Source organism: Ruegeria sp. YTSC003, from assembly GCF_059609785.1.
Genome location: NZ_JBXWMK010000010.1, coordinates 1 through 109,856, shown reverse-complemented (window position 1 = coordinate 109,856; position 109,856 = coordinate 1). Strand labels below are relative to the sequence as shown.

Annotated in this window: 116 protein-coding genes (1 of these 116 running past the window's edge); 46 read left to right on the top strand and 70 right to left on the bottom strand. The window is 58.3% G+C overall.

Translation table 11 applies throughout. From position 1 onward, the window contains the following. On the bottom strand, positions 1–429 hold the 5' portion of the coding sequence (locus AC2FFH_RS17750) for a methylated-DNA--[protein]-cysteine S-methyltransferase (RefSeq protein ID WP_496726374.1). Its footprint begins 423 nt before the window's first position; the window shows 429 of its 852 coding nt (coding positions 1–429); the start codon lies at positions 427–429; its stop codon lies beyond the left edge, outside the window. A gap of 118 nt (positions 430–547) precedes the next feature. Between AC2FFH_RS17750 and nth the strand changes: the two genes are divergently transcribed. Together nth and AC2FFH_RS17740 are read left to right on the top strand one after the other, a co-directional pair. Further along, the gene (gene nth / locus AC2FFH_RS17745) at positions 548–1,192 is read left to right on the top strand and encodes an endonuclease III (RefSeq protein ID WP_496765493.1); all 645 of its coding nucleotides are present in this window, start codon (positions 548–550) and stop codon (positions 1,190–1,192) included. After that, positions 1,189–2,178, top strand: a complete 990-nt coding sequence (locus AC2FFH_RS17740) for an adenosine kinase (RefSeq protein ID WP_496765496.1) — start codon at positions 1,189–1,191, stop codon at positions 2,176–2,178. The genes nth and AC2FFH_RS17740 overlap by 4 nt, the downstream gene beginning before the upstream one ends. 8 nt (positions 2,179–2,186) lie before the next feature. Here the strand turns inward: AC2FFH_RS17740 and AC2FFH_RS17735 are convergent, their stop codons facing one another. The 5 genes from AC2FFH_RS17735 to AC2FFH_RS17715 all read right to left on the bottom strand — a co-directional run bounded on the left by AC2FFH_RS17735 (position 2,187) and on the right by AC2FFH_RS17715 (position 6,275). Next, positions 2,187–3,026 (bottom strand): DUF547 domain-containing protein, encoded by an 840-nt coding sequence (locus AC2FFH_RS17735; protein WP_496844967.1) that lies wholly within the window; start codon positions 3,024–3,026, stop codon positions 2,187–2,189. Beyond that, positions 3,023–4,396: a radical SAM protein gene (locus AC2FFH_RS17730; protein ID WP_496765500.1), complete on the bottom strand. Its 1,374-nt coding sequence runs from the start codon at positions 4,394–4,396 to the stop codon at positions 3,023–3,025. The genes AC2FFH_RS17735 and AC2FFH_RS17730 overlap by 4 nt, the downstream gene beginning before the upstream one ends. 72 nt (positions 4,397–4,468) lie before the next feature. Continuing rightward, positions 4,469–5,179, bottom strand: coding sequence for a glutathione S-transferase family protein (locus AC2FFH_RS17725; protein ID WP_496765501.1), 711 nt, complete (start codon positions 5,177–5,179; stop codon positions 4,469–4,471). 64 nt (positions 5,180–5,243) lie between these two features. Continuing rightward, positions 5,244–5,783 carry an RNA polymerase sigma factor SigZ gene (gene sigZ / locus AC2FFH_RS17720; RefSeq protein WP_496844966.1) on the bottom strand — a complete coding sequence of 180 codons (540 nt, stop codon included), beginning with the start codon at positions 5,781–5,783 and terminating at the stop codon, positions 5,244–5,246. A 6-nt stretch (positions 5,784–5,789) separates the two neighbouring features. Further along, positions 5,790–6,275, bottom strand: a complete 486-nt coding sequence (locus AC2FFH_RS17715; protein ID WP_496765505.1) for an RNA pyrophosphohydrolase — start codon at positions 6,273–6,275, stop codon at positions 5,790–5,792. A 138-nt stretch (positions 6,276–6,413) separates the two neighbouring features. On the opposite strand from AC2FFH_RS17715, the gene AC2FFH_RS17710 reads away from it, so the two are divergent. The 3 genes from AC2FFH_RS17710 (at position 6,414) to AC2FFH_RS17700 (ending at position 9,162) form a co-directional block, all read left to right on the top strand. After that, positions 6,414–8,441 carry a 2,4-dienoyl-CoA reductase FMN-binding domain-containing protein gene (locus AC2FFH_RS17710; RefSeq protein ID WP_496765507.1) on the top strand — a complete coding sequence of 676 codons (2,028 nt, stop codon included), beginning with the start codon at positions 6,414–6,416 and terminating at the stop codon, positions 8,439–8,441. Between the two features lie 95 nt (positions 8,442–8,536). After that, positions 8,537–8,788 carry a hypothetical protein gene (locus AC2FFH_RS17705; protein WP_496844964.1) on the top strand — a complete coding sequence of 84 codons (252 nt, stop codon included), beginning with the start codon at positions 8,537–8,539 and terminating at the stop codon, positions 8,786–8,788. Continuing rightward, positions 8,785–9,162 (top strand): hypothetical protein, encoded by a 378-nt coding sequence (locus AC2FFH_RS17700; protein WP_496739545.1) that lies wholly within the window; start codon positions 8,785–8,787, stop codon positions 9,160–9,162. The genes AC2FFH_RS17705 and AC2FFH_RS17700 overlap by 4 nt, the downstream gene beginning before the upstream one ends. A gap of 26 nt (positions 9,163–9,188) precedes the next feature. Here the strand turns inward: AC2FFH_RS17700 and AC2FFH_RS17695 are convergent, their stop codons facing one another. After that, positions 9,189–9,629, bottom strand: coding sequence for a DUF4399 domain-containing protein (locus tag AC2FFH_RS17695; protein WP_496765511.1), 441 nt, complete (start codon positions 9,627–9,629; stop codon positions 9,189–9,191). Positions 9,630–9,857: 228 nt separating this feature from the next. Between AC2FFH_RS17695 and AC2FFH_RS17690 the strand changes: the two genes are divergently transcribed. Beyond that, entirely contained in the window at positions 9,858–10,763 is a 906-nt protein-coding gene (locus AC2FFH_RS17690) for a LysR family transcriptional regulator (protein ID WP_496726385.1), read from the top strand. 82 nt (positions 10,764–10,845) lie between these two features. Here the strand turns inward: AC2FFH_RS17690 and AC2FFH_RS17685 are convergent, their stop codons facing one another. The 5 genes from AC2FFH_RS17685 to AC2FFH_RS17665 form a co-directional block, all read right to left on the bottom strand. Next, complete coding sequence (locus AC2FFH_RS17685) at positions 10,846–11,748, bottom strand: OmpA family protein (RefSeq protein ID WP_496844963.1); 903 nt, start codon at positions 11,746–11,748, stop codon at positions 10,846–10,848. Next, entirely contained in the window at positions 11,745–12,317 is a 573-nt protein-coding gene (locus tag AC2FFH_RS17680) for a peroxidase-related enzyme (protein WP_496844962.1), read from the bottom strand. The genes AC2FFH_RS17685 and AC2FFH_RS17680 overlap by 4 nt, the downstream gene beginning before the upstream one ends. A 5-nt stretch (positions 12,318–12,322) precedes the next feature. Next, on the bottom strand, positions 12,323–13,042 hold the full coding sequence (locus AC2FFH_RS17675) for a GNAT family N-acetyltransferase (RefSeq protein ID WP_496844961.1): 720 nt from the start codon (positions 13,040–13,042) through the stop codon (positions 12,323–12,325). Next, positions 13,039–13,761 (bottom strand): competence/damage-inducible protein A, encoded by a 723-nt coding sequence (locus tag AC2FFH_RS17670; RefSeq protein ID WP_496765519.1) that lies wholly within the window; start codon positions 13,759–13,761, stop codon positions 13,039–13,041. Before AC2FFH_RS17670 ends, AC2FFH_RS17675 begins: the two co-directional genes overlap by 4 nt. Positions 13,762–13,831: 70 nt before the next feature. Then, positions 13,832–14,395 carry a TetR/AcrR family transcriptional regulator gene (locus tag AC2FFH_RS17665; protein ID WP_496844959.1) on the bottom strand — a complete coding sequence of 188 codons (564 nt, stop codon included), beginning with the start codon at positions 14,393–14,395 and terminating at the stop codon, positions 13,832–13,834. Between the two features lie 99 nt (positions 14,396–14,494). Here AC2FFH_RS17665 and AC2FFH_RS17660 point away from each other — a divergent pair, with 99 nt between their 5' ends. Together AC2FFH_RS17660 and sfsA are read left to right on the top strand one after the other, a co-directional pair. Further along, on the top strand, positions 14,495–15,250 hold the full coding sequence (locus AC2FFH_RS17660) for an SDR family NAD(P)-dependent oxidoreductase (RefSeq protein ID WP_496765535.1): 756 nt from the start codon (positions 14,495–14,497) through the stop codon (positions 15,248–15,250). A gap of 39 nt (positions 15,251–15,289) precedes the next feature. Then, positions 15,290–16,006 carry a DNA/RNA nuclease SfsA gene (gene sfsA / locus AC2FFH_RS17655; RefSeq protein WP_496765537.1) on the top strand — a complete coding sequence of 239 codons (717 nt, stop codon included), beginning with the start codon at positions 15,290–15,292 and terminating at the stop codon, positions 16,004–16,006. Between the two features lie 26 nt (positions 16,007–16,032). Here sfsA and AC2FFH_RS17650 read toward each other — a convergent pair whose 3' ends face one another. Beyond that, on the bottom strand, positions 16,033–16,848 hold the full coding sequence (locus AC2FFH_RS17650) for a class I SAM-dependent methyltransferase (RefSeq protein WP_496844958.1): 816 nt from the start codon (positions 16,846–16,848) through the stop codon (positions 16,033–16,035). A 200-nt stretch (positions 16,849–17,048) separates the two neighbouring features. On the opposite strand from AC2FFH_RS17650, the gene map reads away from it, so the two are divergent. After that, positions 17,049–17,861 carry a type I methionyl aminopeptidase gene (gene map / locus AC2FFH_RS17645; protein WP_058274999.1) on the top strand — a complete coding sequence of 271 codons (813 nt, stop codon included), beginning with the start codon at positions 17,049–17,051 and terminating at the stop codon, positions 17,859–17,861. Here map and AC2FFH_RS17640 read toward each other — a convergent pair. Genes AC2FFH_RS17640 through AC2FFH_RS17625 form a run of 4 tightly spaced genes read right to left on the bottom strand, consistent with a single transcriptional unit; the run spans position 17,849 to position 20,454 of the window. Further along, on the bottom strand, positions 17,849–18,028 hold the full coding sequence (locus AC2FFH_RS17640; protein ID WP_109313628.1) for a hypothetical protein: 180 nt from the start codon (positions 18,026–18,028) through the stop codon (positions 17,849–17,851). The two genes, map and AC2FFH_RS17640, sit on opposite strands and share 13 nt — an antisense overlap. A gap of 23 nt (positions 18,029–18,051) precedes the next feature. Then, positions 18,052–18,687: an HAD family hydrolase gene (locus AC2FFH_RS17635; protein WP_496765549.1), complete on the bottom strand. Its 636-nt coding sequence runs from the start codon at positions 18,685–18,687 to the stop codon at positions 18,052–18,054. Position 18,688: 1 nt separating this feature from the next. Further along, positions 18,689–19,246 (bottom strand): 16S rRNA (guanine(966)-N(2))-methyltransferase RsmD, encoded by a 558-nt coding sequence (gene rsmD, locus AC2FFH_RS17630; protein ID WP_496765551.1) that lies wholly within the window; start codon positions 19,244–19,246, stop codon positions 18,689–18,691. Then, positions 19,243–20,454 carry an NAD(P)/FAD-dependent oxidoreductase gene (locus tag AC2FFH_RS17625; protein ID WP_496765553.1) on the bottom strand — a complete coding sequence of 404 codons (1,212 nt, stop codon included), beginning with the start codon at positions 20,452–20,454 and terminating at the stop codon, positions 19,243–19,245. Before AC2FFH_RS17625 ends, rsmD begins: the two co-directional genes overlap by 4 nt. A 99-nt stretch (positions 20,455–20,553) precedes the next feature. Between AC2FFH_RS17625 and AC2FFH_RS17620 the strand changes: the two genes are divergently transcribed. From AC2FFH_RS17620 to AC2FFH_RS17605, 4 genes are all read left to right on the top strand, one after another. Further along, positions 20,554–21,039 (top strand): peroxiredoxin, encoded by a 486-nt coding sequence (locus tag AC2FFH_RS17620; protein ID WP_058279067.1) that lies wholly within the window; start codon positions 20,554–20,556, stop codon positions 21,037–21,039. Positions 21,040–21,143: 104 nt separating this feature from the next. Then, positions 21,144–21,389 carry a glycine zipper 2TM domain-containing protein gene (locus AC2FFH_RS17615; protein WP_496721120.1) on the top strand — a complete coding sequence of 82 codons (246 nt, stop codon included), beginning with the start codon at positions 21,144–21,146 and terminating at the stop codon, positions 21,387–21,389. A gap of 13 nt (positions 21,390–21,402) precedes the next feature. Next, positions 21,403–21,750 (top strand): EF-hand domain-containing protein, encoded by a 348-nt coding sequence (locus tag AC2FFH_RS17610; RefSeq protein ID WP_496765556.1) that lies wholly within the window; start codon positions 21,403–21,405, stop codon positions 21,748–21,750. A 33-nt stretch (positions 21,751–21,783) separates the two neighbouring features. Further along, entirely contained in the window at positions 21,784–22,092 is a 309-nt protein-coding gene (locus AC2FFH_RS17605) for a hypothetical protein (protein ID WP_496765558.1), read from the top strand. Here AC2FFH_RS17605 and AC2FFH_RS17600 read toward each other — a convergent pair. The 4 genes from AC2FFH_RS17600 to AC2FFH_RS17585 are packed head-to-tail and all read right to left on the bottom strand — an operon-like array spanning position 22,089 to position 24,831. Next, complete coding sequence (locus AC2FFH_RS17600; protein ID WP_170411625.1) at positions 22,089–22,382, bottom strand: 4a-hydroxytetrahydrobiopterin dehydratase; 294 nt, start codon at positions 22,380–22,382, stop codon at positions 22,089–22,091. The two genes, AC2FFH_RS17605 and AC2FFH_RS17600, sit on opposite strands and share 4 nt — an antisense overlap. Next, positions 22,379–23,566, bottom strand: a complete 1,188-nt coding sequence (locus tag AC2FFH_RS17595; RefSeq protein ID WP_496844956.1) for a GNAT family N-acetyltransferase — start codon at positions 23,564–23,566, stop codon at positions 22,379–22,381. The genes AC2FFH_RS17600 and AC2FFH_RS17595 overlap by 4 nt, the downstream gene beginning before the upstream one ends. A gap of 45 nt (positions 23,567–23,611) precedes the next feature. After that, entirely contained in the window at positions 23,612–24,379 is a 768-nt protein-coding gene (locus AC2FFH_RS17590; protein WP_496844955.1) for a glycerophosphodiester phosphodiesterase family protein, read from the bottom strand. Beyond that, positions 24,376–24,831 carry a RidA family protein gene (locus AC2FFH_RS17585; protein ID WP_058275010.1) on the bottom strand — a complete coding sequence of 152 codons (456 nt, stop codon included), beginning with the start codon at positions 24,829–24,831 and terminating at the stop codon, positions 24,376–24,378. Before AC2FFH_RS17585 ends, AC2FFH_RS17590 begins: the two co-directional genes overlap by 4 nt. A gap of 291 nt (positions 24,832–25,122) precedes the next feature. On the opposite strand from AC2FFH_RS17585, the gene AC2FFH_RS17580 reads away from it, so the two are divergent. After that, entirely contained in the window at positions 25,123–25,950 is an 828-nt protein-coding gene (locus AC2FFH_RS17580) for an MlaA family lipoprotein (protein ID WP_496844954.1), read from the top strand. Then, positions 25,940–26,539, top strand: coding sequence for an MlaC/ttg2D family ABC transporter substrate-binding protein (locus AC2FFH_RS17575; protein ID WP_496726405.1), 600 nt, complete (start codon positions 25,940–25,942; stop codon positions 26,537–26,539). Before AC2FFH_RS17580 ends, AC2FFH_RS17575 begins: the two co-directional genes overlap by 11 nt. A 71-nt stretch (positions 26,540–26,610) precedes the next feature. Here the strand turns inward: AC2FFH_RS17575 and AC2FFH_RS17570 are convergent, their stop codons facing one another. The 4 genes from AC2FFH_RS17570 to AC2FFH_RS17555 are packed head-to-tail and all read right to left on the bottom strand — an operon-like array spanning position 26,611 to position 30,778. After that, positions 26,611–27,708 carry an ABC transporter ATP-binding protein gene (locus AC2FFH_RS17570; RefSeq protein WP_282119608.1) on the bottom strand — a complete coding sequence of 366 codons (1,098 nt, stop codon included), beginning with the start codon at positions 27,706–27,708 and terminating at the stop codon, positions 26,611–26,613. 3 nt (positions 27,709–27,711) lie between these two features. After that, positions 27,712–28,611 (bottom strand): carbohydrate ABC transporter permease, encoded by a 900-nt coding sequence (locus tag AC2FFH_RS17565; RefSeq protein WP_058279072.1) that lies wholly within the window; start codon positions 28,609–28,611, stop codon positions 27,712–27,714. Further along, positions 28,604–29,476, bottom strand: a complete 873-nt coding sequence (locus AC2FFH_RS17560) for a carbohydrate ABC transporter permease (RefSeq protein ID WP_496765563.1) — start codon at positions 29,474–29,476, stop codon at positions 28,604–28,606. The genes AC2FFH_RS17565 and AC2FFH_RS17560 overlap by 8 nt, the downstream gene beginning before the upstream one ends. Positions 29,477–29,533: 57 nt before the next feature. Next, positions 29,534–30,778 (bottom strand): ABC transporter substrate-binding protein, encoded by a 1,245-nt coding sequence (locus tag AC2FFH_RS17555; protein ID WP_496777257.1) that lies wholly within the window; start codon positions 30,776–30,778, stop codon positions 29,534–29,536. A gap of 217 nt (positions 30,779–30,995) precedes the next feature. On the opposite strand from AC2FFH_RS17555, the gene AC2FFH_RS17550 reads away from it, so the two are divergent. Both AC2FFH_RS17550 and AC2FFH_RS17545 read left to right on the top strand, forming a co-directional pair. Continuing rightward, entirely contained in the window at positions 30,996–31,727 is a 732-nt protein-coding gene (locus AC2FFH_RS17550; RefSeq protein WP_496739520.1) for a response regulator transcription factor, read from the top strand. Beyond that, positions 31,724–33,166, top strand: a complete 1,443-nt coding sequence (locus AC2FFH_RS17545; RefSeq protein WP_496844951.1) for a sensor histidine kinase — start codon at positions 31,724–31,726, stop codon at positions 33,164–33,166. The genes AC2FFH_RS17550 and AC2FFH_RS17545 overlap by 4 nt, the downstream gene beginning before the upstream one ends. A gap of 3 nt (positions 33,167–33,169) precedes the next feature. Here the strand turns inward: AC2FFH_RS17545 and fliP are convergent, their stop codons facing one another. From fliP to fliF, 4 genes are read right to left on the bottom strand one after another with little or no spacing between them, the layout of a single operon-like run. Continuing rightward, positions 33,170–33,901, bottom strand: a complete 732-nt coding sequence (gene fliP / locus AC2FFH_RS17540) for a flagellar type III secretion system pore protein FliP (RefSeq protein ID WP_496844950.1) — start codon at positions 33,899–33,901, stop codon at positions 33,170–33,172. After that, positions 33,901–34,188: a FliM/FliN family flagellar motor switch protein gene (locus AC2FFH_RS17535; RefSeq protein WP_496844949.1), complete on the bottom strand. Its 288-nt coding sequence runs from the start codon at positions 34,186–34,188 to the stop codon at positions 33,901–33,903. The genes fliP and AC2FFH_RS17535 overlap by 1 nt, the downstream gene beginning before the upstream one ends. Then, entirely contained in the window at positions 34,181–34,777 is a 597-nt protein-coding gene (locus tag AC2FFH_RS17530; protein ID WP_496844948.1) for a FliH/SctL family protein, read from the bottom strand. The genes AC2FFH_RS17535 and AC2FFH_RS17530 overlap by 8 nt, the downstream gene beginning before the upstream one ends. Further along, positions 34,777–36,366, bottom strand: a complete 1,590-nt coding sequence (gene fliF, locus AC2FFH_RS17525) for a flagellar basal-body MS-ring/collar protein FliF (protein WP_496844946.1) — start codon at positions 36,364–36,366, stop codon at positions 34,777–34,779. The genes AC2FFH_RS17530 and fliF overlap by 1 nt, the downstream gene beginning before the upstream one ends. A 119-nt stretch (positions 36,367–36,485) precedes the next feature. Here fliF and AC2FFH_RS17520 point away from each other — a divergent pair, with 119 nt between their 5' ends. The 5 genes from AC2FFH_RS17520 to AC2FFH_RS17500 are packed head-to-tail and all read left to right on the top strand — an operon-like array spanning position 36,486 to position 41,077. Further along, complete coding sequence (locus AC2FFH_RS17520; RefSeq protein ID WP_496765584.1) at positions 36,486–36,983, top strand: flagellar basal body-associated FliL family protein; 498 nt, start codon at positions 36,486–36,488, stop codon at positions 36,981–36,983. Between the two features lie 9 nt (positions 36,984–36,992). Then, positions 36,993–37,454 carry a hypothetical protein gene (locus AC2FFH_RS17515; RefSeq protein WP_496844944.1) on the top strand — a complete coding sequence of 154 codons (462 nt, stop codon included), beginning with the start codon at positions 36,993–36,995 and terminating at the stop codon, positions 37,452–37,454. Beyond that, entirely contained in the window at positions 37,451–38,026 is a 576-nt protein-coding gene (locus AC2FFH_RS17510; RefSeq protein ID WP_496765591.1) for a MotE family protein, read from the top strand. Before AC2FFH_RS17515 ends, AC2FFH_RS17510 begins: the two co-directional genes overlap by 4 nt. A gap of 46 nt (positions 38,027–38,072) precedes the next feature. Further along, positions 38,073–38,942, top strand: a complete 870-nt coding sequence (gene motA / locus AC2FFH_RS17505) for a flagellar motor stator protein MotA (RefSeq protein ID WP_496765596.1) — start codon at positions 38,073–38,075, stop codon at positions 38,940–38,942. Further along, the gene (locus AC2FFH_RS17500; protein ID WP_496844943.1) at positions 38,939–41,077 is read left to right on the top strand and encodes a hypothetical protein; all 2,139 of its coding nucleotides are present in this window, start codon (positions 38,939–38,941) and stop codon (positions 41,075–41,077) included. The genes motA and AC2FFH_RS17500 overlap by 4 nt, the downstream gene beginning before the upstream one ends. A gap of 87 nt (positions 41,078–41,164) precedes the next feature. Here the strand turns inward: AC2FFH_RS17500 and AC2FFH_RS17495 are convergent, their stop codons facing one another. The 3 genes from AC2FFH_RS17495 to betB form a co-directional block, all read right to left on the bottom strand. Further along, complete coding sequence (locus AC2FFH_RS17495) at positions 41,165–42,508, bottom strand: MmgE/PrpD family protein (protein WP_496844942.1); 1,344 nt, start codon at positions 42,506–42,508, stop codon at positions 41,165–41,167. Next, positions 42,505–44,949 (bottom strand): GcvT family protein, encoded by a 2,445-nt coding sequence (locus AC2FFH_RS17490; RefSeq protein ID WP_496765602.1) that lies wholly within the window; start codon positions 44,947–44,949, stop codon positions 42,505–42,507. Before AC2FFH_RS17490 ends, AC2FFH_RS17495 begins: the two co-directional genes overlap by 4 nt. A gap of 129 nt (positions 44,950–45,078) precedes the next feature. After that, a complete protein-coding gene (betB, locus tag AC2FFH_RS17485; RefSeq protein WP_496765607.1) occupies positions 45,079–46,533 on the bottom strand; it encodes a betaine-aldehyde dehydrogenase in 1,455 nt (484 codons plus the stop codon). 164 nt (positions 46,534–46,697) lie between these two features. Between betB and AC2FFH_RS17480 the strand changes: the two genes are divergently transcribed. Next, positions 46,698–47,027: a hypothetical protein gene (locus AC2FFH_RS17480; protein WP_282170153.1), complete on the top strand. Its 330-nt coding sequence runs from the start codon at positions 46,698–46,700 to the stop codon at positions 47,025–47,027. Between the two features lie 7 nt (positions 47,028–47,034). Here AC2FFH_RS17480 and AC2FFH_RS17475 read toward each other — a convergent pair whose 3' ends face one another. After that, the gene (locus tag AC2FFH_RS17475; protein ID WP_058275022.1) at positions 47,035–47,535 is read right to left on the bottom strand and encodes a potassium channel family protein; all 501 of its coding nucleotides are present in this window, start codon (positions 47,533–47,535) and stop codon (positions 47,035–47,037) included. Between the two features lie 76 nt (positions 47,536–47,611). After that, positions 47,612–48,517 (bottom strand): oxygen-dependent tRNA uridine(34) hydroxylase TrhO, encoded by a 906-nt coding sequence (trhO, locus tag AC2FFH_RS17470; protein WP_496765609.1) that lies wholly within the window; start codon positions 48,515–48,517, stop codon positions 47,612–47,614. Between the two features lie 96 nt (positions 48,518–48,613). Between trhO and pncA the strand changes: the two genes are divergently transcribed. After that, entirely contained in the window at positions 48,614–49,207 is a 594-nt protein-coding gene (pncA, locus tag AC2FFH_RS17465; protein WP_496726424.1) for a bifunctional nicotinamidase/pyrazinamidase, read from the top strand. Here the strand turns inward: pncA and AC2FFH_RS17460 are convergent. Then, positions 49,204–49,728 carry a hypothetical protein gene (locus tag AC2FFH_RS17460; protein WP_496765612.1) on the bottom strand — a complete coding sequence of 175 codons (525 nt, stop codon included), beginning with the start codon at positions 49,726–49,728 and terminating at the stop codon, positions 49,204–49,206. The genes pncA and AC2FFH_RS17460 overlap by 4 nt on opposite strands. Before the next feature lie 165 nt (positions 49,729–49,893). On the opposite strand from AC2FFH_RS17460, the gene pncB reads away from it, so the two are divergent. Beyond that, the gene (pncB, locus tag AC2FFH_RS17455; RefSeq protein WP_496765616.1) at positions 49,894–51,186 is read left to right on the top strand and encodes a nicotinate phosphoribosyltransferase; all 1,293 of its coding nucleotides are present in this window, start codon (positions 49,894–49,896) and stop codon (positions 51,184–51,186) included. Positions 51,187–51,189: 3 nt separating this feature from the next. On the opposite strand, the gene AC2FFH_RS17450 is transcribed toward pncB, so the two are convergent. The 6 genes from AC2FFH_RS17450 to AC2FFH_RS17425 are packed head-to-tail and all read right to left on the bottom strand — an operon-like array spanning position 51,190 to position 58,688. Continuing rightward, positions 51,190–52,641: an aldehyde dehydrogenase family protein gene (locus tag AC2FFH_RS17450; RefSeq protein WP_496765620.1), complete on the bottom strand. Its 1,452-nt coding sequence runs from the start codon at positions 52,639–52,641 to the stop codon at positions 51,190–51,192. Positions 52,642–52,674: 33 nt separating this feature from the next. Continuing rightward, positions 52,675–54,273, bottom strand: coding sequence for an ABC transporter ATP-binding protein (locus AC2FFH_RS17445; protein ID WP_496765622.1), 1,599 nt, complete (start codon positions 54,271–54,273; stop codon positions 52,675–52,677). Then, positions 54,270–55,085, bottom strand: coding sequence for an ABC transporter permease (locus AC2FFH_RS17440; protein WP_496765625.1), 816 nt, complete (start codon positions 55,083–55,085; stop codon positions 54,270–54,272). Before AC2FFH_RS17440 ends, AC2FFH_RS17445 begins: the two co-directional genes overlap by 4 nt. Further along, complete coding sequence (locus AC2FFH_RS17435) at positions 55,082–56,029, bottom strand: ABC transporter permease (RefSeq protein WP_496765628.1); 948 nt, start codon at positions 56,027–56,029, stop codon at positions 55,082–55,084. The genes AC2FFH_RS17440 and AC2FFH_RS17435 overlap by 4 nt, the downstream gene beginning before the upstream one ends. A 40-nt stretch (positions 56,030–56,069) precedes the next feature. After that, positions 56,070–57,140 (bottom strand): ligand-gated ion channel, encoded by a 1,071-nt coding sequence (locus AC2FFH_RS17430; protein ID WP_282170148.1) that lies wholly within the window; start codon positions 57,138–57,140, stop codon positions 56,070–56,072. A gap of 60 nt (positions 57,141–57,200) precedes the next feature. After that, positions 57,201–58,688, bottom strand: a complete 1,488-nt coding sequence (locus AC2FFH_RS17425; protein WP_496844940.1) for an ABC transporter substrate-binding protein — start codon at positions 58,686–58,688, stop codon at positions 57,201–57,203. Between the two features lie 169 nt (positions 58,689–58,857). On the opposite strand from AC2FFH_RS17425, the gene panB reads away from it, so the two are divergent. The 3 genes from panB (at position 58,858) to glpK (ending at position 62,081) form a co-directional block, all read left to right on the top strand. Beyond that, entirely contained in the window at positions 58,858–59,697 is an 840-nt protein-coding gene (panB, locus tag AC2FFH_RS17420; protein WP_496765633.1) for a 3-methyl-2-oxobutanoate hydroxymethyltransferase, read from the top strand. Next, positions 59,694–60,536, top strand: coding sequence for a pantoate--beta-alanine ligase (gene panC / locus AC2FFH_RS17415; RefSeq protein ID WP_496844938.1), 843 nt, complete (start codon positions 59,694–59,696; stop codon positions 60,534–60,536). The genes panB and panC overlap by 4 nt, the downstream gene beginning before the upstream one ends. A 66-nt stretch (positions 60,537–60,602) precedes the next feature. Beyond that, positions 60,603–62,081 (top strand): glycerol kinase GlpK, encoded by a 1,479-nt coding sequence (gene glpK, locus AC2FFH_RS17410; protein WP_496844937.1) that lies wholly within the window; start codon positions 60,603–60,605, stop codon positions 62,079–62,081. A 13-nt stretch (positions 62,082–62,094) separates the two neighbouring features. Here glpK and smpB read toward each other — a convergent pair whose 3' ends face one another. From smpB to AC2FFH_RS17360, 10 genes are all read right to left on the bottom strand, one after another. Then, positions 62,095–62,571 (bottom strand): SsrA-binding protein SmpB, encoded by a 477-nt coding sequence (gene smpB, locus AC2FFH_RS17405; protein ID WP_058272887.1) that lies wholly within the window; start codon positions 62,569–62,571, stop codon positions 62,095–62,097. 47 nt (positions 62,572–62,618) lie between these two features. Continuing rightward, the gene (gene idi / locus AC2FFH_RS17400; protein WP_496739495.1) at positions 62,619–63,161 is read right to left on the bottom strand and encodes an isopentenyl-diphosphate delta-isomerase; all 543 of its coding nucleotides are present in this window, start codon (positions 63,159–63,161) and stop codon (positions 62,619–62,621) included. Between the two features lie 208 nt (positions 63,162–63,369). Next, positions 63,370–63,783 (bottom strand): c-type cytochrome, encoded by a 414-nt coding sequence (locus AC2FFH_RS17395; RefSeq protein WP_496844936.1) that lies wholly within the window; start codon positions 63,781–63,783, stop codon positions 63,370–63,372. Positions 63,784–63,896: 113 nt separating this feature from the next. Then, a complete protein-coding gene (locus AC2FFH_RS17390) occupies positions 63,897–64,910 on the bottom strand; it encodes a P1 family peptidase (RefSeq protein ID WP_496844935.1) in 1,014 nt (337 codons plus the stop codon). Positions 64,911–64,991: 81 nt separating this feature from the next. Continuing rightward, the gene (locus tag AC2FFH_RS17385) at positions 64,992–65,738 is read right to left on the bottom strand and encodes an SDR family oxidoreductase (protein WP_496726438.1); all 747 of its coding nucleotides are present in this window, start codon (positions 65,736–65,738) and stop codon (positions 64,992–64,994) included. A 60-nt stretch (positions 65,739–65,798) separates the two neighbouring features. Next, positions 65,799–66,218 carry an alternative ribosome rescue aminoacyl-tRNA hydrolase ArfB gene (gene arfB, locus AC2FFH_RS17380; protein ID WP_496726439.1) on the bottom strand — a complete coding sequence of 140 codons (420 nt, stop codon included), beginning with the start codon at positions 66,216–66,218 and terminating at the stop codon, positions 65,799–65,801. 263 nt (positions 66,219–66,481) lie between these two features. Beyond that, entirely contained in the window at positions 66,482–67,126 is a 645-nt protein-coding gene (locus tag AC2FFH_RS17375; protein WP_496765641.1) for a queuosine precursor transporter, read from the bottom strand. Between the two features lie 91 nt (positions 67,127–67,217). Further along, positions 67,218–68,102: an esterase-like activity of phytase family protein gene (locus AC2FFH_RS17370; protein WP_496844934.1), complete on the bottom strand. Its 885-nt coding sequence runs from the start codon at positions 68,100–68,102 to the stop codon at positions 67,218–67,220. Then, positions 68,075–68,938 carry a penicillin-insensitive murein endopeptidase gene (mepA, locus tag AC2FFH_RS17365; protein ID WP_496765645.1) on the bottom strand — a complete coding sequence of 288 codons (864 nt, stop codon included), beginning with the start codon at positions 68,936–68,938 and terminating at the stop codon, positions 68,075–68,077. Before mepA ends, AC2FFH_RS17370 begins: the two co-directional genes overlap by 28 nt. Then, on the bottom strand, positions 68,935–70,302 hold the full coding sequence (locus AC2FFH_RS17360) for an MFS transporter (protein WP_496765647.1): 1,368 nt from the start codon (positions 70,300–70,302) through the stop codon (positions 68,935–68,937). The genes mepA and AC2FFH_RS17360 overlap by 4 nt, the downstream gene beginning before the upstream one ends. 132 nt (positions 70,303–70,434) lie before the next feature. Here AC2FFH_RS17360 and AC2FFH_RS17355 point away from each other — a divergent pair, with 132 nt between their 5' ends. The 3 genes from AC2FFH_RS17355 to yaaA all read left to right on the top strand — a co-directional run bounded on the left by AC2FFH_RS17355 (position 70,435) and on the right by yaaA (position 73,657). Further along, positions 70,435–70,725, top strand: coding sequence for a YggT family protein (locus AC2FFH_RS17355; protein WP_108860000.1), 291 nt, complete (start codon positions 70,435–70,437; stop codon positions 70,723–70,725). An 86-nt stretch (positions 70,726–70,811) separates the two neighbouring features. Next, entirely contained in the window at positions 70,812–72,851 is a 2,040-nt protein-coding gene (recQ, locus tag AC2FFH_RS17350; protein WP_496765649.1) for a DNA helicase RecQ, read from the top strand. Between the two features lie 35 nt (positions 72,852–72,886). Then, complete coding sequence (gene yaaA, locus AC2FFH_RS17345; protein ID WP_496844933.1) at positions 72,887–73,657, top strand: peroxide stress protein YaaA; 771 nt, start codon at positions 72,887–72,889, stop codon at positions 73,655–73,657. Here yaaA and AC2FFH_RS17340 read toward each other — a convergent pair. After that, positions 73,648–74,109, bottom strand: coding sequence for a VOC family protein (locus tag AC2FFH_RS17340; RefSeq protein ID WP_496782320.1), 462 nt, complete (start codon positions 74,107–74,109; stop codon positions 73,648–73,650). The two genes, yaaA and AC2FFH_RS17340, sit on opposite strands and share 10 nt — an antisense overlap. Positions 74,110–74,118: 9 nt before the next feature. After that, positions 74,119–76,335 carry a response regulator gene (locus AC2FFH_RS17335; RefSeq protein ID WP_496844932.1) on the bottom strand — a complete coding sequence of 739 codons (2,217 nt, stop codon included), beginning with the start codon at positions 76,333–76,335 and terminating at the stop codon, positions 74,119–74,121. A gap of 115 nt (positions 76,336–76,450) precedes the next feature. Between AC2FFH_RS17335 and AC2FFH_RS17330 the strand changes: the two genes are divergently transcribed. Beyond that, the gene (locus AC2FFH_RS17330; RefSeq protein WP_496844931.1) at positions 76,451–77,296 is read left to right on the top strand and encodes a 2-keto-4-pentenoate hydratase; all 846 of its coding nucleotides are present in this window, start codon (positions 76,451–76,453) and stop codon (positions 77,294–77,296) included. 4 nt (positions 77,297–77,300) lie between these two features. On the opposite strand, the gene AC2FFH_RS17325 is transcribed toward AC2FFH_RS17330, so the two are convergent. The 4 genes from AC2FFH_RS17325 to AC2FFH_RS17310 are packed head-to-tail and all read right to left on the bottom strand — an operon-like array spanning position 77,301 to position 83,975. After that, on the bottom strand, positions 77,301–79,340 hold the full coding sequence (locus AC2FFH_RS17325) for a hypothetical protein (protein ID WP_496844929.1): 2,040 nt from the start codon (positions 79,338–79,340) through the stop codon (positions 77,301–77,303). Beyond that, positions 79,337–82,099 (bottom strand): DUF4159 domain-containing protein, encoded by a 2,763-nt coding sequence (locus AC2FFH_RS17320; RefSeq protein ID WP_496844927.1) that lies wholly within the window; start codon positions 82,097–82,099, stop codon positions 79,337–79,339. Before AC2FFH_RS17320 ends, AC2FFH_RS17325 begins: the two co-directional genes overlap by 4 nt. After that, a complete protein-coding gene (locus AC2FFH_RS17315; RefSeq protein ID WP_496765659.1) occupies positions 82,096–82,971 on the bottom strand; it encodes a DUF58 domain-containing protein in 876 nt (291 codons plus the stop codon). Before AC2FFH_RS17315 ends, AC2FFH_RS17320 begins: the two co-directional genes overlap by 4 nt. Continuing rightward, positions 82,968–83,975 carry an AAA family ATPase gene (locus AC2FFH_RS17310; RefSeq protein ID WP_496765660.1) on the bottom strand — a complete coding sequence of 336 codons (1,008 nt, stop codon included), beginning with the start codon at positions 83,973–83,975 and terminating at the stop codon, positions 82,968–82,970. The genes AC2FFH_RS17315 and AC2FFH_RS17310 overlap by 4 nt, the downstream gene beginning before the upstream one ends. A 64-nt stretch (positions 83,976–84,039) precedes the next feature. On the opposite strand from AC2FFH_RS17310, the gene AC2FFH_RS17305 reads away from it, so the two are divergent. After that, positions 84,040–84,618: a DUF1285 domain-containing protein gene (locus AC2FFH_RS17305; protein WP_496765661.1), complete on the top strand. Its 579-nt coding sequence runs from the start codon at positions 84,040–84,042 to the stop codon at positions 84,616–84,618. Here the strand turns inward: AC2FFH_RS17305 and AC2FFH_RS17300 are convergent. Then, positions 84,615–85,553, bottom strand: coding sequence for a DMT family transporter (locus AC2FFH_RS17300; RefSeq protein WP_496765662.1), 939 nt, complete (start codon positions 85,551–85,553; stop codon positions 84,615–84,617). The genes AC2FFH_RS17305 and AC2FFH_RS17300 overlap by 4 nt on opposite strands. Before the next feature lie 181 nt (positions 85,554–85,734). On the opposite strand from AC2FFH_RS17300, the gene AC2FFH_RS17295 reads away from it, so the two are divergent. Both AC2FFH_RS17295 and AC2FFH_RS17290 read left to right on the top strand, forming a co-directional pair. Next, complete coding sequence (locus AC2FFH_RS17295; RefSeq protein ID WP_496726452.1) at positions 85,735–86,484, top strand: hydroxypyruvate isomerase family protein; 750 nt, start codon at positions 85,735–85,737, stop codon at positions 86,482–86,484. Positions 86,485–86,563: 79 nt separating this feature from the next. After that, positions 86,564–86,794 (top strand): DUF2798 domain-containing protein, encoded by a 231-nt coding sequence (locus AC2FFH_RS17290; protein WP_082637211.1) that lies wholly within the window; start codon positions 86,564–86,566, stop codon positions 86,792–86,794. Between the two features lie 58 nt (positions 86,795–86,852). Here the strand turns inward: AC2FFH_RS17290 and polA are convergent, their stop codons facing one another. The 3 genes from polA to AC2FFH_RS17275 all read right to left on the bottom strand — a co-directional run bounded on the left by polA (position 86,853) and on the right by AC2FFH_RS17275 (position 90,628). Next, on the bottom strand, positions 86,853–89,651 hold the full coding sequence (polA, locus tag AC2FFH_RS17285; RefSeq protein ID WP_496844926.1) for a DNA polymerase I: 2,799 nt from the start codon (positions 89,649–89,651) through the stop codon (positions 86,853–86,855). Between the two features lie 124 nt (positions 89,652–89,775). Next, a complete protein-coding gene (locus AC2FFH_RS17280; RefSeq protein ID WP_496844925.1) occupies positions 89,776–90,438 on the bottom strand; it encodes a YrbL family protein in 663 nt (220 codons plus the stop codon). Between the two features lie 13 nt (positions 90,439–90,451). Then, positions 90,452–90,628, bottom strand: a complete 177-nt coding sequence (locus AC2FFH_RS17275) for a zinc-finger domain-containing protein (RefSeq protein ID WP_496844924.1) — start codon at positions 90,626–90,628, stop codon at positions 90,452–90,454. A gap of 87 nt (positions 90,629–90,715) precedes the next feature. On the opposite strand from AC2FFH_RS17275, the gene AC2FFH_RS17270 reads away from it, so the two are divergent. Further along, a complete protein-coding gene (locus AC2FFH_RS17270; RefSeq protein ID WP_496845025.1) occupies positions 90,716–91,708 on the top strand; it encodes an ABC transporter ATP-binding protein in 993 nt (330 codons plus the stop codon). Here the strand turns inward: AC2FFH_RS17270 and AC2FFH_RS17265 are convergent. Further along, positions 91,705–92,169 (bottom strand): DUF1203 domain-containing protein, encoded by a 465-nt coding sequence (locus tag AC2FFH_RS17265; protein WP_496765670.1) that lies wholly within the window; start codon positions 92,167–92,169, stop codon positions 91,705–91,707. The two genes, AC2FFH_RS17270 and AC2FFH_RS17265, sit on opposite strands and share 4 nt — an antisense overlap. A 109-nt stretch (positions 92,170–92,278) precedes the next feature. Here AC2FFH_RS17265 and AC2FFH_RS17260 point away from each other — a divergent pair, with 109 nt between their 5' ends. The 3 genes from AC2FFH_RS17260 (at position 92,279) to AC2FFH_RS17250 (ending at position 96,748) form a co-directional block, all read left to right on the top strand. After that, positions 92,279–95,197, top strand: coding sequence for an error-prone DNA polymerase (locus AC2FFH_RS17260; protein ID WP_496844922.1), 2,919 nt, complete (start codon positions 92,279–92,281; stop codon positions 95,195–95,197). A 50-nt stretch (positions 95,198–95,247) separates the two neighbouring features. Then, positions 95,248–95,661, top strand: coding sequence for a group III truncated hemoglobin (locus tag AC2FFH_RS17255; RefSeq protein ID WP_496844921.1), 414 nt, complete (start codon positions 95,248–95,250; stop codon positions 95,659–95,661). A 148-nt stretch (positions 95,662–95,809) separates the two neighbouring features. Further along, entirely contained in the window at positions 95,810–96,748 is a 939-nt protein-coding gene (locus AC2FFH_RS17250) for a DMT family transporter (protein ID WP_496765680.1), read from the top strand. A gap of 54 nt (positions 96,749–96,802) precedes the next feature. Here AC2FFH_RS17250 and AC2FFH_RS17245 read toward each other — a convergent pair whose 3' ends face one another. Further along, positions 96,803–97,915 (bottom strand): S-(hydroxymethyl)glutathione dehydrogenase/class III alcohol dehydrogenase, encoded by a 1,113-nt coding sequence (locus AC2FFH_RS17245; protein WP_496726459.1) that lies wholly within the window; start codon positions 97,913–97,915, stop codon positions 96,803–96,805. Positions 97,916–98,045: 130 nt separating this feature from the next. On the opposite strand from AC2FFH_RS17245, the gene AC2FFH_RS17240 reads away from it, so the two are divergent. Both AC2FFH_RS17240 and AC2FFH_RS17235 read left to right on the top strand, forming a co-directional pair. Then, positions 98,046–98,333, top strand: a complete 288-nt coding sequence (locus tag AC2FFH_RS17240) for an I78 family peptidase inhibitor (protein WP_496777189.1) — start codon at positions 98,046–98,048, stop codon at positions 98,331–98,333. Positions 98,334–98,394: 61 nt separating this feature from the next. Continuing rightward, positions 98,395–100,047, top strand: a complete 1,653-nt coding sequence (locus AC2FFH_RS17235) for a DUF6504 family protein (RefSeq protein ID WP_496844919.1) — start codon at positions 98,395–98,397, stop codon at positions 100,045–100,047. A 16-nt stretch (positions 100,048–100,063) separates the two neighbouring features. On the opposite strand, the gene AC2FFH_RS17230 is transcribed toward AC2FFH_RS17235, so the two are convergent. Next, positions 100,064–100,789, bottom strand: coding sequence for an SDR family NAD(P)-dependent oxidoreductase (locus AC2FFH_RS17230; RefSeq protein ID WP_496844917.1), 726 nt, complete (start codon positions 100,787–100,789; stop codon positions 100,064–100,066). Positions 100,790–101,017: 228 nt separating this feature from the next. On the opposite strand from AC2FFH_RS17230, the gene AC2FFH_RS17225 reads away from it, so the two are divergent. The 5 genes from AC2FFH_RS17225 to AC2FFH_RS17205 are packed head-to-tail and all read left to right on the top strand — an operon-like array spanning position 101,018 to position 105,224. After that, entirely contained in the window at positions 101,018–102,349 is a 1,332-nt protein-coding gene (locus tag AC2FFH_RS17225; protein WP_496844916.1) for an NAD(P)/FAD-dependent oxidoreductase, read from the top strand. After that, complete coding sequence (locus AC2FFH_RS17220) at positions 102,303–102,848, top strand: hypothetical protein (protein ID WP_496844915.1); 546 nt, start codon at positions 102,303–102,305, stop codon at positions 102,846–102,848. The genes AC2FFH_RS17225 and AC2FFH_RS17220 overlap by 47 nt, the downstream gene beginning before the upstream one ends. Beyond that, entirely contained in the window at positions 102,848–104,071 is a 1,224-nt protein-coding gene (locus AC2FFH_RS17215) for an MFS transporter (protein ID WP_496726464.1), read from the top strand. The genes AC2FFH_RS17220 and AC2FFH_RS17215 overlap by 1 nt, the downstream gene beginning before the upstream one ends. After that, entirely contained in the window at positions 104,068–104,685 is a 618-nt protein-coding gene (locus AC2FFH_RS17210; protein WP_496765695.1) for a DUF3833 domain-containing protein, read from the top strand. Before AC2FFH_RS17215 ends, AC2FFH_RS17210 begins: the two co-directional genes overlap by 4 nt. Then, the gene (locus AC2FFH_RS17205; RefSeq protein WP_496765697.1) at positions 104,682–105,224 is read left to right on the top strand and encodes a DUF3833 family protein; all 543 of its coding nucleotides are present in this window, start codon (positions 104,682–104,684) and stop codon (positions 105,222–105,224) included. The genes AC2FFH_RS17210 and AC2FFH_RS17205 overlap by 4 nt, the downstream gene beginning before the upstream one ends. Before the next feature lie 64 nt (positions 105,225–105,288). Here the strand turns inward: AC2FFH_RS17205 and AC2FFH_RS17200 are convergent, their stop codons facing one another. The 6 genes from AC2FFH_RS17200 to AC2FFH_RS17175 all read right to left on the bottom strand — a co-directional run bounded on the left by AC2FFH_RS17200 (position 105,289) and on the right by AC2FFH_RS17175 (position 109,598). Then, positions 105,289–106,317 (bottom strand): porin, encoded by a 1,029-nt coding sequence (locus AC2FFH_RS17200; RefSeq protein WP_496726467.1) that lies wholly within the window; start codon positions 106,315–106,317, stop codon positions 105,289–105,291. 379 nt (positions 106,318–106,696) lie between these two features. Then, positions 106,697–107,833: an energy transducer TonB family protein gene (locus tag AC2FFH_RS17195; protein ID WP_496844913.1), complete on the bottom strand. Its 1,137-nt coding sequence runs from the start codon at positions 107,831–107,833 to the stop codon at positions 106,697–106,699. Beyond that, positions 107,830–108,207, bottom strand: a complete 378-nt coding sequence (locus tag AC2FFH_RS17190; RefSeq protein ID WP_496844912.1) for an ExbD/TolR family protein — start codon at positions 108,205–108,207, stop codon at positions 107,830–107,832. Before AC2FFH_RS17190 ends, AC2FFH_RS17195 begins: the two co-directional genes overlap by 4 nt. Continuing rightward, complete coding sequence (locus AC2FFH_RS17185) at positions 108,204–108,569, bottom strand: ExbD/TolR family protein (protein ID WP_496844911.1); 366 nt, start codon at positions 108,567–108,569, stop codon at positions 108,204–108,206. Before AC2FFH_RS17185 ends, AC2FFH_RS17190 begins: the two co-directional genes overlap by 4 nt. Continuing rightward, the gene (locus AC2FFH_RS17180; RefSeq protein ID WP_496844910.1) at positions 108,562–109,227 is read right to left on the bottom strand and encodes a MotA/TolQ/ExbB proton channel family protein; all 666 of its coding nucleotides are present in this window, start codon (positions 109,225–109,227) and stop codon (positions 108,562–108,564) included. Before AC2FFH_RS17180 ends, AC2FFH_RS17185 begins: the two co-directional genes overlap by 8 nt. After that, positions 109,224–109,598 carry a hypothetical protein gene (locus AC2FFH_RS17175; protein ID WP_496844909.1) on the bottom strand — a complete coding sequence of 125 codons (375 nt, stop codon included), beginning with the start codon at positions 109,596–109,598 and terminating at the stop codon, positions 109,224–109,226. The genes AC2FFH_RS17180 and AC2FFH_RS17175 overlap by 4 nt, the downstream gene beginning before the upstream one ends. Positions 109,599–109,856: the final 258 nt, after the last annotated feature.

The window sequence follows — 109,856 nt, the reverse complement described above, 5'->3', positions numbered from 1 at the left end:
AGCCATGCCGCAAATGCCCTTGTCGGTTCCCATCACCAGTGCCGGGCCAAATGGGCATTCGAACCAGCCCCAATAGATGGTCAGCCCGATGCCCCTGCGCGCGTATTCGCCGGGACTCATGGATTCCCATTTCAGGAACAAATCGTGCAGACGGCCACTGCCGGACAGGCCGACGTTATGCGCGGTTTCCAACGTGGTGAACCGTTCCCGCAACAATGCCTTGGCATGGCCCAGCGTCAGATATTGCTGGTAGCGTTTCGGCGACACCCCGGTCCAACGCGAGAACAGGCGCTGGAAATGCGCCGGGCTCATATCCATCTGGCGAGCTAGCTCTTCCAGGCTCAGGCCCTCGCCGCCCTGATCAATCAGGTCGATCGCGCGGCGCATGACGTTGTAGTGGTATCCGCTTTCCGGTGTCTGGACGTTCATGGCTATTACCTCATATTCTTGATCAAACCATAGCGCGCAGGTTACGCCCTCGCGACCCGGAACTTGCGCATTGGCTTTGGACTTGTATCGACTCGCCCCGAACGGCATTAAGACGCGGATGGCAAAACAACTCGGATATCACCGGATCCGCGAGATCTTTACGCGCTTTCAGGAAGCCGACCCCGAACCCAAGGGCGAGCTTGAGCATGTCAACGTTTATACTCTGGTGGTGGCCGTGGCCCTGTCTGCACAAGCGACCGATGTCGGTGTGAACAAAGCCACCCGCGCGTTGTTCGAGATCGCCGACACACCGCAAAAGATGTTGGATCTGGGCGAAGAAGGTCTGATTGAACACATCAAGACCATTGGCCTGTTTCGGCAAAAGGCGAAGAACGTCATTAAACTCAGCCGTATTCTGGTCGACGATTATGGCGGCGAGGTTCCCAATTCCCGCGCAGCCCTGCAATCGCTGCCGGGTGTGGGCCGCAAGACCGCCAATGTTGTGTTGAACATGTGGTGGCGTTATCCGGCACAGGCGGTGGACACGCATATCTTCCGTGTTGGAAATCGCACCGGCATTTGCCCCGGTAAGAATGTGGACGCCGTCGAACGCGCCATCGAAGACAATATCCCAACCGACTTTCAGCTGCATGCGCATCACTGGCTAATCCTGCATGGCCGCTATCACTGCAAGGCGCGCAAACCCATGTGCGGCACCTGCATCATCCGCGATCTCTGCGAATTTGAGGACAAGAACTTATGAAAACCTACCAACTGACCGGCATCGGAAACGCTGTTGTGGACGTGATTTCCCAAGCCGACGACAGTTTCCTGGAGCTGATGGGCATCGAAAAAGGCATCATGCAACTGATCGAGCAGGAGCGTGGCGAAGTCCTCTATGCCTCGATGGAAGGCCGGGTTCAGACGCCGGGTGGTTCGGTTGCCAACACGATCGCTGGCGCAGGTGCGCTGGGGTTGGATTCAGCGTTTATCGGGCGGGTTCATGATGACGCTCTGGGCCGGTTCTATGCGGATGCGATGAACGAGGACGGCGTTGATTTCGTGAACCCTCCGGTTCCGGGCGGCGAACTGCCAACGTCGCGCTCGATGATCTTTGTCTCGCCCGACGGTGAGCGGTCGATGAACACCTATCTGGGGATTTCCTCAGAGCTGTCGTCGCAAGACGTGTCAGATGCCGTAGCCGGGAACAGCCAGATCATGTTCCTTGAGGGCTATTTGTTCGACAAGGAAAAGGGCAAGGCCGCGTTTCTTGAGGCCGCGCGCGCGTGCCACAAGGGTGGCGGCAAGGCGGGTATCGCCATTTCGGACCCCTTCTGCGTGGAACGCCATCGTGTTGATTTCTTGCTGCTGATCGAAAACGAACTTGATTTCGTCATTGGCAACGAGGCCGAGATCAAATCCCTGTTCGAAACTGACGATCTGGAAGAGGCGCTGGCCAAGACCGCCGCGATCTGCCCGCTTGTTGTATGCACCCGCTCCGGCGACGGCGTGACTGTTCTAAGCGACGGGCAACGCGTCGACGTACCGGTCGAGAAAGTCGTGCCCGTGGACGCAACCGGTGCGGGCGATCAGTTTGCCGCCGGCTTCCTGTTTGGCATGGCGACAGGCCGCGATCACGAAACCTGCGCCAAGATCGGCAATATCTGCGCCCGCGAGGTCATCAGCCATATCGGCCCGCGACCCGAGGCGAACATGCAGGAACTGCTGCGCGCCGAAGGGTTGCTGTAATCCGCTGATTAAGATCCAGCCGCCGCGTCGTTCAAAGCCCAGTCATACTGATACGCTTTGACACGCGGCGTCTGCTGAAGACGGGCGCGCAGCTCGGGTTCCGCTGCTGTCGCGATATAGGCCAGCACAGATTTTTCGTTTGGTCCGAAATCCACACGGAACCAGATAAAGATCTTTGACAGGATCAATCCGCCGCGTTGGTCAAACTGCACGCCACGTGGGTCGTTGATATAGGCGTGCTCGGCGGCGGCAAAATCGCGCTCTAACGTCTCGGCCTGCCAGGCGCGGTCCATCAGGTTGGGGCAACCTACAGCGGCACAGTTCAGCGCATAGTGGATGCGCGGTTCGCCGAATGTGGGCCGGATAATGCGGTGTTCGATGTCATTGAGGGTCAACTCCTGCCCGGCCACCTGCGCCAGAGGTTGATTCCACGGCCCAATCGAAAATCGTCCGTTCTTGATGTCGCGGATCGAAGAAACGAGATAGTTTTCAAGAACCACATCCACCGTCAACGCATTGTACAGGTTGATCCAATACGCCAGTTGCTGATCACGTGTCAGCCGCGCAGGGTCAATGGCTTGCAGATCGACCAGATATTCGTCCAGGCGCGCCCTGTCTGCCTGTGTCACCTGCCCATAAGTTACCCGGTTCACGCCCTGCCCGTCGGTCACGACATAGCGGTGCAGGAAAGCTGTCCAATCGCGGTGATCGACCTTTTCGCCCGGTGGGGACGCAAATCTGGTCAGGGTCTGCCCTGGCAATGCCTCCGCGGCGGGCAAGGCTAGACGCTCGACACTTGCGCATGCGGTCAAAACCGGAAGCAACAGCAGGATCAGAAGTTTTCTCATGATACGTCCTTTTGGTTCCGGCGCGTGGCCCGCAACTGCCCCTTGAGCCGCTTGAGCGGGGCCAGCCCGGGATCGCTCAGATCCGGCAGATCGGGTCCACCCGACAGGCGGGGAACGGCGGCATTCCACCAGCTTGGTCCAGACGGCCCGTCAACCCGTTCTGGCGCGGCCAGATGCATGTCACGCTGCGCGTTGTGAACACACATGGACAACGGCCCGTTCGCGGTTGCGACCATAAAGACGCAAGAGGCACAGCGGTCTTCTTCGAGCGCATCGGCGGCCATAAAATTGTGGATAAACACTGACTGCCGACGGACGGGACCCTGCAACAACCCTCGACCCAACCGCAGCACACAACCCAACAGATGTAGCCCGGCCCGCAGCGCCAACAGCGGGTTGCGCCTCACCATGCGCCAGATGCTGTCGCGGGTGTCGATATGGCCGTCTGCCGACTGATCGACGCGGCTTAGCGCGGCGATCACCTTCTGCGTCAGGCGTTTGGCGGACAGAACCGAAACCGCACGCCCGCCGGCAGTCACAACACTTGCGTAGCGATTGCATTTTGCATGGCCCACGGCGGCCGTGTCAAAATGCAGGGGCGTTTCATATCCGACCTCGACGGCACGCATTACACTGTCCTGCGTGATCGCGTCGGGACGTTCGCGCAAGACCCCGCGCCCGGTATCGGCTTGCATCTGGAAGGACACAAAAGCCACCTCGGGACGGTCTCGCATGAATCGTGCCAGCGCAGACATTTCAGCAATATTGCCGCCGAAGACCGTCGTGTTGAACAATACCCGCAAGCCCAGTCCGCGCGTGTGGCGGATATAGGCGCGGCGCACCACATTTAACTCAGTCTCGCTGTTAAACCCCTTGCGCTCCTGCGTCATGTCGACGTGAAAGGCCACGTCATCCAACCCCGCCGCCGCAAGCCGCGTCAGAAACGCCCGGCTGGCGCGAATGCCGTTGGTCATCAGGCACGACCGCATGCCCAGGCGGCGAATTTCGCGGCACAGTGCCTCAAGGTCTTCTACCTTGCGCAGTGTCGGATCACCCCCCGTCAGTTGAACCGAGACACCGGGGCCATAATGGCTGTGGATCGTGGCAAGACGCGCAAACAGAACCGACAGCGGTGGGTCATAGGTCATCTCGGCTCGGTCCGAGAGGTAACACAGTGTGCAATCCAGATTGCAACGTTGGGTGACCTCAAGCGCGACGCAGGCGATGGGGTAGAACCGGCCCGCCGTCTGCCCTGCGCCATATTCCCCGCACCCTTGCAGACCGCCGCGCAAAGGCGCGCGACGGTCGGTGCCGGTAAACTTGCGTCCGGCGGGTTTTACAGAAGAGAGAGTTGGGGCCGTGTCCTTCATACCCGTCAAGCTAGACAGGTCGATCAGATGCGGCCACGCCCCCTCACGCCAACGTGCGGCTTAGTGAGTGAATCACCCGCAGCACCCGCCGGATTGTTTCACCTGAGCGGTTGCAGGCGCTTCGTTCAGGTTCGCACCCCGCCCCAACCACGTCCGCTCTGCGAGATAGAAATCAGTGAACCGGGTGACAAAGTCATCAGACACGGTTTTCTCAGGAATGCCTGTTGCCAGAAGAGCCTGCTGCCACGCCTTCACCTTAGGATAGTCAGCCAGCATATCGTGCCCGCTGTGATCGGCCACGATTGCAGCCCGGTGAAGCAACGGTAACCAAGCCATATCGACATTGCCCAGCGCCTCGCCCGCAAAGAATGGGCCACCGCTAAGCTGCTTCTCGGCTTTCGCGAACGAGGCGTTCAACTTGGTCGTCCGATCCGCAAAGATCGCCTGATCCGCGCTTTGCATCGCACTGCACTGAACCAGATAATGCTTGCTGGCCTGATAGCTCCACGCGCGGTTCAGGGCGCGCTGTTCAGATGTCAGGTTGGGCTGCAGCGGGGCGGTCACTTCGTCGAGGTATTCGGCAATAGCGTCCGACTCGAACAGTGCGGTACCGCCTTCGGTCACCAGAACTGGCACCTGACCTGTCGGCGACAATTCCAGAAACCAGTCCGGCTTGTCGCTGAGGCTGATATGGTCGATCTGATAGGGCACCTGCTTGGCTTCCAACAGCGCAGTGACGCGCTGAACGAAGGGGCAGATTTTGAAACTGATGATACGGATCATTTGTCTTTCCTTTTGCTGGTTTCATCTGTCAGACGAAGCCCGCATCAAAAAGACGACGATCGGATCAACATTTTTTGCAGGTTTTCTGTTTTTCCTGAACGTCCGAGATATTACCCCGCACATCCATCGAGATATTGCAGCAATCCTCGAACGCTTTTCGCAGCTCTGCCCGGCCTTTTTGAACCCGGGATTTGAGCGTTGAATACGCCAGTCCTTGCGCCTGTGCGTAATCCTGTTGGGACACGCCATTGATGTCGATTGCTATCAGCATGTCCGCGGTTTCCTGCGGCAATCCGCGAATGAAAGGTTCGACGCACCCCTCAAGGTCCTGACGCGTTTCCGGATCATCCCGGTGATACCAAAGATCATCCGGGTGCGCCTCGGAACGGCCTGATTTTCGGTAATGGTCGATTATCGTGCGGTCGGCCGTTTGAAACAACCACGGTTGCAGTTTGGCAGGGTCTTTCAGGTTGGGCAGACCGGTAAAGACCTTGACCGAGATCTCTTGCAACAGGTCTTCCACATCTGCCGCGTTGGACACACGCGAATGCAGAAACGCCTTCAGGCGTGCGCGGTACTTGGGCCAGATGTCTTCAATGCGCATGCTGTTTTATGACAGGTGATCCGCAAAGGCGGCAACCACCTGCTGGTAAACCTCACGTTTGAACGGTACGATCTCGTCGATCAGCTTGCCTGGCTCCTGCCATTTCCATCGGGTGAATTCCGGATGCTTGGTCTGGATGTCGATCTGATCGTCGCGGCCGGTGAACCGCAGAAAGAACCATTTCTGTTCCTGCCCGCGATAACGGCCTTTCCAGATTTTCGGCACGATGTCGTGTGGCAGATCATAAGGCAGCCAGCCGTCCGTCTCAGCCACGATCTCGACCAAGTCCGAAGTTACGCCGGTTTCCTCCCACAGCTCACGCAGGGCTGCATCCCGTGGATCTTCGCCCTTGTCCACGCCGCCCTGAGGCATTTGCCATGCATCCTTGTGGCGGTCATTGCGCTGACCGACGAAAATCCTGCCCTCGGCATTCATCAGCATAAGCCCCACGCAAGGGCGATAGGGCAGTTTGGCGATCTCTTCGGGGGTCATGTGCAGCCTCGTGAATGTGCTTTGAGACGTCTGTATCAAGCCCCAAGGCGCCAGCAAAGGGTGTGACGTTAGGTTTCGCGTGACAACGTTGACGCGAAGGTCAATCTAGCGTCGACAAATCGGGAGGGAGAGTTCGTCATGACTGCGTACCCAAATATGCTGGCCCCGCTGGATCTGGGCTTTACGACTTTGAAGAACCGCGTCCTGATGGGGTCGATGCACACAGGGCTTGAGGAAACCGGCGACTGGAACCGTGTGGCCGAATTCTATGCCGACCGCGCCCGTGGCGGTGTCGCATTGATGGTGACAGGCGGGATTGGCCCGAACTTTGAAGGATCGGTGCTGCCCGGCGCGTCAATGATGACCAATGACAAAGAGGTCGCGAACCACTCTATCGTGACCCAACGCGTTCATGAGGCGGGCGGCAAGATCGCGATGCAGATCCTACATGCGGGTCGCTATGCCTATGGTCCGAAATGTGTGGCCCCCAGCCCGGTGAAATCCCCGATCTCGCCCTTCCCGCCGAATGAGCTGGACGAGGAAGGTATCGAGAAACAGATCAGCGACATCGTGAACGCTGCCGTTCTGGCCCGGAAAGCGGGTTATGACGGGGTCGAGATCATGGGGTCCGAGGGATATTTCCTCAACCAGTTCATTGTGACACACACCAACAAGCGCACCGACCGTTGGGGCGGGTCCTATGAGAACCGCATGCGCCTGCCGATCGAGGTCGTTCGCCGCACGCGCGAGGCCGTGGGCACCGATTTCATCATCATCTATCGCCTGTCGATGATTGACCTGATCCCCAATGGCTCGACCCATGAAGAGGTCGTTGAACTGGCCCAGCGTATCGAAGAGGCCGGTGCCACGATCATCAACACCGGCATCGGCTGGCACGAAGCACGCATTCCGACCATTGCCACCAGCGTTCCGCGCGCGGCCTTTGCCTGGGTGACAAAAAAGCTGATGGGCAAGGTTTCGATTCCGGTCATCACCTCGAACCGGATCAACACACCCGAGGTCGCCGAAGAGGTCCTGTCGACGGGTTGCGCCGACATGGTGTCTCTGGCCCGTCCGATGCTCGCCGATGCGGATTTCGTCAACAAGGCAATTGCAGGTAACGCAGCACAGATTGCGCCGTGCATCGCCTGCAACCAGGCCTGTCTGGACCACACCTTCAGCGGCAAGCTGACCTCGTGCCTTGTGAACCCACGCGCCTGCCATGAGACCGAATTGGAAATCACCACAGCTGAAGCGCCAAAGACGATTGCCATTGTCGGCGCCGGCCCCGCGGGATTATCCACCGCGATGACTGCAGCGCAGCGCGGACACGACGTAACCCTGTTCGATCGCGCCTCGGAGGTTGGCGGCCAATTGAACATGGCCAAGCAGGTTCCGGGCAAAGAAGAGTTCTGGGGACTAGTCGATTGGTACCACACCATGATGACCGATCTGGGTGTGAAGGTAGAGCTGAACCGCGAAGTCAGCGCTGACGACCTGACCGACTTTGACGAAGTGGTTATCGCTACTGGTGTCATTCCGCGCGATCCGAAAATCCCGGGCCAGGATCGGGACAATGTCATCACCTATATCGACGTGCTGCGCGAGAAGACCGCGGTCGGCAAGTCTGTCGCCGTAATCGGCGCAGGCGGCATCGGGTTTGATGTATCCGAGTTCCTGTTGGAAGACGGCCACAGCATCACCACAGACCTGCCCGCTTGGATGAAGGAGTGGGGCGTGACCGATCCGGCCGAGCATCGCTCGGGCCTGGCACCAGAAGGCCCTCAGCCTGCGGCACCTGCGCGTGATGTCACCTTGCTGCAGCGTAAGAAGCAAGCACATGGCAAGGGTCTGGGCAAGACAACCGGGTGGATTCACCGCGCTACGCTCAAGATGAAGGACGTCAACTTTGTGGGCGGCGTGAACTACGAGCGTATCGATGAGGACGGCCTGCATGTCAGCTTTGGCGAAGAACGTGCTGATCCGACCGTGATCGCGGCGGACACAATCGTTCTGTGTTCCGGTCAGGTGTCCGAGCGCAGCCTCGCAGATGCGCTGATCGAACGCGGCATCACTCCGCACGTGATCGGCGGAGCCGATGTGGCGGCAGAGCTGGACGCCAAACGGGCGATCAATCAAGGTACGCGACTGGCGGCAACGTTCTAAAGCAACACCTCAATTGAACTGAAGGAAGCCGTCTCGAAAGAGGCGGCTTTTTTGTGCCGCTTGACTCTCTTGTTATCAATATACATATGTACGCAATGAGTCAGAAAATAGAGCGCACCCAGACGGGAATTCGAATCGAAAAGCGCCTGCTGAAAGTCCTCAAGGGGCTGGCAGAGTCGCTGGACATGACCCTTGGCGATCTGATCGAGGGGATTGCCCTGCATAGCTTTGAGAACAAGCCAGCGTTTTCCGAGGAATCGCTGGAGAAGATCAAACAACTCAAAAGTGTCTACGACCTCGACTGGACAGCCAATGACAGCCACCGCTTCAAGGAGGACGGAGAATGAGCACCGACATCTCCAACGCCTTTGAAGCACATGCCATCGACAACACGACATTCGGACATGCCGAACATGTACAGGTCGCCTACGATCTGCTGCGCAAGTATGATTTCATCGATGCTGCAGCGATCTACGCCAAAGGAATCCGAACACTTGCAGCCAAGGCTGGCACCCCGGATAAGTTCAACCTGACGATCACCTACGCGTTCATGAGCCTGATCGCAGAGCGTCTTGCCAGTTCGAAAACCAGCGCTTTCGAGGCGTTCATTGCGGAAAACCCCGATTTGATGGCCAAGACAGCCCTCAGCCAATGGTATCCACAAGAACGGCTAAATTCGGCGCTGGCGCGCCGTATTTTCCTATTGCCTGACGTGGCATAGCCTCCTGTGCCGTGAAGGCACCTCGATTACTCGACCGAAATCCTGATCACCTGGGACACAATCGGGGTTGCGTGCGGAACATGCCCTGCATCCCCCAGAACCAGTTGCAGCGTGTGATCACCCGACGCGAGCTCCAGCGTCACTTCAGTCTGACCACCACCGAAATGCAAATGATTGTCGTCTGAAGGCAGACCATAGGCGAGCTCATCCGCACCGTCCTCACCCTCACCAATCGGCGGGCGGTCGATCAGCAAATGGTGGTGCCCGGTGTTTTCCGCCTCGGTTCCGGCGGGGGCCACGCCCATCCCGCTTAACCCAAAGACCACGGTCACCGGCGATGAAACCGTGTCGCCATCTGACAGGTTTACAAAATAGACCCGTGCGTCCGGGTTCGACGGCGTCTCGCCACCAGCCCATGCGAAGGTCGCGGACAGACATATGACTGCGACGGTATAAATGGCTTTCATGATCTCCTCCGTGGTCACAAATTTGCCATTGTCATCCTAGCATATCCGGCCGAAATCACCCAAAACCCTTGGCTTACAGGCATTGTGGCCATCTCGGAAACCATCGTTTCCGCGTTTCCCATATGCAAACGATCCGATTTGAAACCCTGATATTATCCCATGTCCGCCCTGTTTCCGCCCAGATTGGACGTCAGGTTGGCTCAAAGGACTAAGACTTGGGGAACGAGAATGGACCGACTGACCGAAATGGAAGCCTTTGCCAATGTGGTGGACCAAGGTGGCTTCACCGATGCGGCCAAGAAAATGGGCATCTCCAAATCGGCCGTATCAAAGCATGTTTCGAGCCTCGAGGCCCGTCTGGGCGCACGGCTGCTGAACCGCACGACCCGGCGCGTGTCGCCGACCGAAATTGGCCTGGCATATTATGACCGCGCACGGCGTGTTCTGAATGACGCGGGCGAAGCTGATGCGCTTGTGACTTCGATGCAATCCGCCCCCTCGGGTCTGCTTCGGATCAGCGTTGCAACAGATTTCGGCGTCAATCACCTGTCTCCGGTTCTGTCGGATTTTCTGGCGGCCTATCCTGATATCACTGTGAACATGGTGCTGAACAACCGCTACGTCGAGCTGATTTCTGAAGGGTTCGATGTAGCCGTCCGGATTGGTGAGCTGGAAGACAGCACCCTGCGCGCACGCAAACTGACTGAAACCGTCAAGCGGATGGTCGCAGCACCCAGCTATGTCGAGAAATTCGGCCGGCCGCAGAAAATTGACGAACTGAATGAACACAAGCTACTGCATTACTCCAGCCAGTCCTCTGGCAATGTATGGAAGCTGACCGCGCCTTCGGGTGAAAAAAGACAGGTTCGCACCGCAGGGTGGCTGAGCGTGAACGATGGGCAATCCCTGTTGAACGCCGCCATCTCTGGTCTGGGGATCGCATATTTGCCCAGCTATCTGTACGCAGATGCGCTGAAATCCGGTGCTGTACTGGACGCTATGCCGTCGCTTCCGGACGAGGTTCAGGGCGTCTACGCCGTTTACCCGCCCGGACGCTTTACTCAGCCCAAGGTTCGGGCATTCATAGATTTTCTCGTCGATGCCTTTCACGAAAAAGGCCCGATGGATTGGTGAATTAACCTCGGTAAACTGTACGGCCCGCGCCTGCTGCGTGGGCCTTTTTTTATCGGCCATGATGTGAACAGGACTGCAGGGTTCAGTTGACCAGCAAAACCGCCTCAACCCGGCGATTCAGATCCCGGCCTTCCGGCGTGGCATTGGAAGTGAGCGGGGCAAGATAGCCGATCCCGCGCGCCTCGACCCGGTCTGCCGCGACCCCATGCGCCTCGATCAATCGGGCGCGTACAGCCTGAGCCCTGCCGGTACTGACCGAGATGTTGGCATCCAGCGCACCGGTGTCATCCGTGTGGCCCACAAGTGCCAGCCGGGTACTTGGGTTTTTGGCCAGAAACTCCGCTACCAATTCAAGCGAGGAAAAAGGCCCCTCGCCCAACGTCATCTCTCCGGTGCGGAAATGCAGGTCTTCCAATATTGTATGCCCGTTTTGTTCCAGACTGGCTAACAAATCACCGGGCGACGTGACCGGTTCGTCGATCACAAGCGGTGGTGACGCCTCTGCACCCACCGGGGTGACCCGGATCATCTGCACATACCCGTCAGGCGGATTGCGGCTGACTAGCAGGCTGACCACATTTCCCCCTCGGATGGCAGACAAAAAACGATAGTCCTGAATAGCCACGTACATGTCTGGTGTGGGCACAACTTCGGTGCCAAAACGGAAGTCGAACCCACCACACGTTTTGGCCTGGCACTCAAGCAATATTTCGTACCCTTGCGCTGCGATCTGGTCACGCAACGGGGCCAGCAATTGCAGCGTCGTGCTGGAGCCGGATTGCAACCGCCAGGTAAACCGCTCGACTTTTCCTTCGACTTCTCGCGCCGGTACCGCCCCATCCGCAAAGGGCCCGATTGGCAGCTCGTAGCTGTCCAGTTCACTGGTCCGCTCGCTGACAAGACGCGCGCCGGAAGGCATTGTCAGGTTCTGCGCAAGACCCTGGCCGGCCATGATCATCAGGAATAGGGCAGCAGTTCGGATCATCGGGCCTGCGCGTGGTATTCGTCGTTCGGGGCCATCGCAGTTGCGCTGGCCACTCGGTTCGACATGTTGAAAAAGCCGGTCACATTGGCAATGTCCCAAATGTCCCGGTCGCTGAACCCAACATCGCGCAGACGTTGACGATCAGGTTCTTCGATCTCGGTACTGGCGGTCGTCATCTTGGCAGCAAAATCCAGCATGGCGCGTTGGCGGTCGCCCAGAGGGGCCACGCGGTAGTTCATGACCAGCATCTCGCCCAGTTGCGGATTGCCCGACAATTGTCGGACGGCCGCGCCGTGGGCCACCAAACAGTAAAAGCACTTGTTGATCGCGGACACGACCACCGCAATCATTTCGCGTTCCAGTTTTGACAATCCGCTGTCGCCCAGCATCAGATCGTTGTAGTTCGCCGTAAACGCATTCAGCTTGTCGATATCGAACGCGTATGCCTTCAGCACATTGGGCACAAAGCCCAGTTTTTCGACACATATATCAAAGTACTTCTGCGTCTCAGGCGGCAGCGGGTCCACCATCGGCAGGTCCAGCGCGGTGGGCAGGGTTTGATCGGTCACGTTGGTCACTCTCCTTGGACAAGCTGACGGTAGTGGTATTCGCCGGTGATCTCCATCCCGAGCGCATGGTAGAGACCATTTGCCCCGTTATTAGCTTTGGTGCAGATCACACTTAGCGTTTTTGCGCCGTTCTTCTGCGCCCAGATTGCAGCCGCGCGCATGGCCCACTTTCCCAAGCCCTGACGGCGATAGGCCGGTAAGATTTCCAGCGCATGAACCATGGCGACGTCGTCGTGAATGGCGACAAATCCGGTCCCCGCCGGGTGATCGGAATGACGTAGGAATATCCCCGTTTTCGGCCCCTCGGCGCGGTCCATGATGGCCAGCCGTTCTGGTCCGATCCCGCCCTGCGCCCAGATCTCGTTCATGATCGCCAGCGGACTCCAGATGGTAAAGGCGGTGACCCGAGGGATGGGCGTATCGGTCAGGTCCTCGACCTGGCATTGGTAGATGTTGACGGGATCAAGAATGTCATAGCCCTGATCCGCAAGCTGCAGATCCAACCCTTCGTCGCCCGGTCGCAGGCAGAATATGGGTCGCTGCCCCATCGCGCGCATCGCCCCTTCAGCGGCTTTGATATCCGCGTCGATCGCAGATGCCAGAGCGCTGGCCGCGGAAACGCGCGAGCCACCACCCAACCCCTGCCGCAGGCGAAAAGGGCCAATTGTTTCGAACCGAGCCGCCGGCCATGTGCCGTCGACAACGTCGGCCCAGTTCGGGCTCAAAGCTCCAGCTCTTTTGCCAACCGGGTCGTGGCCGCATCGACCTGCGACCCATTCGTGCCCCGAACCACCACGTTAGAGCCGAATACACCATTTACCTGAAACGGATAGCTGCCGATGGCGAGATCAGGGTAATCCTCAGCCAAAGCCGAGAGGATCGAGGCGATATCACCTTCACCCCGGTTGATCCGCAGCGTTTGCGACAACAAGGGATCGCCGCCGGTCAGCTTGGGCAGAACGCTGGCGACCATGGCCTGAAAGATTGTGGGAATACCCGCCATCACATGCACATTCCCAAGCGTGAAGCCTGGCGCGGTCGAAACAGGATTATCGATCAATGTCGCCCCATCGGGAATACGCGCCATACGCAGGCGCGCGGCGTTCAGTTCCAACCCCGAATTCTCATAGTGCCGCTCTAACAGCGCTCGGGCGTCAGCGCGCACGTCGATCGACGCACCAAAAGCCCGGGCGATACAATCTGCGGTGATGTCGTCATGGGTCGGGCCTATTCCGCCGCTGGTGAACACATGATCAACCTGCTCAGACAGCGCTCGAACGGCTTGTTCGATAGCAGTGGCGTCATCGCTGACCATCCGGACCTCTTTAAGGTCAATGCCCTGCTTTGTCAGTTCCTGCGCTAGATAATGCATGTTCGCATCCCGGGTGCGTCCCGACAGGATTTCATCCCCGATCACAAGCATTGCTGCGGTTGGGTTCGGCATGACCTGTCCTTTCCTGATATGGCACAGGCCGCAAGATATCGTTCCTGCTGAACCTCGCAAGGCCCGTTTGTCAGTCCCGCAGCGCTTGGGCAGGCAAATTCGCAGTGACGCTTTGGAACAGGTCCATATCGTTCATCGACCGCGCCAGAATCATCGCCCCTTCCAGGCGGGCAATCGTTTCCCCTGCTCGGGCTTCGGGATTCGCGGCCCCTGCGGCCCGGAAAACCGTTTCCAGCCATACGAGATTGCGCTCGAAAAACTCGCGAGTCCGTCTGGCGACCGGGTCTGGCAACCTTGCGATTTCAGCACCAAACATACCGCACAGGCACATCAGGTCCTGTTCGATCAATGCTTGTCGATATGCCGCCACATATTGTTCCAGAGATTCCAAAGGCGTGGCTTCGTCCAACCGCCCCAACGCCCCCAGGAACCGATCAGTGTAACGGGTAACCAGCGCCTCGCCCAAAGCTTCCTTGGTGGGGAAATGGTAGTGAATGCTGGCCGATTTGATGCCGATTTCAGACGCGATGTCGCGAAAACTGAAGGCATAATACCCGCCTTGTCGCGCCATACGCTCGGCCACATCCAAAATACGGCTGGCAGTTTCTGACAAGGGTTTTTCCGTTTTGGGCATCTGCACATCTATCTAAAAATAACCTACCACTAGATAGGGGGTTGTATTTCAGTTTCCAAGCTCAATATATCTACCTATCAGTAGATAGGAAATCTGATCATGACTCTGACAACAACACTTATCGTCGGCGGATCCAGCGGAATGGGTCTGGCCACAGCGCGCCAAATCATAGCAAGCGGCGGGCACGTGACCCTTGTCGGGTCATCCGCTGGCAAGCTGGACGCGGCGAAAGCGGAACTTGGCGGCGCCGCGGACATATACCGCGCGAACCTGCTCGATGCGGCAGACGTCGAAAGGCTGATCAACCAGATCAAATCGGACACGCGTCACATTCAAGGATTGGTGAATGCAGCCGGGACATTCGCGCCAAAACCGTTCATGGAACACACGGCCGAGGATTACGACAGCTATCTGGACCTGAACCGCGCGACCTTTTTCATCACACAGGCCGTGGTCGAAAACATGAAAGCCAACGGAGGTGGCAATATCGTCAACATAGGCTCTATGTGGGCAAAACAGGCAGTTCGCGCCACACCGTCCTCGGCCTATTCGATGGCCAAAGCCGGACTTCATTCCCTGACGCAGCATCTGGCAATGGAGCTGGCGGAACATAAGATCCGAGTGAATGCGGTTTCTCCGGCGGTGGTGGTGACCCCCATCTATGGCGCCTTCATCGCACCGGACCAGATCGAGGCGACTTTGACCGATGCTTTCGACGCTTTCCACCCGATCGGCCGCGTCGGTCGGCCCGAGGATGTGGCGCATACCGTCACCCATCTTCTGTCCGATGATGCAGGTTGGGTCACCGGGGCAGTCTGGGATGTGGATGGTGGCGTAATGGCAGGCCTCGTCTGACACTTCCCATACGGGCGGGCGCGCGTTAAGCCGGGTGGCATGAAGTTTGCCACCCCATTGATCCCCGCCCGCCTGATCCGCCGCTACAAACGCTTTCTGGCCGATTGCCAGTTGGAGGACGGGCGTGAAGTAACCGCCCATTGCGCCAATCCGGGGTCAATGATGGGGCTGGCGGAACCCGGCGAGAAGATCTGGTTGGAACCCAACGATGACCCGAAGAAAAAACTGAAATACGGCTGGCGTCTGGTCGATCATGAGAACGGGCATTTTACCGGTGTTGACACCTCGGTGCCCAACAAAGCCCTGCGCGCGTCCCTTGAAGCCGGTGAAATACCTGAGCTTGCCGCCTATGAAACCGTCCGTCCCGAGGTGAAGTACGGCGAAAACAGCCGTATTGATTTTCTGCTGACGCAACCTGGCCTGCCCAACGCCTATGTCGAGGTCAAAAGCGTGACCTTGTCCCGTGAACCATGTTTGGCAGAGTTCCCCGACAGCGTCACCGCACGCGGTACCAAACATCTAGGAGAGCTGACGGCTATGGTGACCCAAGGACATCGCGCGATCATGTTGTATCTGGTGCAACGCACCGATTGCGACCGGTTTGGTTTGGCGGCGGATATAGACGCGGCCTATGCGGCGGCATTTGAGACGGCACAGGCGAAGGGTGTCGAGCGATTGGTGTATGGTACGCAAATTTCGCCCGACGGTGTTTGGGTGGATACCACACGGTTCGGGGACTTTAACCTGCCCGGATAATATCACTTGCCCTCGTCAGGTCCGGTTCACCCCTTGTTTCGGCATTCGAACTGGGTTGCTGAAAGGGGCATCACCATATCACTGGCCTCAAATCTGGACCGCAGCGCCGACAGCATTTCGGCCACAACCGCATCCGGATCGACACCTCCGCGCGCTCTGATTTCGTCAATCAACGGATTTCCATACACCAGGGCTGTCGCAAATTTCTCAAGGTCGGCGATTGGTTTGTTCAACCTGATGGTTTCGTGCGTAACGGTCCCCCAACCTGCGGCCGCAAGGTCTGCGTGTACGATGTCGGGGTCGCCATAGTGGAACGGGACCTTGTAGAATCCCGGTGGGTTTTCGGGAAAGAACGTCATCGCCGCTTTGTGGGCTGTCTCGGAAAACGGGTTTTCGGACATATCACTCCAGACATTGAACACGTAACGGCCACCCGGCTTCAGAACACGGGCGACTTCGCGATATGACGCAGTTTTGTCCGGAAAGAACATCACGCCAAACTGGCAAACGATCAGGTCAAAACTATTGTCTTCGAAGGGCAGTTCCATTGCGTTCGCTTGGGCAAACTCGACATTCTCACTGCCGGCGAGCTTGGCTTTTGCAATCTCCAACATGGGCGGATTAAGGTCCGTAACCGTCAGTGAAACAGACGGGTTTAACGCGTCGCGCAGCTTACGGCTGACAATTCCCGTTCCTGCGGCAAGCTCCAGAACGCGACCCGTTTCAAGACCGCCACACAGCCCGGTTAACCTGTCGGCATAGTCTACGAAAATGTTCGGTCCCAGACCCTGATCGTAATGGTGTGGAATTTCACCGATAAAATTGGCAGAATTGCTGGGCATTTCGATCCTCCAAAACGATCTCACTGCGAAAAAACAACATTCTATCTGAAATTATGATTTTGAGCGAATTTGACAGACTTTGCAGCCTTGATCCGAGGGCATTCCGCGCCATCTAACACCCGCAAACGCGCACCCTCTGGAACTTTCTGCACAAGCAGCGTAAAAGGCAGGCTGCGCGCAACATTTGGAGCTTAGCGTCGATGAAAGAACATCGTGGCCGCCTGACCAAGGACGGCATCCGCATTTACGAACAGGGTGACTTTGCCGGCATGCATGCGGCAGGGGCTTTGGCCGCGCGGATACTCGACGATATTGCAGAACATGTCTTTCCGGGCCAGACCACTGGCGCGATTGATGGCATGATCACGCAGATGGTCGAGGATGCAGGCGCGACATCGGCAACAATTGGCTACAAGGGCTATCAGCATGCCAGCTGTATCAGCGTGAATCACGTGGTCTGCCATGGCATTCCCGGTGACAAGAAGCTGAAGGATGGCGACATTCTGAACATCGACGTTACGGTCATCGTAGACGGCTGGTTCGGCGATACTTCGCGCATGTATGTTGCGGGCAAACTGCCCCGCAAGGCTGAGCGTCTGGTCCAAGTGACACATGATGCCCTGTTCAAAGGCATCGAGGCGGTCAAGCCCGGCAACACCTTCGGTGATATCGGCCACGCGATTCAGGCATATGTCGAGGCGCATCGGATGAGCGTCGTGCGCGATTTCTGTGGTCACGGCCTGGGCCGAGTGTTCCACGCGCCGCCAAACGTGCTGCACTATGGCCGTCCGGGCACTGGCGCGGTTCTGGAAGAGGGCATGTTCTTCACCATCGAACCGATGGTGAACCTTGGCCGTCCTGAGACGAAAACACTTGCCGATGACTGGACTGCGGTGACCCGCGACAAGTCACTGTCAGCGCAGTTCGAACACTCTGTGGGTGTGACGGCTGATGGCGTCGATATCTTTACCCTGTCACCGGGCAACAAGTTCCATCCGACCTATTCGTCCTGATCGGCGGCCTGCTCGCGCAGCAGTTTCAGCAGCAATGTTTCCGTTCCCCACGGCGTAATCGCGTCGTGGATGAACACAGGCGCGCGCAAAGGCTTGGGCGCGGGTCCAGTGTGGGATTCAGCGGCCTGTGAATGGGTCCAGAACAGAGAAGTGGCGGTGCGGTCCATCCGCCAATCCTAGCATAATTGATTTATAAGCCCAAAAGCTTTGGCACTTGGGCCATGTCGTCAAAGACCTCGGCACCTAGTGCAACCAACCGCGCACCGTCGTCATGGGCCGCATACCCCAGGCACCGCATGTCGGCGCGCTTGGCAGCGGTGACGCCGTTTTCGCTGTCTTCGATGACGACGGGGGACTTGGCACCGAAATGCTGCGCTGCTGCAATGAACAAAGCAGGGTCGGGTTTACCCACCCCCAGAACATGCGCCGAAAACATCACATCCCGGAACCTGTCCCACAACCCGTTCTGGCTCAGGGTGATCTGCATCTTTTCCGGGCGGCCATTCGAGGCGACGCAATACGGAATACCTAATGAATCCAACTGCGCCAACAGCTCGGGAACACCCGCAACCAAAGGTGTACCGGCACGCAAAACCTCATAGGTTTCCGAATAGATTTGTTCGATCCAATTATTCGGCAGGTCCGCGCCCAGCGCCCGGGCCTTTTCGCGGACACCGGTCATCGTACCGCCTACGAAAAGCGCCATGCATTCCGCCAAAGACAGGTTCAGCCCATATCTCGCAAAGCTGTCGATCAAAACCTGGTTGGACAGAACCTCACTATCGACCAGCACACCATCGCAATCGAAAATGACCAGATCGTGCATGTCAGACCTCTGCCCGCCACATCAGCGAAATATGCGTGTCGCCGTATTTACGCGTATTGTGCAGGTCAAACCCTTCTGGCGCCTCAATGGGGGCGTTTTCTTCCCAGACGATCAAGGCGTCTTTTGCCAGCCACCCCCCTTGAGTGACCGTCGCAAGCGCCTTTTGTCCCAGGCTTTTGCCGTAAGGCGGATCGAGAAAAATCAGATCACAAGGCGCGCCCGGATTGTCACCCAACCGTGTCGCGTCGCGGCGGATCAGATCGGTACGATCCTTGCTGTGGGTCAGATCAATGTTCTTACGGATCAGTCCCTGCGCCACACGCCCGTCATCAACGAAAGTCACATGCGCCGCGCCGCGCGACAGCGCCTCAAGCCCCAGTGCTCCGGTGCCGGCAAAAAGGTCCAGAACACGCAGCCCATCAAAGTCGATCTGATGGCTCAGCACATTGAACAGGCTTTCACGCACGCGGTCAGTGGTGGGACGCAGATGCGCCCCGGCATCGCCTTTGCCGACCGAGGCCAAGGCGCGACCTCGGAACTCTCCGGCGATGATCCTCACGCTTTGAGCAACGGTTTCAAGTCCGCGTCTGGGTCGGCCACGACCGCCGGGTCGGCCGTTTTGCCTGCATCGATCAGGCGTTTGCCGACCATGTAAGCGCGCGGGTCGTTCATGGCATCTACCGCAATCAGCTGATCGCCTTTGTAATACCAGAAGGACACCGTCTGCCCGTCGCCCTTGCGGGTCACCACGCGGTCATAGCCGGTGTTCAGACCTGCGATCTGTAGTTTGACGTCATACTGGTCCGACCAGAACCACGGCGTCGCCACATAGTCTTTGGCGGCACCCAGCATGTTCTGAGCAACAATCTCGGCCTGATCGATGGCATTCGGTACGCTTTCCAGCCGAATACGACCACCGAAATGCGGGAACGACGCGCAATCGCCTGCCGCCCAGATAGCCGGATCAGAGGTGCGGCCATGAGCATCCGTTTTGATGCCGTTGTCCAGTTCCAACCCGGCCATCTCGGCCAATTGGGTCGAGGGTGCGATGCCCACGCCAACCACGACGAAATCAACTTCAAGCTTGGTGCCATCGGTCAGGACGGCCCCGGTAACCTTGCCGTCTTCGCCGACCAGACGATCCAGCCCGACGCCTTCACGGATGTCAGCACCGTATTCGGAATGCAGAGCACGGAAGTAATCGCTGGTTTCCGGTGCCGCGACACGTTGCAAAATCCGTTCTGCCATCTCAACCAGAGTAACCTTGACTCCACGCTTGGCGCAGACGGCGGCCGCTTCAAGCCCGATATAGCCACCACCAACGATCAGGGCGCGGGCGCCCTCTTTCACGCGGGGCTCCATCTCGTCGATATGGGTCAGGTCGCGCACGACATGGACGCCTTCGAGATCACCGCCAATGGCAGCAGGCAGGTAACGCGGGTCGGAACCAGTGGTCAGGGCCAGTTCGTCATAAGAAATCACCTCATCGCCCAGGGTCACGGTCTTGGCCTTGGGGTCGATCGCGGTCACGCGTTTACCCAGACGCAGGGTGATGTTGTTTTCGGCGTAGAAACTTTCAGGGCGTAGGAACAGGCGTTCAAGCTCCATCTCACCCAGCAGATAAGCTTTGGACAGTGGGGGGCGCTGATAGGGCAGATGCTGCTCGGCACCGATCAGCGTGATATCGCCTTCAAACCCGTCCTTGCGCAGTCTTGCAACAAGAGATGATCCCGCCTGCCCGGCTCCGATCACAACAATATGGCTCATCTTCGTCCTGCCCTGTCAAATTCCCGTGGTTTCATTCTCTGGCTCACCTATATTGCGGCTGAGGCCGACTCTGCAAATCCAATCGACAGGAGGAACAAGATGATTTCAACCGGTGATACGCTTCCCGACGCAACGTTGACTCAAATGGGGGCAGAAGGGCCCGAAGAGGTTCGGATTTCAGACAAGACCAAAGGCCGCAAAGTTGTGATCTTTGCTGTGCCCGGCGCATTCACGCCGACCTGCCACTCGGCCCATGTGCCCAGCTTTATGCGCACCAAGGAACAGTTCGACGCCAAGGGCGTGGACGAAATCATCTGCGTCTCGGTCAACGACCCCTTTGTAATGAGCGCATGGGGCGAAGCCACTGGCGCGACAGGTGCAGGCCTGACCATGCTGGCCGACGCCGCATCCGAATTCACCAAGGCCATTGGCATGGATTTCGACGCCCCGCCCGTCGGCCTGCTTGCGCGCTCAAAGCGCTATGCGATGTTGGTCGAAGATGGCAAAGTCGTTGCATTGAATCTTGAAGAAAACCCAGGTGCCTGCGAGATTTCCGCGGGCGAAGGTCTGCTTGAGGCCATCTAGGTCACTCGGGCCCCGGTACAGCCGGGGCCACGTTAACCCTATTTCACTTGATGCAACTTCCTGATGGGTCGATACTTGCCCCATTCATTCAGGGAGTTTTTTTGATGAAGCTCAAAGTCATCACAGTCATTCTGGGTGCTGCAGGCGCGCTGGCAGCGTGTGGCCCGGCCCCGACACCTCAACAGCAGCAAGCACGACAGCATGAGATCGCCTGCCTCGGCGGCACATTGGGCGGTGCACTGATCGGCGGGGCGATTGGCAATCAATTCGGCGGTGGGTCCGGCAAGGACATCCTGACTGCGGCAGGGGCCGTCGCGGGCGGTGTCTCGGGCCAGCGTTACGCGTGCTGAGGAGAGAATGATGATGAAAACAGCGATTTTGACGACAGCGTTCATTCTGATGGCCAGTGCAACCTTGGCGGAAACAGTGGCTGAACTGCACGAAAAGGAACTGAACGCCATTGATTCCAACAACGATGGCTTCCTGTCCAAGGACGAGTTCAACGCTTTTTCGGATTATGCTTTTCAGGCCATGGACGAAGACAAGAACGGAACGCTGGGTCTGGAAGAAGCCAAGCCGTTTCTGGACATAAAGCGGTTTCAAAACGTTGACCGCAACAACGACAGCTTTATTTCACGATCAGAGTATGACCAGCAGATGGGCGATGATTTCCTGGCCGCCGATCAGGACGGAAACGGCCAGTTGGATTGATCGCACGACCGGGCTGAACGATAGGAGCGTGGTATGAAAAAGTGGATAGCCCTCGGCATTCTGGGGTTTCTTGCCGCCTGTGATGCGCCGCAGGCCCCCGTGGTGACCGGACCAAACGGACAGCCCCAGATCCAGATCAGCACTTCGGGCCTGACGTGCTATGATACGCGTTGTTTGGACATCAATCCGGCGGCGCGCAGCGTTCGTTCGGTTGGGAATCGGACAGCCGGTATTCCACGAGATATCGACGTCAGCAACGGCACGGTCACACCCGCCGATTTCCGTCGTCTGGGTGAAATAGCTTCTCTGGCCGGCGGCATGGGATCCAGAGGAGACCGTTAAACGAGGCTGTCCATTTTTCGCGCCAATTTGGCGTCCAGCGACGATAACCCACCGACATCATGTGTGGACAGGACGACCTCAACCGTGCGGTACACGTTTGACCATTCAGGGTGGTGGTTCCACTTCTCGGCAAAGATCGCCACCTGGGTCATCCAGCCAAAGGCGTGGACAAAATCCTCGAAAATGAAGGTCTTGGTGATAGCATCCCGGTCGGTGACCATGGTCCAGCCGTTGTCGAACAGCGGATCAAGAAGAGGGCCGCGAGTTTCGGTCGACAATAGTTCCGTCATTGCTGTTCCTCCGGATTCGATTTTCTGAACGGACCATAATCCGTCAGAATCTCGATCTCTTCTCCCACTGCGTGGGCCTCGGCGTCCAGATATTTCTTGATCGCATCGGCAAAGCCGGGGTCATTGACCCAATGCAAGCTATGCGTGCGCGTGGGCAAGTAACCGCGCGCCAGCTTATGTTCACCCTGCGCGCCTGCTTCTACCCGTGCCAGACCTTCCGCAATGGCAAAGTCGATCGCCCTATAATAGCACAGTTCGAAATGCAGGCAGGCGTGATGTTCAATGCAACCCCAATACCGGCCAAAAAGCGTTTCGCGGCCGATGAAGTTCAAAGCCCCTGCGATGGGGTATCCGCCCCGTTCAGCCAGCACCAAGGCCATATCGTCCGCCATGGTTTCATGTGCAATATCAAAGAATTGGCGGGTCAGATAAGGCACGCCCCATTTACGGGACCCGGTGTCCTGATAAAACTGCCAGAAGGCATCCCAGTGTTCGGGGCGCAGGTCATCCCCCGTCAGAGTGCGGATTTCGCCGCCAAAATCGACGGCCCGCGCGCGTTCTTTGCGAATGTTCTTGCGCTTGCGCGACGATAATGCCGCAAGAAATCCGTCGAAGTCCTGGTGTTCGTCGTTCAGCCAGTGAAACTGCTGCGACTGGCGCAGCATAAGGCCCATCTGTTCGCCCGCCAGCGCCTCGGCTTCGGTGCAGAAGGTTGCGTGGACTGAAGACACCTGATTGTCCGCAGCCAATTGCACCGCCCCCTGCACCAGCGCAGACATGCCAACCGAGTCATAGCCGGGGCGCACCAGAAAACGCCGACCTGTTGCAGGGGTGAACGGTACGGCGATCTGCAGCTTGGGGTAATAACGACCCCCGGCACCTTCATAGGCATGCGCCCAGTTGTGGTCGAAGATATATTCGCCCTGACTGTGGGATTTGGCATACATCGGCGCCGCCGCGATCAGCATCCCGTCCAGATAGGCCGCCAGGTATTGCGGCTGCCAGCCAGTTCCACGCCCAACCGAGCCGCTGTGCTCAAGTGCCAGCAGAAACCGGTGGGTGGTAAACGGATCAAGCGGACGGCCGCCATCGGCAACCTCGGGGCAGGCGCAGCTGTCCCATTCCGCCGCAGATATCTGCGACAGCGAACCCAGCACCCGAACCTCGATCTGTGCCTGATCCATTTGCCCTCCGCCTCTGATCTTTATCTGTGACGTTGCAGGGCTGGTTCAACCCGGTTGAACAGCCAGATACCCTTCGAACGTCACATTGTCCGCAACTTCGCGGGCCTCTGCCTCTTGTTCAGGCGACCGCACGGTCCAGCACAGGATCGGTACACCGCGTGCCTTCAGTTCGGCCACGCGGGGGCGGTCAAGGTCTTCGACCTCATGGCTGATGAAACTGGCCCCGACACGATCGAAATCCGGAATGTCGCGCAGGTAGTCACAAACACTCTGAGGTAAAAGCTCGACCTTGGGCTGGTACGATCCTGTCACGATGCCACGCGGCAGATGCGGTGCCAGCCGCGCCAGTTCAACGACCGAGTTGGGGTTGAACGACATCAACGCCACCGGCCCATCGTAACCTGACAATGCACGCACGGCGTCTTGTTCCAGCGGGCCCACGGATGTGCCCATCGCGCCGTCCTGATCTTTGAATTCGATCAGCAGCGGTACTTTACCTGACACGATTTGCAGCACCTCATCCAGCCTCGGGATGCCATCTTCTGCGTGCAACAGCGTGGTGCCTGACGCCTGCGCCGAAGTGATCTGTTGGATCGGTCCGGGCTGTCCGGTCAGGCGGGTCATGTCATAGTCATGAAACACCATGGCCCGGTTGTCCGAGGTCCGTTGCAGATCAATCTCGATCCCATAACCGGCGTCCACAGCGGCGCGAATGGCCGCCCGGCTGTTTTCCGGGCGGTTGTCCTGTTTGTCGTGCAGCGCACGATGCGCCAACGGGACTTGAAGGAATACGTCAGGCAGCGCGGGCGTCATTGAACTTCGAAGATACCTTCGATCTCAACCGCGACGCCCAAGGGCAGTGCCGCCGCACTGACGGCCGAACGCGAATGGCGGCCTGCATCACCCAGCGCTTCGACCAGAAAGTCTGACGCACCGTTGATGACTTGCGGCTGCGCGGTAAAATCTGCCGTCGAGTTCACAAACCCGGTCAGCTTGATGACGCGCACCAACTTTTCGATATCGCCACCGCAGGCCGCTTTGACCTGGGCCAGAAGGTTGATCGCACATACCTTGGCCGCAGCAGCGCCTGCTTCGACTTCCATGTTGTCGCCCAGCTTGCCAGTGATCAGATCATCCGCCTTCGAGATCTGCCCCGAGACATAGACGATATTGCCCACGCGCACGAAGGGCACGTAGTTGGCCGCCGGCGCAGGAGCGTCCGGTAGGTTGACACCCAAGCTTTCCAGTTTCGCCGCGATGCTCATGAGGTCTCCTCCCAAATTTGAGTCGGGGCGAAGCTAACCGGGAAGGCAAGGATCGAAAAGTGCGAAAACGGCGATGTGACCTGCACCGGTTGTGGGCGTAACTTTTCTTATTCTGAACTGTTGAACCTGTGTCACTTTACGTTGACCTATTCGGCAGGTTAAACGCTATCTGTTTCATATTGGTGGCGAAACGCCTATGTGACTTTGGGTAGGCCGGGCACAACGGCCAAAAAGAGTATTGATTAAGTGTTCGGGCGCGGACTGTCCGAACGTTTTGGAGTGGCAAAGATCGTGTTGAGCAGAATCAACCTAAAACCCCTGATCGTTGTGTCCGTATTGGCAGTTCTCAGCGCCTGCACCACACGCCCTCCGGAGGGTGTTCAGCAGGGTGAAGCATTTGATCCGTATGAACGCAACAACCGGGGCATCCACAAGTTCAACCTTGGCGTCGACCGGTTTCTGTTTCGTCCCGCCTCGAAAGGGTACGTAAAGATCGTGCCCGACTCGATGGTGACCAGTTTCAACCATTTTGCCGAAAACCTGACGATGCCGGGCCAAGCCGTGGACTACCTGCTGCAAGGCAACCTCAAGCAGTCGGGCAATGCACTGCTGCAATTTGTGATCAACACGACCGTTGGTGGCCTGGGGTTGTCAGCCCCCGCCGACGAGTTGAACCTTCCGCCTGTGGATACCGATTTCGGTGAAACGCTGCACGTCTGGGGTTTTGGCGAGGGCGCTTATGTCGAGCTGCCGCTCTATGGTCCGTCAACGCAGCGGGACTCGATTGGCGTTATCGTCAACCTGTTCTCGAACCCGATCAACTTCTCTCCGGTCCGTCCGGTCGACAATATCGGTGTCTATGCCGAGGTCGTGCGCCGGATGGGTGATCGGGGGCGTTTTTCAGACACGGTCGACTCGATCCTATATGAAAGCGCCGACAGTTATGCACAAGCGCGGACCATTTACCTACAAAATCGCCGCTTCGAACTGGCGAGAGACGACGAAGAAACCTATCTGGGTCTTTACGACGACCCTTATGCAGACAATGGGACCGACCCTGTCAGAGATCCCTACCTAGACCCATACGAGGACCCCTATGAGGACCCCTATGCCGAGTAACCATATGAACCGGCGCGGTTTTGTCGCCACAGGCCTTGCTGGCCTGGCACTGACCGCCCTGCCTTTTTCCGCCTTTGCCCAGACTGAAGCCAGCGCCAAGGCTCTGGTCGTCAGTGTCGTGGATGACATCAACCGCATTATCGCCTCGGGCAAATCCGAAAAGGCGATGATCCGCGATTTCGAAAAGGTCTTTGTGCAATATGCCGATGTGCCGATCATGGCACGTTATGTGCTGGGGGCGGACGCCCGTTCGGCCAGCCCGTCGCAGTTGAAGCAGTTCACCAAAGCGTTTCAGGGCTATATCTCGAACAAGTATGGTCGACGTTTCCGCGAATTCATTGGTGGGCAAGTCACCGTCCGGAAAGCCCGGAAAATCAAGGCCGGTTACGAGGTACGCACCTCGGTTAAGCTGCAGGGCTCGTCCCCGTTCGAGGTGACATTCCTGGTTTCGGACAAATCAGGCCGCGACAAGTTCTTCAACATGTTCATCGAAGGGGTGAATATGCTGCTGACCGAACGAACCGAGGTTGGCGCTATGCTGGACGCCCGTGGCGGCGACCTGAACCGTTTGATCAAGGACATGGGCTAAACCAAGGTCAGCCAACCCGGTTAAGTATAAGAAAAACGCCGCGCGATAGGGTTCGCGCGGCGTTTCTTAGTTCAATTCAGGCGCTCGCCGGTTTCCTTGGCGAAGTAAGATACTTTGCTCATATCGAAGGCCAGGTTCAGCATCTTGCCCGCCTGAGCACTGGTTTCCGCGTGCAGCCTTGCGGTCACCTGCTTGCCGCCCAGTTCTGAGACAACATAGGTATCGGCCCCTGCGGGTTCGACCATATCGACCATGCACGCCGCTTCCTGCACGCCATCACCGGCACGGAAACCGGCCTCGGCAATATCCTCGGGGCGCAAACCGAGGATCACATCCTCGGGCAACGCCAGATCGCGCGCATCGTTCAGAACCAGAGTTTCCCCGGCATCGCGCGAGATGACGATTTGTGTACCCGATCCTTTTTTTGTGACCTGCGCAGGGATCAGATTCATCGCCGGCGAGCCCATGAAATCAGCGACAAACAGATTGGCCGGGTTGTTATAAATTTCGGCCGGGCTGCCGATCTGCTGCACGATCCCGCCCTTCAAGACCACGATCTTGGTGGCCAGTGTCATCGCCTCAATCTGATCGTGGGTCACGTAGACGATGGAAGCGTCCAATGTCTGGTGCAGCTTCTTGATCTCGGTCCGCATCTCAACCCGAAGCTTGGCATCGAGGTTCGACAGCGGTTCATCAAACAGGAACAGCTTGGGATCGCGCACCAGCGCCCGGCCCATCGCCACACGCTGACGCTGACCACCGGATAGCTGGCTGGGACGACGGTTCAGCAGCGGCTCGATTTGCAACAGTGAGGCCACATCGTTCAGCTTGGCCTCCTGCGTTGCCTGATCGACCCCGCGCACCTTCATGCCGAAGGTGATGTTCTTGGCGACGCTCATAGTCGGATACAGAGCGTAGGATTGGAACACCATCGCGATGTCGCGGTCCTTGGGGCTGACATGGGTCATGTCTTTGCCGCCAATCGCCAGTGTCCCGTCGGTGATTTCCTCCAACCCCGCAATGCAGTTCAGCAAGGTGGATTTACCGCAGCCCGAGGGGCCGACCAGCACCAGGAAATCACCCGGTTCGATCGAGATGTTGATGTCCTTCAGAATTTCGGTTGCGCCGTAATTCTTGTAGAGTTTGTTGATATCAAGGATGGGAGCCATGGGTTATCCCTTCACAGAGCCAGCGGTCAGGCCGCGGATGAAATACTTACCGGCAACGACATAGACGAGCAGCGTCGGCAGCCCCGCGATGATCGCGGCGGCCATGTCGACGTTGTACTCTTTGACGCCGGTGGTGGAGTTTACGATGTTGTTGAGCGCCACAGTCACGGGCTGCGTGCCCGCCTGGCTGAACGACACGCCGAACAGGAAGTCATTCCAGATCTGCGTGAACTGCCAGATCACTGTCACCACGATGATGGGCAGCGACAGCGGCAGGAAGATCGACCAGAAAATCCGCAGAAAGCCTGCCCCATCGACCCGAGCGGCTTTGGTCAGCTCGGCCGGAATGGTGACATAGTAGTTGCGGAAGAACAGCGTAGTGAAGCCAAGGCCATAGATCACGTGGACAAAGATCAGGCCCGGAATGGTTCCGGCGATCCCCATCATGCCCAGCAGCCGCGCCATTGGCAGCAGAACAACCTGAAACGGAATAAAGCAGCCAAACAGCATCAGCGAGAAGATGATGTTCGCGCCTTTGAACCGCCACTGCGCCACGACATAGCCGTTCAGCGCACCAATCAGGGTGGACAAAAACACCGCAGGCACAGCGATCAGGACCGAGTTCCAGAAGTAAGGCCGCAGACCTTCACACTGGATACCGGTACAAGCCCCGGACCATGCGGTTTTCCAAGCATCAAAGCTGACTTCGCGCGGTAGTGAGATCAGGGACCCGGTGCGGATTTCCTCAAGGCTTTTCAGCGATGTCGTCAACATCACGAACAGCGGCATCAGGTAATACAGCGCGAACAGGCCCAGCAGGACGTAAAGCAGCCAACGAAGGGCAATCTTGCCAGTGGCGCTCTGCGAGCGAGTTTGGGTTTGGGGCATCGACAGATCAGTCATTTTTCGCCCTCAGCTCTGAATAAAGATATGGAACCACGATGGCAAAGACGACCAGCATCATGATCATTGCGGAAGACGCCGCCTGACCGATATCGCCGCGCGAAAACGCCATGGCATACATGTATGTGGCTGGCAGATCAGTCGCGTATCCCGGACCGCCACCTGTCAGCGCGATGACAAGGTCAAAGCTCTTGATCGCAAGGTGGGCCAGCACGATGAAGGCAGACAGGAAGATCGGTGCCATCGACGGTATTATGATCGCCGTATAGATGCGCCATGTGGGGACACCATCGACCTGTGCGGCTTTGATGATTTCACCATCCACCGAACGAAGCCCGGCCAGAAACAGCGCCATAACAAAGCCCGAGCTCTGCCAGATCGCGGCAATCACGATCGTGTAGATGGCGTAATCGGGGTTCACCAGCCAATCGAATTCAAAATTCGGAAAGCCCCAGCCCTGCACCATGGATTCAATGCCCAGACCTGGGTTCAGGATCCACTTCCATGCGGTGCCGGTCACGATCATCGACAGTGCCATCGGGTACAGGTAGATGGTGCGAATGACCCCTTCGACGCGGATCTTCTGATCCAACAGGATGGCCAGTAGCAGGCCCAGCACCATCGCGATCACGATGAACAGCGCGCCAAAGATATACAGGTTGTTGATTGCCGTATCCCAGCGAGGGGAATCGAACAGGCGTTCATACTGAATGAAGCCATGGATCTCGTATTTCGGCAGTAGTTTCGATCGGGTCAGCGACACCCATGCGGTCCATCCGATAAATCCGTAGACAAAAATCAATACGGCGATGAACGACGGTGCCAGCACCACCTTGGGCAGGTGGTTTTCCAGCCATTCGGACATTTTTTCCTCCGGGGAAAAGTGCTCTGCCCCTCAGTATAGGGGGCAGAGCGTTTTGGATCAGTAGCTGTTGGCCACTGCGTCCGCCAGTTGCTGAACCGCGTCAGCCGAGGACATATCCGAGTTGAAATGCGCGGTCACAACATCCGTGATCGCACCAGACTGCGACCCGCGCAGCGCCATGCCATGGGCGTAAGACGGCAGCAGCGAACCACCTGCCGAGGTCGTACCCATGTCTTCTGCCGAGATTTTCGCGCAGATATCAAAGGCATCCAGCGCTACGTCAGTCCGTGCAGGGATCGAACCCTTGTTCAGGTTGAACACTTCCTGGAAGTTCGGTGCGACGATCAGTTTGGCCAGCAGTTCCTGGCCGGCGCGGTTGTCGTCACCTTCAACTTCGAACATGGCAAAGCTGTCGACGTTGTACAGATATCCGTCACCGGGGGTCGAGGCACACAGGAAATCTTCGCCGGGCTTCTTACCAGCGGCCAGGAATTCACCTTTGGCCCAGTCACCCATGATCTGGAAAGCGGCCTCGCCATTCATCACCATGGCGGTGGCCAGGTTCCAGTCGCGACCCGAGAAGTTTTCGTCAACATATCCACGCATGGTACGCATCTGGTCAAAGACCTGTACCATTGTGTCCGACGTCAATGCTTCGGGGTCGAGATCGACCAGGGCTTTCTGGTAGAATTCTGGTCCACCAATACCCATGACGACCGCCTCAAACACGGTCGCGTCCTGCCAGGCCTGACCACCGTGGGCCAGCGGGATCACACCAGCTGCCTGCAGTTTTTCGGCCGCTGCGTTGAACTCATCCCATGTGGTGGGCATTTCGATTCCGTTTGCTGCCAGAACATCGGCATTCGCCCAGATCCAGTCGATGCGGTGCACGTTCACGGGTGCAGCGCACCAAGTGCCTTCGCACATCATATGGCCCGCGATCGACGCAGGCAGGACATCCGCCCAGCCTTCTGCCTCGGCCACGTTCGAAATGTCGGCCAGAACGCCTTCTTCGTACCATTCCTGAATGGCAGGGCCTTTCAGCTGGACTGCGGTCGGCGCGTTACCGGACAGAACGCGGGCGCGCAGCGCGGTCATTGCCGCATCACCACCGCCACCCGCAACGGGCATGTCGGTCCAGGTACCGCCGTTCGAGGCGAATTCTTCCTGCAGAACGGCAACCGACTTGGCCTCACCACCCGAGGTCCACCAGTGCAGTACTTCCGCCTGCGGCTCGGCCACAACGGACGATCCGGCCACAACGGCCAAAGTCGAAACGGTGGCAAATGCAAAACGCTTCATTTTTTGTCTCCTCCCTGAGAATTCAGTGACTGCCAAAGCAGCGATGGCGCTATTACTGTGGTCTGATCGCCGTCTGGCAAAGCGGAATTCATAGTAAAGCACGGAAACGGCCCAAATTTTCACCACTTCTGTTACAGCGTGTTACGTTGGCATTGAATCTGTTTCCATTCGTTACAATGGACAACGACAGAGGGAAAAGATCGGGAGGAAAGACAGAGTGAGCATTCCGCGGCTTCTGGTGGTGGATGACGACCCAGAGATGCGGTCGATGATGACGCAGTTACTGCAGCAAAACGGCTTCATCGCGCTGCCCGCCAGTTCTGAACAGGAAATTCGAGCGCACCTGTCCAACGGGCGGATAGACCTGATCCTGCTGGATGTCATGCTGGGCGACGAAAACGGCATCGACATCTGTGCGCGGCTGCGGCGCGAACAGGATGTGCCAATCATTCTGGTCTCGGCCCTGTCTGCCGACCATCAGCGTATGGCCGGATACGAAGTTGGCGCAGACGACTACATTGCCAAGCCGTTCAACCCGCAACTGATGCTTGCCCGCGTCCGGGCAGTGATGCAACGCGCTCGGCGCTCGTCTTCGCTGGCCTATCGACGCCGAACGCGCACTTTTCGATTTGACGGCTGGGTCTATGACGGCAAGCGCGATGATTTACATTCGCCCGAAGGCTATTTGGTCGCGTTGTCACAACGGGAAACCGCCCTGCTCAAGGTGCTTTTGGCCAATCCGCACATACCGCTGACCCGCGATGAAATCGTCGCAGCGCTGGATGTAACAGGGGACAGTGACAAGTCCGAAGCGCAGGGCCGCGCCATCGACATGCTGGTCGGTCGCCTGCGGTCCAAGATCGAAACCAACCCGAAAGATCCGCAGATGCTACGCACGGAACGCGGGGTCGGGTATATTTTTGCCGCCGACATTTCGGTCGAAGAATGACGCTGCGCCTGCGCAATCTAGGGTGGCTTTGGACCCTTTCGGCCTTTGCCGCCGGTTTGCTGTCCGCAGGGTTATGGTTCGCTTCGGCGCGCGCCTGGAACGACTACCTGCTGCAATCTTTTGTAGCAGGGTTCGCCGTCTACGAAGAATTGCGAACAGGCATGGCCCCCTCCGAGGGGTTGTCGATAACGCCTTTGCCGCCCCAAGATACGGCCCTTGCCGAAAATGGTGAATTTCAGCGGTTGCCCGGGTTTTCAAACCGCCGTTTCGTCACCAACCTTTCGATCCTAACCGACAGTTCCTCGCCGCTCAGCGGGCGTGAATTAACCGTGGCGATTCTGTCCGACCGGTTGGTTTATCCGGTGTCGGACATTGTGTCAGGCAGTGATCAAACCGGGCCTGAAAAGATGGGAAACCTGACCCGGTTGCTGGCGACATATTGCAGTGAGCCGATCCTGATTGCGAAATTTGGACGCGAGGCCTGGCATCAGGTCGACGGGACCCAGATTTGGGGCTGTCAGGCGGCCCCAATGGATTTGCGTCTGCCCGCGATTCTTATGGGGATCGTCGCAATGGCGGTCATCTTGTCCGCAGTCAGTAACGTCTCAGATACCTTCACCCGGTTCGCCCGCGCGTTGCGCGAACGGCAGCGCCTTGGTGGGCCGGAAAGCTATGAGGCGGATGGCCCGGATGAACTGCGCGATATCGTCTCGGCGGTGAACGCCCATCTTGAGGCCGAGCGCGCGCAGCTTGAAAAGCGGGCGACAGTCTTGTCCGGTGTCAGCCACGATCTGGGCACCCCTGCGACCCGCGTGCGCCTGCGTGCCGCTCTGATCCCCGACGATGAACTACGCGAAAAGCTCGAGGCGGATGTGGATCAGATGACCGGCATGATTGAAAGTGTCCTGACCTATACGCGATCCGAACTGGATGTTGAGGAACCGCGCCAGATTTCTCTGACCTCCTTGGTCGAGGCTCTGGTCGCCGATTATCAGGATATGGACTTGCCCGTGACACTAAAAAAGACCGACCCCGTCGCGGTCGATGGGGTTACATCGGTGTTCATGTCCCGACGCGGCCACGGGCAGCTGGCCGAAACACGTCGCGTTCTGGTCATGGCGCGACCCATATCGCTTAGGCGTGCGCTGACCAATCTGATCGACAACGCGTTAAAATATGGCCGCCACGCCGAAGTGCAGTTGGCGACCGATGCGACCACCGCGACGATCACGGTCGAAGATAAGGGCACCGATCTGTCCGTGGAGGACATCGAAAACCTGATGGCACCATTTCGTCGTGGGTCCAATACCGGATCTTCTGACGGCTATGGTTTGGGCCTGACAATTGCCGCCACCGTGGCCGAACAGCATGGCGGAGAAATGCGTTTTGAGGCCGGCGACTGCGGCCTGCGCGCCTGTCTGCAAATCGCCCGGCAGTAAAAACTAGGTGGAATAGCTGCGCACAAGCGCGCTGGCGATCAGGGACCACCCGTCGGCGATGACAAAAAACGCCAGTTTGAACGGCAAGGACACTGTGGCTGGCGGCACCATCATCATCCCCATCGACATCAGCACCGCCGCAACCACAAGGTCGATGATCAGAAATGGCAGAAAGACCAGAAACCCGATCTGAAAAGCGCGGGCAATTTCAGACAGCATGAAAGACGGCATCAGGATGGACAGCGGCGCGTCGGGCGACAGCGTTGAGGCATCACCACCGGGGCGCAGGGCGGCCATGGCGTGAAACGTATCGGGGTCCAATCGCGCAGCCATGAAACCGCGAAACGGCTGTAATGCACGCTCTAATGCAGGCTCGACCTCCATCGTTTCATCGACCAACGGCCGAATTCCTGTTGTCCAGGCTTCGGAAAAGACCGGCTCCATGATGAAATAGGTCAGAAACAGCGCCAGACTGACAATCAGCATATTGGGAGGAGATTGCTGCAACCCGATACCCTGGCGCAGGATCGCCAAAACGGTGATCAGAAACGGAAAGCAGGTGATCATGATCGCCAATCCCGGAGCCAGGCTGAGCACTGTGATCAAAAGGATCAACTGAATCGTTCGCGCAGAAATCGAACCGCCCTCGCCCAGCGAAACAGATAACTCCTGTGCCGTGGCCAGAGACGGGGTCAGCACCGCAAACGCGACCGCCAGAATTAGAACTCGGCGCATCAGCCGATCCCGTTTTGCAGGTCCGCGATTTCGGTCAGACGCACAGCCAGTTGACCGGCCTGCTCGCCCTCCATCTCCTCTAGCAGACCGCGTGCCACAAGCTGGTCGCCGACATACAGGTCAACCGGATCCTCAATGCGTTTGTCCAGCATCAGCACGGCGTTTTCCCCCATGTTCAGCAGATCACGGATCAAAGGGCGCGCCCGGCCAACCGATACGGTGACTTCAATCGGAACGGCCTCGAACGGGTTGGGTTTCTCGGATATCGGGGTTTGCGGATCACTCATTGGTCACTGCCTCTTTTGCCTGAAAAACATACGCCTGAAAGGCTTGATCGATTGCAGCAAGCAAACCGCTGCAATCCACCTCGCGCTGGGAAATCCCGACCTTGAGCTGCGCTTGCCCTGCTTCAAGCGACGGGTCTTCGATCACCTGCACAGGCGATGACAGCTCGGCGGGGATCAGGTCCTCCACCTCGTTCACACAACCTGAGGGTACGAAGATTTGCATGGGCTGTCCGATCTGCCCGCGCGCCATGTCGGTGAGCTGCTCGACAAGCCGAACGGCATACCCTCGGTCCAGCATTTCAGGCAAAACCAGCTGTGTCAGGCTCTGAAACATTGGTTCCAGCGACAGGGCCATCCGGTTAACCGCTTCATGATAGGTAAAAGACATATCTTCGAGCGATTTGGCCAATTCGGCCGAAACCTGCCCCCGGCTCTGCTCTTGCGCCTGGACCGCGTCTTCCCAGCCGGCGCTATAGCCTTGCTCGAACGAGGCCAGCCTTTGTTCCTCTAACGCGTCCTCATCTAGTACGTGCAGCTGTCCACCGCCGGCCTGTAAAGTGAAATCCTCAAGAAGATGGGCAATCGACATCACACACGCTCCTCACCTTCTTCCAGCCAACTGCGCAGGATTTCGACTGTTTCTTCCTGTTTGTCGCCGATCATCGCCCTGAGCCGATCCACGGGGTCCGCCCCGGCATCGGTCGCAAGCGCCGGAACGTTCCCTGTGGGCGCCTGCCCTGGCAAGGTGGTGAATTGCCCGCCCTCTTCCGTCGCAATTTCGCCGGTCAGGTATGCGTCAGGTTCCTGAGCCGTACCTGCGGACAACAGCGCCGGAACGGTCGCCGGCTGCGTCAAAATGGGGCGGATGACAAACATACCAAGCACCAACGAAACCAGCGCCAGCACTGCCATTTGAATTAGCGACATCGCGTCAATATGAAATTTCTGCCACAGCGAGGCGGTTGCCAAACTGCCCTGCGGCTCCACCACCGGAAGATCCAGCGATTTCAGCGTAATAACGTCGCCCCGCTCGGCATCGTAGCCCACTGCCGAGGCCACAAGCTCTTGCAGTGCATCCATCTCGGCCTGCGGCATCGGCGTGAATGTTTCACTGCCGTTTGCGTCCACGGATCGCGTTCCGTTTACCAGAACAGCCACCGTCAGTCGCTTGATCGCGCCGGGACCGTTGTGAACCTCAAGCTCGGTTTCGGAAACCTCGTAGTTGACCCGTTCTCGGGTCTGGGTTGCGTTCGAATTGGATTCGTCCCCGCCCGCGCCATCGCCATCGGGCAGGTTTGACGCAACCGTCACATCCCCGGATTGGTTGCGAGCACTGTCCGAACGCTCTTCGACATCGGTGCTGATGGCCACACGGCCATTGGGATCAAAACGCCGTTCGCGGATTGATTCTGTCTTGGTCACCGTATCGACACTCACCTCGACGACAGCATTTCCAGCTCCGACCCGGGCTTCGACCAGACGCAGAACCCGCTCGCGCAGCTGGCGCGATTTATCGTCAGCGGTATCTGCGGACACCGGGTTGTCCTGTGCCCCGATCACTGCGCCATTCGAATCGATGACGGTGACGTTCTCGGGCGCCAGTCCGCTGACTGCGGACGACACCAGGAACCGGATCGCCTTTGCCTGATCCGACGTTATGTCCGTGCCTGATGCGACCAGATAGACCGATGCGGTTGGTGCAACACTGCGCTGGAACGGATTGGCTGATCCATTGGCAATATGCACGCGCGCCTGACTGATATGGGGGCTGCCTACAATGGTTCGGGCCAATTCACCTTCCTTGGCGCGCCAATATGCGGCGTCAAACATCTGCGATGTTGTGCCAAACCCGCTGAGCGAATCCAGCAGCTCGTAGCCCCGGTTTCCCGTTGCAGGCAGGCCTTCGCTGGCCAGCGTCAAGCGCAATTCATCCCGTTGTGATCCCGGCACATAGATTGAGCCACCGCGAATCTCATACTGCACCCCGCGCTGATCCAATGAACGGACGATATCCCCCGCAGCGCCGCTTTCTAATCCGGCGTAAAGCAGGGTCATCGACGGCGTTGTCACCAGACGCGACATCGCAAGGATCCCCAAAAACACCAGCACGACTGCGCCCGCGACAATGATTTGTTTACGCCTGTCCAAATTTGCCCAGACAGTTCCGATCTGCTGCACGATCACCTCCGACTCGCCGACATTCTGTGCGACGCATCCCTTGTTTGGACGATTGCCCTTAACAATCGGTTAGTCCCTGTCGGGTTATGACGATTGCAGATTGTAGGAATGAGGACGTCATGACCGACGCGACTGCAGAACAGGCAGAAGTCCAGGAAAAATCTGGGAAAAAGGGAATGATAATAGGCGCGATTCTGGCGATAGCCGGTGCTGCGGGCGGGTATTTCCTGACCACCACCGGCCTGTTGCCAATAGGTGGAAGACCCGTTGTACAAAACGCCGAGGAAACAGAGAAAAGCAAGCCTGCCAAGGCTCTGCCAAAGGTTGGATTCGTTGACCTTGCCCCAGTCGTCGTGTCGGTAAACGCCAGCGATTCGCGACATCTGAAGTTTCACGCCCAGCTCGAGGTGAACGCGCCGTACATGGCGGATGTGGAAAAGATGAAACCGCGAATCATGGACGTGCTGAACGGATATCTACGCGCGATTGAGGTAACGGATCTTGAGGATTCGCTCGCGCTTATGCGCATCCGAGGACATCTGTTACGGCGTGTCGAAATCGTCGTCGGTGAAGGCCGTGTGCGCGATGTTCTCGTCATGGAATTCGTACTGAACTAGGAGGCGAAGTTGGAGCTGATTGCAGATATTTTGCTGGTGGCAGGTGCCTTGGGTGCGGGTCTTTATTGTTTCGTCCTGTCCAGACGGTTGAAACGCTTTACCGACCTTGAAAGAGGCGTCGGTGGTGCCGTGAGCGTGCTGTCATCCCAAGCGGAAGAGTTGAAACGGTCACTGGATTCAGCGCGCGACGCCTCGGATCAATCTGGCGTCGCGCTGAAGGATTTAACCGAGCGCGCCGAAACAGTGGCGCAGCGGCTTGAGCTGATGATGGCCTCGATGCATGACGTAGTGCCGGACGATGATGAGGCGACCGAGATCCCTACACCAGAACCTGAGCCGGTTGTTTCAGAAGAACAGTCCCAAACCACCTCAGTGCCCGTTATTGAAGAAGACGCGCCAGCCGAGACTCAGGTCAAACGTCCAGGTGGGTTGATGTTCCTGCGTCACAGCCGCAGCGAGGCCGCGACATGAGGCGGAAGCGGGCGGAAAATCGCCCCAAAGGCGGCGTTCTTGCGGTGATCGCGATGCTTATGATCGGTTCCGCCGCGATCAGAATAGGATTCGAGGCCGGCCCCGCGCTGGCTAAAGGATCCGATCTCGCCCCATCGCTGGCGAGGGGCAGCCAACCCGAACAGCCCGGTGCGCAAGAATTGTTGACTGAATTGCTACGCCGCGAAGACGCACTCAAAAAACGAGAGGCCGCTTTGGAAGACAAGGAAAAGGCGCTCGATATCGCGGATCAGGCGATTGAAACGCGCCTGGCTGCCTTGCAGGAGGCCGAAGAGTCGCTGCGACAGACACTGGCCTTCGCCGAAAAAGCCGCCGAGACCGATCTGACGCGCCTGACGGATGTGTATCAGAGCATGAAGCCCAAGGACGCAGCCGCCCTGTTCGAAACCATGGACCCCGGCTTTGCGGCTGGCTTTCTGTCGCGGATGCCACCTGACGCAGCAGCAGGTGTTCTGGCCGGTCTCAGCCCCGAAGCCGCCTATACGATCAGTGTGATCATGGCCGGTCGCAATGCTGCGGCTCCGCAGGAGTAGCGCACATGTACTTTACCCCCGCATCTGACATTGCAGGAGACCGCCCATGATCGGAATCATCGGAATCGTCGTCATTTTCGCCATGGTGTTTGGCGGATATCTTGCCGCCGGGGGCAAGATGACGATCATTATGAAATCGCTCCCTTTCGAGATGATGATGATCGGCGGCGCGGCCGTTGGCGCATTCATGATCAGCAACGACTTGAGCGCGGTCAAAGATACGATCAAGGACATGGGTAAAGTTTTTAAAGGCCCGAAATGGAAACCCGAAGACTACCGCGATCTGCTGTGCCTTTTGTTTTCTCTGATCCGCATCGCCAAGGCCAATCCGGTCGAAGTGGAACAGCACATCGAAGACCCTGGGAACTCAACCCTGTTCTCGGCCTATCCGAAGATTCAAAAGGACAAGGAAGCTGTCGATCTGATCTGCGACACCATGCGATCCGCGTCGATGAATTACGACGATCCACATCAAGTTGAAGAAGTGCTGGAAAAACGGATGGAGACCAATTTTCACCACGCCATGCATTCCAGCCACGCGCTGCAAACCGTCGCCGATGGTTTGCCCGCACTTGGGATCGTGGCCGCCGTTTTGGGCGTAATCAAGACGATGGGGTCCATTGACCAACCACCCGAAGTGCTGGGTAAACTGATCGGTGGCGCTTTGGTCGGGACATTCCTGGGCGTGTTTCTGGCCTATGGGCTGGTTGGCCCGTTCGCGGGCAAGCTGAAAGCGGTGGTCGAAGAGGACAACCATTTTTATCAGCTGATCAAAGAGGTTCTGGTCGCCAACCTGCACAACCATAACGCAGCCATGTGCATTGAAGTTGGCCGCCAGAACACGCCGACACATAACCGACCCGGATTTTCTGAGCTGGAAGATGCGTTGAAGGAACTCAAACAGGCAGCGGCATGATCCGGACAGTTTTTCTTGCTTTGGCGCTAACCGCCGCGGCAGCGCAGGTTCAAGCACAAAATGTGCAGGTACGCTCGGGCGAACATGATGGGTATACGCGACTGGTCGCACAGGTTCCACCGGGCACTAAATGGATGCTGTCGCACAAGAAAAATGGTGCGCGTCTGAGTGTCCAACTGGAAAAGGTAAACTTCGACACAGCAGCCGTTTTCCAGCGTTTGACGCAAAACCGCTTGGCCGCGATCTCTCAGTTCGAACCGGGCGCGGCACTTGATATGCAATTTGGCTGCGACTGTGTTGCCAATGCCTTTCTGTTCAAGGGCACGATGATCGTGGTGGATATTGCACCAGGCTCGGCGCCACCCACAATCAGCACTGATATACCGTCGCCTGTTTTGCCCAAAGCGTCCAAAGAGAAAGACCCGTTGGTTGCGCAAAATCTGCAGAGTCTCGAATTGCCACTGCTAAGCCTGAACGCAAAACGATTTGAAGAACAGCTCTCTACCCTGCTACTGCGCGGTTCTGACCGGGAAGTCGTTGATTTGAGGCTTGCTCCAGTCGGACCAAGGCTGTCGGTCCCCAAGAACGATCCCTTTAGCCCCTCAGATCTTAATGCGAATATTCATGTGACATCCGTTCTGGACGGCTTGAATGAACTTTTAGGGCCATCCCTGCCGCAGCTTGAACAACGCCCACCCTGCATCTCAAGCGCTGAGCTTGGGTTTGACCGTTGGTCTGGGGCAACTCCCTTTCCGGAACAGGTGGCTTCGTTGCGCGCCGCCTTGTTCAAAGAATTCGATCATCTCGACGAAGATGAAACGCTGAAGCTGGCGCAGCTATACGCCAATTTCGGGTTCGGCGCAGAGGCTCTTCGGACGCTTGAATTGCTTGGGCGGCATGCGCCGGACACAGATCGGGTTGCCGCCATAGCCCGGTACCTTGATGGCGCACAGCCGTCCCATCCGAACCCGTTTACCAGTCTTCAGCGGTGTGAAAGCGACGCCGCGCTTTGGGCTCTTTTGATCGAAGGAGTGCTGCAGGAAGAGGCCCATTTGCAATCGATCGAACAGTCTTTTGCGCGCTTGCCCGCCCATCTGCGCCGTCATGTTGGGCCGACATTGGCGGAAATTCTGACAGATGCTGGGAAACTTGAACCAGCAAGGCGCGTGTTGCGCGCGGTCGACCGCGTTGCGACTGAGGACAGCGCCGATACGTCCCAAGCCAAGGCCAAGGTCGCGGCTGCCGAAGGCGACGGCCCGAAGTCAGAAGCTCTGTTGAACGAGATCATCGCCGCGTCGAGTGCAGAGTTGGAGGCACCGATTGCGCTTACGCGACTGGTCGACAAGCGATGGTCGGAACGTGGGGCAATATCTCCGCAAGAACTTGATCTTGCGGCCTCTTACGTCGTGGAGTTTCGCCGGTCTGAAATCGGGCCGCGCATGCTGCAAACACAGATCGTTGCGTTAAGCTTAAGCCATGAGTTCGACATGGCGATGGATCTGCTGAGCGCCCAAGATACACAGGCCAATGCCATCGAAACGTTGAACCGCGTCGCCCAAATCCTGACCGAACGCGCCGACGACGCGACATTCCTTAGACGGGTCGTTACCCTGACACCCGAGCAGAAACTGGCGCTAGTCACAGATACAAGCGTGGCGATGGCCGAGCGTTTGGTCACCCTTGGTTTTGCGGACGCGGCGCTGGAGTTGGCCAGCCGGCCACAGGACAAGGTCCGACGCGCAGAAAGGGCACGGTTACGCGCGCGCGCTGCCTTACTGCAACGCCGACCACATCAAGCGATGTTGGAGCTGGCCGACGATCCATCAGACGCGGCCCAGCTTTTGCGAGGGCAAGCATTGCAGATGACGGACGATTACGTGGCAGCTGGTCAGCTTTTGCGGGCTGTGGGTGCAGACGAAAAAGCCGATCGGTTCTTTTGGTTGGCCGATCATCCGGAAACGGTCGAGCCCGAACGCGACACAAAGTTCCTCGCAGTTCAGCAAACAACGCAGCTCCTGTCCGTTCCGCCAACACGAATGCAGGATAAACCTTTAGCTGACGCGAAGGGCTTGTTGGATGACAGCGCAAAAACACGCCAGCACATTCTGGATTTGCTTGCGAAGGTGGACCAATAGCGGATCAGGTCGCCGCCACCTGCATTCACGGTTTGTCTTTCAATAGGTGCCCGCTGAGCGTCGGCCCGCAGCCCGCATCGGCCGCTTTTACGGATCAAAGACCAACGGCATCAGGTCCGACAATCTGGATGTAGGCTCGACCCAACCCAATATGGCCGCGCGGATCGCGTCCGCGCGGTCTGAACCGACAATTGGCGCGGCAAACTCGGTGTACTTGGCGATCACATCTCCGCTGCTGAGCGGGGCCTCCGGCCCTCCGCGCGCGTGAGTGTCGCCGGATTCGAACACAAGCCCATCGGTCGATTTCAAGGTGACATCGGCCCACCGCCCCTGCGGGAAGCGTGCACTGTGGCGCGCATCTTCCAGAACGTGAATACGCGACACCAACTCTGCCACCGCCGGATCAGACAGACCCGCACCCGAGATATGTTCGACCCCTATCCGGCCATGGATCGCCTGAACCGCCACAGCAAAAGGCAGAGAATATTGGGCCTGAGACGTGGTATCAGGCATCCCGCCATACAGGCAGGCCGCTTCTTGAAAACTGTTGATATGGATGGATCGGATCTGGTCGTGGGCTAGGTCATTCTCCATCATCACAGCCCGAACGCCATCAATTGCCGCATGAGCCCAGCGACAAATCGGATAAGGTTTTACGTATTGGTGTTCGACCTGCCAGAACTGACCCAAATCATCCCAAAACGACGCAACATCAGCATCTTCGATTGTGATGGCCGGGGCGCCCTTGAAACCACGTTCAGCCAGGATCGCAGATGATATGCCAACCATCGCGCCCCAACCCGATCCGTCATGCAGCATCGTCGGATTTGCAATCTCGCGCATCATCTGACTTCGAGGTCCGTGGTATTCTGCTATTCCCAACGCTTGTCGAAATTGCTCTGGCGTGTACCCGCGCATGCGCGCGGCCATGGCCACCACACCCAGTGCGTTCCACGCGCCGGACGTGTGATAATCGCTGACCGATGCGTGCAGCGACAGCCCCGCACGTCCCGCAATTTCATATCCTGTGACGACGGCAGCCAGGGCTTCGGGGCCGGACAAGTCAGGGCAAGGCGCACCAAGTGAAACCAACGCAGGCAGGACGACGACACCGATATGCCCCTTAGTCGGGTTGTAGCCGTCATGCCCGTCCAAATTGTCGGTTTGTGTGGCTGCTGCGTAGGCAGCGCCCGCCATGCTGACGGGGCGGCCATCAAACATCATCGGAACGCTGAATGCCGCATCAGCGCTTGCGTAGAGTAGCGCGGCAGTATCGCGCGCGATCACGCCGGCCTCCATCGGGCCGGAGGCGATCAGGATGCCCATTGTGTCGAGCATCATCAGGGCAGCGGCCTCTTTCGCGCTGTCAGGCATCTCGTGCGCTGAAAGGTTCAGGGCAAAATCCGTGACCCGATCAAGCGTGCCGGTCATTTGGCTGCCTCCATCACCTTGGGTTGGACATCGCGCAGCCGGAGACCCGATGGATCAAAGGGCGGTTCGGCGAAAACTCTGGCTTTATGCGGTTTGCCGAGGATGAAGATTTCCACCATATCCCCCGGCTGTACGACTGCCGGATTTGCATAACCGATGGCCAGGGATTTGCCGACTGAATAGCCATAGGCCCCTGAGGTCACACGTCCGACCGGTGCGCCATCTGGTGTAAAAATAGGTTCGCCACCGGACGCGTCAGCATTCGTCACCTCGACCTCAAAAATCGACAGAACCTCGCGCGGGGCGTTATCCTTGACGGCCAGGTAGGCGTCCTTGTGCAGGAAGTCCTTATCCAGCTTGATCAGACCTGCCAGCCCGACCTCCTGCGGCCAGTATTCCTGAGAATACTCGCGGCCCCAGGAGCCATAACCCTTCTCGATCCGCAGTGACCCCAACGCGCGGCCGCCCACCGGACCACCGTCGCACTCCTTCGCAGCCACAAGCAGTGCTGAGTAGAGCCTGATCTGGTCCTCTTCTGCGCAGTGTAACTCCCACCCCAAATCACCGGTAAAGCTGACACGGATCGCAAGGCAGGTGACGCCGGCAACCTCGATCGTAGCCGAGCGCATGAAGCGGAACGCCTCGTTCGTCAAATCCGCATTGGTCAGCCGCTGCAGCAGGTCACGCGATTTGGGCCCTGCGACGTTGAAGCCCGCAATCCGGTCCGTCGCCGCCTCGAACGTGGTGCCTTCGGGCAGGTCGATCATGTTGAAAAAACGCTGATGATAGCGCTCGGCCATACCCGAGCCGATCATCATGTATTCGTCCTCGGCCACCTTGGTGATGGTAAAGTCGCCGGCCACACCCCCGCGCACCGAGATCAGCGGCGTCAGGCAGGACCGCCCGATCACGGTCGGCACCCGGTTGGCCACCAGCTTGTCCAGCCACTCATAAGCGCCCGGCCCCTTGATGACGTAATTGGCGAAGTTCGAGATGTCGATCACGCCGACGCTCTCGCGCAGCATTTTTACCTCGCGGCCCACCGGGTCCCACCAGTTCTGGCGGGTAAAGCCGATCGTTTCTTCTGTGTCGGGCTGATCGGCAAACCACAGCGGATGCTCCCAGCCGCAGTTCAGACCAAAGACGCAGCCTATGTCCTTTTGCATTTCATAGGCCGGGCGCACGCGGGCCGGACGGCCTGCGCTGCGTTCCTCGTTGGGGAAGTGGATGGCGAACCGGTGGGTATACTGGTCCTCAACCCGGGCCTTGGTAAATTTCTTGTCCGCCCAGTCGCCAAACCGCGCCAGATCCCAGGCAAACATGTCGTATTGAGGCTCTCCCTCGATCATCCATTGCGCCGCCAGCAGACCCAGACCGCCTGATTGAGAAAAGCCCGGTATCAGACCGCCGCAAAGGAAATAGTTCTTCAACTCAGGCACCGGACCCCACAAGGCGCTGGAGTCCGGAGACCAGATCATCGGTCCGTTGATCACCCGTTTGACCCCAGCGGTGGCGGCAACTGGCACACGTTCGGTGGCGCGGATCACGTTCTCCATAATCCGGTCCAGATCGTCGGGGAACAGATCATGGGCGAAGTCCAGCGGCGTACCGTCTTCGGCCCAGAACTTCATGTCCTTCTCATAGGCACCTATCAGCAGCCCGTTGCCTTCCTGCCGGAAATAGTACTCGCCATCCCGATCCGCAATCGAGGGCAGGCGGCGGCCCAGATTGGCGACTTCGTCGATGGATTCGGTTACGAAATACTGGTGTTCGGTTGGCTGCAACGGCAGCGTCAGTCCAGCCAGCGCCGCCACTTCACGTCCCCAAAGCCCTGCGGCATTCACCACCCACTGAGTATGGATGTCACCCTTTTCCGTGCGCACGATCCAAGACCCATCGGGCTGTTGTTCGGTGCCTAATACTGGGCAAAACCGCTCAATCGTCGCGCCCATCGCGCGCGCGCCCGCAGCATAAGCATGCGGTACGCCTGAGGGATCGACGTTTCCGCCGTCAGGTTCGTACATGATGCAGCGGATATCGTCGAATTGTGCCAGAGGGTGCAGTTCCTTCGCCTGCTCCCGGCTTACCTCGTGGAAATTCAGCCCATAGAATCGAGCCTTGGCCTCTTGCAAACGCAACTGGTGCTCGCGTTCTTCTGTCTGCGCCAGATAGAGGGAACCGGGCTGGAACACTCCGCAACTCTGGCCGGTTTCCTGCTCCAGCTCTTTATACAGGTTCATTGTGTAATGCTGGATGCGGGTGATGTTGTTGTTGTCATGCAACCCGTGGATATTGGCCGCTGCGTGCCAGGTTGATCCGCTGGTCAGTTCATCCCGTTCAAGCAGGACAACGTCCCGCCAACCAAGCTTTGCCAAATGGTACAGGATCGAACAGCCAGCCAATCCTCCGCCGATGACCACGGCCTGTGCATGCGTTTTCATGAACTTGATCTCCCACCGACGGAACCAAAAACGGCACCCTTTGGAGGAAGTCAGCCACATGTCTTATGTGGCTTATGCTCTGTTCCCGACGCGAAATGTCGGGAACAGAGCTTGAATGGCCGGTTTTGATTAGTAAGGCGCTTCTACGTCGTTCATCGAAACATAGACCGTCTTCATCTCGCTGAAGTGATTGATCGCCAGTTTCGAGTTTTCGCGCCCGACACCCGACATTTTGGATCCACCAAACGGGGCCTCGACCGGAGCCAGATTATAGGTATTGATATAGCAGGTGCCCGCCTCGAACCCGGCCACAATGCGGTGCGCGCGCGTCAGGTCGTTGGTGAAGACACCGGCTGCCAATCCAAACTCGGTGTCGTTGGCGCGGGCCATCACCTCTTCTTCGGTATCGAAATCCAGCACAGACATGACCGGACCAAAGATCTCTTCGCGCGCGATGGCCATATCGTCCGTCACATCCGCAAACACTGTGGGCTGCATGTAGAAGCCGTCACCGTCGATCCGCTCACCGCCAAATACTAAGCGCGCACCTTCGGCCTTGCCCTTTTCGACATAGCTCAGCGCGATGTTCAGTTGGTTTTCGCTGACCATAGGGCCAAAGTTGACGTCCTCATCCAGCGGATCACCAATTTTCGCAGTGGCCAGACGTTCTGAGAGGCGCTTGAGGAATGCCTCTTTGACGCCTTTCTGCACAAAGACACGGGTGCCGTTCGAACAGACCTGACCCGAGGAATAGAAGTTGCCCAGGATCGCACCCGAAACAGCGTTTTCGATATCAGCGTCGTCGAACACGATCATCGGGGACTTGCCGCCCAGTTCCATGGTGACATGCTTCATACCATCAGCGGCCGCGGCATAGACCTTGCGACCGGTCGGAACGGACCCGGTCAGCGAAACCTTGGCCACGCGCGGATCGGTCACAAGCGATGCGCCAACATCGCCGTAGCCCTGGATCACGTTATAGACGCCCTTTGGCGCGCCCGCTTCGATCAGGATCTCGGCCACCTGCAACGCCGACAGGGGCGTGGTCTCGGACGGTTTGAAGACCATCGTGTTGCCGCAGGCCAGCGCAGGGGCTCCTTTCCAGCATGCGATCTGGGTCGGGTAGTTCCATGCCCCGATACCGACGCAAACGCCCAGCGCCTCGCGGATGGTGTAGACAAAGTCTCCGCCGCCCAGCGGGATATGCTCACCCGTCAATGACGCAGCCAGCCCCCCAAAATACTCCAACGCATCCGCACCCGATGTGGCGTCGGCCACCAGGGTTTCCTGCAAGGGTTTACCGGTGTCGTGGGTTTCGAGGATCGAAAGCGCGCGATTGCGGTCACGCATGATGTCAGATGCCCGTCTCAGGATGCGACCACGCTCGGTCCCGGACATTGCCATCCACTCTGCCTGAGCGTTTTTGGCACTTGTTAGAGCCTGATTAACAATATCCGGCGTGGCAGAGTGCAGCCGGGCGATGATTTCACCGGTGGCCGGGTAGATCACGTCGATAGGGGCGCCGTTGGTATCTTCAACATATGCGCCGTTGATGAAATGGCTCGCTTTGGGCTGAAACTTCATGCCGATTTCCTTCTTAGAAGTCCTTTCTTTCGCATTTATATTTTATTGATTGACCAGTCAATAAAAGCAATTCACGGCGGACTCCCGCTGATGTGAATCGGCTCCCTCTTGAATAAAAAGCTTAATGTTCCATTTATGTTCTACATAGTCAGAGAAACAATCCGATGTCTTACCACGCCCGCAACCCGGCCATGGATGGCCCATCAAACGACTATCACCTGTTGCCCGTCACAGACCGGCAAATGCGATACGCTCGTGCAATTGCCCAGCAGTCGGCCTTGGAAATCCCGGTCGAGGCACAACGGGATCGCAAGTCGATGTCTGCCTGGATTTCGGCGCACAAGCCAACCGATCCATCGCCCTTTGCGGACTATCCAACCGGTAAGCAGGTTGCCTTTGCCGAACGCATTTCCCGTAGCAAGCGCAGGCCTATCCCGTCCGAGTGTTTCCGCGACAAACAGATGATGTCCCGCTGGATTGATCAGAACAAATGATGGCCGTCTAATGTTTATGGTGGCGGGTATAGAGCGCAACCGTAGCAGCAACAAACATACCCAAGAGGATGTAGCCGGTAACAGCCTCAGCGACGGCCAGCCCGCGACATAAACCTGTTGGGATCATGTCGCCATATCCCACAGTGGTGAAGGTGACGTATGAAAAATACAGGAAATCTGCTGGAGCATCTGCACCTACCACGCAATTGTCGGCGTAGCCGAACGCGCCATACGCCGCCGCGAACAAGAACGGCACGACCTGAATGAAGGACACACCCATCAGAAACAAGCGTCGATGCGGCAGTTTCACCTGTGTCATGTAGTACCAAGATTGCGATGCGACCCAAACCACCAGGCAGACCGACACAATAGTACCGATGGTTTCGCCTGCGGCCGCCTCACTCAGGCGCGACAGACCATACCACGCGAAAAAACTGGCAATAACCAGTCCGACCGCTGCGATAAGCGTCGATTTCCACTCTTCCAGTGTTGTAGGTTCGCGGTGCATAAAACCTCCGATGACCTAGGTTTTTCCGCGATCATCAGGGTTCCGGCCTGTACCCGCAACCCAAATCATTCGCCTGTCATTCAGCGCCCATATGCTCTTGCCCGCGCTGACGCGACAACAGGATCTGTTTCTGACGTTCCCTGAAACGCGTCTTGTCCGCATCCGAAGTCTCATTGATGCACCGATAGCAGGACACGCCGTGCTCGTATTCCGCGCGTTTCATATCCTCGGGCAGAATCGGGCGGCGGCAGCCGTGGCACAGGTTGTGTGGTCCTTCGACCAACCCATGTCCGACCGAGACGCGATTATCGAAAACAAAGCACTCACCCTGCCAGCTGCTGTCCTCGGCGGGCATCTCTTCGAGATACCGCAGGATGCCGCCTTTCAGGTGGTACACATCCTCGACCCCCTGCCCCAACAGGTAGTTGGTGGATTTCTCACAACGGATGCCGCCGGTGCAGAACATGGCAACCCGCTTGTTGTGAAAGCGGTCTTTGTTTTCTTCCCACCAGGCCGGGAAATCACGAAAACTGGCTGTTTCAGGGTCTATTGCGCCCTCAAAAGTACCAATCGCCACTTCGTAATCGTTGCGAGTGTCGATCACGACCACGTCGTCAGAGCGGATCAGATCATTCCAGTCTTCAGGCTCGACATAATTGCCGACGCGGGCACGCGGATCGACGTCCGGCTGGCCCATGGTCACGATCTCTTTTTTCAGACGCACCTTCATTTTGCCAAAGGGCGGGTGATCGGATGTGGCCTCTTTCCACTCAAGATCCGCACAACCGGGCAAAGCCTTGATATGGGCCAGCACGGCATCGATCCCGCCACGCGGGCCTGCGATGGTTCCGTTGATCCCTTCGGCAGCCAGCAACAAGGTGCCCTTAACTGACTGCGCGCGACAAAGGTCCAGCAGCGGGTCGCGCAGGGACACGTGATCCGAAAAACGGGTGAAGTGATAGAGAGCAGCGATCGTATACATGCGCGCGGTCTAAACCCGCTGGGCCAGAGTCGCAAGGGACCGGATTGACGCCCCCCGCCCAGCCCCCTACCGATAGGGCAATGTGAGGAGACCCTGATGACCCATGCCCTGATTGTAGTTGACGTTCAGAACGATTTTTGCCCCGGTGGTGCGCTGGCTGTGCCTGGAGGTGACGAGATCGTGGCCCACATCAACGCTATGATGGCTGAGTTTGACACCGTGATCCTGACACAGGACTGGCACCCTGAGGGGCATTCGTCCTTTGCTAGCGGACATGACGGCAAGTCCCCATTTGAAACAACCGACATGCATTACGGGCCTCAAGTCTTGTGGCCAGATCACTGTGTGCAGGGCACCGAAGGTGCGGAATTCCACCCGGACCTGAAGACCCATGCCGATCTTGTCATTCGCAAGGGCTTTCGACGCGGTATCGACAGCTATTCCGCATTTTTTGAGAACGACCAAAAGACACCGACCGGTTTAGAAGGTTACTTGAAATCACGCGGGATCACCAAACTGACCCTAGTTGGGCTTGCCACAGATTTCTGTGTTCATTTTTCGGCTGTTGACGCTGCCCGCTTGGGATTTGATGTCACCGTGCGCATGGACGCATGTCGGGCGATCGACATGGATGGATCATTGGCAGCCGCCAAGGCCGCGATGCGTGACGCCGGTGTTGCGCTGATCTAAGGCGTAGCGCCTTTTTCGGCAAGATACCTGAGCACTGCGAACAAGATCACCGCCAGTCCCAATGCAACGCCAATTCGTCCGGGCAATGTGCGGCGCTCGGGCGTTGCAGGTGATTTGTAGCGCGGGTTCGGCGTCCAATTCTCGACTTTTGGGCGCTGATCGTTGCGCGGTTTGGCCGTTTTGACATTGTCCAAAAAGCGATGAAAATCGAACTCACCGCAATATTCGCCACTGATGCCAAGTTCCCGAATATTCGTGAACAACGCGCGCAAAATCCGCTCGCGTTCGGCTACATCCCGTGTAGGGTAATACCCGTGCATAATGTCGCTGTCAGTCGAATCCAGATCGAACCCGGCTTCCTGAAAAATCAAACGAATCTTAGGTGACGCCGATCTGAGCGCGTCAGCCGTTTTCACATGACGGAATCGCGCGCGTGTGGCGCACTGGTCCAATTGCTCGGAACCGGTTTCCTCATCCGCTTGTTCGTTAACAACGATGTCAAAATCGTACTCGAGAACCATTCACCAAATTAACCTCGTTCAACCATCCCTTTCTTTTCACTAAACTGTGAAAAGAACACACAATATGCTCGCAATGTGACCTGACCTTGTCATTGTCATCATTCCAGCGACTCTTGCCATTCCACGCACTGATTGATCTAACAACGGAAATCGCAGGAGTTCCCCATGGTCGATATTGCGACACGCGTGTACAATCATAAATGGAAGATTGACCCGATTGTACGGTCTTTGATCGACACGGACTTCTACAAACTGCTGATGTGCCAGTCAGTGTTTCGAAATAAGCCCCAAACAGATGTGGCTTTTTCCCTGATCAACCGGTCGAATCACACCCCATTGGCAAAACTTATCGATGAAGGCGAACTGCGCGAGCAATTGGATCATATCCGGTCGCTTAGCCTCAGCCGGGGCGAAAGCACGTGGCTGCGGGGCAATACATTCTATGGCAAACGCCAGATGTTCCGTTCGGATTTCATGGAATGGTTCGAAAACATGCGCCTGCCGCCCTATCACCTGGAACGGAAGGGCGATCAGTACGAGCTGACCTTTGAGGGCAAATGGCACGAGGTCATGCTGTGGGAAATCCCGGCGCTTGCGGTTCTGATGGAACTGCGCTCGCGCGCGGTGCTGAACAACATGCGGCGGTTTGAGCTGCAAGTGCTATATGCCCAGGCCATGACCCGCGTTTGGAAGAAGATCGAACAACTGCGGGATATTGACGGGCTTGGGATCGCTGACTTCGGAACCCGGCGTCGACACAGCTTTCTTTGGCAGGACTGGTGCGTGCAGGCCATGATCGAGGGTCTGGGACCGTCCTTTACTGGTACATCTAACTGTCTGATCGCGATGCGGCGCGAAGTTGAGGCCATCGGCACCAACGCGCACGAACTGCCGATGGTCTACAGTGCCCTTGCCAAAGACGATGCCGAACTGGCGCAAGCGCCTTATGACGTGCTGAGCGACTGGCACGACGAACATGACGGCAATCTGCGCATCATTCTGCCGGACACCTATGGCACGCAGGGCTTTCTGGATCGCGCGCCCGATTGGCTGGCCGGATGGACCGGCATTCGCATCGACAGCGGTGATCCCGCAACAGGCGCGGAAACCGCTATCAAGTGGTGGCAGTCTCGAGGAGAAGATCCCCTGGAAAAGCGTGTGATTTTCTCGGATGGTCTGGATGTCGACAAAATTCGGGAACTGCACACTCAATTCGCCCACAGAACCAAAGTCTCGTTCGGGTGGGGCACTTTGCTGACCAACGACTTCCGCGGACTCGTGCCAAACGACGCGTTGGCGCCGTTCTCACTGGTCTGCAAGGCTGTGTCCGCCAATAGCCAGCCGACCGTGAAACTGTCGGACAACCCGGAAAAGGCGATGGGACCGAAGGATCAGATCGAACGCTACAAACGAGTGTTCGGCGTAGGCGCGCAAGAGGCAATCGAGGTGATCGTTTAGGCTCTAACCATGGCACGCCGCGACCGTTTTCAACTGTGAAAAGCCATAAAGGGCCTCGAACCCTTTCTCGCGGCCGTGTCCGGATTTTCCGACACCACCAAAGGGCAGCTCTACGCCACCACCCGCACCGTAGTTGTTGATGAACACCTGACCGGAGCGAAGTTGCTTTGCCAGCCGCATCTGTCGTGCCCCGTCGCGGGTCCAGATGCTCGCAACCAACCCGTATTCGGTGCTGTTGGCGATCTTTACCGCGTCTTCCTCAGTGTCGAATGGGATCAGCACCTGAACCGGGCCGAAAATCTCATCCTTGGCCAGACCGTGATCGGGCGGAACGTCCGCAAACAGCGTCGGCACAACATAGGCCCCCTCAGACGGGGCACCGTCTACAATCCGACCTTGCCCTGCGACAGTCAGGTCTGCGCCCCTGGCCAGAAAGCCCGACACGATCTCTTTTTGACGGCCCGATATTAGCGGGCCAACGCGCAGATCATCCTGCGCGGGACCAACGGTCAAATATGCATAAGCCGCTGCCATGCGTTGCTTGACCTGATCATAAACCCCGCGCTGTACCAAAATACGTGACGAGGCAGAGCAGGTTTGTCCGGCATTCTGAACCCCCGCATTGACCAAAAACGGCAGGGCAGCATCCAGGTCAGCATCGTCAAACACCAGTTGAGGTGATTTCCCCCCAAGCTCCAGCGTCACAGGAACCACGTTTTGCCCCGCTGCCTGCTGCACCAGCGCCCCAGTGGCAACTGACCCAGTGAACGAGACATGGTGCACGCCCGGATGGCCCGCCAAACTCGCCCCCGCCTCGGCCCCCAACCCGGGTACGACGTTCAGGGCACCGGCGGGCAAACCGGCCTCTTGCGCCAGATGCGCAAAGGCCAGCGCGGTCAGGCAAGCTTCTTCCGCAGGTTTCAGAACGCAGGCATTGCCCATCGCCAGCGCAGCCCCAACCGACCGCCCGATGATCTGCATCGGATAGTTCCACGGCACGATATGCCCCGTCACGCCGTGCGGTTCCCGTAAAGTATAGACGGTGTAGCCATCCAGATACGGGATGGTCTCGCCCATGACCTTGTCCGCGGCCCCACCATAGAATTCGCAATACCGTGCCAACGCAACCGCATCTGCGCGTGCCTGCGTCAGGGGCTTGCCGACATCCATGGCCTCTAGCGTGGCCAGGTCTTCGACACGCTCCAAAACCATCCTTCCCATACGCGTAAGGATACGGCCCCGCTCCAGCGCAGTCTTTCGTCCCCAATCCCCGTCAATCGCAGTCTGAGCCGCCTTGACCGCAGCATCAACATCATGCGCGCCACCCCTTGCGATCTGGCAGATCTCTGAACCGTCAGAAGGATTGATCAAAGGCAATGTTTGTTCTGAGGCTGGCGGCACCCAATTGCCGCCGATCAGACACAGGCTTGGATCAAACCAAAGGGGGCTGGGCATGAGATACTCCTATATTCGGCTCTAATATGTGGTTCACGCCACATCCCGACCAATGTCTGGCAGCACTGGCGCGGCATTAATCAGGTCTTTTGTGTATTGGTGTTGTGGGTCAGAGAAGACGCTTTCGGTATCGCCTTCTTCGACGATCTTTCCGGCCCGCATCACCATAACGCGGTCAGTGATGGTGCGCACGACGCTCAGATCATGGCTGATGAACAGATAAGTCAGATCATAGGCCTCACATAGTTCGGCCAGCAGGTCGAGGATCTGGGCCCGGACCGACACATCAAGGGCCGAAACAGCCTCGTCAAACAAGATCAGTTCGGGCCGGATGATTAAGGCACGGGCGATGGCGATGCGCTGTCTCTGACCGCCCGAGAATTCATGGATATACTTACCAGCGTCATCCGGGCTAAGACCCACCGCTGTCAACATTTCAGCGATCCGGTCCTGCCCCTCGGACCCCATTACAGGAGCATCGAGCAGATGGAACGGTTCAGTGATCAGCCGGGCCACGCGGTGACGTGGATTGAAGCTACCATAGGGGTCCTGAAAGACCACCTGCATCTTGCGCCGCACGGCGAGGTTGGGTTTGTGACCCGAAAAGACAGGCTGGCCATCCAGACGAATGTCACCACCCTGAACTTCTTCAAGGCCCAGAATCGCCTTTGTTAGGGTCGATTTTCCGCACCCCGACTCGCCGACCAGGCCCAGACGTTCTCCGCTATTGAGCGTAAAGCTGACTTGGTCCACTGCCCTGTGGTGCCCCGGTGTATCAAACAGCCCCTTGCGAGGCAGACGATAGTCGCGAATGACATTTGTCACTTCAAGCAAAGGGCGGGATTGCGCGAGTTCGGGCAGGGATACCTGATACCCCGAAGCCTTGAACAGCATACGGGTATATGGATGTTGCATGTGGTGTAGCAGGTGGTCAGTGGCCCCGGATTCGACGACTTCGCCATGGCGCATAACAACAATTTGGTCGGCCATATCCGCGACCACCGCAAGATCATGGGTGATCATCAACAGCCCCATGTCGTATTCCGACACCAGCCCTTTTAGAAGCTTGAGGATTTGCGCCTGCGTTGTCACATCTAGCGCTGTGGTCGGCTCATCCGCGATCAACAGCTTGGGACGCAACGCGATCGCCATCGCAATCACGACACGCTGACGCTGCCCGCCGGACAGTTCGTGCGGAAAGCGGGACAGCGGGAAACGATCCGGCGGTAGGCCAACACGGGTCAGAACTTCCTCCGCCCGGTCTCGCGCCTGTCTGGGCGGCATGGCCTTGTGTATCAGGATGGTCTCCATCACCTGATCGCCGATGGTTTTAACTGGGTTCAGTGCGGTCATAGGTTCTTGGAACACCATACCGATCGCTGCACCGCGCAGAGTACACATATCGTTTTCGTCGCGGTCCAGCAGATCTAAGCCGTTCAGCCGGATGACCCCGGTCGTCTTGGCCCCGTCCGGCAAAAGCTGCATCACCGCGAGCGCGGTCATCGATTTGCCCGATCCGCTTTCCCCGGTCACGGCCACGATCTGACCGGGCGCAATGGACAGATTGACCTGTTTCAGGATGTTCGTGCCGTGAATGGACAGCGACAGGTTTTCGATCTCAAGTAAACTCATGTGCGCGCCACCCTGATCCGGGGGTCCAGCCAATCGCGCAACCCATCTCCCAGCAGGTTCAACCCAAGCACCGTGACAATGATCGCCAGACCCGGAATCAGAGCCAAATGTGGGGAAAAACTGACCATTGTCTGCGCATCTGCCAGCATCCGGCCCCAACTTGGCGTGGGCGGTTGCGCGCCCAGACCGACATAGGACAGGCCAGCCTCAGCCAGAATGCCCAGAGAGAACTGGATGGTGCCCTGAACGATCAGGAGGTTGGCGACGTTAGGCAGGATATGCTCAGCCGATATCCGTGCCGCACCTTTGCCCGAAACGCGCGCGGCTAGGATGAACTCCCGTTCCCATAGAGATAGCGCTGCGCCGCGAGTGATGCGTGCAAAAACCGGGATATTGAAAATGCCAATGGCGATGATCGCATTTATCGCACCAGCACCGAACACAGCAGTGATCAGGATGGCGATGACCAGAGACGGGAAAGCAAAGACCAGATCGTTGCCGCGCATGATCAGCTCGTCCAGCCACGACCCTTTGCGCGCAGCCGCTGTCAGGCCCAAAGGCACGCCCAGCGCCATGCCAATCCCCACCGCCACCAAAGCCACGGCAATCGAGGTACGGGCACCGACCATGATCATCGAGAACATGTCGCGTCCGAAATGATCCGTACCAAACCAATGCAGCACGTTGGGGGGCTGCAGTTTGTCTGGGATGTTCAGTGCGGCGTAGTCATAGGGCGTCCAGACAAATGAAACCGCCGCCGCCAGCAGCACCAGCGAGGACAGACAAGCCCCAAGGATCAGGCTCCGGCTCATGTCCGGCTCCTTAACCTTGGATCAACGGCTGCATAGGCCAGATCGACCAGAAAGTTCACGGTAATGACCGCAAAGACCAGCAGCATTACCACGGATTCCACTACAATCAGATCGCGGGCCGAGATTGCCTGAAACACCAATCGCCCAAGACCGGGCAGATAAAAGACCTGTTCGATAATAATAGATCCCGCCAGCAGGAAGGAAAACTGCAACCCGATGATGGTCAGAACCGGGATCAGCGCGTTGCGCACCCCGTGCCGCCACAGGGCCTGACGACGCGAAAGCCCTTTGGCGCGCGCGGTACGCATGAAGTCTTCACCCAATATATCCAACAAAGACGACCGCATGACTCGCGCCAGAATGGCCGCCTGCGGCAGGGCCAGCGCGATTGCGGGCAGTGTCAGGGAATGCATTCCGGTCCAGAACCCCATAGCCCAGCCTGCGAACCCTCCGGCATTGAACCAGCGCAGGTTGATGGCAAAGATTAGGACCAGCATCATCGCGAACCAGAAATTCGGCACTGCAATGCCCAGCTGTGTTGCCCCCATTACCGTCAGATCGCCCGGTCTTCCCCGGCGCGCGGCAGCATAGATGCCTACCGGAAACGCAATCGCGGTGGACAGAGTTAGCGCATACAGCGCCAAGGGCAGCGAGACCCACAGCCGATCCGCGATCATCTGCGACACGGGCGTGCGATAGGTGTAAGAGGTTCCGAAATCCCCCACCATCATCCCGCCAACCCAATTGAAATACCGCTGCACCTTGGATACATCCAAACCCAACTCGGCCCGCAGAGCGGCAAGCGTATCCTCTTGCGCATTGACGCCCAACATGAATGACGCCGGATCACCGGGCGCTACCTCAATCACGGCAAATATAACGACCGAGGCGACGGCGAGGCTGATCACCAGCGATATCAGTCGTTTGAGGGCATAGCGAAGCATCGAGGCCACGTTAGGGGTGCGCGCCCTCCCGGTCCAGCACCTATGGAACCAGAAGATAGGCAAAAACTGCATAGCCAACGATTGCAGCGTAACCCAGCGGGTAAATCCACTTGATGGCGTAGTTATCCAACTTGCGCGCCCCGGATTCGCGACCCGAGACTTTGAGCCTGCGCAAGGCGACATTGAACACAATCAAAGCCCCGGTCATCAGGAACATGCATTGCAGAACGAAATCCAGAAATGTCAGGTATCCAAGCTTTGGCAGATCAGCAGAAATCGCCCAGTTGAAAGCTACGAATACCAGCAAGTTTCCTCCGGCAATTTCGATCCTTTTGCGGTATTCATCAAGAAAGAACAGTGCCCAGCCAACCGAGATCAGCACCAGCATCGGCAGAAACACCCGAATGACATAGTAGGTCAGATGCCGGTGGCCTTCGAAGATCAGCGCAACCTGATCGCTGTCCTGACCGGAAAGGCCCGTGACCTGAGAGGTTTCAAGCCGCGCATTGTCCAGAATCCACTCTTCTTCGCCCAGCAGGTCACCAAGGCCCGAGAACTCGTTCATCGGATGATAGGACACATATTGGGATGGAAAGATCGAAACGACCTCGAAATGAAACTCCTGTGTGTCGAAAGGGTATTTCCGAAAATCGAAATGTGGGGCCTGTAATGTCAGCGAGGATTTCTCGACATACAACACCCGCCCGTCATATCGCAGAGAGGCGGCGGCTTCGTGAATCCACTTGTTGGATTGTTGGTTGTGAATGACGAATGCTGGTACCACCGTCCCGATCTCAGCGGCATGATCGGCCAGCGCCGGGGGGTTGAAAACCCGGAAATCGCGCCCCAGCTCTTGCCGGTCAAAAGCCAACGCAGGGTCGGTCCACTCAACACGCAGCACAACCACGGCACCGTAGTTTTCGGCCTTCTGGTCAACGGTGGTGATCTGATCGATTCTAATACCGATGCCAACATCCAGCGGGTTCTCTGGCGTCCCGATAGGTGTATCCAACCGACTGTCCAGAATGTTCTGCGCCACAACCGGTTCCACAGTCGTTGCCGCCAGGGCAACGGTCACAAAAACCAGAAACAGGACACGAAACAAAATCATCCTTGGCTCACTCGACAACATTAAATGCAAGGGCCGTGAACCAGCGGCCCCTGCCTTGAGTCACTCGGACCAGCTGATCTGCGTCAGATCGATTGCGGCCGTGGGCGCGTTTTCCCACAGGCCCTGAACTCCAGCCTTGGCCACGCCCAGCTTGGCCAGTTGAAACAGGTACCCGTTGACGTAGTCGTCTGCGATCAGGCGCTGTGCCTCACCCAGCAGACGGGTGCGTTCTTCGGGGTCTGTCGTCGAATTCAGCGTGTCCATCAGTGCCTGGAAATCCGTACTGTCATACTGGAAGTAATAGTCAGGGCGCGCATAGATCCCGATATCCATAGGCTCGGTATGACTGACGATGGTCAGCCCGAAATCCTTGCCCTTGAACACCGATTCCAGCCACTGAGCCCATTCAACGTTGATGATATTGGCCGTGATCCCGACCTCGGCCAGTTGGGCGGCCACAATCTCACCCCCGCGGCGGGCATAGGATGGGGGCGGCAAATGCAGCGTCGTTTCAAACCCTTCTGCATATCCAGCATCGGCCAACATCTTGGCGGCCTTTTTGGGGTCGTGGGCCGAGTTCTCGGTCAGATCGACATAAGCCGGATTGTGTGGCGCGAAATGCGTGCCAATGGGCGTGCCGTAGCCAAACATCGCTCCATCGATGATCGCCTGACGGTCAATCGCGTGGGCCAATGCCTGACGCACTTGGATATCATCGAAAGGTGGCATCTTGTTATTGGTGGACAGAATGGTTTCCCCTTCGGTCGAACCGACAAGCACCTGAAAGCGCGGATCAGCTTCAAATTGCGGCAGGTTTTCTGGCGCAGGGAAGTTGTCGAACACGTCGATATCTTCGGCCATCATGGCCGCAAAAGCCGCCGTCGGGTCCGAGATGAACTTGAACGTAGCAGTCTCTAACGCAGGCTGATCGCCCCAATAGTCCGGGTTGCGATTCAGAGTGATACTGTCGCCCTGCACCCATTCACCAAAGGTAAAAGCGCCGGTTCCGACGGGGTTGGTCTTGATGCCCTCGATGCTTTCGGGCGCGACAATAACCGCATCACCCCAAGCCAGGTTGAACAGGAAGTTCCCGTTTGGCTCAGACAGGATCACCTTGACGGTCAACGGGTCGACCACCTCGATGTTTTCAATCCCGGCAAACAGGGCTTTTTGCGCATTTGCGCTATCCTCGGATCGGGCGCGGTCTAGGCTGAACTTGACGTCCTCGGCATCCATCGTGGTGCCGTCGTGGAAGGTAACCCCATCGTGCAGCTTGAAGGTATAGACCTTGCCATCTTCCGAGATTTCCCAACTTTCAGCCAGACCAGGAACCACCGATCCGTCACCCATAAACCGGGTAAGGCCTTCGAAGATATTGGTGTAAACCACCGAATCGATGGCCTGCGCTGCGGCACTGGTCGGGTCCAGATGCGGCGGCTCTAGTTGCAACGCTATGGTAACGTCGGATTTAGCGAAAACCTGTGTACCAAACAGGCTGGCGCTAACCGCCAGCACCGAAGCAAAGGACCGAAATGTCTGCTTTGTCATGTAAATTACTCCCCACTGAAAATGGAAACCTGCGATTTTTTGGGCCGTACTGCACCCAACTTCCCTTTAAACCTTAGGTCATTCAAGGAAATGTTCGCGCAACCGGGGTTTCTATAGCCCGCTCCCATCTGTTATGCCGCGCTGCAACATGACAACCGGAGGAGCGACAATGAGCGCCACCGCCCGTAAAAAAGCCCCGAATGCGCAGGATATTCGCGCCCGCAAAGGCGGCGAGCCGCTGGTCAGTCTGACAGCCTACACCACGCCGATGGCGCGGTTGATGGATGATCATTGTGATTTCGTTTTGGTGGGCGACAGCGTCGGCATGGTGTTGCACGGGCTGGAATCGACGCTGGGCGTGACGATGGAGATGATGGTGATGCATGGTCAGGCCGTGTCGCGCGGTCTGGAAAGTGCGATGATGGTCATCGACATGCCCTTCGCCAGTTACGAGCATTCGCCTTCCGAGGCATTCCGGAACGCCGCCCGGCTGATGTCCGAAACCAGCGCAGGCGCGGTTAAGCTGGAAGGCGGCGTCGAAATGGCCGAGACCATCCGCTTTCTGGTCAAGCGCGGGATTCCGGTGATGGCGCATATTGGCCTGACCCCGCAGTCGATCAACACACTTGGCGGATACAAGGTTCAAGGTCGCGACGAACAGGCCGAGGCGGTTCTTGCCGACGCCCGTGCTGTGGCCGAGGCGGGCGCATTCTCGGTCGTTCTTGAAAAAGTACCGCAGAAGCTGGCCGATCAGATTACAGCGGAAATCGCGATCCCGACCATTGGCATCGGGGCCTCTGCCGGGTGCGACGGCCAGATTCTGGTTGTCGACGACATGGTTGGCTTTTTCACCGCCTTCAAACCGAAATTCGTCAAACGCTATGCTGAGCTTGGCCCATTGGCCGAAGCCGCCATCGCCGAATACGCAGCCGAGGTGCGCGCCCGAACATTCCCGGCGGACGAACACGTTTTTTCCGATCAGGCCCCGACCAAAGGACCCAAGACATGACCGCCCCAATCTTTCGCCGTCTGGCCGACCTGCGTGCCTTGACCTCGGAATGGACGCGGAAGGGTGAAGAGATCGGCGTGGTTCCGACTATGGGCGCGCTGCATCAGGGGCATCTGTCGCTGGTTGAGGCCGCCAAGGCAGGTTGCGACCGCGTGATCGTCACGATCTTTGTGAATCCCAAACAGTTCAACAACCCCGAGGATCTGGCAAAATACCCGCGCACCGAGAACGAGGATGCGCAGAAATTGGCCCCATACGGCGTTGATGCGATCTATGTCCCGGAACCCGAAGAGATTTACCCGCAGGGCTTTGCCACCACCGTTTCCGTCGCGGGCCTGACCGATGTGATGGAGGGCGAGTTCCGCCCCGGCCATTTCGACGGCGTTGCCACAGTTGTGGCCAAACTGTTCCTGCAAACGCAGGCAGATCGAGCCTATTTTGGAGAAAAAGACTATCAACAGCTGATGATTGTGACCCGAATGGCGCGCGATCTGAACATTCCGACCGAAGTTGTCGGATGCCCCACAGTGCGCGAGCCCTCGGGTCTGGCCATGTCATCGCGCAATCTGCGACTGACGCCCGAGGGGCTGGATATTGCCGCCCACAAAAACCGGATCATGCGGGAATTGGCAGCCGCCCTGAAAGACGGGGCGCCGTTTGATCCTTTGGCTGCTCAGGCCGAGATCGACCTACTGGCCGCGGGCTTCAAGCAGGTAGAATATATTCAACTGCGATGTGCCGAAACGCTAGAACCTCTCACCCACGCAAACCGCCCTGCACGCCTGTTTGCTGCGGCCTGGGCAAATGGCGTGAGACTGATCGACAACATTCCTGTCTGAACGTACTGGCACGTTCGTCATTGTTTGCGCTAAAGTCCCGCAAAACCAAAAGAGGGGGCATGAGGCGTGACCTACATTCTTGCCATTGATCAGGGCACCACATCATCGCGGGCAATTCTGTTCGACGCAGAGATGCAGCGCGCAGGCACCGCGCAGCACGAATTCACTCAGCACTTCCCGCAGGAAGGCTGGGTCGAACACGACGCAGAGGAAATCTGGAACAGCGTTCTGCGGGTTTGCCGCGAAGTTATGGACAGTGTCGGGGTAACCTCTGATCAGATCGCGGGTATCGGCATCACCAACCAGCGCGAAACAACTGTTGTCTGGGACCGCGCTACTGGCGCGCCCATCCATAACGCGATCGTCTGGCAGGACCGTCGTACCGCCGAGATATGCGCGCGTTACAAACAAGCCGGGTGCGAGGATGACGTGACCGCCCAGACCGGGCTGCTGCTGGACCCCTATTTCTCGGGCACCAAGGTTAAATGGTTGCTGGACACCGTGCCGGGAGCGCGGGACCGGGCCGAGGCCGGAGAGCTGATGTTCGGCACCATTGACAGTTTCTTGATCTGGTGCCTGACAGAAGGGCGCAACCACGCGACGGATGCCACCAACGCGGCGCGCACGCTTCTGTTCGACATCCACAAGGGCGAATGGAGCGCCGAAATCTGTGATCTGCTGGACGTGCCGATGAACATGCTGCCCGAGGTGCATGATTGCGCCTCGGATTTTGGAAATACGACCCTGTTTGGGGGAAATATCCCGATTCTTGGTGTTGCCGGTGATCAACAGGCCGCCACCATCGGTCAGGCCTGCTTCCAACCCGGCATGATGAAATCCACCTATGGCACCGGTTGTTTTGCTCTGCTGAACACAGGGGATAAGCCGGTCGAGTCGAAGAACCGCCTGTTGACCACCATCGCCTATCAATTGGACGGTAAAAGAACCTATGCGCTGGAAGGGTCAATCTTTGTGGCCGGGGCTGCCGTTCAATGGCTGCGCGATGCATTGCAGATCATCGAATCCGCCCCGGAAAGTGGCGAGCTGGCCCAAAAGGCAGACCCGAACCAGCATGTCGTGCTGGTGCCCGCCTTTACCGGCCTCGGCGCGCCTTACTGGAAACCGGATTGCCGTGGCGCTGTGTTCGGTCTAACCCGGAATTCAGGCCGTGCCGAGTTTGCCAAGGCCACGCTGGAAAGTATCGCATATCAGACACGCGATCTGTGGCACGCCATGCAGGGCGACTGGGGTGCGGATACCGACGTCATCCTGCGTGTAGACGGTGGGGCCAGTGCATCGAACTGGGCGATGCAGGGATTGTCGGACTACCTTGGCGCCGAGGTTGACCGGCCGGTAATGCAGGAAACCACCGCATTGGGCGCGGCCTGGCTGGCCGGTATGCGCGCAGGCGTTTATCCGGATCAACAGGGATTTGCGGAAACCTGGGCGCTGGATCGCCGGTTCGAACCGGAACTTTCTGCCAAAGAGCGTGATGCCGCCTATGACCGCTGGAAACGTGCGGTATCAGCTGCGATGGCGTTCTAAGAGGTATGAAGGATCAGCTATGATCCTTCATCAACCGCTGCTTTTGACGTGACCAGTCACGCTTGGCCTGGGTTTCGCGCTTGTCATGGTTTTTCTTACCCTTGGCGATACCGATTTTGATCTTGGCCTTGCCCTTGTGGTTGAAATACAGAACCAGCGGCACCAGTGTCATGCCTTTGCGCTGGGTCGCGTTCCACAGGTTCGACAATTCCTTGCGTGACACCAGCAGTTTGCGCCGGCGGCGTTCCTCGTGCTTGAACGATTTCGCTTGCTCATAGGGGGCGATATAGCTGTTGACCAGCCACAGCTCGCCATCATCGACTGAGGCATAGCTTTCGGCGATGTTCGTCCCACCTACACGCAGGGATTTGACCTCGGACCCTTCCAGCATAATGCCACACTCAAGATCGTCCTCGATTGCGTAATCGAAGCGTGCGCGCCGGTTTTCGGCGATGACTTTGTAATTCGGGTCTGTCTTTTGCTTAGCCATGACGCGTTGATCTATGCGGCTTGGGCGGCCCTTGCAAGGCGTAGCCGTCAGGAGGTGGCCGAGATAATCAGATCAGGTCCGAATATCGTGTCGGCGTGATTGTGCAAATAGATCTTGAGCCACGGTGTAAATCGCTCGGGATAGCGCTGCACTTCTGCCAGAAGATCGTGGTAATCGATCCAGCGAATTTCCATGACCTCTTCCGGGTTGGGCTCAATCTTCAGCGGGCCGCGCACATGGGCCAGAAAGATGTCGACCACTTCATGCTCGATCATGTTGTTGCCAACATCAGCGTGATATTCCAACCGGTGACGGTATTCCGGGTAAAGCCCGGTAATTCCCAATTCCTCGCGCAGTCGGCGCACGGCGCAGACAGACGGTGTCTCGCCCCAATCGGGGTGGGTGCAGCAGGTATTCGCCCAAAGGCCAGGGGTGTGATATTTTCCTAAAGCCCGACGCTGCATCAAAATTTCGGTCCCGCGCACGACAAAGACCGACACTGCCTTGTGCCGCAGGCCTTTTTCATGCGCCTCAAGCTTGTCCACTGGGGTCAACTCGCCATCAACCCAGGCCGGGATCATGATTCCCATCTGTCGTCTCCTGCTGCCGATCCACCCGAAGGGCCGGAAATTCGAAATTGGCTGCCACCGGGTCGGCTTGGCTCTGCGAATTTATGCGTGCAATGCATGAAAAACCGCGCGCTTTCAAATTGGCGCTGTTCAACGCGGTTATCAAGCGCACGAAAGGCCGCAGGGGCTGCGGCCTTTTGTAACCTCAAACGGTGTTTGGTCTGCGGCTTTATTCGCCAGACACGCTTACGATATAGGCGTAAACATCCTCGGCACCCTTCTTCAGCTTGAAGGTCATTTTGGATTTGGCCGAGGTTTCACCCAGATAATCTTTCAGAAACGCCTTGGGGTCTTTTGCGTATTCAACGAATGTCGTTTCGTCCCAGACCAGACCGTTTTCACCAGCGGCAACGATGCTATCGCCATATTTGAAGTCTTCGACGGTGCCTGCGGTCCGGCCTGCAATCCCATACAGGTTCGGACCGGTTTTACCGCCCTTTACGATGACTTCACCCTCAGAGTCGGCAATCTGGTGACAGGATTTGCACTTGTTAAAGGTCATCTTGCCGGCTTCGGCGTCGCCTTCGGCATATGCGGGAAGGGCCAGAAGGCCGACGATTGCGGTCGCGAGAATGCGATTCATAGCTTTTGCTCCGATACGAATTGGCTGCACCGAATGGACCGTCGGCGCAAAAAAGAGTCAACGCGCAGATTGCCGCGCGAGGGCACTGTGCCACTGCGGCATATAGGCCGTCCTTAACTTAAGTCATGTATGTCGGACCAACAGGGCAATAGATCTCTTGGTGCGGGGACCGCCAAAAACACGGCTCGTGCAATCGCCCGCGCCAGACAGATCGAAGCCACGTGGCCGAGAAGCCCCAGTTCGCCTTCGGACAGTTGGTGATTGCCCGTGCTGACGCCGAACACCAGATCGCCATCTCCCGGCGTGTGCGCGGGGACAATCGCCCGCGCGATCCCGTCATGTGCCGCAACCGCCATCCGTTTGCATTGCGACTTGGACAGCGCGGCATCTGTCGCAACAATTGCGATGGTGGTATTGCCCTTGCCCGGTTCGGTCGGCCTCATTGCCTTGGCTTTTCGGCTAGTCATGCTGCGACCGAGGCCAGTACTGGTATCAGGCCCTAATCCGCCGAATTCATCGCCCATTTCAAACGGTGCTGCCCAGAAATGACGGTCACCGGGCGTGGTGACACTGCCGAGCGGATTGGCGGCAACCAAGGCGCCAACCGTGACCCCGTTTTCCATCACAAACGAGGCAGATCCCAGCCCGCCCTTGTGCATGGCAGCCAATGCGCCGGTCCCCGCACCAGCGGTGCCCAGATCGAACTGATCGGATACGCCTTCAAATGCGCGACGCCCCAGCGCGCGATAGGGGTTCTCAGCCCAGGTTTTGTCGCCGCCGTTGAGCAGGTCAAACAGGATCGCCCCCGGAACGATGGGGACGAAGACATTGCCAACCTTAAATCCGCGGTGCTGCGTGCGCAGGGCGTCGGCCACCCCGGAACAGGCGTCCAGACCAAAGGCCGACCCGCCGGACAAAACGATCGCATCCACACGCGAAACCGACTTGTCGGGCGCCAACAGGTCAGTTTCCCGCGTACCCGGCGCGCCGCCCATCACGTGAACGGAGGCCGTGAAGGGATCAGCGGCCGTCAGTACTGTTGCGCCGGATTTGAGTGCATCATCCTGAGCGTTTCCAACCAAAAGGCCAGGGACATCGGTGATCAGGTTTCTGGATCCGGGGTTCATTGGTTTTTAAGATGTTGGAGCAGAAGAGCGCGCAACCGCGCTGCCTCCGGTCGAGATATTTTTTGCCAAATGAAGAGCGGATCAGATGCAGCGGCCACCGTCGACCTCCAATGCAGTGCCGGTGATCATGCTGGCCTCGTCGGAACACAGAAAACAGGCCGCGTTGGCCATGTCCTCAGGCGTTGAGAATCGGCCCAGCGGTATGGTCGACAGGAACTTGGCCCGCATCTCGGGCGTGTCCTCGCCCATAAAGGATTTGAGCAGAGGTGTCTCGCCCGCCACCGGGCAGATGGCATTCACCCGGACGCCTGATGGTGCCAGTTCGACTGCCATCGTCTTGGTCGCGGTGATCATCCAGCCCTTCGAGGCGTTGTACCAGTTGAGGTTCGGTCGTGGCGACAGCCCCGCTGTCGAGGCCACGTTCAGGATCGCGCCAGTACCACGCGATTTCATATGCGGAACAAGGGCGCGCGCCGTCAGATAAACGGACTTCATATTTATGTTGAAAACGCGGTCGAAATCTTCTTCGCTGACTTCCTCTAACGGGGTAGGCATATGAGTGACCCCCGCGTTGTTGACCAGAATATCGAGATGACCCAGACGATCAAAAGCCACGTCTGCCATCGACTGAACCGATGCGCCGTTGGCCAGATCGACTTGATGGGCAAAAGCGTTCGGGCCCAGTTGATTGGCTTGAACCTCTGCCGCATCGCCGTTGATATCGGCAATCATGACCCGCGCACCTTCGGACAGGAATTTCCGCGCGATACCGGCACCAAAGCCTGATGCGCTGCCGGTTACAATGGCGGTTTTTCCCTCTAACCTCATGATCTTGTCCTCTTGCAACTGCGCCGGGTCAGAGTAGCGATGCGCCGCAAAGATACCAGATCAATCTTCGGAAACTTTACCGCGCAGGGATTTGACGCCCGACCGTGCTTTCTTGGCCGCCAGACGTCGTTTGACCGAGCCATAGGTGGGTTTGGTGGCGATACGGCGCTTGGGTTTAATCATAGCGCGGGTGATCAGCTCGGCCAGCCGGTTGCGCGCGATTTCGCGGTTGCGCGCCTGGCTGCGGGTTTCGTCGCATTGAATGATGATCGCGCCCTCTTTGGTCCAGCGTCGCCCCGCCAGCCGCTTGAGCCGCGATTTGACCGGATCAGGCAAAGAGGGTGAGCGCGCCGCCTCGAACCGCAATTCGACGGCAGTGGACACCTTGTTCACGTTCTGCCCGCCGGGACCGGATGAGCGAACAAAGCTCTCGGTCATTTCCCAGTCTTGCAGGGTGATATCGTCGGTGATGCGCAACATGAGGCTGACCTTACAAGCCTGATCCAAAAACAAAAAGGGCCGCCCCGCATGGGACGGCCCTTCGAAAGCTCAGGAGGTTGGGTCGGTTAGATCAATCGACCAGCCGAAGCGAGCGCTCCGCCAAGGGCTGCCTTAACAGGCGATCCCCCCGGTTGTTCCAACACCTCTCTCCAATCCCTTTCTCGACATTGGATCACCTCCTTTCAATCTGTTTCCGTTACCCGGAATCGTGCCACGAGTTGCGCGAAACGCAAAGCACTTTTTTACGCGGGCTGGGCCGTCAGTCGCGCCACAATCACTTTGAACGGGATCAGCGCGATCAGGGCCAGCGACAGTTTTACCAGCCAATCCGCAAAGGCCAGCGATACCCATAGGGGTGCCATCGGGCCGGTCAGCATGAAGGGAACGGGTTCCCATGCCCAGCTGATTGCCGCGTCGGCGTCGGCACCAAAGATTGTGACAGAGGCCGAGAAGGCGATGGTGAAGAACAGCGCCGTATCCAGCGCTGACCCAACCAGCGTCGAGGCCAGCGGCGCACGCCACCAGCGACCGCCGCGCAGTCTGTTGAACACCGCAACATCGGTCAGCTGAGCGATCAGGAAACCGGTGCCCGACGCAACCGCGACCCGCAACGGTACGGCGGCATAGGTGAACCCGTCACCCTGCAAAATGATCTGGGTGCCGATCAGCGAGCAGATGATACCGGTGACGAAACCGGCGAATACCACCTTGCGGGCAGCCTGCACGCCGTAGACACGGTTCATGATGTCCGTGACCAGAAAGGCCACGGGGAAGGTAAAGGCACCCCAGGTCAGGAGGCCGTCCAGCAGAAGAAACTGGACCAGAATGTTCGAGGCCACAACAATGGTAGCCATGGCAATGATGCCGGGAATATAAGCGCGTTGCATTTTCAGATGCCCGTTTTGACAAGGTAGCGGCGACTTGGCCAAGGGACCGTCCCAAGGCAAGCCGCGCTTCTAGACCTTTGCTTTGGGCGAGTCAATCAGGCAGGGCATACTCGACCAGTTCAGTACGCTGCAGCGCCAGAAAATTGTCATCCGACACCATAGTGGCCCGCAAGCGGCCCTCGTCGTCGCGCCAGACAGACAAACCCTCGAGGTTGTCATGCGCACCGGTCCCAGTTTGGAACAGAACCTCTTCGGCGCTTGGGGTGTCACCGTCCAACTCCCATCGCCGCAGGCGCGAACGGAACCCGATCCAACCGACATCCCGTTCCAAAACGTAAAGCCTGCCATCCGGTCCGAAATCTGCTGCAACTGGCAGAAAGTCCCCCCGTTGCGGCAGAACGAAAGGCGCCGACCACGCCTGACCGTCCCACCGATAGACAGGGATATCACCCGTCGCTGTTCGATTTTCCTCGGGCATTGTGAAAAGGTGACCGCGTTGATCAATGGCCAACGCCTCAAGCGAGCCGTTGACCTCAAAGCCGTCAAACGCCTTGGGTCGCGGCAGAACCTGCGCTTTGGTCCCTGGCGCGGGGTAATATACCACGCGGTGGATGCCTTCGAACGAGACGAACAGAGCGCCATCGGGGGCAATGGCTATGCCTTCGGAATCCCCGGCCCGACCTGTCAGATGGCGCCCTCTGCTGGAAATAAGAGGCCAATTTTCAGTGATCTGAATGTCGGAAATTTCGTCATCGTTACGCTCGACCCGTGCGGTAATCAGTGTCGAACGATCGGTCATTCCAATCAAATGGCGGCCATCATCAGAGAGGTGGACGGCAGAAAACCCACCAAACCACTCGGCCGTGTGACGCCAAGTGAAACTGCCAAGGTGGTTGGGTGTCTTGAGATCAACTGCCCAAGCCGCCCCGGCCAGCAATACCGCGGCGATCAGTTGGATTGCAGAACTTGTGTGCATTGCTGAGGAAGATCGGCCAATCGATATTCACGCCGTTTCTTGGGCGCTGGGGCATTTGGGTCGGGTGGGGGTGGATTAAGAATGTTTTTCACCCATTGCTGCGCCTCGGCACAGCCATCCCCTTTTGGCGGAGGATCCTGATTAACGCAACCTTTAGAGCCGCGTGGGCATTTCAGACGGACATGGAAATGATAATGATGTCCCCACCAGGGCCTGATCTTGCGCAAATAGGCACGATTGCCCTTCTCGTTTTTACACATCTCAACCTTGGCGCCGGGAAAGACGAAAATTCGCGCAACACGTTTGTCCTTGGCCGCCGCACGCAGCACAGCATGGTGTTGTTTTGTCCAGTTACCGTTGACGAACGCGCCATTCGATCGGCGCAATGAAATCGACGAGATATTCTCACGCGCCTTGCGGCTTAAGCGCATGTTGTCGCCGGGCAGCATCCAGATATCGATGTCCAGACCCAGTTGATGGCTGCGGTGCCCGGATGTCATCGGCCCACCGCGCGGCTGGCTGATATCGCCGACATATAGCCCGTTCCACCCGGGCTGCTTTGCCGCGAACTTGCTGAGGTCCTGCACATAATCAATCGCCTCAGGATGTCCCCAATTGCGATTGCGTGACAGCCGCATCGCCTGCCATGTCGGTCCCGTTTCGGGCAATTGCACCGACCCTGCAGCGCATCCACGCGAATAACTGCCGAAGGCTGCCGATTTTTGCTGCGAACTTGCTTTCTGCGCCCCGAACAACTGCTTTGCCAGAGGCTGCGCCGTAGCAGTGTTCGTCAGAACAATCGCGGCCAGTATTGTCAAAAAACGTAATAAAATCATCTGCTCTGATCCCCTTCCGGTTTCACCCAGCGCATCAGTATTAGCCCCAGAATAAACAACAGAACGATGGGTGACACCCCCAGTCTTGCACTGCCGGTTACAGTTGTGGCTATTCCGATCAGCAGGGGGGCGGCAAAGGCTGTGGCACGCCCCGACAATCCATAAAGCCCAAAGCTTTCGACCGGGGCTTTGGGGTCGGTGTGACGCACCATCATCGAACGGCTGGCGGATTGAAGAATACCGCCCATACCGCCGATCAGAACCCCGCAGCCAAAGAACACCAGATCAGGCAGGCCGGACCCTTCGGGTAAAGACATGCCAAAGATCTGTGTGCGGTCCATCGACACGATGGTGATGCAAACAAAGATCAGCACCCAGATAGCCACCAAAATCACTGGCTTAGGGCCGTATTTCTTGTCCAGTTTACCGCCGACCCACGAAAACGCAGCCGCAGCCAGAACGCTGACGATACCAAAGACTCCGATCTTGATCAGGTCCCATTCCAGCACCAGTCGCGCATAAACACCGCCAAAGGTGTAAAGCCCGTTCAACGCGTCACGATAGAACATAGATGATCCAAGGTAGGTGGCCAGGCTGACCCGGTGGCGCAGATTGGAAATCGACTTGACCAACAGGCGCAGGGCGTCGCCCACATTGCCTTTTTTGTCGGTCGGCGCATCATCCCGGACCCAAAAGAAGTAGGGGATCATGAACAGAACGAACCAAACCGCCGTGAATGGCCCCACGAAACGTGTGCCCTGCTGCATTGAGGCATCCAGCCCAAACAGCGGATCCATCCCGATCAGGGTCTTGCCGTTGGCCTGCTCGACGAACAGCGCCAGCATGATCGCAAGTGAGATCAGCCCACCAAAATAGCCAAAGGCAAATCCTGACCCCGAAATCTCACCAACCTCATTTTCGTCCCCCAAATCGGGCAGCTGCGAATTGATGAAGATCAGAGCGTATTCCGCGCCAACAAAGCCCAGACCAAAGGCCGACAACATCAGCCACATATTCGACCCGTCGGGCATCGTGTACCAAAGCGCGGCGGACCCCACCGCATACATCACCGAAAACGCGAAAATCCATGGCATTCGGCGACCCGAAACATCCGCCATGGCCCCCATCAACGGTGCGCCAAAGGCGATGATCAACCCAATGATGGTCATGCAATTCGCCCACACCGTCTGCGCCCGCGCATCGGCCGCATCAGCATCCAGACCTGACGTCAGATAATACTCTGCCGCAACTCCGGCGAAGTAGGGACCAAAGACAAAGGTAACCAGCAATGTATGATACGGTTGACTGGCCCAGTCGAAAAACCACCAACCCCAAATGCGCTTGCGCTTGGAAATTTCTGCCATGACTGCCCCTGTTTATCGTTGTTTTCATAAGACGGGTCTTTGGCCTATTTCGCAAGGGTTCTGTTAGCGCACACTTGCTCTTTGCCGCGCTAGCTACTACCTCTCGCGAAACGTGACTTGGAGAATACGAATATGATGGCAATTTTCGGCCCGATCGACTTGGTATTGAGCATCGCCTATTGGTTCGTCTTGATTCAGGTCATAATGAGCTGGCTGATCAACTTTCAGGTTCTGAACCTTCACCAGCAATTCGTTGCCCAGATTTGGTACGGGTTGAATCGGATTCTGGAGCCGATTTATCGCCCTATTCGCAAAGTGCTGCCCGATCTTGGCGGCATCGATCTGACGCCACTGGTCGTGTTGATCATCATCATTTCACTGCGAAGCTACGTCCTGCCGGAACTCTTTCTGGCCCTGAGCTGAGTCTGATCCCTCTTGTTCACCGAATCTTAGTATGTGATTGTCCTGTCTTAAGAGCAGATAAACCTTAAAACAGGGCAACCCCGCACATGTTCGACGCCGCACCGATGCTGCGAGATGTCTTTGGATTCGACGACTTCCGTCCCGGGCAGGAAGAGATCGTCGATGCCGTGACCGCAGGTGAAAACGTGCTGGCGATCATGCCGACGGGCGGCGGTAAATCCCTGTGTTTCCAACTGCCTGCGTTGATGCGGGATGGCGTGACGGTGGTGATTTCCCCGCTGATCGCCCTGATGCGCGATCAGGTTCGCGGGCTGCAAGAGGCCGGCGTTGAAGCAGGTGCTTTGACCTCAGGCAACACGCCCGAAGAAACAGATGCCGTGTGGGAAGCGCTGGAGGCCGGGCGGCTCAAGCTGCTTTACATGGCCCCCGAACGTCTGGCGGCAGGGTCGGCGCTGGGGATGCTGCGCCGGATCAACGTCAGTCTGATTGCCGTGGATGAAGCCCATTGCGTCAGCCAGTGGGGCCATGATTTTCGGCCAGACTATCTGCGGATCGGAGAACTGCGCCGCACACTGGGCGTCCCCCTCGCCGCCTTCACCGCCACCGCAGATGCCGAAACGCAGGACGAGATCGTCGAGAAACTGTTCGACGGCACGCCCCCCAACAAGTTTCTACGCGGGTTCGACCGGCCCAATATCCACCTTGCCTTTGGGGCCAAGGATGGCCCCCGCAAACAGATCCTCGACTTTGCCAGTGCCCGAAAAGGGCAATCTGGCATCGTCTATTGCGGCACACGCAACAAAACCGAAGTGCTCGCGCAAGCCTTACGCGCGGAAGGTCACTCTGCCTGCCACTATCATGGCGGAATGGAGGCCGAGGATCGCCGTATCGTCGAAACCCGCTTTGCCCGCGAAGACGGGTTGATCGTGGTTGCCACCGTGGCTTTTGGCATGGGCATCGACAAACCCGACATTCGATGGGTCGCTCATGCGGACCTGCCTAAATCCATCGAGGCCTATTATCAGGAAATCGGTCGTGCGGGCCGTGACGGTGGCCCTGCCGAAACTCTGACCCTGTTTGGCCCCGACGATATCCGCCTGCGCCGCTCGCAAATCGACGAAGGGTTGGCCCCGCCAGAACGTCGCATGGCCGACCATGCACGCCTGAATTCTCTATTGGGTCTGGCCGAAGCATTGGTATGCCGCCGTCAGACTCTGTTGGGCTACTTCGGTGAACAGGCCGAACCTTGCGGCAAGTGCGATCTGTGTGACGCCCCGCCCGAAGTGTTCGATGGGACCACGCCCGTCCGCATGGCCTTGTCTGCAATCCTGCGCACCGAGGAATGGTTCGGCGCCGGCCACCTGATCGACATCCTGCTGGGCAATGAAACCGACAAGATCCGCGCGCGACGTCATGACCAACTGTCGACCTATGGGATCGGCAAAGAGTGGTCGCGCCCGCAATGGCAGGCCATCTTCCGACAGATGATGGGGCATGATCTGGTCCGCCCGGACCCCGAACGCCACGGCGCACTGCAAATGACCGAGGCTGCCAAGCCCATCCTGAAGGGTGAGGCCCGGATCAACCTGCGCAAGGACACATTGCGCAAGGCCGGACGCCGCCCGGCGGTCAAAATGATGGTGTCCGAGGAAGACGCGCCGCTGCTATCGGCCCTGAAGGCCAAACGGCGCGCTTTGGCCGAATCCGCACGGGTACCGGCCTATGTCATCTTCCCTGACCGCACGCTAATCGAAATGGCTGAGAAACGCCCCCTGTCTCTGGACGATATGGCCCGAATTGGCGGGGTCGGCGCAAAAAAGCTGGAACGTTATGGTGACACGTTTCTTGAAGTCGTCGCCGGTGAGGTTGAAGCCGTTCATCCCGCGCGCCGCAAATTGGCTGGCCGGGATCAGGGCGATATCTATGACCAGTTGCTTGAAGTGCAGTCGCAGCTGTCACGCGGTCCGGAGGGGATCGACAAGCCGCTAACCTGCTCGGCCTCGCAACTGGCCAAGGTCGCACAATTGCGGTCAGATGACCCGCGCGCAATGGAACATGTTCTGGGCGACCGCCGTCACGAAAGGTTTGGAGCCGCCTTTCTGGACGTGCTGCGACAGACGGACTAGATACGGCCCAGTACAGGCAAGGAAAGAGAGCGGATATGCTGGTAGTTATTTCCCCGGCCAAGCGGCTGGACTGGGCGGAACGGGATGTCGAAGTCACGCAGCCAGACTTTCAGGACGATGCCATCCGTCTGTCAAAAACCGCCCGAAATCTGACGTTGGGTGATCTGAAAAAGCTGATGGACCTAAGCGATGATCTCGCGCGCCTGAACCGCGACCGGTATCGCGCATTCTCAGACGCGCCCGAGGCGGATGTGACACGCCCCGCCGCGCTGGCCTTTGCGGGCGACACCTATCAGGGGCTCGAAGCTGCGTCGCTGGATGCCGAGGAGATGGCCTGGGCGCAGGATCATCTTCGCATTCTGTCCGGTCTTTACGGCGTGCTGCGCCCGCTGGATTCCATTCAGGCTTATCGGCTTGAGATGGGCAGCAAGCTAAAAACCCGCCGCGGAAAGAACCTGTATGAATATTGGCGCGATCAACTGAGCAAAGCGCTTAATGCGCAAGGTGCTGAGGTTGGATCGGACGTTCTGGTCAACTGCGCCAGCCAGGAATATTTCGGCGCAGTAGACCCTAAAGCACTGAAGCTGCGCGTTATCACCCCTGTTTTCATGGAAGACAAAGCAGGCACGCCTAAGATCGTGAGCTTTTTTGCCAAAAAAGCGCGCGGTGCGATGGCACGGTATGTCATTCAGCACAGGCTGGACGACCCCAAAGGACTGCTGGACTTTGACTCAGGTGGCTATAAATACCGCCCCGATTTATCAGAAGAAAACAAACCCGTCTTTGTGCGGCCCTATCAGGCTTGATCTAACATCGACGGGTCATAGGCGACCAGTTCGACCGTATTGCCTTCGGGGTCTTCGGTGAAAATACCGCGCCAACCGATCCATCCGAACTGTTCGACCCGGTAGGGCTGGCCAAGGTGGTCATACCATCGCATCACAGCGTCTTGTTCGTCGAATGGCAGCGACAAAGCGATGTGATGCAGGGATGACGTGCCACCCGTCACCGGTTTTTGTGACCCGGTCGGGTGCAACCCTGGTCGCGGGGCAGCGGTGTGGTGAAACAGGGCCAGAACCTGCGTGTGGCCACCATATCCGGGCGCGATTTGGAAAAAGGTGATCGCGCTGTTGTGGTCACCGCTAAGACGCTCTAACCCGATCACGTTTTCATAAAACGCGACCATGGCGGCCATATCCGCGCAGCGGATGGCAATTTCACCCAGCGCGCGGGGCTGAAATCCACGATCTTCAGACATGGGTTCAATCTAGTCAGCCTGGATTTCCTCTGCAACAACCGGGCAACAATCATCCGGCCTATGGGTCAGAACCATCTGGTGAATCGTTTGCTTTTGCAGCGGTTTGGTCAGGTAGTGATCCAGCCCGGCAGACAAGATCCCCTGATCATCACCAGCCATCGCATGAGCCGTCAGAGCGACAATGGGAACATGTCGGCCGGTCTCGATCTCGCGGCGCCGGATTTCGGCTGTGGCCTGTTTGCCGTCCATTTTAGGCATCGAGATATCCATAAAGATAAGGTCGGGGTCAAATTCCTGATACTCCTGCACCGCTTCGATCCCGTTGCCGGCAAAGCGCAGGTCGATGTTCAGATCTTTGACCATCTTCTTAAGAATCAGTTGATTGGTCCGGTTATCTTCGGCCGCCAGAACACGCATGATGCGCTGCGTTCCTTCACATGCGGGCTGGTTGAGTGCCTGGCTGATCGGTGCGGTCTCCGAAGGCGTCTCGACGCCCTTTGGATTGCCAAGCGCTTTCAGGCGGGCGTATAGCTCGGCCCTGGGGATCGGCTTTTGCAGAACGCCTTGGATCAGGTGGCGTGCGGGGTGGGCGTGAATGACACCGGGATTGGCCGACATCACGACAACCGGCAGAGCGCCCCATCCCCTGTCTTTCAGCAGGACAGCCAGCTCAAGCCCGTCCATATCAGCCAGGTCATGATCGCACAGCAGAAGGTCCACACTGTCGTCCAGCGCCGTCAGTGCCTCTCGGCCCGAGGTGCAAACGGTGACCTGCACCCCCAGCCGACCCAGCTGTTTGGACAGGATCGCGCAGTTGGCGGCCAAATCCTCGACGATCATCACATGGCGCAGGCGCCCGTCAAGATCGGGCGGGGCGGGTTGCGGGCCTTCAGCGGTCGGCAGTGAGACGCGAAATCCGAAGCAGGACCCCTGCCCCGGCTCGCTGTCCACCCAGATAGAACCGCCCATCAATGTGATCAGTCGTTTGGTAATGGCAAGGCCCAGACCGGTTCCTTCAAAGGCCCGGTTTCGCTCGTCTTCGACCTGATTGAATTCACCAAAAATGTGCCCGATGTTGTCTTCGTCGATGCCGATGCCGGTATCTTCGATCGCGACATGCACATCGCAGGATTGGGCATCCGGGTTCGGCACGCCGGTGACACGGATCAGGACATGGCCCTCGGACGTGAACTTGACCGCATTGCCGACAAGATTGGTCAAAACCTGCCGGACCCGCCCGGGATCGCCGACGAACAATGTGGGCAGGAACAGATCGTAATCCACCAATAGCGTCAGACCTTTATCGCGCACGCTGGGTTGCAGCAGCATCGCGACTTCAAGAATGCAGCGTTCAAAGTCGAACTGTTCTGGCTGCAGGGTCAGCTTGTCAGCCTCGATCTTGGAATAGTCCAGGACGTCGTTGATAATCACCAAAAGCGCCTCGCCCGAGTTGCGGATAGTGTTCAAATACAGCCGTTGTTCTTCATCCAAAGGTGTTTCGGTCAGCAATTCAGTCATGCCCACGATACCGTTCATCGGGGTTCGGATTTCATGGCTCATATTGGCCAGAAAGGCCGATTTGGCGCGGTTTGCCGCCTCGGCCCGTTCACGAGCAGAGGTCAATTCGGCCTCATGGCGCACGGATGCCGAGATGTTCAGGGCCAGACTCACCACATCGCCACCATGACCGCGCTGGTCGATTAGCTTGATGTAATGGCCGTTCCACAGCCGGATAACCTCGGGCTGTGGATGCGGCATGGCCCATCTCTGCAGCATTCTCTCACGCCAGCCGGACGTCGGCTCGGACCCAAGATCAATCAGCCCCTCGGTCGTCAGAATCTCAAGAATCCTAGGATAGGTTACACCCGGCGCAACCTCTTCCAGCCCGTCAAAGACGCTCAAGTAAGCCGCGTTTGCCCCGATCAGGCGACTTTCCTCGTCAAAGAACGCGAATCCATCCTGAATAGTTTGGATAGAATGCCACAGGCGGCGCTCGGCTACCTCGATCTTGGCGTTGGCGACCGTCAGATCGGATTTGACCTTTTCATTTTCACCCCGGACCGTTTCAACCTCGGCCTGGGTTTCGCCGATCCGCTTGGTCAATGCCATCGCATGCAGGCCCAGTTTGCGATTCGCCGCCGACAGCTCTGCCTGTTTCATTTCCAACAACCGCTCGGCCGCCAGACGTGCGCGCCGTTCCTGTGACAGTTTTCCTGCAAGACTCATCTTTGGTGTTTCCGGAACAATCTGCGTCCAGCATCCGGGCAGAGAGTGAAGAACTGTTTAAGCCGTTGCCCAATGATCGAACCTCGTGCCACTCTTGCCAAAACGGAGGTGTGATATGCAGGGTTTCTTCGGCGCTTTGTTGGCCTGTGGCGTGTTTGCCCATCCTGTGGCGGCAGGCTGCGCAACGGATGATCAGATCGATCAGTTCATCGCGGATTACCTCTCAGCTTCGCCCACACCTGCCCTTTCATCTGATGGCACAATGAATGACGCGCTGTGCACGCAAGCGCTCATAGTGTCCGCATTAGAGCCACATTTAGGGCCGGTCATCGGCTACAAGGCCGGTTTGACCAGCGCACCGGCACAAGAAAGATTTGGCGCATCCGAACCGGTTCAGGGCGTATTGTTCCGCGACATGATGCTGGATGACGGCGCGACCGTTCCATCAGACTGGGGTGCGCGACCGGTATTTGAGGCCGATCTGGTGCTAGTTGTTGGCACAGCGGATATCAATCAGGCCACGTCGCCAGAGGAGGTGCTGCAAGGCATCTCAGCCATTCGCCCGTTTATCGAGCTACCGGACCTGACCTTTGCCGAGGGTGAACCGATCACCCCGGTCACGCTGACAGCAATTGGCGTTGCTCCGAAGCTGGGTGTTTTGGGAGCAGAAATCCCTGTGTCCGATCCGGCAGCTATGGCGCAGGCCTTGGCTGATATGACCGTCACCCTCCGCGCCGCAGATGACGAGATTTTGGCGCAGGCACCGGGCACAGCGGTACTGGGGCATCCGGCCAATGCCGCCCTTTGGCTGATGTCCAAAGGGATTGAATTTCAACCGGGGGACCTGATTTCCGTCGGATCATTCGGGCCGTTATTCCCGCCCGCAAAGGGTAAAGGCGGGGCGTCTGTGTCTTACGACGGCTTGCCCGGCAATCCCACGGTAAGCGTGGTGTTTGACTGACCTGTCACCGTCCCTCGCGCAGCCAGCCCGCCAGAAGGAACCCGCCCGCCAGCAGCAATACAAGCCAAGGTGGCAATAGCCCGGCCTGCGTCACGTCACGTGTTTCATAGGCGTTGCGCGGGGTCAGACCGATCCATCCGCGCCCTGATGCGGGACGCCCGGCACGTACGTTGCGGATCGACGGCAAACCCTCCTCCAAACGCACCGTACCGCCGCGCAATTCTGCCGTCACAGGTTCCAGAACCTCGGCCGTTGCGATCGTGCGTTCGAATTCCTTGGGTGCCGCGGGGCCAAGCCCGATGACGGTGGATTGCTCCCCTTCCTGAAGGCGATAGAGGCCGATTTCCGGCCCGAAATACTGTGCTTCGAACCGCCCCGGCGAGACCTCATCCAAGGTAATTTCGACCGTTTCGCCGTTCGGGCGGGTTACGGTTACCGGCCCGACCTCATCCCCCAGCGTTTGACGGATGATGCGCATCACCTGACCATTGGCCTCGGCCCACAAGGCCTCTTCCTCGAGCTCGGGCTCTTTCATCATCCAATGCGCCAATCGGCGCAGCAATTCCAGCTGCGGTCCGCCACCTTCGAATCCCCGGCTCCACAACCAGGCATGGTCCGAGGCCAGCAGCGCCACGCGCCCTTCGCCAACACGGTTGAGCACCAACAGGGGCCGGTCATCCACGCCCGTCATTAACACCTCACCCGTGCGGTGATTGACGTCGATCTGGCGCAGCCAAGCACCCCAGTTATCCGAGTCGCCAAGGTCCGTCGTGACCGGATGGCGATGCCCCAGGTCGGTGACCATCGGTACATAGCGTTCCTCGATCACCCGCGCAGTGGGTTGCGCAGGCAGGATCGGTGCCAAGGGTGAGCGGAAGATACTGTCGGCGCTGGCGAAATCCGGTCCGGCGGCAACAAGAACGGCACCACCCTCGTTGATATAGTTGGTGACATTGTCCAGATAGATCGCAGGCAGGATGCCGCGCCGCTTGTAGCGGTCAAAGATGATCAGGTCGAAATCGTTGATCTTTTCCAGAAACAGCTCGCGCGTCGGGAAGGCGATCAGTGACAATTCATCCACCGGCACCCCGTCCTGCTTTTCAGGGGGGCGCAGAATGGTAAAATGCACCAGATCCACAGAACTGTCAGATTTCAGCAGGTTGCGCCATGTCCGCCCGCCCGGATGCGGCTCGCCGGACACCAGCAACACGCGCAGCCGGTCACGGACCCCGTTCATCTGGATCAGCGCCGTGTTGTTGCGATCGGTCAGCTCGCCCTCAGCCTCTGGCACGGTGAACTGAATCACGTTGCGCCCGCCATGGGGCAGCGTGATCGGCAGCTCAACATCAACACCAATGGGGATCGTGAATTGCTCGGCTTCGGCCCCGTCGACCGAAATTTCGAGCGGCGCGGTCGAGGCCCCAGTGGGTGCTGCACCGCTATCCTCAACCCTTAGGGTCAAGATAACGGGTTCATCAATAATGGCAAAGGCAGGCGCATTGCGGACGATCAGACGGCGATCCCAATCCGTTTTGCGCCCTGTCTGCAAAAGATGCATGGGCGCGGGCAGATCGGGGGCCTGATCGGCATCATGCACGATGCCGTCCGACACCACTAAAATGCCCGCGATCCGTGCGCGTGGTTCTTCGGCCAAAGCTTCGTTCAGGGCCGCCATAACTTGGGTGCCTTCGTCCCCGTCTCCGTCACCTACGCGAATGCGGCGCAGTTCAGTATTGTCACGGGATTCAATCTCGGCCGCCAATTCCTTTGTGGCCTGTGCAGTCTGGTCCGCCCGGTCCGAAAGAGTCTGACTTGCGCTTTCATCCTCGATCATCAGAACGATATCGGTCAGCGGCGCGCGATCTTCGATCTGATAGACCGGACCTGACAGCGCAGCGATCAAAACCAGCGCCGCCAAACCGCGCAAAGCCCAGCCAGACAAACCGCGCCACAGGGCCAGAACAACCCCAGCAACAGCAATCGCCACCACGATGGCGAGAATGGGCCAAGGGATCAGCGGGTCGAAGATGACGGTTCCAGTCATTGTCCCAACCTGTCCAGCAAGGCAGGCACGTGCACCTGATCTGATTTGTAGTTCCCGGTCAGCACATGCATCACCAGATTGACACCAAAGCGGTTTGCAAGCTCACGCTGCCGCTCACCCGCATACCCGCGGCCAACCGGCAGTAGTGCCTGACCGTTGCGATCAATGGCCCAGGCCGCACCCCAGTCATTGCCGCCGATCACCACTGGCGTCACGTTATCATTGAGGTTGCGGAACGGCATGCCTTCGATCTGTTCGGCATCCATGGGTGCCGCCTCGACCCAAACTTCGGTGCCCGCGTAGCGACCCGGGAAATCCTGCAAAAGGTAGAAGGCACGGGTCAGGACATGGTCACGCGGAACAGGCTCTAACGAAGGGATATTCAGCGGGGCCGCGATCTGTTGCAGCTTGCGCCCATTCGGGCTGGCCGCCCCAAAGCGTGCCACATCCGCATCACGCGTGTCGAATAGGATCATTCCACCCGAACGCAGGTAAGCGTTGAGCTTGGCATAAGCCTCAGCCGACGGTTGCGGCTGGTCGGGTGAGATCGGCCAATAAAGCAGCGGGAAAAACGCCAACTCGTCCCGTTCCAGATCCACGCCAATGGGTTTAGCAGGTTCTACCGAGGTTCGAAAAAACAACGTCTGAGCCAATCCGCGCATTCCTGCAGCCGCAATATCGTCAACCTGCTGATCACCCGTCAGAACATGCGCCAGAACCAATTCCTGTGTGGCGCTCAACGCGAAATCTGTACTTTCGGGCGTTTGCGCCTGTACTTCGGGCACCAGCAAAATCGCCCCCAGTGCGACAGCCGCTGCTCTGGCCAAACCAAGGCGACCGGACAACGCCAACGAGGCGATGACGTCAATCGTCAGTAACAACAATGCAAGGCTCAGCAGGATGCCCCCAATGGGTGTTTCGGTGCTGACCTCCTGGCCCTTGATCGGAACATCCGACGGCCAGACCGCTGGGCTGAGAACCGTTTCATCGGACAGAACGTTGCGTGCCAATTTCTGTTTGCCGCTTTCGTAAAGGCCGGGTCGCAGATCGGGACCGATCTGACCGGCCACAAGCTCAACACCATCGACGCCCGGTAGATTTCCGGCATCAGACAGAACACCAAAGCCATCCATAACCTGAATCGGTTCCCACGTGGTGCCTTGCAACTGTGACTCCTGCCGCGATTTCGCCGCTGATGACACCGCCAGCCGGTCCAACATTTCAACAAAAAGCCCAGACAAGGGAAGGCTGGACCATTCTGCATCTGCCGTCACATGGAACAGTACCACCTGCCCCAATCCCAACGCTTTGCGCGTCACCAAGGGCGTGCCATCCGAAAGTGAGGCAATGACCCGATCCGCCAAATTAGGGTCTGGTTGCGCCATGACCTGCGTGGTCACTGTGACATCTTCCGGTACCTTCAATCCATAAAAGGGCGAGTTTTCCGGGAAAGGTGCCAGCCCTTTGGCTTCGCCCCAACTCATCGCGCCACCGACCGAGCGTCCGCCGCTGCGCAGGCGCACCGGCAACAGGGTGTCCTCGGCATCCCGGCCAAGATCGCTGGCCGCCATCCGCGGACCAGCAAAGCGCAGCAGCAAACCGCCCTGTTCCACCCATTCGACCAGCGCCGCCTGTTCGGACCCGGCCGGTTTCGCCACATCGGCCAGCACGATCACATCTGGATTGGCGGGCAGGACTTCCAGCAATCCGCCATCGACGAAGTCCGCCGTAGGGGTCAGAACTTGCGTCAGGTAATGCAACGGCGACAACAGCTCTAACCCTTCGCGGTTCAGAGATCCGGCAATCAGGGCGACTTCGCGTCGCCGCAAGCTGTCATCGGTCAGCGTGACGGCCCCTGCCGAACGTTCACCCTGAATCTCGAACCGGGTGATGCGCGCGCGCAGTTCGGAAGGCAGCGACAGTTCTACCTGCGCCTGTGTCTCGCCGCTGGCAAACTCCATCTCGGCCGATTGCAGAACACGCATTGCACCGGCGGGGTCACGCCCCTGAGCCAGTATCGTGACGCGATCTGCCGGACCGGGTTCCGCCCGTTGCGCGGACAATTGAATGACCCCGTCCTGGTATGTAGCAGGCAGAATCGCAACCGCAGGCGACGGGGCCTGATAGACTGTCACATCACCGCGCGCGCGCAGGGCAGACAGGATCGCCTCGTGCCCCTCGTAGGTTAAGCGATCGCTGAACCAATGGGTGTCAAACCCTCCGTCCACCTGATCCATGGCAGCCAGCGCCATAACGACTTGCGCCGGGGTCGGTTGCCACGGTGTCGGGGTCAGCCCGGGTAAACGGCCGCGCCATGCTTCGGCGGCTTGAAAAACGGGGGTTTCAGGTTCGGTCAGGCGCAGGATGGCCACGGTGCGCCCCGCGCGCCCGGCCTCGGTCAGCTGCACATCGATCTGATCCAGCGTCGTTGACCAGCGGGTCGCCCCGGCCCAGCTGGCATCCAGAACCAGCAGCAACGGACCTGAACCTGCCTGATCGCGCGAGGGGTTCAGGACCGGTCCGGCCAATCCAATGATAATCGCCGCCGCCGCCAGCATGCGCAGCAACAACAGCCACCATGGGGTGCGGTCAGAAACGCTTTCGTCATCCCTCAACCCCAGCAGCAGCGTCACCGCCGGGAACAACCGACGGATCGGCGCGGGTGGCACGGCACGCAGGATTAGCCACAGGATCGGCAGGGTCAAAAGACCCATCAACACCCACGGTGCGGTAAAGCCAATTCCCGCCAAAACCGTCATCCCGTTCCCCCATCCAGCGCACGATAGAGCCACAACAGAGCTGCTTGCGCACTGTCACCGGTGTGATGCAGCCCCAGCTGCCAGCCCGTTGCGCGGCACAAATGGGTCAGCGCATCCTTGCGTTTCGCAAGTCGTTCCAGATACCGCTCGCGCAGTTCTCCGGCCTTTAGGGTTTCGTGTCGGACAGACCCGCCGACGCTTTCAAAGATCGTGCGCCCCCGGTACGGAAAGGTCTCTTCTCCGGGATCGAGAACCTGCAGGACCAAACCCCGCACCCCCCGGTCGGCGGCTTTGGTCAGGGCCAGTTCGACCTCGTCCAGCGGACCAAGGAAATCGGAAATGAAAACGGCGCGGGCATGCGGAATCATGGCGCGGTGTTCGGGTGGCGCATAGTCGCTCTCAGCATCCTCGGACCACGCTTCTGCCAGTCGGATGATCTGAGCATTACCGCGTCGCGGCGGCAGGGTCGTACCAGTCAAACCGACACGCTCACCCCCGCGCACCAGCAGGATCGCGGTTGCCAACCCCAGCAGACGAGCGCGGTCGGCCTTGGTAGGCAGGTTCTTGTGAGACGCAAACCGCATCGACGCGCCCTGATCGACCCACAGCATTACCGATTGCGCAATCTGCCACTCGCGTTCACGCACAAATTGCTGATCGCCCCTGGCAGAGCGCCGATGGTCGATCATCCGGCGGCTGTCGCCGATCTGAGCAGGGCGATATTGCCAGAAATCGTCACCAAGCCCCGCGCGGCGTCGACCGTGATCGCCCAGCAGAACCGTACCGGCCAGCTGCTCGGCCCGCGCCAAGAGCGGCGGCAGCCGGGACGCCTCGGCCTCAGATCTTTCGCGAAGGGTCAGCGCGGCATTCACGCCGCAGCCTCGGTGCGCACCAGACCGGCGGCGGTGGACTCAATCAAGTCTGCGAGGCTGTCACCGCGCGCCCGCGCCGCAAAGTTCAAGGCCATCCGGTGGCTAAGCACCGGGCGGGCCACGTCCAGCACGTCCTCGGCATTCGGCGCCAATCGCCCTTGCAGCATCGCCCGTGCACGCACCGTCATCATCAGCGCTTGTGCTGCACGGGGGCCGGGGCCCCAAGCCACGGTTTCAGCGACACGTTCAGAAACACCTGCCTCTTCAGGGCGGAAGGCGCGGACAAGATCGAGGATCAGTTCCACAACCGAGTCCCCGACCGGCATCCGGCGCAACAGGGTCTGAGCGGCCAACAGCTCTTCCTTGCTGAAAATCTCGTGCGCTTCGTCCTCTTCCACGCCAGTCGTGGCCAAAAGAATGTCGCGCTCGGTCTGTCGATCCGGATAGTCCACGTCAATCCGCACCAAAAAGCGGTCCAGCTGCGCCTCGGGCAGTGGATAGGTGCCCTCTTGTTCGATCGGGTTTTGCGTCGCCAGTACGTGGAACGGTTCACCCAGATCGCGGTCTTCCCCGGCCACAGTCACGGTACGTTCCTGCATCGCTTGTAACAGCGCCGATTGCGTTCGAGGGCTGGCGCGGTTGATTTCGTCCGCCATCAGCAACTGACAGAAGATCGGACCGGAAATAAAGCGAAAGTGGCGGCTGCCATCCTCGGCGGTGTCCAGAACCTCGGACCCCAGAATATCAGCTGGCATCAGATCGGGTGTGAACTGGATGCGGTTGCCATGCAGACCCATCACGGTCGACAGCGTTTCAACCAGCCGCGTCTTGCCAAGCCCAGGCAGGCCGATCAGCAAGGCGTGACCACCACACAGCAGCGCGGTCAGCGTCAGGTCCACGACCCTTTCCTGTCCGATAAAGCGACGGGTGATCGAGGCCTTGGCCTCTTGCAGTTTGATTTCCAGCGCTTCGATCTCGGACACGAGGTCGGCAGGTTCGGTCATGACTTTCCCTTCCGTGGACTATTATGGTTGAAGTGTATCGCGCGAAAAGGAAATGGCAAAAGCAATGAGCGGACAAAAACCTGTGACCCCCTCTCCGGACGGGCTGGCGGCCTCGGTCAAAGCGGCCAAAACCAGGGGTTTACCCCCTGTTCACCTGTGGAATCCTCCGTTTTGCGGCGATCTGGACATCCAGATCGCAAAAGATGGCTCTTGGACTTATTTAGGGTCGCCGATCAACAGGTTCGAGCTTGTGAAGCTTTTTTCCTCAATTCTTAAGAAAGAAGACGGGAAATACTACCTCGTGACTCCGGTGGAAAAGGTGGGAATCACTGTCGAGGATGCGCCCTTTGTGGCCGTGGATTTTGGCGCGACAGGCGACGGTCAGGCGCAAACACTGACATTTACGACCCGTGTTGGTGATACCGCGATAGCTGGCCCGGACCACCCGATCCGGATTGTCATCGATCCCGAAACAGACGAGCCGTCACCATATGTATTGGTTCGCGCAAATCTTGAGGCGCGCATAGATCGCAAAAGCTTTTATCGTCTTGTGGACATCGCAACGCACAAAGATGGCTGGTTTGGCGTCTGGTCCAGTGGGCAGTTTTTCCCGCTTATCCGGTCGGACAGCCTGACCGACTAGGCCGGTTTTGCGACCCGACGATCCTGTGCCAGAACAACAGCCATTGCCACGACCCCTGCACCCAGCGCTCGGGTCCAGTTCCACTCTTCGCCCAGCACCAGCATGATCAGCATCACGTAGAAGGGGGCGACATTGATGTGAAAGGACGTAAGCGCGACGCCCAGTTTGCCAATCGATGCGACAAACAGGATCTGGCTGAGCGCCATGGAAATCAGCGAATAGATCGCCAGCATCCCAATTTGACGCGTGTCGATAGAAATGGACGGCACGATATCCATGCCCAGATGATGTGCGCCGGCCATCAGGATGGTTGCCATGAAGAACCCGCCAACAAATGTGACCGCTGCGCGCCCGGTCTGGCTTAATTCGGGGAAATCTCGCGAGGTTGCCTGGCTACCCCAGCAAAACAGGGCTGTCGCTGCAACGGCACAGGCCGCGCCCAAACCCAACTGTGCCGGGGCTACCGCGCTGGTGGCGATCAATCCACCCACTACCGAGATCAGAACCCCAACAGCAAAATTCCACTTGAGTCGCCGAGTACCAGACGCAAGTTCCAGCAATGTCGCAATCAATGGCGCGCATGAGGCAATGATGGCCGTTGTGACCGGGTCCGTCAGTTTTTGCGCCACGATCAGCAGAAACATCCCCAGACCGATGCCAAACCCGCCGACAACAAACGCATGTCCCCAACGGGCGCGCAGAACCCGTTCCGGGCCATCTATCATGACCCAAATCGGGAGTAGAAACGCAACAGCCATGGCCATGCGCGCAACCAACAGCGCAACTGGCGGCCATGTCTGCAACAGCACCTCGGCCGCCGGAAACCCAGCCGCCCACGTCAGCATGGATGCCACTGCCAAGCCGTTGCCGGACAAGGCCGAATTTTGCCCGGCAGACGCAGAAAGGGCGTTCCCGCGCGCGGGGTTTGGGCTCATCGCCATAATGTTCGAACCTTTTGTTGGCACGGCGTTCTGAAATGATTCGCCGCGTTGCCCCGACCCTCGCTGATTCAGTCAGGCCGATCTGGTCGAATTTCGACAAACTGTCGTTTTCGGTCTCTTTCGTTAAAAACGCCTCGCGGATAAGATCAGCGCACCAGCTATCAAAAGGCTTCCGATGCCAAAATTCGCGGCCAATATCTCCCTGCTCTTTGCCGAGCTTCCCTACCTGGACCGGTTTCAGGCCGCCGCAGAGGCCGGGTTCATGGCGGTTGAAATTCTGTTTCCCTACGACCTGGCCGCCAAAGAGACACACCGCGCGTTGCTGGCCAACGGTTTGGATCTGGTGCTGATCAATGCGCCTCCACCCAATTACACCGGCGGCGATCCCGGTTATGCCGCTGTTCCCGGTGGTGAAGGCCGGTTCCAGTCGGATATCCGCCGCGTTTTGCGCTATGCTCAGGTTCTGCGCCCGGGGCTGATCCACATCATGTCAGGTTATTCCTCGGGACCGGACGCGTTTGAATGCATGGTGCACAACCTGCAATGGACGGCCGACCTTGCACCGCACCAACAATTTACGATTGAACCGCTCAACCCCGTGTCTCAGCCCGATTACTTCCTCAACGATTACAACCTGGCTGCTGACATCCTGGACCGTGTGGATCGCCCGAATGTCGGCCTGCAATACGACAGCTTTCACGCCCATATGATCCATGGAGATGCGCTGGCTGTTTGGGAACAGTTTCACCCAAGGGTCGTACATGCCCAGGTCGGAGCCGCCCCGGACCGCTCTGAACCGGGACGCGGTCCGACGGATTTCGCTCAGCTTTTTAACGCTATGACGGCGTCGGGATATTCCGGTTGGGTTAGCGCCGAATACACACCGTCAACATCCAGAACCGTGCACTCATTGGGCTGGATGTGACGCCAGATTCCCTATTCCGTCTGGCAATCAGGGGGAAAATATCTAAAACCGGGGCATCGCGACCTTAAGGATGCCCGAAATGATCCCTGCCCGCTTGGCCCACGCTGTATTCGGACTGATCATGTCCGGCCTCATGTCCTGTATCGTCACTGGCATCGCCACGGTCAAAGCTGTCGGTTTCGGACCGTCCACATTTGGTGACTGGATGGGTTCCTGGGCTTTTTGCTGGCCCATCGCCTTCGCCGTCATCCTAACCCTTGGACCAACAGTAAAACGTATGGTCGAGGGGTGGGTCAGACCGCAGGACTGACCCGCTGCAAAGAGGGCCCGCCGGGCCTGATGAGCAGCGCCGCCCGCTTGATGAATTTCTAGTGCGCCTCAGCCCAGTTGGCGCCTTGCCCGGCATCCACGCTCAGCTTCACATCCAGCTTCACAGCTGGATCAGATGCGCCTTCCATCACGTCGCGTGCGACATCGATCAAAGAGTCCACCGCATCCTCGGCGACTTCGAACAGCAATTCGTCATGCACCTGCAGCAGCATCTTGGCGGGCAGACCATTGATCGCATCTGGCATCCGCACCATCGCGCGCCGGATTACATCCGCCGCCGTTCCCTGAATCGGTGCATTGATCGCCGCCCGGCGCGAGAACCCCGCATGCGGCCCCTTGGCATTAATCTCGGGTGTATGAATTTTACGTCCGAACAAAGTCTGCACATAGCCATGCTCTTTGGCAAAGGCGACAGTGTCGTCCATATACTTGCGAATACCCGGGAAGCGTTCGAAATAACGGTCGATGAACCCCTGTGCCTCGGCCCGCGGGATGCGCAGATTGCGCGCCAGCCCAAAGCCTGAGATGCCGTAGATCACACCAAAGTTGATCGCCTTGGCCTGACGGCGGATATCCGGCGTCATCTCGTCCAGCGGCACATCGAACATCTCGGACGCGGTCATGGCGTGAATGTCCAGCCCGTCGGAAAACGCCTGTTTCAGAGCCGAAATATCGGCGATATGCGCCAGAATGCGCAGCTCGATCTGGCTGTAGTCGAGGCTGACCAGCACATTGCCCGGTTCGGCTATGAACGCCTCGCGAATGCGCCGACCCTCCTCGGTACGCACCGGAATGTTCTGCAGGTTCGGATCGGTCGAGGCCAGACGCCCCGTATTCGCCCCCGTGATGGAATAAGACGTATGCACCCGGCCCGTATCTGGATTGATATGGGTCTGCAGCGCATCGGTGTAGGTCGATTTCAGCTTGGACAGTTGCCGCCAGTCCAGTACTCGGCGTGGCAATTCATGCTCGGTCGCGAGGTCTTCGAGAATGTCAGCCCCGGTCGAGTATTTTCCGGTTTTCCCCTTCTTGCCGCCTTCCAGCCCCATCTTGTCGAACAGAATCTCACCAAGCTGGGCAGGAGAGCCAACATTGAAATTCTCGCCCGCCAATTCGTGGATATCAGCCTCTAACCCTGCCATTTTCTGGGCAAATGCGTTGGACATCCGGCTCAGAACATCGCGGTCGACCTTGATGCCGTGCATTTCCATTTCGGCCAGAACCGGTACCAGCGGGCGTTCGAGCGTTTCATATACCGTTGTCACCTGCACCTGATGCAGTTGCGGTTTGAACAGCTTCCACAGGCGCAGCGTGATATCGGCATCTTCGGCCGCATAGGCCGTTGCCTCATCGATCGGCACCTTGTCGAAGGTGATCGCTGACTTGCCCGAACCCAGCAACGGTTTGATCGGGATCGGCGTGTGATTCAGATAGCGGTCGGACAAGGTATCCATACCATGCCCATGCTCACCCCCATGCATCGCGTAGGACATCAGCATCGTGTCATCGATGGGCGACACATTCACGCCATAGCGGGCGAAAATCTTGGCGTCGTACTTCATGTTCTGCCCGATCTTCAGGATCGACGGGTCTTCGAACATAGGTTTGAGCAGATTCAGGGCCTCATTGACGGGCATTTGCCCTTCGGCCAGCGCGTCTGAGCCGAACAGATCATCGGTGGCGCTTTCCCGGTGGATCAATGGGATATAACACGCCTCGCCCGGCTCAACCGACAGGGAGATGCCGACAAGATCAGCTATCATTTCATTTAGGCCGGTGGTTTCCGTATCCACGGCGATCCAGCCGCGCTCATACGCCTGATCTATCCATTTCTGCAGCGCACCCGCATCCCGCACACATTCGTATTTCGATGCATCAAAGGGGATGGCTTCGGCTTCGACTACCTCAGCAGCCGGCGCAGGCGCATCGGCAATCGCTGGCGCTTCGGCACCCAGCTTGTCCGCGATCCGCTTGGTGAGCGTGCGAAACTCCATATCTGCCAGAAAACCCAGCAAGGTGTCAGGTTCGGGATCTTTCACCTCAAGATCGTCCAGCGTGAAATCCAGCGGTGTGTTCTCGTCCAGTTGCACCAGTTTCTTCGACAGCTCGATCTGGTCGCGCTTTTCGATCAGGGTCTGGCGGCGCTTGGGCTGCTTAATTTCTTCGGCCCGGTCCAGCAACGTTTCCAGATCACCATATTCGTTGATCAGCAGGGCGGCCGTCTTGACCCCAATGCCTGGAGCCCCGGGAACGTTATCGACGCTGTCGCCCGCCAGTGCCTGTACATCAACCACGCGTTCAGGGCCGACACCGAATTTCTCAATCACGCCATCGCGGTCGATGCGCTTGTTCTTCATCGCATCCAGCATTTCGACACCGCCGCCAACCAGCTGCATCAGATCCTTGTCCGAGCTTACGATTGTCACACGCCCGCCCGCCTCACGCGCCTGCACAGCAAGGGTCGCAATGATGTCGTCGGCCTCGTACCCCTCCAACTCTTTGCAAGCGATGTTGAAGGCTTTCGTTGCTTCGCGTGTCAGGGGCATCTGCGGGCGCAGGTCCTCGGGCATCGCTTCGCGGTTCGCCTTGTAGAGGTCATACATATCGTTGCGGAACGTGTGCGAGCCTTTGTCAAAGATCACCGCCACATGGGTCGGTGCTTCCGGGCCAGCGTTCCCTTCAACATATTTCTGCAACATGTTGCAAAAGCCGGAAACTGCGCCAATCGGCAGCCCGTCCGACTTTCGCGTCAGTGGCGGCAGCGCGTGATAGGCCCTAAAAATAAAGGCCGATCCGTCAATCAGATGCAGGTGACACCCTTTTCCGAAATTGCTCATGCGCGCGCTCCGTTCTGGTTGGAAACGGTTCTGCCACAGGCCCGCGCGGGTGGCCAGCAAAGAAGGTAGTCAATCCACACAAGAGGCCGGAAAACTGTGCCGGAACGTTAACGCAGGCCGTCAATCACGCGACACGGAATTCCTGCCCGGTTCTGTCCCAGATCAGCCCCACACGCTCGGCAATGCCGTTCATCTGCTTGTGCAGCGACCGGTTGTTCAACCTGCGGCTCAATGTACGCAATGGAATTAGATTGCGCTCTCCGTAACCATCGATCAGCAGGAACATTCGGGTTTCGTTGCGCAGCCCGTAGACAATGTTGGTCTCGTGAATATCGCGGGCAACAATCTGAAGCTGAAACAGTTTTTTGGCAAAGCTGTTCAGTTCATTCAGAACATCATCGCTCAGCGCTCCATCCTCGCACAGCTTCGCAAGGGGATGTGCGAGCTGTCCGTCATCGGATTCGATCCGTTCCACAATGATCGCTGGGCCAATGTCGGTTTGCGCTATGCCAAAACATCGCGCCAAAGGCAGTTGCTCGATGTCGGTGCCGCTTTTCAGCGCCGCCTTCATCTCACCCTCGATTTCTTTTAGCGCATTGCGGAATACAGAATCGGGCAGAAGCCGCCGGATCAACCGTTTCGCAAAGGATCGGTTGGGCCGTTTGCGCGGGCGCGTCACCTTTACCAATAAGTGGGACTGCCCTGGGCAGGCATACACGTCTCGATGTCCGCCACTGGCAATCGGGTCCTGATCGGACACCCGCAAAAGCTGCACTGCAAAAAGCATCCGGCCCCCGAATTTATTGCGCGTCGCGCTCCGACAGTACGTATTTACAATCGCAATACGGGCACTCGACCCAGCCCGTATCTTCGGGGATCTGCAACCAAACGCGCGGATGGCCCAATGCGCCTTCGCCGCCGTCACAGGCAACACGTGCGGTTTCGACGATCTTGGTTTCCGGTGCATCAAGTGTCACGGCTGGCGATCCTTCATTGGTTGTCGGCCTCGCGGGCATGCATTAGGTGCGTTTATGAGCGATGAGCAAACCGGGGGCAAGGGTCTCATGACCGATGCGGCAATCAGGATCGATGGACTGCGCAAGACCTATCGGGGTGGCAAGGGCCAGCCCGAGAAACAGGCACTGAAGGGCATAGACTTGAGCATCCCACGGGGGTCGGTGTTTGGCCTGCTGGGTCCGAACGGGGCAGGTAAATCGACCCTGATCAACATTCTGGCCGGTCTGGTGGTGAAAACGGCGGGTTCTGTGTCGATCTGGGGGTACGATCAGGACCGCAACCCACGCCAGTCCCGTTCCGCGATTGGCGTGATGCCCCAAGAGCTGAACCTTGACCCGTTTTTTACCCCCCGCGGCGCGTTGGAGGTGCAGGCCGGTTTGTACGGCGTACCTAAGGCCCAACGCCGCAGCGATGAGATCCTTGAACTGGTCGGTCTCAGCGACAAGGCCGAAGCCTATGCCCGTACCCTGTCGGGTGGCATGCGGCGGCGGTTACTGCTAGCCAAGGCGCTGGTGCATCACCCCAAGATTCTGGTGCTGGATGAACCGACGGCAGGCGTGGATATCGAACTGCGCCAGATGCTCTGGACAAATGTGCGCAAGCTGAACGATCAGGGCATGACCATCATCCTGACCACGCATTACCTGGAAGAAGCGCAGGAAATGTGTGACGAGATTGCCATCATCAATCACGGTGAGAAAATCGCGCAGGACAGCACCGCCAACCTGCTGGGCCGAATGGACAGCCGTACCATGGTCATCGTGCCCGACAGCCCGGTCATCGATCTACCCGCAACCGAAGGGGTCGAGGCCGCCTTGCGCGACGATGGTAACCTTGTTCTGCAATATCGCAGCGCCCAAACCAACGCCGAGCAAGTTCTGGAATCCGTCCGCGCAGCCAATATCCGCATTCGCGATGTCCGCACTGAAGAGGCTGATCTAGAGGATGTGTTCCTCGCCTTGACGTCCAGCCGCACAGGGGACACCCCGGCGGTTGATCCGGATCAGCCGCACCGGGGGATGCATAGGGTCAAGCTTTAGTCTCGGTCGATTCGGGCCTGATAGCAGTTGTTTCGCGCAGATCGGACGTGGATATAGGCCACATCTGGTCGGGCAAAGATATCTCTGACTTTTGCACCGATCTGATCCGTGGGCGTGATCGCCCCGGTGCCATAGGCGATGCGGTCATCTGTGCCATAGCCCTTAATTAGGTAATCGGGCGACGAGGTCAGGATCTCGGGCAGGTCTTGCCCCTCGTATCGCTCACAGGGTGCAGCACACAGAAAGATTGGCCCGGTTTCCGCATATGGATGTGTCTCTAAAAATGGCCTGTGGGCCAAGATCAGCATTTCTTCGCCCTCGGGAATGTTCTGCAAACAATGGCGACACGGGTTACCGGCACCCGTTGAAACGGTCCGTTCTGGCGTTGCGCCATAGGAATCCGGGTGACCGGCCTGAAGGGCGCGTACGTCGTCGGTGGGCAATGCGGTGATTTTGAACATTTCAGGTCTCCTTTTTCCCGACATTGCCCATCGGACCAAACCCAATCGACCCGTTTCCTGCGCAAAGGACTCGAAAAAGAACAAAACGTGAATATAATACGGAATCGTCATGTATGCCGAGCTGTCGATCACGTCCAACTTCACCTTCCTCACCGGGGCCTCTCACCCCGAGGAGTATATGGAGCGTGCCGTCACCCTGGGCCTGCCCGCCATCGCCATCGCTGATGACAACTCGGTCGCTGGGATCGTCCGCGCCCATACGCAGGCGCGCGAGATCACCCGCAAGGTGCGCGAACGGCTGGAGTGGGAGGTGCAGAACACCTCCATAGGCCCACCCTGCCCCGATCACATCCCCAAACCGCCCTCGTACCCGATCCACGCGGTGCCCCGCCTGATACCGGCGGCACGGCTGATCTTTACCGACGCACCCACGGTTACCGCGCTGCCCCTGAACCGACAGGGCTGGGCCAATCTGTGCCGCATCCTCTCCAAGGGACGGCTGCGCGCCGAAAAGGGCAACTGCATCCTGCACCTGTCCGACCTTTTGGAGTTCTCAGACGGTCTCCACCTGCTGCTGTGGCCACAAACGGCCCGGTCTCCGGGCGGCGCGGGCGGCTGGCGGACACAAGCGCAACAGCTGACGCGCCGCTTTGCCGGGCGGATGCATCTGTTGATGCACCCCCGGTATGACGGCGCAGATGGCGTATATTTCTCTTTATTAGAGACTGAATCAAAGCAACTCGGCCTCCCCACACTCGCCAGCGCCACGCCGATGATGCATCACGGCACGCGCCGCAAACTGGGTGATGTGCTGACCGCCATCCGCCTGCGCCGCAAGGTCGATGAGTTGGGCCGCGAGGCGCTGGCCAATGGCGAACAACGCCTGCGGTCCGAGACCGAGATGCTGCGCATCTTCAAAGGTTATGAGGGGGCCGTTGCCCGCGCGCATGAACTCAGCGAACAGCTCACATTCTCGCTGGACGAGCTGCGTTATGAGTACCCCAGCGAGGGCAGCGAGCAGGAAACCCCGACCCAGCGCTTGCATCGTCTGGCGCATGAAGGGTTGCAATGGCGCTATCCGGCAGGCGCGTCCGAGAAGGCGCAAAAGATGTTGGCGCATGAGCTCACCTTGATCGGTAAGCTGAAATACGAGCCCTATTTCCTGACCGTCCGCGACATCGTTCATTTCGCCCGCTCGCGCGACATCCTCTGCCAGGGGCGCGGGTCGGCGGCCAATTCGGTGGTCTGTTTCTGCCTCGGCATCACTGAGGTCAGCCCTGAGATGGGCACAATGGTCTTCGAACGCTTTGTCTCCGAGGCGCGGGATGAGCCGCCCGATATCGACGTCGACTTCGAACATGAGCGCCGCGAAGAGGTGATTCAGCACATCTATGACCGCTATGGTCGCCATCGCGCCGGCCTCTGTGCCACGGTCGTGCATTATCGCGGCAAACGCGCCATCCGCGAGGTTGGCCGCGCGATGGGACTGACCGAAGACACGATCTCAGCGCTCTCATCTCAGCTTTGGGGCTTCTTCTCCGCTGCGGGGCTTGAGGCGGAACGGATGCGCGAGATTGGCCTCGACCCCGAAGATCGCCGTCTAAAACAGACTCTAATGCTGGTATATGAGATCGACGGGTTCCCCCGTCACCTGTCTCAGCATGTCGGCGGCTTCATCATCACCGAGGGGCGTCTGGACGAGCTTGTTCCTATCGAGAACGCCACGATGGAGGACCGCACGGTCATCTGCTGGGACAAGGACGATATCGACACGCTGGGCATCCTCAAGGTCGATGTCCTCAGCCTCGGGATGCTGACCTGCATTCGCAAGGCCTTTGATCTGATCGGTCAGCACCATCAGACCAGCTATACACTCGCCACCCTGCCGCCCGAGGACCCTGTCGTCTACGACATGCTGTGCAAGGCGGACTCGATTGGCGTGTTTCAGGTGGAATCACGTGCACAGATGAACTTCCTTCCCCGGATGCGGCCCCGCAATTTCTATGATCTGGTGATTGAGGTCGCCATCATCCGCCCCGGCCCCATTCAGGGCGACATGGTCCACCCTTATATCCGCCGCCGGAACGGAGAGGAGGAGGTCAGCTTCCCCTCGGACGAGTTGGGCGAGGTGCTGGGCAAAACGCTGGGCGTGCCGCTGTTTCAGGAACAGGCCATGCAGATCGCCATTGTCGGCGCAGGCTTTACCCCGGAACAGGCCGACCGGCTACGCCGGTCTCTGGCAACCTTCAAGAAGCACGGCAATGTCAGCGAATTCCGCGCGCTGTTCCTGCGCGGGATGAAACGCAACGGGTATGAACAGGACTTCGCCGAACGCTGTTTTTTCCAGATCGAAGGCTTCGGCTCTTACGGTTTCCCAGAAAGCCACGCGGCCAGCTTTGCGCTGCTGGTCTATGCCTCGGCCTGGATCAAATGCCATCATCCGGGGATATTCGCCTGCGCCCTGCTGAATTCGCAGCCAATGGGATTCTATGCCCCCGCCCAGATCGTCCGCGATGCGCGCGAGCATGAGGTTCAAGTGCGCCCGGTCTGCATCAATGCCAGCTTTTGGGACAATGTGATGGAACCTGACGGTCAGGGCGGGCTGGCGCTGCGGCTGGGCTTCCGCCAGATCAAGGGCCTCAGCGAGGAAGATGCCAGCTGGCTGACAGCCGCGCGCGGCAATGGCTACCATCAGGTCGACGATGTCTGGCGCCGTGCCGGTTTGGGACCATCGGTCATCGAACGGCTGGCCGAGGCGGATGCCTTCGCCGCCTGCGACCTGACACGGCGCGAGGCATTGTGGCAGGCCAAAGCGATCGCCACAGCCAAACCCCTGCCGCTGTTCTCGCAAGATCTGGAAGGGGAGGCGCTGGATGAACCCGAGGCCTACCTGCCGAAAATGACCTTGGGCGAGCAGGTGGTCGAGGACTACGTCGCCACCCGCCTCAGCCTACGGGCGCATCCCGTCGCCCTGCTGCGGCATATTCTGACACCGGACCCGCGCGACAAAACCACGCCTGTCGCATGACCGCAGAACGGGATATTGCCCCTGAACAGAGTCGAAATCGGACCATCCCAATGACCAGACCCACCCTGCCCCCACGCTTTCCCGCGACGCCAGATCAGATCAACGCTCAGGTCCGCGCCTTTTACGCCCGCGTGCGTGAGGATGCGACACTGGGACCGGTCTTCAACAAACATGTCCACGACTGGCCCGCCCATGAGGAAAAGATCGCCGCCTTCTGGCGCAACGCGATTTTGTTCGAGCGCAGTTATGACGGCAATCCGCAGCGGGTTCATATTGAACGTCCCGACGTAAAGCCCGAGTTCTTCGCCCATTGGCTGGACCTGTTCGAAGAGGTCGCAACCCAGACGCTGCCCTCTGAAACCGCAACACCGTGGGTCGCGCTGGCGCGCCGCATTGGTGTGGGAATGAAGGCCGGTGTTCAGTCCGCTCGCCAACCCAAGGACGCTCCCCCGATCCTGCGATGATCTCGCGGCATAGCAGCCATGCAATGTTAGCGGTAAATTAAGGACTATGCGCGCAGCCAAAATGGGTTTACTCAAAGGCAAGCCACCCGCAACATACGCGGTGTGATGGCACAGTCACAACACCGAGACATCACCCGGGGCCACAAAGATGAGCACTCAGAACTCCACCCTCCGGGGACTCGGCTATGCGTTTTTGGGCTTTGCGGTCTTTGCCAGCCATGACGCGCTGATCAAGGCGCTCGGCGGCGTCTACTCGGTGATGCAGATCATCTTTTTTGCCACGCTGTTTTCCTTTGTGCCCATGGCCGTCACGATTCTGACCGACCGGACAACCGGGAACTTCCTGCCCCGCCACCCATGGCTGGTGCTGCTGCGGTCAGGCTTGATGGTCACCGCAATGTCCTGCGCGTTTTACTCCTTTTCCGTATTGCCGCTGGCCGAGGTTTATTCGCTGCTATTTTCCTTCCCGCTGATCGTGACAGTCCTATCGATCCCCATTCTCGGCGAAGTGGTCCGCGCCCAGCGTTGGGCCGCCGTGGGCGTGGGCTTGATCGGCGTTCTGATTGTCCTGCGTCCAGGCGCAACGGATATCACGCTGGGCCATCTGGCCGCCCTGATGGCTGCCTTTTGCAGCGCCTTTGCATCCGTGCTGGTACGCAAGATCGGAAATGAAGAACGTTCGGCGGTGCTGATCCTGTACCCCATGCTGTTGGCAATCGCCGTGATGAGCCTTGCACAACCCGTTGTCTATCAACCGCCATCCTTGCTGCATCTGGCGATGATGGCATTGGTAGGCGTATTCTCGGTCATCGCCCAGCACCTGATCATTCTGGCCTATCGCGCGGCACCCGCCGGAGTTATTGCCCCCAGCCAGTATAGCCAGATCATCTGGGCTACGATCTTTGGCATGGTCTTCTTTGGTGAACGCCCGGATATCTGGGTTGCGGTGGGCGCCAGCATCATCATCGCATCCGGCGTCTATGTGGTCTGGCGCGAAAGCCGGATCAACACCACCTCGGCCAACACCCCGGTTCTGCGCGTGCGATCACCTCGGTCAGATACCGGGGCAACGCGGCCGGGGGAATAAGAAACGGCGCGCTGTTTAGCGCGCCGTAATAGCGTTTTCCGAAGGTTTAGACCCTTAGTAAAGGACCACAGACCGGATGCTTTCGCCTTTGTGCATCAGGTCGAATCCGTGGTTGATGTCGTCCAGACCCATTGTATGAGTGATCATCGGGTCGATCTCGATCTTGCCCTCCATGTACCAGTCGACAATCTTGGGCACATCGGTCCGGCCCCGCGCGCCACCAAATGCAGTGCCGCGCCACGAGCGGCCAGTGACCAGCTGGAATGGGCGGGTCGAGATTTCGGCCCCAGCCGGCGCCACGCCGATAATGATCGATTCACCCCACCCTTTATGTGCCGACTCCAGTGCTGCGCGCATCACGCCGACATTGCCGGTGGCGTCAAAGGTGTAGTCCGCGCCGCCTTTGGTTAGGTTGACCAGATAAGGCACCAGATCGCCTTCAACCTCGGACGGGTTGACGAAATCGGTCATGCCGAACTTGGTAGCCATTTCGACCTTTGACGGGTTCAGGTCGACGCCGACGATCTGGTCCGCTCCGGCCAGACGCAGGCCTTGAATGACGTTCAGGCCGATGCCGCCCAGACCAAACACGATGGCACGGCTACCGATCTCAACCTTGGCAGTGTTGATGACGGCACCGATGCCGGTGGTGACGCCACAACCGATGTAGCAGATCTTGTCGAAGGGCGCGTCCTCACGCACTTTGGCCAGCGCGATTTCCGGCAGAACCGTGTGGTTCGCGAAGGTTGAACAACCCATGTAGTGCAGGATCGGATCGCCATCCAAGGTCGAAAACCGCGAGGTTCCGTCGGGCATCAAGCCCCGGCCTTGGGTTTCGCGGATCGCCTGACACAGGTTGGTCTTGGGGTGCAAACAGTATTCGCACTCACGACATTCAGGCGTGTAGAGCGGGATCACGTGATCACCCGGTTTCAGGCTGGTCACACCTGGGCCCACTTCAACCACAACGCCTGCGCCTTCATGGCCCAGAATCGCCGGAAACAGGCCTTCGGGGTCAGCGCCCGATCGGGTGAATTCGTCGGTGTGGCAGAGGCCGGTGGCTTTGATCTCGACAAGAACCTCGCCCGCCTTGGGGCCTTCGAGGTTCACATCCATCACTTCCAAAGGTTTGCCCGCCTGGACGGCGACGGCGGCACGGGTACGCATGGTTGTTGTCTCCCTGTCTTATTTGCCCCGACCCTGCGTCAATTGCAGGGCATTTTCAACTGCGCTTTGGTGACAGGTTGGCTAATTGTTTGATATTGCAGTAACGACATTGTCAGAAGGAGAAACGCCAATGCACCGATTTATTCCCGCTCTGGTCCTGCTGGCAGCCTGCGCCGAGACGACCGCGCCTGTTGCAACACCTGCGTCGACGGACGCCGCCTCGGTTGATCTGGCCTTTTGCCAGGGCGAAGCTTTTGCCGATTCCATTGGCCAACCGGTGTCGACCATTCAGGGCCAGCTGCCCGAACGCTCGCGCGTTCTGGGCCCCGATGACATCGCCACACAGGATTACCGCATCGACCGGCTGAATGTTTTCGTGAGCGGCTCGGGGATCATTCAACGCCTGACCTGCGGGTAAGCGTGGACTCGGCGGACGATTCTGAAGTAAGAACAAAGTGAGAACATTTTGATGTCTGCCGATGCCGAAACGCCGAATACTCTCATTGTGGTTCCCCCGTCTGGGGGCTGAACGGCTGATCCGTGCTGCGCGGGGGCTGCATGCTGGCCCTTTGGCCGTGGTTGCGGAACAGTCAAACATGCAGGTGATTACCTCGCTGAACGTGGAAGCGCAGGCCGCCGGTCTGCGTGTGGGTCAACCCGTGCGTGATGCCCACGCCATGTGTGCAGCCCTGATCACGCGACACCGCAACGCCCCGGCTGAGGCTGCGTTTCTAACCGCGCTGCGCCGTTGGGCCGGCAAGTTCAGCCCCTGGGTGGCCGAAGAGGCACCAGACGGGCTGGTCGTCGATCTGTCAGGCTGCACGCACCTGTTCGGCGGGGAAGAGGCACTACTGAGCGTCATTGAAACCGACTGTGCAGATATGGGGCTAAGCGTGCAGATGGGCATCGCCGACACGCTGGGCGCGGCCTGGGCGCTGGCACGGTATGCGGGGCAAGAGGCCACATCAGATCGCAACGGCGACGCCATCAGCCAAGAGGCGCGCGCCACCCGCGCGCGCGCAGGGAAACGGCGGCACTGGACCAAGGGCGGGGCCGCGCCGCAAGTGATGGCCCTGGGTGGCGGCGCACGGATCGCAGCACCAGGGCAATCTTATGGCGCGCTCAGCCCTCTGCCGATTGCGGCGCTGCGGCTGGAAGATCAGGTTGTGGCACAACTGAACCGGCTGGGCCTGCGCCGGATCGGCGATCTTTTGGGTCAACCCCGGGCTTCTCTCGCCCGACGGTTCGGGCGCGGGCTGGTGATGAGACTGGACCAAGCGATGGGCAGCGCCCCCGAACCGGTCTCGCCCGCACGTCCGCCCCATCACTTTGCGGTGCGGATGACCTTGCCCAATCCGATCGGCCTGATCGAGGACGTTATGGCCGCCATCGACCGAGTCTTGCCCACGCTGTGCGCGAAGCTGGAAGAGAAGGCACGTGGCGTGCGTACCCTGCGGCTTGAGGCACATCGCGCCGATCAGGCGGCTGAGATCATCGAGGTTGGTTTGGCTCGGCCCACTTACGACAAACACCGCATTCGCCCTTTGTTAGAGATGAAAATCGATAAGATCGACGCAGGCTATGGCATCGACATGCTGCGGCTTGAGGCGATCCAGACCGAGCCCATCCATGCCCGCACAGTGGCCGGTCACGCCGAGGCGCGCCGCGTGGCTCGCAATCGGCTTGAGGGCAATACAGCCGTAGATGATCTGATCGGCAAACTGGGCGCGCGGGTCGGGTTGGACGTGATCACCCGACGTCACCCGGCAGCCTCACATATCCCCGAAAAAACGGCACAGACTTTGGCGGCAGCATGGTCTGAACCCGCGCGCGACTGGCCTGCCCCACCGCGCCCGCGCCCCTTGCAGATGTGGCAGCCCGAGCCGGTGATGGCCGCTGAAGCCCCGGATGTTCCAGCCGCCTTTCGCTGGCGCGGGCGCGACTGGCAGTTGGTACAGGCCACCGGTCCGGAACGGATCGCACCCGAATGGTGGCTGGACGATCCCAACTGGCGCAGCGGCGTGCGGGACTACTGGGTGGTGGTCACCGAACAGGGTGAGCGGCTGTGGCTGTTTTACGGCCATGGCGGCACGATGTCGGCAGGCTGGTTCTGTCACGGGCAGTTTGGTTAAAACGCCTGGTTAGAGTCTATTTTCCGCGGTAAATCAGCCAATCCGGCAGGTAATCCAGCAAACGGATCACCCAAGAGAACGGTGCCGGGAAATCGGTGCGGAACCGGCGGCGCGACATCGCCCTGACCACCCGGTCCGCCGCGTCCTCGGGTGTCATCAGCATCGGCATCTTGAACGTGTTCTTTTCGGTCAGGCGGGTCTTAATGAAGCCTGGATTGACGATCCGCACGGTTACCCCCGTGCCAGCCAGATCAAATCGCATCGTTTCAGCCAGAGAGACCAGCGCTGCCTTGCTCGCCGCATACCCAACCGCAGCCGGAAGCCCGCGGTAGCCAGACAAAGACCCGATCAGCGTGATGTCGCCTTGGCCCGCGCGCACAAACCCGGGCACGGTCTCGCCCAACACGCGCAGCGCGCCAAGATAATTCACGTCTGTCATCGACAGAACAGCATCGGTGTCCCAATCGGCTGATTTCATCGGCTCATAGGCCCCGGCATTGTAAACCAGACCATCCACACCCCCGACCTCTGCAACGGCGCTGCGCACAGCTTTCAGGTCGGTCACGTCGAACGGCACCGCCCGCGCGTTCGGAAGGGTTTCGCAGATGTCGGCCAGTCGTGCCGCATTGCGCGCCGACAGGACCAGATGTGCCCCCTGACGGCTTAGCGCCTGAGCCAGAGATCGGCCCAGGCCCTCGCTGGCACCAACAATCCAATAGGTTTTACCGTCAAAACTGCTCATGCTTGGGCCATCCGGACTGTCGGGTACGTGTGGCCCGGACATTGGTTTCGTGTTGTTTCAGACAATTTAAGGATTTTACGGATCGGCAACAAAGCTGGATCACGTTAACGCTCAAAAAACTGGGCAAGGCATCATGATGTAACGCACGTTCAAAAAAAGTCCAACGTGATTGATCCGTACCCGCAACTAGTACGTAATCCTTTTTAAATGTCGCACTAAGGGGATCACATGTTCGACGAACCACGGGGCTCACGCAAGAAAATCGCAATTGTAGGTGCAGGCATTTCAGGCTTATCCGCAGCTTACTACCTATCCGAAAACAATGATGTAACGGTCTATGAGGCCGAGCCACGACTGGGCGGACATGCCCGAACGGTGATGGCCGGCAAAAACGGTGATCAACCGGTCGACACCGGTTTTATCGTGTTCAACTATTCCACCTACCCCAACCTCACCAAGCTGTTCGATGAACTGAACGTCCCTGTAATCAAAAGCGAGATGAGCTTTGGTGCCACGATCGACAATGGTCGCCTCGAATACGGGCTGAACAATCTGCGCACTTTGACCGCGCAAAAGCGTAACCTGATGCGGCCGGCCTACTACAAGATGATCTCTGACATCCTGCGCTTTGGCAAAGAGGCGCCAGAAGCAGCCAAGGACGATGACACAACGATTGGGGAACTGATTGATCAACTGAGACTGGGCCACTGGTTCCGCCACAACTATCTGATGCCTATGTGCGGCGCGATCTGGTCCACCCCTGTCGAATTCATTGACCGCTTTCCGGCGCGGTCACTGGTACAGTTCTTCCAAAATCATGCTTTGCTGGCCGGTGATCGAACCAAACAACACCAGTGGTGGACGGTCAAAGGCGGCAGCATCGAATATGTCCGCCGCATCGAGGCCTCTCTGCGCGCCCGCGGTTGTGAAATCCGCGTTGCTGCTCCGGTTCAGAACGTTCAGCGGAATGAGTTGGGCGTAACTGTACATAGCGAAGGTCAGGCCGATCTGTATGATGAGATCATCCTCGCCACCCATTCCGACCAGTCACTGGCCATTCTAGGCGACAGCGCCACACCCGAGGAAAAAGCCGCCCTCGGTGCAATCAAATACCAACCTAACAAGGCCGTTTTGCATTGCGACCCGGGCCAGATGCCCAAAAGGCGGGCCTGCTGGTCCAGCTGGACCTATCGGTCGCAAGCCGGAAATGTCGGCGTCACCTATTGGATGAACAGGTTGCAGAACATTCCGGACAGCGATCCGATGTTTGTGACCCTCAATGTCTCAGCAGATATTCCCGCGGACAAAATCTATGACGAGGTCGAGTTTGCCCACCCGGTATTCGATCAGGCAGCCCTGAAAGCACAAGGCCAAATTCGCGAGATGCAGGGACAGAACAAAACGTGGTTTGCCGGCGCATACAACCGGCACGGTTTTCACGAGGACGGGATTGCCAGCGCGATGCATGTTGTCGAGCGATTGAATGGCACCCCGCAAACCATCGGAGCTAACAATGGCGTTCTGGAAAAAGATCCGGCCATCCCTGTTGCGGCAGAGTAATCCATTCTGGCGCGCTATTCTTCTTTCATTGACTTTGCTGGCCCCAAGCGGGCTGGCAGCTTCAACCGTATCGAATGCATTGCCGAGCGCCGAATTGAGCGGCTCGGCAACGTATCGGTATCTGGGCCTGCCGATTTATGACGCCAAGTTGTTTACGCCCGGTGGCGCCCCGTTCAGCTGGAGTGAGGATTTCGGTTTGCAGCTGACCTACCGCAAGAACATCAAGCAGAAGGCTTTAATCGAATCCACGCTTGATGAAATGACACGGCAGGGCAACAGCGGGCTGACACAGGCCAACCTGGGACAGTGCTTTGAGGCCGTCAGCAAAGGTGATGTTTATCTGGCTGTTTCGGATGGGCCGAACAAGGTTGGTTTCTGGCTCAACGGGCGCAAAACCTGCAACCTGACCGGGCCGGGCATCAAAAAGACATTCATGTCGATCTTTCTTGGCGACAACACCAGGTCGGCAAGCTTTACGCGACAGTTGAAGGGGCAATGATGCTGTATCCACGGGTCAGCCTCTATGCGCTGATGCTCGCTGCGGCGGGTATCCCCCTTTATATACATCTGCCGCGCTTTGCGGCCGTAAACCTTGGGATCAGCCTAGGCGTGATCGGCACCGTTCTGCTGGTGATCCGACTGGTGGATCTGGTGCAGGACCCGCTGATTGGCTGGGCGATTGACCGCTGGCCGGGTGGCCAGCTGGCATTCGCCGCTGTGGCCGCAATTGGGCTGGCCATGGGCTTCCCGCTGCTCTTTGCTCTTCCAGAAGGCGCAAGCGTGACATCGCTGATCCTGATCCTAATACTGCTGTTCTCGGCCTATAGCCTTGGAACCATCCTGCTTTATGGGCGCAGCGCAACACTGGCTAAGGCACCGGACACGAAAGAGTTGATGACACTGGCAGCCTTCCGTGAAGGTGGACAACTGGCCGGGGTTGTCATCGCCGCCAGCGCGCCCGCGCTGTTTGTGGCTTTCGGGGCCGGTGCGCAGGGATATCCAGCCTTTGGCCTGTTCCTGGGCGTCCTGTCGATCGTCACCATCGCGGTGACCTTTCCGATGTGGCGGCGGACACCGATTACGGGTGCGGGCCTGTCTTTCACCGGATTGGGTCAGGCCGGGGCGCTGCGCCTTCTGGCGCTGGCTCTGGTCAACAGCCTGCCGGTCGCCATCACCTCGACCCTGTTTCTGTTTTTCGTCGAGGACCGGTTGCAACTTCCGGGCAAGGCGGGTCCCTTGCTGATCCTGTTCTTCCTCAGCGCCGGGGCCAGTGTGCCGCTTTGGGCCAAGCTCAGCAATCGCATTGGCCCAAAACAGACCCTAATTATTGCAATGCCGCTGTCTATTGCCAGCTTCATAGGTGCCGCGATGTTGCCGTCAGGCGAACTTCTGGGCTTTGCCCTGATTTGTCTTGCCTCTGGCGCGGCGCTCGGGGCTGACATGGTGGTCCTGCCTGCCATGTTCTCGGTCGTTTTGACCCGCGCTGGCCTGAATGCGTCAGCTGCGTTCGGTATCTGGTCCTTTGCTGGCAAACTGGGCCTTGCGCTGGCCGCCTTCTTTACATTGCCCCTGCTGGAACGCAGCGGTTTTACACCTGGTCAATCGAATACCGCCCAAGCCCTGGACACACTCAATCTGGCTTATGCGGTACTACCCTGCATCCTGAAATTTGGTGCGTTTGGCATGGTCCTGACGTTGCCCACGGAGGTCTCAGCCAAATGAAAACGCTTGTTGTTTTACTGTTCGCCGCTCTCGCTTTGTTTATCGCCAAGAACCGGTTCCTGAGCTTCCGGTCGCAAACACCGGCCGACTACGCCGGCACTGGGCCTGCATTCAAAATGAAAGAGGTACTGAACGGAGAGATCCTGTCCGAAGGGCTGATCTATGGGCCGAACGGCAAGATGTCGAACAGTTTTGTCGCCCGTATGGTTGGGAAATGGGATGGAAACACCGGCACGTTGGCCGAGCATTTCACCTATTCCAACGGCAAACAGATGACACGCAAGTGGTATCTGACGCTGGGCACCGGCAATACGTTCACCGCCACGGCGGATGACATCGTCGGCGAAGGTCATGGAACAATTTCAGGAACAACTGTCAAACTTACCTACCGCATTATTCTTCCCGAGGATGCCGGTGGGCACACTTTGGACGTCACCGACTGGATGTACCTGACCGAAAACGGTATAATCATGAACCGGTCCGAGATGCGCAAGTTCGGCATTAAGGTCGCTGAATTGATTGCCACGATGCGTCCCGCGCCCGAGGTCAAATCCGCTCATGTCCCCGGCTCAAACGGCTATGATGCGGACGCAGAGCAAAGGCCGCTGCAATGATCTCGCGCCGGGCTATTGTCGCTGGTCTGGCAGTCATCGGTCTTGCGGTTCTAACCGCCTGTTCTGCCAAACCGCGTATTCCCAAGACCTTTCTGTCAGACCGGCAGCTGAACCTTGAAGAGTTTTTTGAAGGGAAAACCGTCGCTTATGGTCAGTTTCAGGATGTTCTGGGCAACGTACCGCGCCGATTTACGGTGGATATCGACGGAACGTGGGATGGTGAAACCCTGACCCTGGTTGAGGATTTCGTCTATGATGACGGCGCCACCGAACAGCGTGTCTGGACGCTAACCAAGACGGGCGAGGACACCTGGACCGGCACGGCCCCCGGCGTTCTTGGAACCGCCAGCGGTGTCGAACGCGGCGATACGTTCAACTGGACATACAAGATCGACCTGCCGATCAAAGAAGGCACCATGCGGGTCAACTTTGACGACTGGATGTGGCTGCTAGACGATGACCGTCTGCTGAACCGAGCCTATGTCTCGCGTTATGGCGTCCGACTGGGCGAAGTCATTCTGTTTTTTGAGAAGAAGTAAGCTAGCAGCAAAAGAAAAGGGCAGGTCCGAAGACCTGCCCTTAAATTTTGTGGTTTAGCTCAACTTAGAAGTTGAACTGCGCACCGAAGTCAGCGCGGATGCGCCCGTCCTCGTCACCCGTTTTGATTTCGCCGATACCACCACGCAGCGATGCACCGCCGCCCAGGTCGTAGATGGCGCCAATACCGATATTGCGGGTATCGTTGTCAGCGGAACCGTCACCGTAAGCAAACTGCAGGGTGGTTGCAGCGCCGAGGTCGTATGCCAGCGACAGACCGTATGCGGTGCCGTTCTCGGCGTCATCAACAACGTCATCGTCAGCTACGAACAGTGTACCCGAGAAGTCACCGAATTCTGCGCCCAGGGTCAGAACGGTCAGCGACTGCTTTTCGCTGCTGCTGTTCACGTTCGCCTTGGTCTGACCATAAGCCAGAGCGGCAGTGATGTTGTTGAATGTGTAGGTTGCGCTGATGTCCCAACGGTCTGCGTCTTGCGGAACACCGTCCAGAGCAACAGTTGCCTGGTCATATGACGCGCCAAATGCGAAATCGCCAATTGCGTACTGGAAGAACACAGCGTTCGCACCCGAACCGGTCGAGGTGTACTCCAGGAAGCTGTAGTCAACGCCCGAATACTGACCTAGGAACTCTTCCAGGCCCGGTTCGTTACCGAAGTAGTTTGCCAGGTTGTCGAAAGAACCCGCAACGTTGCCGGCGTCAACACGCAGACCACCGTAGATGACAGAGAAGCGTGCGCCGTTCAGGCCTGCGCTGTTCTGTTCGCCGTTGCCGGAATCGTCATCAGCCTGCAGACGAACACGTGCCTGGAACTCAACGCCGCCATCGGTTTCTGCGGTGCCGTCGATGTTCAGACGGAAGCGCGAGACCAGGATGGTGTTGTCGGTGTCGACGGTCGCGGTGCCGGCGCTGGTAACTGCGCCGGTTGCCGGATCAACGGTGAAGTTGTCAACAGTACCGGTACGGTCTTCCTGATATCCAATACCAAAACGGCCGTAGCCGCTGAATTTAACATCCGCGGCAGCAACGCTTGCGGTTGCGATCAACGCGGTCGATGCAATGAGGAGATTTTTCATGGTAAACCCATAAGATTTGAGAGGAGTGTAGCCGCCAAAGCGACTGTTGGCCTATTCGAACAATTTCCGAGCACACGCAACGATTTCGCAGCATTTCTCGTGGCGCACACTGGGCACTTGTTGCATCTTTGCAAATGCAGAAAATGCCGACAGTCCAATTTCCCGAGCATTTACGTGTGTTTTCGTATTCAGTCGTATTTTATTACAAAGATTTGATCACAGAAATGCGGCGATACCTCTTTAAATGGCAAAAATCGTTCAGGTTTGCAAATGAGACTTCCGGAGTTGTTAACCGGCATGTCCGGAAATGGTGGATTCGGGCGAAATCCCGCCCAAAACTGGCCCTGGTTTGGACGGATGGAGCGCTTAAACCCGCCAATCAATTGCTGGTGTAGAAGAAGGACAACTTGCGGCTGACCCCACCTGGCGGCAGCGGAAAGGGCGAGGCCGCCTGCACTTGCGCCCTTGCGGCCCGGTCAACATCGGACGACCCTGAACTGTCGATGACATCGACCCAGGCCAGCGTGCCATCGGGATTGATTTCGAAAAACACCTTGGCAAATCCCCGGGCAGCAACAAATACCGGGGGCGCGCGGTTCAGGTGGACTAAGACTTCACCCGCATAATTGGTGGTGTCCGAATTGCCGGGGCCACGCCCGCCCGAGCGGCTGCCACTGCTGCCAGTCGTGAAGGCATCCAGACCTTCGCGCCTGTAGGCGTAAAGGGGCGATTCAACCACCTCTGACGGGAACTGCAACTCGCTGAAGTCGCGCGCGCCGTTCAGTGTGCCCCGCCTTTCGGGCGCTGGTTGCCGGTCGGGGCGCTGCGGCCGGATCGAAGACGTCACGGCCAGTTCTGTCACGTCCTCCGTCGCATCCTGGTCGGTCGGTTCAACCGGGTCATCCGGCTCAATCGCCTCAGACTCCAACGGGACAACGGGAATCGCGGCCTCGGGCGACGGGGTGACCGGCAGCGCCGCCAGCTCTTGCGGTTGGGGTGATACGGGCTGGACTTCGGTCGCGACCTCTGGCTCGACGACCTCTGCCTCGGGAATTCCTTCGGGCACCTCGGTTGCTGTTTCCGCCTCGACCGGCGGTGTTTCATTGAAATTTTCGCTGGCGGCGGCATCGCCTTCGGATGTGTTTTCGGTCTCTGCCACATCAGGCTCAACCGGTTCCGTGGCAGTCGGCTGAACCACTTCTGCTTCGCCGATATCGGGCGCGTAAACCTCCTGCGGGTTTTCCGACGCGACAAGCGCCTCACTGACCGGGATTTCCGGTTCCTCAGGCGGTGTTTCAACCGGAGGCTCTGGTGACTCGGCCGGTTCGGGTTCAACCGGCTCGGCGGCAACCTCGGCAAGATCCTCGAATGTCGTGCTTAGTTCGATTGATTCAGGTGCTTGGCCGCCTGGCGCGTCTTCTGCAAGCCGCTGCCCGGTCACGCTGAGCCCCATCAGGTGTAGGAACAGCGACACCAGAATGGCTGCCGCCGCAATCAAAACCGACCGGCGGATCATTCCAGCGCCTTCTCGGTCACAACAAAGACGGATGACGCGCCCAAACGGCGTAACGCGCCGGTCACCTCGATCAGACGCGGGCCCGGCGCATTTCGGTCGGGGACGATGCGCACGGCCTCGGCCCCTTGGTCACGCATATGCGTTTCAGGATCGGTTGGAATTCCGCGATAGCTCAGCGAGCCGTCGGCGTGCAGGATCAGCGCATCAGGAGGCTCGCGCCCTTCTAGGTCTGCCGTGTTCACGAGCTCAAGATCCGGATCAAGCGGCGGAGCCAGCGTGCCGGTGAGCAGGAAAAAGATCAGCATCAGGAAGACGACGTTGATCAGCGCAATCGTTGAGTCGCGTCTGCGTTTGGGGCGTCTGTACTTGATCATTCCAGCACCAGAACGCTTAATCCGTCACGCCCGCGCAGCCGGACCAGGACGTCGATGACTCGCTGCGCCGTTGTATCCGGGTCCAAACTGACCAGAACCTGCCCGGCTTCCAGTTGCCTTTCCAGATCACTCAGAGAGACCGTTTGCCCGTTCAGCACCAGCCGCTCTGACCCCAACTGCAGGAACAACCGCTCGGTCGGTGTGACCGAGGTCGCACTGCCGCCCACTGCGTTGCTCAGTTCGATCTCGCCATATTTGGAAAAGGTCGAGGACAGCATGAAGAACAGCAACAGCAGGAAAATCACGTCGATGAGAGGCGTCATCGACATGGGGCGCCGTACGAAGGGTGCGGTGTTACGCATGTCCGGGGGCGGTCGCCACAGCCCGGATATCGTCGGCCTGCGGAACGGCCTGCCCCGGCACCAGAATTGTCCGCAGCGCCTTGTCTGCGAAAACCCGCTCGCGCGCAGTGCGGCTTTCGAACCAGGACAACAGCATCGAGGTTGGCATTGCCACGGCAAGCCCCACAGCCGTTGTCAGCAGGGCGACCCAGATACCACCGGCAAGCAATGATGGATCGACCGACGACCCGGCGGATTGCAGGCTGCGAAACGCCTCAATCATCCCTAGGACGGTGCCAAACAGACCCAGCAGCGGCGCAAGTTGCGCCACGGTGTCCATCAGTCGGAAGCCGCGCTCAAGCCCCGCAAGCGCCAGACCGGCCTCGGCATCCAGCCTTTGGTCCAAACCCGGCGTATCTGAGGCCTGCATCGCGGCCCGTACCAGGGGGGCAAGATAACTGCGGCTTCTGTCCAGGCGGGCGTGGGCGGTTTGCGGATCGCCTGCATCCCAAGCCGCCAGCGCCTCGGACAACACTCGGTGACGCCCTACGCCGGATGCGGCAAACTGCCAGAGCTTATAAAGCGTGACCGCAACGGTCACCACCGACATCGCGATCAGGATCGCAACAACAGGCCCGCCCAGATCAAGGATTTCGCGCAGCGCATCAAAGGGGCTCATCCAATCAACTCCACATCTATTCGGCTTTGCAGTTTCAGACTGTCTTCACATATCGAACTCTCCTCCCCGGCCACCTTGCAGGTGTTTGTGCCGTTGATCAGGGCTTTTCCAATCGAACTGCAGTCTCTGTCGCGCAAGACGAATTGGCGCACACGCAGGCGATCTTCCGGTAGGTCACGGAAATTGAAGAGCGTCAGGCTGACTACGCTGCCGGAAGCATCAAAGATCACCGTCTCAAAGCTGGCTTCGTCAATGGCTGTCCCGGTTTGGTTTTCCGCCACAAACGTCAGTCGACATGCGTTTTCGACATCCTGAACCGAATTCAGCTCGATTTGGAGGCCGCCCGAAGCAGTTGCTTCGGTCTGTGCCATAGCGGTTGCAGGTAATGTGCATGCGCAAAATGCAGCAAGTGCCGGACGGAGAAAGAACATTGGCGCGCTCCCGATTGTTCAAGGCAGACATCAAGGGCCGGCGACGCTCCGCTGGCGTTCAGCTACACATAGTCAATGCAAGGGGTTGGCGAAAGGGGGACCTTTGGGTTTGTGAATAGGGTGTCTGACGTCAGCACCAATGGGACAGTTTAAGTAGATTTGATAAGAGAGGGTTTCTGGCTCATCGTAACCGCCAAG

What these genes read in the sequence shown, in the direction of transcription:
- nth (WP_496765493.1), top strand. Translation starts at nt 548, where the DNA reads ATGGCAAAACAACTCGGATATCACCGGATCCGCGAGATCTTTACGCGC.
- AC2FFH_RS17740 (WP_496765496.1), top strand. Translation starts at nt 1,189, where the DNA reads ATGAAAACCTACCAACTGACCGGCATCGGAAACGCTGTTGTGGACGTG.
- AC2FFH_RS17735 (WP_496844967.1), bottom strand. Translation starts at nt 3,026, where the DNA reads ATGAGAAAACTTCTGATCCTGCTGTTGCTTCCGGTTTTGACCGCATGC.
- AC2FFH_RS17730 (WP_496765500.1), bottom strand. Translation starts at nt 4,396, where the DNA reads ATGAAGGACACGGCCCCAACTCTCTCTTCTGTAAAACCCGCCGGACGC.
- AC2FFH_RS17725 (WP_496765501.1), bottom strand. Translation starts at nt 5,179, where the DNA reads ATGATCCGTATCATCAGTTTCAAAATCTGCCCCTTCGTTCAGCGCGTC.
- sigZ (WP_496844966.1), bottom strand. Translation starts at nt 5,783, where the DNA reads ATGCGCATTGAAGACATCTGGCCCAAGTACCGCGCACGCCTGAAGGCG.
- AC2FFH_RS17715 (WP_496765505.1), bottom strand. Translation starts at nt 6,275, where the DNA reads ATGACCCCCGAAGAGATCGCCAAACTGCCCTATCGCCCTTGCGTGGGG.
- AC2FFH_RS17710 (WP_496765507.1), top strand. Translation starts at nt 6,414, where the DNA reads ATGACTGCGTACCCAAATATGCTGGCCCCGCTGGATCTGGGCTTTACG.
- AC2FFH_RS17705 (WP_496844964.1), top strand. Translation starts at nt 8,537, where the DNA reads ATGAGTCAGAAAATAGAGCGCACCCAGACGGGAATTCGAATCGAAAAG.
- AC2FFH_RS17700 (WP_496739545.1), top strand. Translation starts at nt 8,785, where the DNA reads ATGAGCACCGACATCTCCAACGCCTTTGAAGCACATGCCATCGACAAC.
- AC2FFH_RS17695 (WP_496765511.1), bottom strand. Translation starts at nt 9,629, where the DNA reads ATGAAAGCCATTTATACCGTCGCAGTCATATGTCTGTCCGCGACCTTC.
- AC2FFH_RS17690 (WP_496726385.1), top strand. Translation starts at nt 9,858, where the DNA reads ATGGACCGACTGACCGAAATGGAAGCCTTTGCCAATGTGGTGGACCAA.
- AC2FFH_RS17685 (WP_496844963.1), bottom strand. Translation starts at nt 11,748, where the DNA reads ATGATCCGAACTGCTGCCCTATTCCTGATGATCATGGCCGGCCAGGGT.
- AC2FFH_RS17670 (WP_496765519.1), bottom strand. Translation starts at nt 13,761, where the DNA reads ATGCCGAACCCAACCGCAGCAATGCTTGTGATCGGGGATGAAATCCTG.
- AC2FFH_RS17665 (WP_496844959.1), bottom strand. Translation starts at nt 14,395, where the DNA reads ATGCCCAAAACGGAAAAACCCTTGTCAGAAACTGCCAGCCGTATTTTG.
- AC2FFH_RS17660 (WP_496765535.1), top strand. Translation starts at nt 14,495, where the DNA reads ATGACTCTGACAACAACACTTATCGTCGGCGGATCCAGCGGAATGGGT.
- sfsA (WP_496765537.1), top strand. Translation starts at nt 15,290, where the DNA reads ATGAAGTTTGCCACCCCATTGATCCCCGCCCGCCTGATCCGCCGCTAC.
- AC2FFH_RS17650 (WP_496844958.1), bottom strand. Translation starts at nt 16,848, where the DNA reads ATGCCCAGCAATTCTGCCAATTTTATCGGTGAAATTCCACACCATTAC.
- map (WP_058274999.1), top strand. Translation starts at nt 17,049, where the DNA reads ATGAAAGAACATCGTGGCCGCCTGACCAAGGACGGCATCCGCATTTAC.
- AC2FFH_RS17640 (WP_109313628.1), bottom strand. Translation starts at nt 18,028, where the DNA reads ATGGACCGCACCGCCACTTCTCTGTTCTGGACCCATTCACAGGCCGCT.
- AC2FFH_RS17635 (WP_496765549.1), bottom strand. Translation starts at nt 18,687, where the DNA reads ATGCACGATCTGGTCATTTTCGATTGCGATGGTGTGCTGGTCGATAGT.
- AC2FFH_RS17625 (WP_496765553.1), bottom strand. Translation starts at nt 20,454, where the DNA reads ATGAGCCATATTGTTGTGATCGGAGCCGGGCAGGCGGGATCATCTCTT.
- AC2FFH_RS17620 (WP_058279067.1), top strand. Translation starts at nt 20,554, where the DNA reads ATGATTTCAACCGGTGATACGCTTCCCGACGCAACGTTGACTCAAATG.
- AC2FFH_RS17615 (WP_496721120.1), top strand. Translation starts at nt 21,144, where the DNA reads ATGAAGCTCAAAGTCATCACAGTCATTCTGGGTGCTGCAGGCGCGCTG.
- AC2FFH_RS17610 (WP_496765556.1), top strand. Translation starts at nt 21,403, where the DNA reads ATGAAAACAGCGATTTTGACGACAGCGTTCATTCTGATGGCCAGTGCA.
- AC2FFH_RS17605 (WP_496765558.1), top strand. Translation starts at nt 21,784, where the DNA reads ATGAAAAAGTGGATAGCCCTCGGCATTCTGGGGTTTCTTGCCGCCTGT.
- AC2FFH_RS17600 (WP_170411625.1), bottom strand. Translation starts at nt 22,382, where the DNA reads ATGACGGAACTATTGTCGACCGAAACTCGCGGCCCTCTTCTTGATCCG.
- AC2FFH_RS17595 (WP_496844956.1), bottom strand. Translation starts at nt 23,566, where the DNA reads ATGGATCAGGCACAGATCGAGGTTCGGGTGCTGGGTTCGCTGTCGCAG.
- AC2FFH_RS17590 (WP_496844955.1), bottom strand. Translation starts at nt 24,379, where the DNA reads ATGACGCCCGCGCTGCCTGACGTATTCCTTCAAGTCCCGTTGGCGCAT.
- AC2FFH_RS17585 (WP_058275010.1), bottom strand. Translation starts at nt 24,831, where the DNA reads ATGAGCATCGCGGCGAAACTGGAAAGCTTGGGTGTCAACCTACCGGAC.
- AC2FFH_RS17575 (WP_496726405.1), top strand. Translation starts at nt 25,940, where the DNA reads ATGCCGAGTAACCATATGAACCGGCGCGGTTTTGTCGCCACAGGCCTT.
- AC2FFH_RS17570 (WP_282119608.1), bottom strand. Translation starts at nt 27,708, where the DNA reads ATGGCTCCCATCCTTGATATCAACAAACTCTACAAGAATTACGGCGCA.
- AC2FFH_RS17565 (WP_058279072.1), bottom strand. Translation starts at nt 28,611, where the DNA reads ATGACTGATCTGTCGATGCCCCAAACCCAAACTCGCTCGCAGAGCGCC.
- AC2FFH_RS17560 (WP_496765563.1), bottom strand. Translation starts at nt 29,476, where the DNA reads ATGTCCGAATGGCTGGAAAACCACCTGCCCAAGGTGGTGCTGGCACCG.
- AC2FFH_RS17555 (WP_496777257.1), bottom strand. Translation starts at nt 30,778, where the DNA reads ATGAAGCGTTTTGCATTTGCCACCGTTTCGACTTTGGCCGTTGTGGCC.
- AC2FFH_RS17545 (WP_496844951.1), top strand. Translation starts at nt 31,724, where the DNA reads ATGACGCTGCGCCTGCGCAATCTAGGGTGGCTTTGGACCCTTTCGGCC.
- fliP (WP_496844950.1), bottom strand. Translation starts at nt 33,901, where the DNA reads ATGCGCCGAGTTCTAATTCTGGCGGTCGCGTTTGCGGTGCTGACCCCG.
- AC2FFH_RS17535 (WP_496844949.1), bottom strand. Translation starts at nt 34,188, where the DNA reads ATGAGTGATCCGCAAACCCCGATATCCGAGAAACCCAACCCGTTCGAG.
- AC2FFH_RS17530 (WP_496844948.1), bottom strand. Translation starts at nt 34,777, where the DNA reads ATGTCGATTGCCCATCTTCTTGAGGATTTCACTTTACAGGCCGGCGGT.
- AC2FFH_RS17520 (WP_496765584.1), top strand. Translation starts at nt 36,486, where the DNA reads ATGACCGACGCGACTGCAGAACAGGCAGAAGTCCAGGAAAAATCTGGG.
- AC2FFH_RS17510 (WP_496765591.1), top strand. Translation starts at nt 37,451, where the DNA reads ATGAGGCGGAAGCGGGCGGAAAATCGCCCCAAAGGCGGCGTTCTTGCG.
- motA (WP_496765596.1), top strand. Translation starts at nt 38,073, where the DNA reads ATGATCGGAATCATCGGAATCGTCGTCATTTTCGCCATGGTGTTTGGC.
- AC2FFH_RS17500 (WP_496844943.1), top strand. Translation starts at nt 38,939, where the DNA reads ATGATCCGGACAGTTTTTCTTGCTTTGGCGCTAACCGCCGCGGCAGCG.
- AC2FFH_RS17495 (WP_496844942.1), bottom strand. Translation starts at nt 42,508, where the DNA reads ATGACCGGCACGCTTGATCGGGTCACGGATTTTGCCCTGAACCTTTCA.
- AC2FFH_RS17490 (WP_496765602.1), bottom strand. Translation starts at nt 44,949, where the DNA reads ATGAAAACGCATGCACAGGCCGTGGTCATCGGCGGAGGATTGGCTGGC.
- betB (WP_496765607.1), bottom strand. Translation starts at nt 46,533, where the DNA reads ATGAAGTTTCAGCCCAAAGCGAGCCATTTCATCAACGGCGCATATGTT.
- AC2FFH_RS17480 (WP_282170153.1), top strand. Translation starts at nt 46,698, where the DNA reads ATGTCTTACCACGCCCGCAACCCGGCCATGGATGGCCCATCAAACGAC.
- AC2FFH_RS17475 (WP_058275022.1), bottom strand. Translation starts at nt 47,535, where the DNA reads ATGCACCGCGAACCTACAACACTGGAAGAGTGGAAATCGACGCTTATC.
- trhO (WP_496765609.1), bottom strand. Translation starts at nt 48,517, where the DNA reads ATGTATACGATCGCTGCTCTCTATCACTTCACCCGTTTTTCGGATCAC.
- pncA (WP_496726424.1), top strand. Translation starts at nt 48,614, where the DNA reads ATGACCCATGCCCTGATTGTAGTTGACGTTCAGAACGATTTTTGCCCC.
- AC2FFH_RS17460 (WP_496765612.1), bottom strand. Translation starts at nt 49,728, where the DNA reads ATGGTTCTCGAGTACGATTTTGACATCGTTGTTAACGAACAAGCGGAT.
- pncB (WP_496765616.1), top strand. Translation starts at nt 49,894, where the DNA reads ATGGTCGATATTGCGACACGCGTGTACAATCATAAATGGAAGATTGAC.
- AC2FFH_RS17450 (WP_496765620.1), bottom strand. Translation starts at nt 52,641, where the DNA reads ATGCCCAGCCCCCTTTGGTTTGATCCAAGCCTGTGTCTGATCGGCGGC.
- AC2FFH_RS17445 (WP_496765622.1), bottom strand. Translation starts at nt 54,273, where the DNA reads ATGAGTTTACTTGAGATCGAAAACCTGTCGCTGTCCATTCACGGCACG.
- AC2FFH_RS17440 (WP_496765625.1), bottom strand. Translation starts at nt 55,085, where the DNA reads ATGAGCCGGAGCCTGATCCTTGGGGCTTGTCTGTCCTCGCTGGTGCTG.
- AC2FFH_RS17435 (WP_496765628.1), bottom strand. Translation starts at nt 56,029, where the DNA reads ATGCTTCGCTATGCCCTCAAACGACTGATATCGCTGGTGATCAGCCTC.
- AC2FFH_RS17430 (WP_282170148.1), bottom strand. Translation starts at nt 57,140, where the DNA reads ATGATTTTGTTTCGTGTCCTGTTTCTGGTTTTTGTGACCGTTGCCCTG.
- AC2FFH_RS17425 (WP_496844940.1), bottom strand. Translation starts at nt 58,688, where the DNA reads ATGACAAAGCAGACATTTCGGTCCTTTGCTTCGGTGCTGGCGGTTAGC.
- panB (WP_496765633.1), top strand. Translation starts at nt 58,858, where the DNA reads ATGAGCGCCACCGCCCGTAAAAAAGCCCCGAATGCGCAGGATATTCGC.
- panC (WP_496844938.1), top strand. Translation starts at nt 59,694, where the DNA reads ATGACCGCCCCAATCTTTCGCCGTCTGGCCGACCTGCGTGCCTTGACC.
- smpB (WP_058272887.1), bottom strand. Translation starts at nt 62,571, where the DNA reads ATGGCTAAGCAAAAGACAGACCCGAATTACAAAGTCATCGCCGAAAAC.
- idi (WP_496739495.1), bottom strand. Translation starts at nt 63,161, where the DNA reads ATGGGAATCATGATCCCGGCCTGGGTTGATGGCGAGTTGACCCCAGTG.
- AC2FFH_RS17395 (WP_496844936.1), bottom strand. Translation starts at nt 63,783, where the DNA reads ATGAATCGCATTCTCGCGACCGCAATCGTCGGCCTTCTGGCCCTTCCC.
- AC2FFH_RS17390 (WP_496844935.1), bottom strand. Translation starts at nt 64,910, where the DNA reads ATGAACCCCGGATCCAGAAACCTGATCACCGATGTCCCTGGCCTTTTG.
- AC2FFH_RS17385 (WP_496726438.1), bottom strand. Translation starts at nt 65,738, where the DNA reads ATGAGGTTAGAGGGAAAAACCGCCATTGTAACCGGCAGCGCATCAGGC.
- arfB (WP_496726439.1), bottom strand. Translation starts at nt 66,218, where the DNA reads ATGTTGCGCATCACCGACGATATCACCCTGCAAGACTGGGAAATGACC.
- AC2FFH_RS17375 (WP_496765641.1), bottom strand. Translation starts at nt 67,126, where the DNA reads ATGCAACGCGCTTATATTCCCGGCATCATTGCCATGGCTACCATTGTT.
- AC2FFH_RS17370 (WP_496844934.1), bottom strand. Translation starts at nt 68,102, where the DNA reads ATGCACACAAGTTCTGCAATCCAACTGATCGCCGCGGTATTGCTGGCC.
- mepA (WP_496765645.1), bottom strand. Translation starts at nt 68,938, where the DNA reads ATGATTTTATTACGTTTTTTGACAATACTGGCCGCGATTGTTCTGACG.
- AC2FFH_RS17360 (WP_496765647.1), bottom strand. Translation starts at nt 70,302, where the DNA reads ATGGCAGAAATTTCCAAGCGCAAGCGCATTTGGGGTTGGTGGTTTTTC.
- AC2FFH_RS17355 (WP_108860000.1), top strand. Translation starts at nt 70,435, where the DNA reads ATGATGGCAATTTTCGGCCCGATCGACTTGGTATTGAGCATCGCCTAT.
- recQ (WP_496765649.1), top strand. Translation starts at nt 70,812, where the DNA reads ATGTTCGACGCCGCACCGATGCTGCGAGATGTCTTTGGATTCGACGAC.
- yaaA (WP_496844933.1), top strand. Translation starts at nt 72,887, where the DNA reads ATGCTGGTAGTTATTTCCCCGGCCAAGCGGCTGGACTGGGCGGAACGG.
- AC2FFH_RS17340 (WP_496782320.1), bottom strand. Translation starts at nt 74,109, where the DNA reads ATGTCTGAAGATCGTGGATTTCAGCCCCGCGCGCTGGGTGAAATTGCC.
- AC2FFH_RS17335 (WP_496844932.1), bottom strand. Translation starts at nt 76,335, where the DNA reads ATGAGTCTTGCAGGAAAACTGTCACAGGAACGGCGCGCACGTCTGGCG.
- AC2FFH_RS17330 (WP_496844931.1), top strand. Translation starts at nt 76,451, where the DNA reads ATGCAGGGTTTCTTCGGCGCTTTGTTGGCCTGTGGCGTGTTTGCCCAT.
- AC2FFH_RS17325 (WP_496844929.1), bottom strand. Translation starts at nt 79,340, where the DNA reads ATGACTGGAACCGTCATCTTCGACCCGCTGATCCCTTGGCCCATTCTC.
- AC2FFH_RS17320 (WP_496844927.1), bottom strand. Translation starts at nt 82,099, where the DNA reads ATGACGGTTTTGGCGGGAATTGGCTTTACCGCACCGTGGGTGTTGATG.
- AC2FFH_RS17310 (WP_496765660.1), bottom strand. Translation starts at nt 83,975, where the DNA reads ATGACCGAACCTGCCGACCTCGTGTCCGAGATCGAAGCGCTGGAAATC.
- AC2FFH_RS17305 (WP_496765661.1), top strand. Translation starts at nt 84,040, where the DNA reads ATGAGCGGACAAAAACCTGTGACCCCCTCTCCGGACGGGCTGGCGGCC.
- AC2FFH_RS17300 (WP_496765662.1), bottom strand. Translation starts at nt 85,553, where the DNA reads ATGAGCCCAAACCCCGCGCGCGGGAACGCCCTTTCTGCGTCTGCCGGG.
- AC2FFH_RS17295 (WP_496726452.1), top strand. Translation starts at nt 85,735, where the DNA reads ATGCCAAAATTCGCGGCCAATATCTCCCTGCTCTTTGCCGAGCTTCCC.
- AC2FFH_RS17290 (WP_082637211.1), top strand. Translation starts at nt 86,564, where the DNA reads ATGATCCCTGCCCGCTTGGCCCACGCTGTATTCGGACTGATCATGTCC.
- polA (WP_496844926.1), bottom strand. Translation starts at nt 89,651, where the DNA reads ATGAGCAATTTCGGAAAAGGGTGTCACCTGCATCTGATTGACGGATCG.
- AC2FFH_RS17280 (WP_496844925.1), bottom strand. Translation starts at nt 90,438, where the DNA reads ATGCTTTTTGCAGTGCAGCTTTTGCGGGTGTCCGATCAGGACCCGATT.
- AC2FFH_RS17270 (WP_496845025.1), top strand. Translation starts at nt 90,716, where the DNA reads ATGACCGATGCGGCAATCAGGATCGATGGACTGCGCAAGACCTATCGG.
- AC2FFH_RS17265 (WP_496765670.1), bottom strand. Translation starts at nt 92,169, where the DNA reads ATGTTCAAAATCACCGCATTGCCCACCGACGACGTACGCGCCCTTCAG.
- AC2FFH_RS17260 (WP_496844922.1), top strand. Translation starts at nt 92,279, where the DNA reads ATGTATGCCGAGCTGTCGATCACGTCCAACTTCACCTTCCTCACCGGG.
- AC2FFH_RS17255 (WP_496844921.1), top strand. Translation starts at nt 95,248, where the DNA reads ATGACCAGACCCACCCTGCCCCCACGCTTTCCCGCGACGCCAGATCAG.
- AC2FFH_RS17250 (WP_496765680.1), top strand. Translation starts at nt 95,810, where the DNA reads ATGAGCACTCAGAACTCCACCCTCCGGGGACTCGGCTATGCGTTTTTG.
- AC2FFH_RS17245 (WP_496726459.1), bottom strand. Translation starts at nt 97,915, where the DNA reads ATGCGTACCCGTGCCGCCGTCGCCGTCCAGGCGGGCAAACCTTTGGAA.
- AC2FFH_RS17240 (WP_496777189.1), top strand. Translation starts at nt 98,046, where the DNA reads ATGCACCGATTTATTCCCGCTCTGGTCCTGCTGGCAGCCTGCGCCGAG.
- AC2FFH_RS17235 (WP_496844919.1), top strand. Translation starts at nt 98,395, where the DNA reads ATGCCGAAACGCCGAATACTCTCATTGTGGTTCCCCCGTCTGGGGGCT.
- AC2FFH_RS17230 (WP_496844917.1), bottom strand. Translation starts at nt 100,789, where the DNA reads ATGAGCAGTTTTGACGGTAAAACCTATTGGATTGTTGGTGCCAGCGAG.
- AC2FFH_RS17225 (WP_496844916.1), top strand. Translation starts at nt 101,018, where the DNA reads ATGTTCGACGAACCACGGGGCTCACGCAAGAAAATCGCAATTGTAGGT.
- AC2FFH_RS17220 (WP_496844915.1), top strand. Translation starts at nt 102,303, where the DNA reads ATGGCGTTCTGGAAAAAGATCCGGCCATCCCTGTTGCGGCAGAGTAAT.
- AC2FFH_RS17215 (WP_496726464.1), top strand. Translation starts at nt 102,848, where the DNA reads ATGCTGTATCCACGGGTCAGCCTCTATGCGCTGATGCTCGCTGCGGCG.
- AC2FFH_RS17210 (WP_496765695.1), top strand. Translation starts at nt 104,068, where the DNA reads ATGAAAACGCTTGTTGTTTTACTGTTCGCCGCTCTCGCTTTGTTTATC.
- AC2FFH_RS17205 (WP_496765697.1), top strand. Translation starts at nt 104,682, where the DNA reads ATGATCTCGCGCCGGGCTATTGTCGCTGGTCTGGCAGTCATCGGTCTT.
- AC2FFH_RS17200 (WP_496726467.1), bottom strand. Translation starts at nt 106,317, where the DNA reads ATGAAAAATCTCCTCATTGCATCGACCGCGTTGATCGCAACCGCAAGC.
- AC2FFH_RS17195 (WP_496844913.1), bottom strand. Translation starts at nt 107,833, where the DNA reads ATGATCCGCCGGTCGGTTTTGATTGCGGCGGCAGCCATTCTGGTGTCG.
- AC2FFH_RS17190 (WP_496844912.1), bottom strand. Translation starts at nt 108,207, where the DNA reads ATGATCAAGTACAGACGCCCCAAACGCAGACGCGACTCAACGATTGCG.
- AC2FFH_RS17185 (WP_496844911.1), bottom strand. Translation starts at nt 108,569, where the DNA reads ATGCGTAACACCGCACCCTTCGTACGGCGCCCCATGTCGATGACGCCT.
- AC2FFH_RS17180 (WP_496844910.1), bottom strand. Translation starts at nt 109,227, where the DNA reads ATGAGCCCCTTTGATGCGCTGCGCGAAATCCTTGATCTGGGCGGGCCT.
- AC2FFH_RS17175 (WP_496844909.1), bottom strand. Translation starts at nt 109,598, where the DNA reads ATGGCACAGACCGAAGCAACTGCTTCGGGCGGCCTCCAAATCGAGCTG.